Raw genomic sequence first — 115,343 nt, forward strand, 5'->3', positions numbered from 1 at the left:
TGCGGTCGGCACCGCAATAACACTACAACCCGGTGTATCAAATCTGAAGTGCCGATGCCGACAGAAACTGTATCAATTCCTGAGTGCCGTTGACAAGGACCTCGTATCTGGAGGCACCAGCCGTTGCGCACGAAACTTCTCACCAGATTCACTGCAAAAACGAACGCCGCGTTCGCCCATAGGAAGGCGCTACTCCCGCCACCGCGGACGTCTTCGGTGTAGTTGAAAGCGCGCACGGTATTGCGGTCGAATCCGTACGGCAAGCGCGCGAGAAAACGAGGCAGCGTGAGCCCGACATAGCGCGCATCTTCCGTTTCACGAAACGCCTTCCACTTGAGATAGACCGCGCGCTCGAAGTGTCCGGACAGATCGCGTATGCCCGCGACTTCCTCCATCGACGTCCTGCCGAAGAATTCGGGCGAAACCGCGCCAATGAACGGCATGTGCGCCGCAGCCGCTACCTTCGACAGATTGCGCAGCAACGCAATGTCGGGCGCGCTTGCGTCGAATTCATAGTTGGCGATGATTGCGGCGAAGGGATAAGCACCAGGCGTGTCGTATTCCTGGGTGTACGTCTGCAGGAACAGGCCGCTCTGGACCAGCTCGGGTGCATCCTCGAAGTCCTGACGCAATGTCTCTTTCGAGACGTCGAGCACCTCGATATGCACGTTGCGACGGAAATCCGTCCGGTCGACGAGGAATTGCAGGCCGCGCCATGCAGACTCGAGCATCTGGAAAGCCGGATGATGGAGGATGGCGTCGATCTGCTTGCCGAGTAGCAGGTCGATGGCGGCGAGATGATGGTCGATGCGCAATGCGTTCACGCGCGCTCGCTCGACAAGATCTCCCTGTTCGCCCAGAAGTTCGGCATCAAGATCTTTGCAGGGAAGGGCCCGATCGAGATTCAGGCCCAGAGCGATGCAATGTCGCTCGTCGCCAATAAGGATGTGTCGGTGTCGAGCGTTAATGGCGCAGTCTACATCCGCGCCCAAAAAGAGCTGACGCTTGAAAGCGGTGAAGCTTTCATTCAGCTCAAGAACGGCAGCATTACACTTGGTGGCCCGCTTGATCTCTTCATCAAAACAATCACGATCCAGAAGGCAGGCAAAGCGTCGATGTCTATTCCGATACCAGCTTTCCCTCTTTCTCTCGAGCCAGACGAAGAAGTCATCCGGCAAAGCTTCAGCCTGCTAAAGGACGGAACAACGCCGGTAGATGGATACCACTACGATCTCTACCGTGACGATGGTCTGCATACGCAAAGAGGTGAATATTCTGGTGGCGATACGACGACAATATCGGGGCAATCTCCTCTGAAGCTTGTTACATGGATGGCCCAAGACTCGGCACGGAAGGACGCATGAGCGATTTAAGTCCCTCTAACACAGATCAAGCCGCAAGCGGCATTGCTGCGGCACAGCCACTCGATGCCCAAACAAGGCTGCTTGCAGCAATGGCTTACGGTGAATCGTCGTTACAGGACAACCCTGATGAAATGATGGCGATTGCCAGCGTACTTGTGCGGCAACGCGATGCGCGCGGCTATTCCGACATGGCGACGTTCACGCGAAACGACAGTACATTCTCATTTGTAGTAAGTGATGGTAATGCTCGCTATAGCGCGCTAATGAAAGCCAAGGATGACAAAATTGCCAAAACACCGGGCATGCAGGCAGCTATCAGCGCTGCCCGCAACGCGCTTGCGGGTGGTCCGGACAAATCGAATGGCGCCTATTTTTGGGATGGAGCAGACATTAAAACGAACTATGCTCACCATTTCAAAGTAAAGCAGGGTATCAAGATCACCGACCCCAGCCACAACATCTATAACATCCAGGATTCGACCCATCTTGTCATTCTTTACAAGACTACGAAAATAAAAAATAAGAAAACACACCAGGTGACAGTCAAAAAAGAAGAAGTTGGACGCTACGATCACATCTACGACTCAACATCAGCCTATGGCGGTACGATCTTCTGGAAATTCAGTCAGGACTATCTGGACGTCACCCACGCGAAGGAATATAAATGAAAAAATTCGTTGCTGCCGCCTTCTTAACGGCCATGTGGAGCTTGGGGTACGGCGCACCTCCGGACGAAAATCTGGTAAAGAGTTGCCTTTTGGCGCAAGCATTTGCGCCCGCTGTTGCGATTAGAAGCCTGAATCCGCATGAAGTAACTCAGGAAGGTGAATATGCTGCAGGCTTTAATGCGACATATATGTTCAGGTATCGTGGCGCCAACGTCGGGTACGCAGAAAGCAATACCGATCAGGCCTTGATTTTTTTGAATAGGCTTCACAAGGTATCCGGGGCAATACCTTTAGGCGACAATCGTGGAATCAAACGCAGCGCGTTCGATCCGACGTTGGCGCAATGGAGCGTCGCAAAGGAGGGCAAGCAGGAATTCTTTTGCGTCAGCTTCAATTTTGATGGATTAGGGCGAAGCGGGAGTTTTCAAAATATTCACGGGGGATATTTGCTTAATACAAAAACAAAACAAATGTATTTTGTAGTGCGCGACGTCAAGCAATGATTGCCTATTCAGCTCCGACGCGACATCGCCACGGAAATCTCTGGATGATCTTCTGCTTGAAATAGCCGGCAAACAAATCAATCAGCTTCAGATGTAAGCACGCCTCATGTCCTTATTCTTCTAATGTCCTGGCCCATCCCCGTTTTTACAAAGATCGACTATCCCAAACCGATCTCCCTGCGCATATGGTTGCCGACGTTAGCCATCATTGGGGCGAGCGCGGCAGGCGCCGTACTGATGCTGTGGCCGCACGGCAAGCCAACAAATACGCTCGTGTTCTGGGCCACACTCGTTGGAGCGCCACTGGTCGCCTGTGCTTTGACGTTCGGTTTTAAGCTCGACCATTGGGAAGACGAGCAGACCGACGCGGAGGAGTCCGAAAAGGAGCAGAAGCGGCTTGCAGAACTGTGGCGTGAATGGACCCGCCGCCATTTGTCTATCGTGGACGTAGCCGTATTTCCGGCAAGCACGAATGAAGTTGACAAATTCGTCAATGCTAAGGTCGACATCCCGACCAACAGCGGTCGAAGCGTTACATTCGACTGGGCGAAGGGGCGCGCCATAGCGTTCCGACGCACGCGACTGTTGCATCTCATCGCCGTGCGTTTTGCCAACGTACTTCAGATCCGAAAAGAGGTCATCGTCACGCTGATGCTGGCTGACACGTCACCGGCACATGCTGAAGCATGGAGCCAGCGGGTCACGCGCGTTTTCGCGTTTTTGGCCCCGCAAACGAGATTTCACGTTGAAGTGCAATCGGCAAAGGATGGTGTTCAGTGGATTACCCGCCAGGTTGACCTGGTCGATACGGCCACGCGGCTTGTGATTGCCGCACAACTCTGGACAGATGATGACGAAGAGCACGAGTTCAGTGAAGGCGTGGCGGCCTTTCTTATTGAACCAGGTGTCTCGCACGTGGGTTCGATATTCCGTCCCATGACAACGACACGGCCTCCGACTGGTCCCGGCATAGCAACTTCATGATGCGGCACATCGGCTGCGGGCATAAGCCGCCCAGCTATTACGTCAGCTATGGTTACTTTTACTGTTCTAACTATGGCGCGAAATTGAAGCCGACCTTATCCAAAGATGGGCAGGAGTGGCTAGACAATGCGAGGTTCTACCTCCAAAGAAACATGGAAAGAGGACTTGCGCAAAACATGCAGGGAAATGCAATCCAGATGCGCAGTGTAAAGCCGGGAAACGGCAGTTTCAAAATGACCGTTCCTCAATACACGCTTGAACTGGACGACGAGACGTTCAAGAGCTTCGCGTTCAAGACACATCCGCTCGCCTACCTTGATGGCGGGCTGGCCGGTTTGCAGCTTGCGGACATGACGAAGATCACGGGCGGCCCCGCGTTGGAAGAATGGGCCGACTGGCGAACTTACGAGCAGGTATGGGACAGCGGCAAGGTCGTTGCACGCAAGGTCATCGGCGAGGCATGGGATGCCACGAACGCCGATATTGACGACCCGGTGAGCAAGGCGCTGGGGCGGCTGATGGGCGGGAAGTGACATGCGGATGCCCAGGCGCAGGACATTCATTTTCGGCAGCCTTCTCCTGGCCGCCATCGCAACTTACGGATATCACAGCATGACGAACCCAGGCTGGCAGACCATTTCAACGACGTTCATGAAGAACGACAAACCATACGGGGGCGGCAATGCCCGGATAAACGGCAACGATGTTATCAGTCTCAAGATTGCTGATCCGGAAATTACGTTCAAGCCCGTTAGTCAGCGGAAAGATCCGGAATATGCGGAACCTACTGAAGCCTGGATGAACAACACAGCGGAAACCCTCAACCGCAATACCGTTAGTTTCTTCCGCGGTACGATCGACGGAGGGGTGAGACGCTACTTCCTGCAGCCGGGACAGGACGCGTCCTGGTGGTATTCGAAGGACTGGAGCACGCAGTACATCAGCACGGACTGGATGGACTACAAGGCTGCTGAGGCGACGAATGACCTGTCACCGCATATCACGAAGCTCTGGCGCTCGCGCGACGGCGGCAAGAACTGGACACAGCTTGACTGGCCGGAGAACCGCAATATCGGCCAGCTACTGTTCCTGGATCCTGACCGGGGGTACGCAGTTGGCTGGGGACCGCGCGTCTGGCGCACAGCGGATGGCGGGCGCACGTGGAAAGCAATTACGGTTTCGCTGCACGCAACGGAAGACGACGCGCCGCGAAAGACGTTTGACGCCGTGGACCTGGGTCCGGACGGCACGCTGCGTGTTGCCTACTACGTGCCGCAAGAAATGGAGGATGTGCAAGCTGAAGCCATGGTGGAGCGGCTGAATTGGGATAGCGACGCGTTCGAGCCTGACGTGAAGCTTCCCGGTCAGATAATCGTTTCACTCCAGACCGAGCAGGTGCTGCCCGATGACGCCTATGCGGTCTATGCGCTGTCGCGGATTGGGCCGCCGAGAGACTTCATCAAGAACCCAAACGAGAATGGCCACCGGACCGGCGCGCTATCGGCATGGGGCAATCGCGGCAAGCAGACGGCCGAACAGATCCATACCTTCGATTCACGCCTGATGCTGGACGGACTCAGCGTGGGCAAGCGCGGCGTACTACTCGTGTATGCGACCGATGCCACCGGGGAAGGCGCGCCGCGCGACATTACGCTTGCCAGCAGGGACTACGGCAAATCCTGGACCGAGACCAACGACGGCATTACGCAGGGCGTCTATTTTGACGCTGCGACAAACACACAGTACGGCCTGTACGCCTATACGCTGAAAAAGCGGATCTGGTAGGCGTCGGCGTGGCTCTGTGCCTGGTGGTTGCTACCCCGCGGGCCGTGCGCCGTCACCGCGCGTCCACTGATATTGCCCCTGACACAAACTCATCGGCCATCACTATCTCCTGTACCTACTGCATGCGCGTCGGCTTCTGAACATGAGACAGCTATCAAGCAACAAAGCCCGGCGCATGGCCAGGCTTCGCAGATACTTTGTCAGCAGCAGTCCGAGAACGGCACGCCTCAGCCTGCCGTCCCCCCTTCAAACCCCACCCACACACATATACTTGACGACCACATAATCGTCGATGCCATAGTGCGAGCCTTCGCGCCCCAGACCCGACTGCTTGACGCCGCCAAACGGCGCCACTTCGTTCGAAATCAGTCCGGTGTTGATCCCCACCATGCCGTACTCGAGCGCTTCCGCGACGCGCCATACGCGCCCGATGTCGCGGCTATAAAAGTACGACGCAAGACCGAACTCGGTATCGTTCGCGAGCCGGATTACTTCGTCGTCCGATGAAAAACGGAACAGCGGCGCGAGCGGCCCGAAGGTTTCGTCACGCGCCACTTTCATGTCGGGGGTGACATCCGCGAGCACCGTCGGCTCGAAGAAGCCGTGACCTAGCGCATGACGCTTGCCGCCCGTGAGCACGCGCGCGCCTTTGGCGAGCGCGTCCTCAATATGCGACTCGACCTTGAGCACAGCCGCTTCGTTGATCAGCGGACCTTGCGTGACGCCCGCCTCGGTGCCGCGGCCCACCTGCAGTTGTTCGACGGCGGCGCGCAATTTGTCGGCAAAGGCATCGTAGACCTTGTCGTGCACGTAGAAGCGGTTCGTGCACACGCAGGTCTGGCCGCTGTTGCGATACTTCGACGCAATCGCGCCGGCCACGGCGGCGTCGAGATCCGCGTCGTCGAAAACGATGAACGGCGCGTTGCCGCCCAGTTCCAGCGATACCTTCTTCACCGTCGGCGCGCACTGCGCCATCAAGAGACGCCCGACCGGCGTCGAGCCCGTGAACGACAGCTTGCGCACGATCGGATTGCCGGTCATTTCCGCGCCGATCGCTTTCGGCTCGCCCGTCACCACATTGAACACACCGCGCGGCACGCCCGCGCGTTCCGCGAGCACGGCGAGCGCAAGCGCCGAGAGCGGCGTGGCTTCGGCCGGTTTGACGATGATCGGGCAGCCCGCCGCGAGCGCCGGGCCGACCTTGCGCGTAATCATCGCGGCCGGGAAATTCCACGGCGTGATGGCGGCGCACACGCCGACCGGTTCCTTCGTCACGACAATGCGCTTGTCGCTCGCGGGCGTCGGAATCGTGTCGCCATTCACGCGCTTGCCTTCTTCCGCGAACCATTCGAGGAACGACGCGGCGTACTGGATCTCGCCCTTGGCCTCGGCAAGCGGCTTGCCTTGCTCGGTGGTGAGAATCAGCGCGAGGTCGTCGGCGTTCTCCAGCATCAGGTCGTGCCATTTGCGCAGGACCACCGCGCGTTGCTTCGCGGTGCTTGCCCGCCATGCGGGCCACGCGGCGTTCGCCGAGTCGATGGCGCGGCGCGTTTCCGCCGCGCCCATGCGCGGAACCGTCGCGATTACCTCGCCGGTCGCGGGATTCACGACGTCGAAGGTCGCGCCGTCGTCGGCGCCTTGCCATTCGCCCGCAATGTACGCGGTGGTCTTCAGCAGGGACGGGTCTTTCAAAGTTAGCGTGGTCATCGGTCGATTTCCTCAGGCTGCGACAGCAACGCTGTCCTTGATGACGTCCTCGAGAATGGCGAGCGCCTCGTCGAAGACGGCGTCCTGAATCGTCAACGGAAACAGGAAGCGCACCACGTTTGAATAAACGCCGCACACGAGCAGCAGCAGGCCGCGTTCGAGCGCGCGCGCCTGCACGCGCTTCGTGAAGTCCGCGTCCGGCTCCACGCTGCCCGGCTTGCAGAACTCAACGGCCACCATGCCGCCAGGGCCACGCACATCGGCGATTTGCGGCGCATCTTTTTGCAGTTCGATCAGCTTGGCCTTGACGCGATCGCCGAGAACGACGGCGCGCTCGCACAGCTTCTCTTCGTCGATGATGTCGAGCACCGCATGCGCCGCCGCCAGCGCGAGCGGATTGCCCGCGTACGTGCCGCCGAGTCCGCCGGGCGCCGCGGCGTCCATCACGTCGGCGCGGCCGATCACGCCCGACAGCGGCATGCCGCCCGCGAGGCTCTTTGCGACCGTCATCAGGTCAGGCACGACGTCGTAGTGATGCATCGCGAACAGCTTGCCGGTGCGCGCGAAGCCGGTTTGCACTTCATCGGCGATCAGCAGAATGCCGTGCTCGTTGCACAGCTTGCGCAGCGCGCGCACGAACTCGGCCGGCGCGGGATAGAAGCCGCCTTCGCCCTGAACCGGTTCGAAGATGATCGCGGCCACGCGCTTGGGATCGATGTCGGCCTTGAACAAAAAGTCGATGGCCTTCAGCGAATCGGCGGTGGTCACGCCATGCAACGGATTCGGAAACGGCGCATGGAACACGTCCGACGGGAACGGCCCGAAGCCGAGCTTGTACGGCGCGACCTTGCCGGTCAGCGCCATGCCCATCAGCGTGCGGCCGTGAAAGCCGCCGGTGAAGGCGATCACGCCCGGACGCCCGGTCGCGGCGCGCGCGATCTTGATCGCGTTTTCGACGGCTTCGGCGCCGGTCGTGAAGAAAGCGGTTTTCTTCGGATGATCGCCGGGCGCACGCTCGTTGAGCTTTTCAGCGAGTTCGACATACGACGCGTAGGGCACGATCTGATAAGCGGTGTGCGTGAAATGATCGAGCTGGTCGCGAATCGCGGCCACGATCTTCGGATGACGATGGCCCGTGTTGCACACGGCGATCCCTGCGGCGAAGTCGATAAAGCGGCGGCCTTCCACGTCCCAAAGCTCCGCGTTTTCGGCCCGCGCCGCGTAAAAATCGCACATTACGCCGACGCCGCGCGGCGTGGCTGCGTCCTTGCGGCTCTTCAGTTCTGCGTTCTTCAGGTTCATCACGTGGCTCCTCGCTGTCGGCGGACGCCGCGCGGCAAGGCGCGGCACATGCAGCGACTATAGTGAGATTTGGCTCTGAGCTTCAGAGCCATTTCTATAAAAATGTAGGAGCCAATTTGGCCGGCGAGCGGATTCACCGGGCGCGGCGGATTTGCGTCAGATGCGAATCAGCACTGCCCCGAGCGTAACAAGCGCGCACGCCACGATGCGCCGCGCGGTCAGCTTCTCGCGCATGAACAGCCAGCCGATCAGCACCGCGAAGATCGAGCTCAATTCGCGCAGCGCGGAGACCATCGCGATCGGCAGATAGCGGTAAGCCTCGATGATCAGGCAATACGCGAACAACGCGAGCGCGCCCGACGCGATGCCCTTGAGCACCACCGCGCGGCCGATGAACAGCCCCTTCGCCCCGCCGCGCCAATGCCACGCGAGCAGGAACTGCGGCACGTTCCAGATCAGATAGACCCACATGATGTAACTGAGGCCATTGCCCGCGACGCGCGCGCCGATTCCGTCGACAACCGAATACGTGGAGATGAAAAAGCCGGTCAGCAGCGCGAACGGCACGCTCTCGCCGGAGAAGCGCATGCCGCGCCGAAACGCGAGCGAAACGATGCCGCACGACACCAGCGCGACGCCGATCGCCGCGAGCGGTTTCAGCGATTCATGAGCGAACACGAGCGCGCCGACGAACACCAGCATCGGCGACAGGCCGCGCGCAATCGGATAGATCTGGCCGAAGTCGCCGCTTCGATAAGCGCGGATCAACGCGAGCAGATAGCCGAACTCGAGCACGACCGACGCGAAGATATACGGCCACGCGGCAGGCGCGGGCATCGGCAGGACGATCACGCCGACCGCGCTCACGGCGAGGTAAGGAATCGCCATCATGCCGAGCAGCCAGATGCGGTCTTCCGACAGATGCAGGAACGCATTCCACGTCGCGTGGAGCAGCGCCGACAGCAAGACCAGCAGGACGACGACGGTTTCCATGGAAGGCGAGAACGGGCCAAGGGTTAGCTGGCCCGACTCCGGCCGCAAGCCCGTGATTATTCCAGCAGAACGCGCGACGCGATGAGTGGGCGACTAAAGCAAAGGGGCTTTATGGGGCGAAAATCGCAAATTTGTGGCACCGAAGATGACGGGCAAATGACGGCCAAATGACGTGCGTGTGACGGCGTTTCACATCTGCTCAGCCGTCATGCTGGCTGACTTGCAGCCAGGCTATATTGCGTCATTCGCCGTGCCGTCCCTGACATCCCGCACTCCTCGCGACGCCCACATGCAGCCTTTGAGCTTCCTTCCCGACACCTTTGCGGAGTACGAAGATCTCAAGACGATCCTCGATCAGGGCAGCGCGAGCTTCGCGATCCGCACGGTCTGCGAGACGACGGTGCGCGGCCGGCGCTTCGGCGTGCATACCGCGAGTATCGGCTCGACCGATCCGCAGGCGCCGGCCATCGGCTTCTTCGGCGGCATTCATGGGCTCGAGCGAATCGGCTCGCAACTCGTGCTCGACTACATGCGCGCGCTGCTTGCGCGGCTCGAGTGGGACGAACTGCTCGTCCGCCAACTGCAGTCCATTCGCCTCGTGTTTATGCCGATCGTCAATCCCGGTGGGATGTGGGCGGCCACGCGCGCCAATCCGAACGGCGTCGACCTGATGCGCAATGCGCCGCAAAACGCCGACGAACGCGTGCCGCTGCTCGCCGGCGGCCAGCGCGTCGGCGCATGGCTGCCGTGGTATCGCGGACGCCGCGGCGGTCCTATGGAAGCCGAGGCCGCGGCGCTGCTTCAGGTGGTCGAAACGGAACTGGCGGCACGGCCGTTGAGCATCGCGCTCGATTGCCATTCGGGCTACGGCTGGAGCGACAGCATCTGGTTTCCGTACGCACGCACTCGCAAGCTGATGCCGCATTTGCCGGAAATGTACGTGCTGAAAACGATGTTCGAGCGCTCGCATCCGCATCATGGCTACACGTTCGAGCCGCAAAGCCATCAATATCTGCTGCACGGCGATCTTTGGGACTTCGCGTACGACCGCGCGCCCGCACCCAACGTCTTTCTGCCGATGACGCTAGAACTCGGCTCATGGCTGTGGATCAAGAAGAACCCGCGCCAATTGTTTTCGCGTCAGGGCTTCTTCAATCCGGTGAAGGCGCATCGCACGGCGCGCGTGTTACGGCGTCACGCGAACCTGCTGGATTTTCTGGCGCGCGCGGCTTTCTCGTCGCAGCGCTGGCTGCCGCAAGGCAATCGCCGCGAGCAATTGCTGCAAAGCGCGATCGATCATTGGTACAAGGCGCACACGGCATGAGCACGTGGATTTTGCTGCGCGGCCTGACACGCGAGACGCGTCATTGGGGACGCCTGCCCGACGCGTTGCGCGAAGCCACTGGCGGCGGGCCGCATCTGCTGCTGCTCGATCTGCCGGGCAACGGCGAGTTCGCGCAGTTGCGCGCGCCGTCGACGGTCGCCGCGATGGTCGAATTCGTGCGCGCGGCTGCGAGGCAACGAGGCGCGGCGGGCCCGTTCAACATACTGGCGATGTCGCTCGGCGGCATGGTCGCGACCGCCTGGGCGCAGCGGCATGCCGATGACATCGAGCGGCTCGTGCTGATCAACACGAGCATGCGTCCGTTCAGCCGCGTGCATGAGCGGCTGCGTCCGTCGGCGTGGCCGCGTCTCGTGACAGTTGCTACGCATTGGCACGACGCGCTGCGCGCCGAGACCGTTATTCATCGGTTGACGTGCAATAACGCCGACACGCTCCAGGCCGATCTTGAATCATGGGCCACGATTCGCCGCAGCGCACCGGTGAGCCGCGGCAATGCATGGCGGCAACTGTGGGCGGCGGCGCGCTTTACCGCCGGCACGGCAAAACCGGCTTGCCCGCTGCTGCTTCTGTCGTCGCGCGACGACCGGCTCGTTGATCCCGCATGTTCGGCAAGGCTCGCGGCGGCGTGGGGCGCGCCGCATCGCGAGCATGCATGGGCCGGTCACGATCTGCCGCACGACGATCCCGCGTGGGTCGCCGAGCAAATTCGCGCATGGCTTGCCCACGAAACCGTCGAGAGCACGGCCACGCGTTAAGCCGCGATAGGCCAGCCGCGTTAAGCCGCAATTGCGCGCTTGCAGCATAAGCCGAGGCAGCGGGTATAACCTAACTCGCGGCGCCGGTTGCCCTGCTGCATGCAGGTGCATAATCGTTCCTCAGACGATGCATCCGATCCGGGCAATTCCCACATTGCCGCCAACCGGGGGAGTTCATCATGCAAGCAAAGAACGAAGAAGCCGTCACGCACTTGCTGAACGATGTCGTCGAGTTTGCACGAGCGCGCTTGCCCGAGCCGGCGTTTGACATCGTCGAACCGTTTTTGCGGCACTACTACGATTTCGTCGACGCGGACGATCTGCAAAGCCGCTCCATCCCCGATCTGTACGGCGCCGCGCTCGCGCACTGGCAGACCGCGCAGCGCTTCGTGCCGGGCAAGGAAAGGCTGCGCGTCTATAACCCGATTCTCGAACAGCATGGCTGGCATTCCGATCACACGGTGATCGAGATCGTCAACGACGACATGCCGTTCCTGGTCGACTCCGTTTCGATGGCGGTCAATCGCCAGGGACTCGCGCTGCATTCGGTCGTGCATCCGGTGTTTCGCATCTGGCGCGGCGCCGATGGCGACATCGCGCGCGTGACGCAAGGCGCCGAAGAAGCCGCCGACACGCGCTCGCAACTGGCCTCGTTCATTCACTTCGAAGTGGACCGTTGCGGCGACGCGGCAAAGCTCGATGCGCTGCGCGACGACATCGCGAAAGTGCTGCGCGACGTGCGCGCCGCGGTGGAAGACTGGCCGAAGATAGTCGAACTTGCGCGCGTCACGATCAAAGGCATGAAGGTCGGCGAGAGCGGGCCGGATGCGATGGAAGCGCGTGCGTTCCTCGAATGGATGGTCGCCGATCATTTCACGTTTCTCGGCCAGCGCGACTATGAACTGGTGCAACAGGGCACAGACTACGGCTTGCGCGCGGTGCCCGGCTCGGGCCTCGGCATCATGCGCGACGAATTGCGCGCAAGCGCTGACGGCGCTGCGGCCGCATCGGAAGTGACCGTATTGCCTCCGGCCGCCGCCGAAATCATTTCCAGCGCGTCGCCGATCTTTCTCACCAAGGCCAACTCGCGCGCGACCGTGCATCGGCCAGGCTACCTCGATTATGTCGGCATCAAGCTGACCGGCGCGGACGGCAAGGTGATCGGCGAGCGGCGCTTCATCGGGCTTTACACATCCACCGCGTATTTTTTGTCGGCGGCGGAGATTCCTATCGTGCGGCGCAAATGCGCAAATATCGTGAGACGGGCCGGATTCTTGCCAAAAGGTCATCTCGCGAAATCGCTCGTGACGGTGCTCGAAACCTATCCGCGCGACGAACTCTTCCAGGCCGACGAAAACCAGCTCTACGATACCGCGCTCGGTGTACTGCGTTTGCAGGAACATCAGCGCACGCGTCTTTTCGTGCGGCGCGATCGCTTCGACCGCTTCGTGTCGTGCCTCGTGTTCGTGCCGCGCGACAAGTACAACACCGATTTGCGGCAACGTATCGCCAATCTGCTCGCCGACGCCTTCAACGGAGCCAGCGTCGAATTCACGCCGCTGCTTTCGGAATCGACACTCGCGCGCATTCACTTCGTGGTTCACGCAAAGCCGGGCGGCATGCCGCGTGTCGACACACGCGAACTCGAAGCGCGCCTCGTGCAGGTCGCGCGCCGCTGGCAGGACGATCTTGCCGATGCGCTGCTCGACGCATTCGGCGAAGAGCAGGGCAACCGTCTGTTGCAACACTACGCGGATTCGTTTCCGCCGGGCTATCGCGACGACTATGCCGCGCGCACGGCAGTACGCGACATCGAGTTGATCGAACGCGTGCAGGGCAGCGAGCGGCTCGCGATGAACCTCTATCGTCCGATCGAAGCCGGGCCGCGCGCGTTCCGCTTCAAGGTGTATCGCGCGGGCATGCCGATCGCGCTGTCGCGCAGTTTGCCGATGCTCGAACATCTCGGCGTGCGCGTCGATGAAGAGCGGCCGTATCTGATCGAGGCGCTCGGCTCGACGCCAGCATGGATTCACGACTTCGGCCTGGAACTTGCCGACGACGCGGAGTTCGACATCGAGCGCGTGAAGGACCTTTTCGAAGACGCGTTCGAGCAGGTATGGACCGGCGCGATAGAAAGCGACGACTTCAACCGCCTCGTTCTGCGTGCGCAATTGAGCGCGCGCGAAGTGACGATACTGCGCGCGTATGCGAAGTATCTGCGCCAGGTCGGCTCCACGTTCAGCGACGCGTATATCGAGCGCGCGGTGACCGGCAATCCCGCGATCGCGCGAATGCTCGTCGAATTGTTTGTCGCGCGTTTCGATCCGGCGCATGGCGGCACACGCGAAGCGCGCATCGAGAACTTGATGAAAACGATCGACGGCGCGCTCGATCAGGTTCCCAATCTCGACGAAGACCGCATCTTGCGGCAGTTTCTCGGCGTCATCAAGGCGACGCAGCGCACCAACTATTACGTGTTCGATGCGGATGGCAAGCCGAAGCCGTATCTGTCGTTCAAGTTCAATCCCGCGCAAGTGCCCGGCTTGCCCGAGCCCAAGCCGATGTTCGAGATATGGGTCTACTCGCCGCGCGTGGAAGGCGTGCATTTGCGCGGCGGACGTGTCGCGCGTGGCGGCTTGCGCTGGTCGGATCGTCGCGAGGATTTCCGCACGGAAGTGCTGGGTCTGATGAAGGCGCAGATGGTGAAGAACGTCGTGATCGTGCCGGTCGGCTCGAAGGGCGGCTTCGTCGTGAAGAACCCGCCGCCGCAAAGCGAGCGCGATGCCTGGATGCGCGAAGGCATTGCCTGCTATCAAACGTTTCTGCGCGGCCTGCTCGATCTGACCGACAACCTTGCGGGCACAACCGTCGTGCCGCCGCGCGACGTGGTGCGGCACGATCCCGACGACCCGTATCTGGTCGTTGCCGCCGACAAAGGCACGGCCACGTTCTCCGACTACGCGAACGCGATCTCGCAGGAATATGGCTTCTGGCTCGACGACGCATTCGCGTCCGGCGGCTCGGTCGGCTACGACCACAAGAAGATGGCAATTACCGCGCGCGGCGCGTGGGAGTCGGTGAAGCGGCACTTCCGCGAAATGGGCGTCGATACTCAAACGATGGACTTCACGGTGGTCGGCATCGGCGATATGTCGGGCGATGTGTTCGGCAACGGCATGCTGTTGTCGCCGCATATCAGGCTCGTGGCCGCGTTCGATCATCGGCATATTTTCCTCGACCCGAATCCCGATCCGGCGACGAGTCTTGCCGAGCGCGGGCGGCTCTTTCTTCTCGACCGCTCGAGTTGGGCCGACTACGATCCTTCGCTGATTTCAGCGGGCGGCGGCATATTTGCGCGCACCGCCAAGACGATTCCGTTGTCGCCCGCGGTGCAGTCGGTGCTCGGTATCAGTGCGCCGGCGTTGTCGCCCGCCGAACTGATGCGCGCGATTTTGCAGGCGCCCGTCGACCTGCTTTACAACGGCGGCATCGGCACCTACGTGAAGGCGACGCGCGAAACGCATCTGCAAGTGGGCGACCGCGCGAACGATGCGATCCGCGTGAACGGCGCCGAATTGCGCTGCAAAGTCGTGGCCGAAGGCGGCAATCTCGGGCTCACGCAACTCGGCCGCATCGAGTTCGCGCAGCGCGGCGGGCGCATCAATACGGATGCAATCGACAACTCCGCCGGTGTCGACTGTTCGGACCACGAGGTCAACATCAAGATCCTGCTCGGACTGGTCGTGGCCGACGGCGAGATGACCGACAAGCAGCGCAATGCGCTGCTCGCCGAAATGACCGATGAAGTCGGCCTGCTCGTGCTGAAGGACAACTATTACCAGACGCAGGCACTGTCGATTGCAGGCCGTTTCGGCGTCGAACTGCTGGATGCCGAAGCGCGCCTCATGCGCTTTCTCGAGCGCGCGGGCCGCCTGAATCGCGGGATCGAGTTTCTTCCTAGCGACGAAGACGTGGCCGAGCGGCAAGCCGCCAAACAAGGACTCACCACGCCGGAGCGCGCAGTGCTGCTCGCGTACAGCAAGATGTGGCTGTACGACGCGCTGCTCGATTCGCCGGTGCCGGAAGATCCGCTCGTCAGCGACATGCTGATCGAATACTTTCCGAAGCCCTTGCGTCAGCGTTTCAGCGAGCCGATGCAGCGGCACCCGCTGCGCCGCGAGATTCTCGCGACGCATCTCACGAACGCACTGGTGAACCGCGTCGGCTGCGAGTTCGTGCACCGGCTGATGGAGGAGACGGATGCGCGGCCGGGCGACATCGTGCGGGCCTGCATCATGGCGCGCGATGTGTTCGACCTCGATCACGTCTGGCACAGCATCGACGCGCTCGATAACCGCGTCGCCGATGACGTGCAGGCGCGCATGTTCGTCGAAGTCGCGCGGCTCGTCGAACGTTCGGCGTTGTGGTTCTTGCGGCATCTGTCGTCGCCGGCGGTGAATGGCGACGACGTGACGGATCTGCTCGCGCGTTGCCGCGACGCCGCGCAGCGTCTCGCGCCGCAATGGCCCGCGCTGTTGCCGGCCGCGGATCTCGAAGCGCTGTCCGAACGACAACGCGTGCTGGTGGATGCGGGCGTGGACAGCGACCTCGCGGTACGCATCGCCAGTGGCGAAATCTCGGCTGCGCTGCTCGACATTGCGGAAGTGGCATCGACGTGCGAGCGCAAACTCGAACTCGTGGCGGGCGTTTATTTCGCGCTCGGCACGCTGCTGAATTACCACTGGATCAGCGAACGCGCGGCCGCGCTGCCCGCGCCGTCGCACTGGGACATGCTCGCGCGCGCATCGGCATTGGCGGAACTCGCGCGCCTCAAACGCGCGCTCACGACGAGCGCGCTCGCCGGCGCCGACGACTCGGCCGCGCCCGACACGCTGGTTCAAGCCTGGCGCGACAGGCGGGGCGCACAACTGGAACGCTATGCGCGTTTGCTTGCCGATCTGCGCGCCACGGGGGGCGCGAGTCTGTCGATGCTGCTGGTGATCGTGCGCGAGATGGCCGCGCTCGAGAGGGCATGAGGGTTGCGTGGAGACTGCGTTGACGGCGCGGCGCAACACATGGCGCGCCGCTGTTGGACCATGCTGTGCGGCATGGCCATAATACGCATTCCCGGAAGCCCAAAGCCTTTCGCAAATTGAACAACGCCCTCGATAACGATGAAAGAAGAATCGCCGAAAGCCATTATTTATGCGCTGGCCGCCAACTTTGGCATTGCCGTTTGCAAGTTCGCTGCCGCTTCGTTCACCGGTTCCGGCTCGATGTTCGCCGAAGCGATTCACTCGACCGCCGACTGCGGTAATCAATTGCTGCTGCTGTTCGGCCTGCGTCAGGCGCGCCGGCCGGCGAGTCCCTTGCATCCGATGGGCGGCGGCCGCGAGATCAACTTTTATTCGCTGCTCGTCGCGTTGCTGCTGTTCTTCGTGGGCGGCGCGTTCTCGGTCTATGAAGGCGTGCATCGGCTGATGGCGCGCGAGCCATTGCAGTACGCGTATGTCGCGCTCGTGGTGCTGGGCGTGTCGGTGGTGCTCGAGGCGTTTTCGCTGTGGGGCGCGCTGAGGGAAATCCGCCGCGTGCATCCTGAGAAAAACATCTGGCGGTGGTTCAGGGAAACGCGCGAGTCGGAGCTGCTGGTGGTCGCCGGCGAAGATATCGCGGCGCTCGTGGGCCTCGCGATCGCGTTTGCCGCGGTGCTGCTCACGCTTGTGACCGGCAATCCTATGTACGACGCGTTTGGCTCCATCGCCGTCGGCTTGCTGCTGATGGTGATCGCGGGACTGGTGGCGCGCGAGGTGAAGTCGATGATCGTCGGCGAATCGGCGAGCCCCGAAGTGCGCCGCGCAATCGAGGCGCATTTGCGCGCGCGCAGCGAAATTCGCGGCATCATCAATATGATCACGCTGCAATGGGGACGTCACGTGGTGGTCGCGGTGCAGGCCGAAATGATCGACTATGCGAGCGGCCGCGCGATGGTCGATGCGATCAACATCATCGAGGCCGATTTGCAGGCCGCCTTTCCGCAAGTGCGCTGGGTGTTTTTCGAACCGGATGTACCGCGCGCGTGATTTTCCTTTGTCTGGTGCACGCGACTGGCGACTCGCCACTCGCGGAGAGCTTCGTGCGATTAACGTAATCGACGTGTCGTGTAGTGGACAATAATTTCGTCGCATCTATACTTCTTCCGGCTTGAAGCGGCACTCTCCCCAACTGCATCACAAGCAAAAGGAAGATCACGATGCTGACTCGCACATTGGGCGCGCTATCCGTCATTGCACTCGCGGCATGCGCAGCCTTTACTTCCGGACCCGCAAGCGCGGACGACAGCGACGCTTTCTCGCATGGCGACGGCGGCTCGCGCGGGCGGCCGGTCAAGGTGATGATCATCTCGATGTTCGGTCCCGAGGGCCAGGTGTGGCTCGACAAGCTCGGGCCGTGGCGCGATATTCCGGTGGACGGCTTGTCGCCGGATTATCCGGCAGTGCATTGCAACCGCCAGGACGTCTGCGTGATGACGACCGGCATGGGCCACACGAATGCCGCGGCGTCCATCATGGCGCTGACGTTCTCGCCGCGTTTCGATTTGCGGCATACGTATTTCATGGTCGCGGGCATTGCCGGCATCGATCCTCAACAGGGCACGGTGGGCTCGGCGGCGTGGGCGAAATATCTCGTCGACTTCGGCATTCAATGGGAGATTGACGGGCGCGAAATTCCGGCCGGCTGGAACACCGGCTATCTTGGGATCAATACAAAGAGCCCCTCGGAAAAGCCGCCGCTCGATTACCGCACCGAAGTATTCCAGCTCAATACGCAACTCGCCGATACGGCATTCGCTTTATCGCGCAACGTCGTGCTTTCCGACAATGCGCAGGCGCAGGCTGCGCGCGCCAAGTATTCGTACGCGCCGGCTAATCGTCCGCCGACGGTCATTCAGTGCGATACGCTCGCCGGCGACACATGGTGGTCCGGCACATTGCTCGGGCAGCGCGCTCGCGACTGGACCAAAATATTGACCGATGGAAAGGGCACGTATTGCACGACGCAGCAGGAAGACAATGCGACGTATGAAGCACTGAAACGCGCGGCTTCGGTGCATAAGGTCGATTTGAACCGCGTGGCTGTAGTGCGTGCGGGCTCGGATTTCGACCGCCCTTATGACGGACAGACGAGCGCCGATAACTTGCTCAACTACTCAGCGCAAGGCGGCTTTACGATTGCGCTGGAAAACCTGTATCGCTCGGGCAATCCGCTCGTGCAGGACATCGTCACGCACTGGGGCGAATGGCGCGAAGGCGTGCCGAAGCGCTAATCCAATGATTGCAGCAAGGGCCGCCCGATGTGAACTGCGGCCCTTGTTGCAATGGCGCGGCGCATTAGCGTTGCGGCGCGCGATACGGCGTCCATACTGCGGAGTCGGTGTTCCAGTGGTCGAGTTCCGATGGTGTCATGGTGTGCTCCTTTATAAAGTGCTGAAGTCTGTTGGGCTCGCCGTCATCGGCATTAATCCGGATGGCTAACTATTGCGGCGAGCTTCTTGTTGCATTGCTGAGAATTTACTGACCGTTTGCCACGCGCGTGACATCGCCATTCGCGCCTTCCTGCAGCGCGATACGCGCGGCTTGCGTCTGGCCGATCAAGCCCTTGTTCGGATACGTCGTGCGATTGAGCGAAGGCAGCGAGCCGTCGCGATAGGCGGCGACCAGTTCGGCCTGCACTTCGGCGCGCGTCTTGCCGCCCGTCGCCGTCGTCGAGGCGGTGGGTTGAGTCTGATAGCTGCCTGCGTGGCCGATGCCGTTGCTCTGTGCGAATACCGGCGCGCTCACGAGCAGCGAGAGAGTAAGACCTGCGAGAAGATTGCGTTTCATGATTCACTCCTGTCGATTCATTTGCAGCACGACGGGTGCTGCGACAGGGTGAAATGTAGACTTCGAGCGAGCGCCGATAAATTGCGCTTTCGCGAAATGAATTGTCGCGATTCCAGAACAATCGAACGACAAGCCTTATAAACACAGGCCGAAACAACAACCGCGGCATTAGCGCCGCGGTTGGAATTCACTGTTTCACTATCTGCACTTCAATTGAGTTGAGTCACGCGACCCATTCGGATATAACCGGTGTGTCGAGTGCCGGAGCGGACTCGCGTTCTTCGAGCGTGCGCTTCGAGCAGGTTGCGTCGAGCGTGCCGCGGCCACTCAGTAGTGGGCAACGGTCGAACACTTCCGCAATCCAGTCTACGAAAACACGGACTTTAGGCGACAGATGCCGACTGTGCGGATAGACTGCCGAAATAGGCATCGGCAAAGGCTTCATCTCGGGCAGTACTTCTACGAGTTGGCCCGCACGCAAATGCGGCAGCACCATGAAGAGCGCCGGCTGAATCAGGCCAAAACCTTCCAGCCCGCAGGTCACGTAGGCATCGGCGTCGTTCACCGACACAATGCTCTTCATTTTTACTTCAACCTCTTTACCATCAACCAGGAATGCCCAATCGAGCGTGCGTCCCGTGCGGCTCGAGAAGTAATTGACTGCTTTGTGATTTTCCAGGTCCTCGAGCGAAGTCGGCATGCCGGCCCGTTCGATGTACTCCGGCGACGCACACGACACGCCCTCGAAGAGGCCGATCCGTCGCGCCACCAGCGAGGAATCCTGTAGCGCGCCGACGCGCACCACGCAATCCACGCCTTCCTGCAGCAAGTCGACCGGCCGGTCCGACAAGCCGAGTTGCAGATCGATGTCCGGGTAGCGCTTGTGGAATTCACATAGTTGTGGAATCACCAGCAGGCGGCCAATCGAACCCGGCATGTCGATGCGCAACTTGCCGTGCGGCTTTTTATTGCCGCTCTGAAAACTGGCCTCGGTCTCTTCCACGTCCGCGAGGATGCGCACGCAGCGTTCGTAGTACGCCGCGCCGTCCGGCGTGAGCGACAGGCGCCGCGTCGTGCGGTGCATGAGCCGTGTGCCGAGGAACGCTTCGAGGTTCTGAATGATCGTGGTAACCGATGCGCGCGGCAGGTCGAGCGTTTCAGCCGCGCGAGTAAAGCTGTTTGTGTCGACGACACGCGTGAACACTTGCATGGCCTGAAGCCGGTCCATTGCAAACCTCCAGAAGGGGCAGGCGTACTGAGCAGGATTCGAATCCGCCGAGCAATCGGTTCGATTGTTCAGAGGGGCCGAATTGTGTTGCCGGATTATAGGCATTTATTTACGAGTCTGCCGAACCCACAATTCGCACCATTGAAGTTCTTTGCGCATTGCGCGGCTCGACATGGAAGCATTCAAACCGCCGTACTCATTTGTGCCCGCCGGCATTGCGCCGGCCGGGGCCGACAGCACGGCACTCGAAGTCACTGACGTACAGATAGAAGGACACGCGCAGGACATCACGTTGCGTTTGTACCGGCAGCCGAAGAAAACCGCACTGCCGGTACTGCTTTATTTTCACGGCGGCGGTTTTACGAAGGGGTCGATCGATCAGGCCGACTTTGCGTCGCGCTATTTCGCAGAACATTTACCTGCATTGGTGGTGTCGGTCGGTTATTCGCTCGCGCCGCAGTTTCCATTTCCCGCTGCGCCCGAAGACGCACATCGCGCGGCATTGTGGGTGCAGACGCGGGCGCGTGCATTTGGCGGCAATAGCAGGAAGGTTGGCGTGGCCGGCCATGACGCGGGCGGCCAATTGGCTAATTGCCTCGCGTTCATCGCGCGCGATCGCGGCGACGTGCAAATTTCCGCGCAAGCTTTGTTCGGGCCGATGCTGGACCCGAGTCTCACGCGCCTTGGCGATGAAAAGCGCCTCGGCTCGGACATCACGGCAAGAGAATGCGCGGCCTGTTATCGCGCGTACTTGCCGCAGGCGTCGCAACGCATGCATCCGTATGCGGCGCCGCTGGAATCGTCGCGGCTCGCCGGCTTGCCGGCCACGCTGATCGCGACGGCGCAAAACGACGTGCTGCATGTCGAGGCGGAGAAATACGCGAGCAGTCTGATCGACGCCGGTGTGCTGACCCAGGTGGTCCGCTATCCGGCCGTCTCGCATGCGGCGCTCGCCGATCATCCGCCCGCCTTGCAGGAGGCAGTGCGATTTTTTCAGTGGCGCTTCGATGCGCGCGCCCATCGCTGAAACAGAAACAAGCAGAACTTTAATCAACGATACCGGGAGCTACACATGACCATCCTTCCTCTTTCCCGCCGCCGCGTGGCGGTTGCCACACTAGCGGTACTCGTGCTGGCCGGACTCGGCACATTCGGCGCAATTCGCGTGGACGCGAGTTCGCCTGCCGCCCCGACCATCGTGCCGGAAGTCGATGTCGCCACCGTGGTGCAAAAAACGATCACCGACTGGCAGAGCTATTCGGGCCGTCTAGAAGCGGTAGAAAAAGTGGACGTGCGTTCGCAGGTGCCAGGCACCATCGTGTCCGTTAACTTCAAGGACGGCGCGCTCGTGAAGAAAGGCGACACGCTGTTCGTGATCGACCCGCGCCCGTACGCGGCTGAAGTCGCGCGCGCGGAAGCGCAGCTCGCGGCCGCGCAGGCGCGCACGGGCTACACGCAAAGCGATTGGGAACGCGCGCAACGCCTGATCACCGACAACGCGATCGCCAAGCGCGATTACGACGAGAAGCAGAACGCCGCGCGCGAAGCGAGTGCGAACCTGAAGGCCGCGCAAGCCGCGCTCGAAACCGCACGCATCAATCTCGGCTATACGAAGATCACGGCGCCGGTATCGGGCCGCGTATCGCGCGCGGAGATCACGGTGGGCAACGTCGTGTCGGCAGGTGCGGGCTCGGCGCCGCTGACCACGCTCGTGTCGGTATCGCCGATCTACGCATCGTTCGACGCGGACGAACAAACCTATCTGCAATACCTGCGTCGCGCGAAAGACGGCGGCAAGGTGCCGGTGGAACTCGGTCTCGCGGATGAAAGCGGCTACTCGCGCAGCGGCACGATCGAGTCGGTGGACAACCGTCTGGATACGTCGTCGGGCACCATCCGCGTGCGCGCGCGTTTCGATAACCAGGACGGCACGCTGATTCCGGGCCTGTATGCGCGCGTGAAAGTGGGCGGCAGCGAACCGCATCCGGCGGTGCTGATCGACGACGCCGCCGTCGGCACCGACCAGGACAAGAAGTTCGTGCTGGTGGTCGACCAGAACAATCACGTCGTGTATCGCGAGATTTCGCTCGGCGATATGCAGGGCAATCTGCGTGTCGTGAAGGGCGGCCTGAAACCAGGCGACCGGATTGTGGTGAACGGCGTTCAGCGTGTGCGGCCCGGCGATGCAGTGCGCGCGCACATGGTGCCGATGACGACCGACCAGGACCCGAACAGCGCGCCGCTCGCGCAGCAGCGCGCCAAAGCGGACAAGAACTCGTGAGCGTTCGCGCCGCGGCATTGAACGCGCGGCGCGTGCTCCAACCGCTTGCTCCAAACATCAAGAGCTTCCAATGAACATATCCAAATTCTTCATCGATAGGCCGATTTTCGCGGGCGTGCTATCGGTATTGGTTCTGCTGGCGGGCGTGATTTCGCTCTTCAAGCTGCCGATTTCCGAGTACCCGGAAGTGGTGCCGCCGTCGGTCGTGGTCCACGCGCAGTATCCGGGCGCCAATCCGAAAGTGATCGCGGAAGCCGTCGCTTCGCCGCTCGAAGAGCAGATCAATGGCGTCGAGAACATGCTGTACATGCAGTCGCAAGCGAACAGCGACGGCAATCTCACGCTGACGGTCACCTTCAAGCTCGGCACGAACCCGGACCTCGCGACCCAGCTCGTGCAGAACCGCGTGAACCAGGCGCTGCCGCGTTTGCCGGAAGACGTGCAGCGGCTCGGCGTGACGACCATCAAGAGCTCGCCTACGCTCACCATGGTCGTGCACCTGATCTCGCCGAACGACCGCTACGACATGACGTATCTGCGCAATTACGCGGTTCTGAACGTGAAGGATCGTCTCGCGCGGATTCAGGGCGTGGGCCAGGTCCAGTTGTGGGGTTCGGGCGACTACGCAATGCGCGTGTGGCTCGATCCGCAGAAGGTCGCGCAGCGCGGTTTGACCGCGACCGAAGTGGCTAATGCGATTCGCGAGCAGAACATTCAGGTGGCGGCCGGTGTGATCGGCGCGTCGCCTTCGGTGCCGGGCACGCAATTGCAGTTGTCGGTGAATGCGCGCGGCCGTCTGAAGACCGAGGACGAATTCGGCAACATCATCGTGAAGACCACGCCCGATGGCGGCGTGACCTATCTGCGCGACATTGCGCGCGTCGAACTCGCGGCGTCGGAATACGGCCTGCGTTCGCTGCTCGACAACAAGCCGGCCGTTGCGCTCGCAATCAATCAGGCGCCGGGTGCGAACTCGCTCGCGATTTCCGATGAAGTGCGCGCCGCGATGAAGGATCTCGCGCAGGACATGCCCGCGGGCGTCGAATACAAGATCGTCTATGACCCGACGCAGTTCGTGCGTTCGAGTATTGAGGCGGTCGTGCATACGCTGCTCGAAGCCATCGCGCTGGTGGTGATCGTCGTGATCGTGTTCCTGCAGACGTGGCGTGCGTCGATCATTCCGTTGATCGCCGTGCCGGTGTCGATTGTCGGCACGTTCTCACTGCTGCTTGCATTCGGCTTCTCGATCAATGCGCTGTCGCTGTTCGGCATGGTGCTGGCAATCGGCATTGTGGTGGACGATGCGATCGTCGTGGTGGAGAACGTCGAGCGGAACATTGAAAACGGACTCAGTGCGCGCGATGCGACGTACAAGGCGATGCAGGAAGTGAGCGGGCCGATTATCGCCATTGCGCTGACGCTCGTCGCCGTGTTCGTGCCGCTCGCGTTCATGACGGGTCTCACGGGCCAGTTCTACAAGCAGTTCGCGATGACCATCGCGATCTCCACGGTGATCTCGGCGTTCAATTCGCTGACGCTGTCGCCGGCGTTGTCCGCGATGCTGCTGCGCAGTCATGGCGCGAAGGAAGACTTCCTCACGCGCATCATGAACCGCCTGCTGGGCCGCTTCTTCAAGGGCTTCAACAAGGTGTTCCATCGCGGCTCCGAAGGTTATGGCCGTGGCGTGACGGGCGTGCTGCGCCGTAAGGGCGCGATGCTCGCGGTGTACGCGATCCTGGTCGGTGCAACGGTGCTGATCGCGCGTATCGTGCCGGGCGGTTTCGTGCCCGCGCAGGACAAGGAGTACCTGATCGCGTTCGCGCAACTGCCGAACGGCGCGTCGCTCGATCGCACGGAAAAAGTGATCCGTGACATGAGCGCGATCGCGCTGAAGCAGAAGGGCGTGGAAAGCGCGGTGGCGTTCCCCGGTTTGTCGGTGAACGGCTTCACGAACAGTTCGAGCGCGGGCATCGTGTTCGTCACGCTCAAGCCGTTCAAGGACCGCGGCGACAAGAAGCTCTCGGCAGGCGCGATTGCGGGCTCGTTGAATCAGCAATACGGCGCGATCAAGGATTCGTTCGTTGCCGTGTTTCCGCCGCCACCTGTGCTCGGTCTCGGCACGCTTGGCGGTTTCAAGATGCAACTGGAGGATCACGGCGCGCTCGGCTACGCGGAGTTGAACAAGGCAGCGGAGGCATTCGTGAAGAAGGCGGCGCAAACGCCTGAGCTTGGCCCGACCTTCTCGAGCTATCAGATCAACGTGCCGCAACTGAACGTGGATCTGGATCGTGTGAAGGCGAAGCAGCTCGGCGTGCCGGTCACTGACGTGTTCAACACGATGCAGATCTATCTGGGCTCGCTGTATGTGAACGACTTCAACCGCTTTGGCCGCGTCTATCAGGTGCGGGTGCAGGCGGACGCGCCGTTCCGTCAACGCGCCGACGACATCCTGCAACTGAAGACGCGCAACAGCGCGGGCGACATGGTGCCGTTGTCGTCGCTCGTCACGGTCACGCCGACGTACGGTCCGGAAATGGTGGTGCGTTACAACGGCTATACGGCTGCGGACATCAACGGTGGACCGGCGCCGGGCTTCTCGTCGGGCCAGGCGCAGGCCGCGGCTGAGCGCGTGGCGGCGGAAGTTCTGCCGCATGGCGTGAAGCTCGAATGGACCGATCTGACGTATCAGCAGATTCTTGCCGGCAATGCGGGCTTGTGGGTGTTCCCGATCAGCGTGCTGCTCGTGTTCCTCGTGCTGGCCGCGCTGTACGAGAGCCTGACGCTGCCGCTCGCGGTGATCCTGATCGTGCCGATGAGCGTGTTGTCCGCGTTGACCGGCGTATGGCTCACGGGCGGCGACAACAACATCTTCACGCAGATCGGCTTGATGGTGCTGGTGGGCTTGTCGGCGAAGAACGCGATTCTGATCGTGGAGTTCGCCCGCGAACTGGAACACGACGGACACACGCCGCTGTCGGCGGCAATTGAAGCGAGCCGCTTGCGTCTGCGGCCGATTCTGATGACGTCGATCGCGTTCATCATGGGTGTCGTGCCGCTGGTGCTGTCGACCGGAGCCGGTTCGGAAATGCGTCATGCAATGGGGATTGCGGTGTTCTTCGGCATGCTCGGCGTGACGCTGTTCGGGCTGATGCTGACGCCGGTGTTCTATGTGGTGCTGCGTACGTTGGCCGGCGGGACGATTCATGTCGCGCAGAAGGACTCGCCGCGCATCGGCGCGCCGGTCACGGACGCCTGAGGAGAGAACAACAATGAAACGCTTTGAGATTTTGAGTGGATGGGGCCGTGCGGCAGCGAGCGGTTTGCTGCTCGCGCTGCTCGCCGCCTGCTCGGTTGAGCCCACGTACAAGCGTCCCGAAGTGGACACGCCGACCGCGTTCAAGGAAGCGCCGGTAGCGGCTTCGGGAACGTCGGCTGCATCGGCTGCGTCGGGTGCATCGGGTGCGTCGGCTCAGGACACCGGTACGTGGAAAACCGCGCAACCTGCGGACGACGCGCATCGCGGCGAATGGTGGAAGATTTTCGGCGACCCGCAACTCGACGCGCTCGAAGAGCAGGCGGCTGCCGCGAATCAGGACCTGAAAGCGGCGGCGGCGCGTGTGCAGCAGGCGCGTGCGGTCACGCGTGCGGCGAAGTCGGACTGGTTTCCGAAGTTCGACGCGGGCTTCGGCCCGACGCGCGAACGGGCGTCGGCGGCCTCGCAATTCCAGCCGGATAGCGTGGGCGGCACGACCGGCACCATTTGGCGCGCGCAGGTCGGCGCGTCATATGAGGCGGATCTGTTCGGGCGTGTCGGTTCGAACGTGAACGCCTCGCGTGCGGACGAGCAGCAAAGCGAAGCGCTGTTCCGTTCGGTGCAGTTGTCGCTGCAGGCCGACGTCGCGCAAAACTATTTCCAGTTGCGCGAGCTAGATACCGACCAGGACCTGTACCGCCGCACGGTCGCGTTGCGTGAAGATACGCTGAAGCTCGTCGAGCGCCGCTTCAAGGAAGGCGACATTAGCGAACTGGATGTGTCGCGTGCCCGCAATGAACTCGCGAGCGCACGCGCCGACGCAGTAGGCGTCGCACGTCAGCGCGCGGCGTCCGAGCATAGTCTCGCGATTCTGCTCGGCAAGCCGCCGGCAGACTTCTCGTTCGCCGAAGCGCCGCTCGTGCCGGTCGGAGTGCGCGTGCCGCCGGGGTTGCCTTCGGCGCTGCTCGAACGCAGGCCCGATGTGTCGGCGGCCGAGCGCGCGATGGCGGCGGCAAATGCGCGCGTCGGTCTCGCGAAGTCGGCGTTCTTCCCGAAGCTCGACATTACCGGCGCATTCGGCTATGAGTCGGCCACGCTGGGCGATCTCTTCATGTGGTCGAGCCGCGCGTTCATTCTCGGGCCGTTTGCTGGCACGGCATTGACGCTGCCGCTGTTCGACGGCGGCCGGCGTAAGGCGAATCTCGCGCAGGCTCGTGCGAAATACGACGAGGACGTCGCGCAGTATCGTCAGCAAGTTCTCGTCGCGTTCCGCGAAGTCGAGGACAACCTGGCCGATCTGCGTCTGCTCGACGATCAGATGCGCGAGCAAAACAATGCGGTGCAGGCGTCGCAGCGCGCCGCGCGTCTGTCGCGTACGCAGTACACCGAGGGCGCGGTCAGCTATCTGGACGTGATCGACGGCGAGCGGCAGGTGTTGAGCACGCAACTGCAGGCGAGCCATTTGCAGGGCACGCAAGCGGTCGCGACCGTCAACCTGATTCGCGCGCTCGGCGGCGGTTGGGGCGATGTGCCGGCGTCGGATACGGCTGTTGGTTCGGCTACAACGCCGGCTGCACCTTCCGACCAACAGGTGGCAAAGCGCTAAACGCTTCCGTCTATTATTGACTGCTGTTGTAGAACCGGATCGCGCCGCAAGCGCGCTCCGGTTTTTTTTTCGCAAATCTTTTTTCGCGCTTTCCTTTCGAAAATCCGTTCGTAGACCCGCAGGCATCGTGGCCTCTATGATGATTCGCACCTTGGCGCAGGCCGTCGATCTGACTCGCCGCGAATACATCACATCTTCATCAAGAGTCCACCATGCGCACTTTTCTTTTCTTCAATGCGCGGCGCTTTTTCCGTGCGCCGACGCTCGCGCTTCTGAGCGCATTTGGCTTTGCACTTGCTTTGCCCGCGGCGCCCGCGTTCGCGGCGGACGCGCCGACGCTGAAGATCGGCACCGCGACGAGCCCGCAAATCGAAGCACTCAAAATCGCGGTGCGCGAGGCGAAAGAGCAGGGACTCGATGTAAAGGTGATCGAATTCACCGACTGGAATACGCCGAACGCCGCGCTCGCGAACAAGGACATCGACGTCAATTACTTCCAGCACATTCCGTTTCTCGAGAATGCAAAGAAGCAGGGCGGCTATAACTTTGTCGCGATTGCGCCGGGCACGATCATGAAGATCGGGCTGTACTCGAAAAAGATCAAACGCTTCGACGAACTGAAAGACGGCGCGACCGTGGCCATCGCAAACGATCCAGTGAACGGCGGGCGCGGCCTGTTGCTGCTGCAACGCGCGGGCCTGATCAAGCTGACGCCGGGCATCGACTATCGCGCGACGACGCTCGACATTATCGACAACCCGAAGCATCTGAAGATCGTTCAGCTCGAAGCCTCGCAACTCGCCCGTTCGCTCGACGACGTCGACCTCGCGCAAGGCTACCCGAGCTTCATCAAGCTCGCGGGAACGACGGACCCGAATAGCGCGCTGCTATTCGACGGCCTCGAGAACAAGAACTACGCGATTCAATGGGTCGTGCGTCCGGAAAGCGCGAACGATCCGCGTATTCGCAAGTTCATTTCGATCTATCAGCATTCGCCGGCCGTGCGCGCCGCGCTCGATAAAGCGTTCGGCAATCTGTACGCAGTCGCGTGGTAAGGGGCGCTCGCGCGCCGGATAGAACAACAGGAGCGACTACGCGATGCCGAAGAAAAAGATCCTGCTGAACGCGTTCAATATGAATGCGGTCGGCCACATCAATCATGGCTTATGGACGCATCCGCGGGATCGCTCTGCGCACTACACGGATCTCGACTACTGGGCGAGTCTCGCGCAGACGCTCGAACGCGGCAAGTTCGACGGCATCTTTCTCGCGGATATCGTCGGCGTATACGACGTTTATCAAAACGGTCCCGATACGCCGTTGCGCGAGGCGGTGCAGATTCCGATCAACGACCCGGCGCTCATCGTGCCCGCGATGGCGCATGTGACGCGGCATATCGGCTTTGGCGTCACGTCGAATCTCACGTATGAGCCGCCGTATCTGTTCGCGCGCCGCATGTCGACGCTCGACCATCTGACCAAAGGCCGCGTGGGCTGGAATATCGTGACCGGCTATCTGGACAGCGCCGCGCGCGGCATGGGACTCGCGCAGCAGATCAGTCACGACGACCGCTACGACCGCGCCGACGATTACATGGACGTCGTCTATAAGCTCTGGGAGCAAAGCTGGGAAGACGACGCCGTGGTGCGCGACCGTGCCGCACGCATTTTTTCGCAGCCGGGCAAGGTGCATCGCGTGAAGCATGACGGTCCGTACTATTCGCTCGACGCGATTCATTTGAGTGAGCCTTCTCCGCAACGCACGCCGGTTTTGTATCAGGCGGGTTCTTCGAGCCGCGGCGTGGATTTCGCGGCGCGTCATGCGGAGTGCGTGTTTGTCGGCGGACAGAACAAGCAGTTGACCCGTTCCATTGTCGATGACATTCGCGCGCGAGCCGTGAGCTTTGGGCGCGCGCCCGACGACATCAAGATCTTCGCGGGCATTACGGTAGTGGTCGGCGAAACGGAGCGCGCGGCGCAGGAGAAGTTCGAAGAGTACCGGCGTTATGCAAGCGCTGAAGGAGGCATCGCGCACTTTTCCAGCTCGACAGGTATCGACTTTTCGCAATACGAGTTGGACGAGCCGATCTCGTATGTGAAGACGGAGTCGATGCAATCCGCAGTCGAAGCCATTTCCAAAAAGGGCGTGAGCGGCGTGTGGACCAAACGCAAAGTGCTCGAACAGATGACGCTCGGCGGTCGCGCGAAACCGGTGGTCGGCTCGCCGCAGCAGATTGCCGACGAACTCGTGTCGTGGATCGAAGAAGCGGGCGTGGATGGCTTTAATCTGACGCGCACGGTGATGCCGGAATCGTTCGAGGACTTCGTGGATCTCGTCGTGCCCGAACTGCAAAACCGCGGCGTCTACAAGGAAGACTACGATCCCGCGCCGACTTTGCGCGAGAAGCTGTTCGGCGGCGGCCGCGCGCGTTTGCCCGATGTGCATGCCGGCGCGCAGCATCGGCGCGCGCGTGCAAACGTCGAGCAAACCGCGTAAGTCTGACAGGAGCAAAGCATGGCTAATCTTTTCGATGTGCCGCAGTTCATTCAGGACGCACCGTCGCGTGCAGCCGAACCTGTTTCGAACGCAGCGCCGACGCAGGCCGCTGTCGTATTCGACAACGTAGGCAAAGTCTTTGCGGGCACGCGCGGCGTGTCGACCGCGGCTCTCGCGGACGTCACGTTGAACGTTGCACGCGGCGAAGTGTTCGGCATTATTGGGCGCAGCGGCGCGGGCAAATCGACGTTGCTGCGGCTCGTCAACGGACTCGAAAAGCCGAGCTCGGGCGCGGTGCGCGTGAATGGCGTAAGTGTCGGCGAACTCGACGAACGCGGACTCGTGACGCTGCGCCGACGCATCGGCATGGTGTTTCAGCACTTCAATCTGCTGTCCGCGAAGACGGTGCGCGAGAACATCGCGTTGCCGCTCAAAATTGCGGGCGTGCCGAAGGCGGCAATCGACGCGAAGGTCGATGCATTGCTCGAACTCGTCGGTCTGGCGGCGAAGCGCGATGCGTATCCGGCCAGTTTGTCAGGCGGGCAGAAGCAGCGCGTCGGCATTGCACGCGCGCTCGTTACGGACCCCGACATTCTTCTCTGCGACGAGGCCACGTCCGCACTCGATCCCGAAACGACGCAGGCGATTCTCGCACTGCTGCGCGACATCAATCGACGCCTGAAGCTGACTGTTGTTCTAATCACGCACGAAATGCAGGTGATTCGTGAAGTGTGCGATACGGTTGCCGTGATCGAGCGTGGCCGTGTGGTCGAAACGGGCCCGGTGTGGCGCGTATTCGGCGAGCCGCAGCACGATGCCACGCGAGCGTTGCTGCGCACGCTGGTGCATGATTTGCCCGCCGATCTCGCGGAGCGCGTGAAGCCGCTCGCCGATATCGCGCAAGCCGACGCACGCGTTCTGCTCGACGTGCGCTTCACCGGCGATGACGCGCGCGACCCCGATCTCGCCGGCCTCGCGTCCGCGCTCAGCGTCGACGGAAGCAGCGTGAGTTTCGTGCATGGCGGCATCGACCGGATTCAGGGGCATGCGCAAGGGCGCCTGATCGTGTCGGCGCAAGTGCGCGCGAACGGACGCGCGAGCGTGCATGCGCAGATCGCCGCATTGCTCGAACGCGCGCGCGGCCACGCGAATCATGTCGAGGTGCTGGGCTATGTCTGAGCTCTGGCTTTCCGAACTCGTCGGTGCGATACGCGATACGGTGCTGATGGTCGGTATCTCCGCATTGATCGCGGCGCTCGTCGGCATTCCGTTGGCGCTCGTACTCGTCACGACCACACGCGGCGGCATCTTCGAAAAGCGCGCGGTGAACAGCACGCTGGGCGCGCTCGTCAATGCGTTCCGCTCGACGCCGTTCATCATTCTGCTGGTCGCATTGCTGCCGCTCACGCGCTTACTCATCGGCACGACGATCGGCGTGTGGGCAGCGGTCGTGCCGCTTAGCATCGCCGCGATTCCGTTCCTTGCGCGCGTGGCCGAAGTGAGTCTGCGTGAAGTGGACCGTGGACTAATCGAGGCAGCGCAGGCGATGGGCGCGCAGCGCCGGCATATCATCTGGCATGTGCTGTTGCCTGAGGCGTTGCCCGGCATTGTCGGCGGCTTCACGATCACGGTGGTCGCGATGATCGGTTCTTCCGCGATGGCGGGCGCGGTCGGCGCGGGCGGCCTCGGCGATCTGGCGATCCGCTACGGCTATCAGCGTTTCGATACCACGGTGATGGTCACGGTCATCGCGTTGCTGATTGCAATCGTGACGGCGGTGCAACTGGTGGGCGACCGCTTCGTGCGGCGGCTCGCGCAACGCGCGTGACAAGCGGCGTCGTGCGTCGAACGAACGCAGGGTACTCGCGACGCTCTTAAGGCGACCGGCTGATACAGCGCTTTCGCATGACGAATAGCGCCACTCCTATCGGTCGCGGGCATCACCGCCTATCATGAAACCTGCTGGATGACGGCCGTGAGCCTCTCGTGAGCGTTGCGAGCACGGTCCCGCCTGCACCGCAGGTCACACCGCAAACATCATCACTGGAAACAGCATGAACGATTCAGGTCACGCCGCGGCGCTGCACGCGCGCGAGGCGTCCGCCGCGCCGGCGGTGCAAGATCTCACCGGCCTGCTCGACGCATTGCATGCGAGCGCCGCGCAACGCGATCTTGCCGGCGGCCATGCCGCACAGGAAAAACAGTGGATCGCCGACGCCGGCCTGCTCACGCTCGCCGTGCCGCGCGAATTCGGCGGCGAGGGCGCATCGTGGCCGTACATATACCAGGTGATTCGCAAGATCGCGCAGGTCGACAGTGCGCTTGCTCATCTGCTCGGCTTCACTTTCCTGCAGGAAGTGAGCGTCAATGTGTGGGGCAATGCCGAACAGCGCGCGCGCTATTTGAGCGGCACAGTCAAGGAACGATGGTGGTGGGGCAATGCGGTGAATCCGCTCGATACGCGCCTTGTTGCAAGTGCAACGATTGACGGCGGCTATCTTCTGAACGGCCAGAAGGGCTTTTGCTCAGGCACGCGCGGCTCGCAGATGATGACGGTCTCCGCACAAGATCCGCTCACCGGCAACTCGGTATTTGCAGTGGTGCCGACCACGCGCGAGGGCATCACCGTCAATGAAGACTGGAATCCGATCGGGCAGCGGCAGACCGACAGCGGCAGCGTTTCATTCGCGCAGGTCAGGGTCGAGCCGGATGAAGTGCTGCATCGCGCGGATACGCCGTACGCGAGTTTGCGCACGCTCGTCTCGCAGCAGGTCATGACCAATCTGTTCGTCGGCATTGCACAAGGTGCGCTCGACGAAGCCCGCGCGTATGTCACGCAATACGGCAAACCGTGGCTGACTTCGGGCGTGGCCAAAGCGACCGACGATCCGTACCTGATCCAGCGTTTCGGCGAAATGCGCATCCAGGCGGTGAGCGCCGAGGCGCTGGCGGAGCGCGCCGCGCAGGCGCTCGACGCCGCGTGGCGCGAAGGCCCCTCGCTGTCCGCCGAAGCGCGCGCGCATGTGGCGCTCGCCACATCCGAAGCGAAAATCGTCGCGCATCGCGCGGCGCTCGACGTCAGCGAAAAACTGTTCGATGCATGCGGCGCGCGCGCCACGCACGGGCCGCTTGCGCTCGACCGCTTCTGGCGCAACGCGCGCGTGCATACGCTGCACGATCCGCTCGACTATCGCGTGCGCGATGTCGGCCGTTATGCACTGAGCGGGACATTGCCGGAAGTTTCTTTGTACACTTGAGGCGGTCCGCGGCGCAGCCATTCTGCGCGGCGCTTTTATTCCTCCTCGAGAGATTCCCGGATTGCAGTTCAAACTACCGACCACGGCAACGGCGCCGTTTTGTCCATCCGAAGTGCAAGGCTCGGTCGCCGTCTCGCAAGGCGCGCCTTTCTGGAAGAAGATCCTGCAGTTCGCGGGCCCCGGCCTGCTGGTTTCGATCGGCTATATGGACCCCGGCAACTGGGCGACCGACATCGAGGCCGGCTCGCGTTACGGCTACAGCCTGTTGTTCGTCGTCATGTTCTCGAGTCTCGCGGCGATGGCGCTGCAATGCCTGAGCATGCGTCTTGGCATCGTCACCGGGCGCGATCTCGCTGAACTATCGCGAGCGCGTTATTCGCCGACCGTCGCGCGGTTCCAATGGTTGCTCGCCGAGTTGTCGATCATCGCGTGCGATCTCGCCGAAGTGCTCGGCGGCGCGCTTGCATTCCATCTGCTCTTCAAATGCTCGCTGACCACGGGCGTGCTGCTCACGGCATTTGATACGCTGATCGTGCTCGGCCTGAAGGGCAAAAATTTCCGCGATCTCGAAGCGATCATGCTCGGCCTGATCGCGACGATCGGCGTCGGCTATATCGTCGAACTTGCGCTCGTGAAGCCGCATTGGCCGTCGGTCGCGCAAGGGCTGATTCCGTCGTGGCAGGCGCTGAGTTCGCGCGAGCCGATGTATCTCGCGATCGGCATTCTCGGCGCGACGGTCATGCCGCATAACCTGTATCTGCATTCGTCGATCGTGCAGACGCGCGCGGTCAAGCGCGATCCCGCGAGCATCGGCTCCGCAATCGGCATGTCGCGCATCGACACCATCGCTTCGCTGCTGCTCGCGCTGATGATCAACATGGCGATCCTGATTCTCGCGGCCGCTGCGTTTCATGCAACCGGCCACAATCAGGTCACCGAAATCGAAGACGCGTACAAGCTGCTCGCGCCGATTGTCGGCACCGGCTTCGCGGCGGTGTTGTTCGCGGTCACGCTGCTGGCATCGGGACAAAGCTCGACGTTCACGGGCACGGTCGCGGGACAGGTCATCATGGAAGGCTTTCTGAAGCTGAAGATTCCTTGCTGGCAGCGTCGCTTCATCACACGCGCGCTTGCGTTGATTCCCGCGCTGATCGGCGTGCAGATGATGGGCAACGGCGCGGTGGGCAAACTGCTCGTCGCAAGCCAGGTCGTGTTGAGCCTGCAATTGCCGTTCGCGCTTTATCCGCTGATCCGCATGACGGGCGACCGTTCGCTGATGGGCGAGTTCGCGAATACGCTGCTGACGAGAATCGTCGCGTGGTCGCTGTTTGCGGTGATCACTGCGGCGAATCTCTGGCTTGTCGTGCAGACGGTGGGACTGGCGGGCTAAGAGAACAGCGCAGCACCAAACAAAAAAGTCCGCGCAGAATTTATTCTGCGCGGACTTTTTCTTGAGGCTTCGGTACGAATCGGGCGGACCAGCCGTCATCGTGGGTCCAACGAGTTGCCTGGCTCAGGCGGCTTGAGCGACCTGCGCGACCTGCGCAGCTTCCATTGCTTCCTGGCGAGCCGCTGCGGCCTTCTTCGTCTTGCCGGCACGCGACGGCGGCTGGCACGCGCCGCACACCACGTTGTGTTGCAAGTCGTGCTTGTGCGCGACGAACTTGCCGGTGCAACGGCAGCACTTCGTCAGTTGCAGAATGTCGGCGTCGAAGAAACGCACGAGCGTCCACGCGCGCGTCAAGTCCAGCACCGGTTCGGTTTCGCTGTGCTTGCAGTGCTCGAGATACAGCCGATATCCCTTCGTCAGCGCGTCGAGATGCGAGCAGCGCGCTTCGTTCTTGAGGAACAGGTACGTGTTGTAGAACAGCGAAGCGTGAATGTTCGCGAGCCACGTCATGTACCAGTCCGCCGAGAACGGCAGCATGCCCTTGGGCGGCGATACGCCCTTCACCTCACGATACAGGCGGATCATGCGATCGCGCGAGAGCGTCAACTCGCTCTCGAGCACCTGCATGCGTGCGCCCAGTTCGATCAGCGCGATGGCGCGAAACACTTCTTGTGCGTCTTCCGTCAGGCTACGCTTAAGCATCGCAGTCACCCTATTAGGCAAATTGCTCGGCGGGCTGGCCTGCAAGCAGGATGGCCGCGTGAGTCGGTGCAACTGCGGTGTGCTTCGTCGTTTGCGTCAACGCCGACAACATCGAGTGGTCGTTGAAGCGGAAGAAGCACAAAAGCTGATCGGAAGAGGCCAGCTTGACGATCTGCGCGAGCGACAGCCCGGCAAGCAGATCGGCCAGTTCCGACGACAAGCCCAGACGGAACATGCCGACGGGTTTGTCCTCACGCAACATGCGTTGCGCAAGCATGATGTACGACAGGTTAATCTCGCGGATTGAGTCCAGCGTCTCGCTGCTACGGTCCATTTTCTGTGTTTCCGAAGCCCCGAATTACTAAGTCGGCTTTTTGCCGTTATCTCTTTTGTGCCTCGCCGAAAACGTTGTCCTTCGGCTACGGGTCGCTCGGTTGATACAGATGGCGACCTTTTGATACATCGCGTTACATTTCGTAACAGCTTGGGACGAATTGTATGAAGGGCAAAACAAGAAATCAATCCCTTCTCGAAAAAATATCTCAAAAAGATGCATCAAATTTCGGTAAGAATTTCACCGGCCTGTAATAGGCGATGCTACACGGCTTTTGCGGCCGTGCCGGCAATGGTCTGATCCATGAAAACCCTTGTAGGGCGGGGATGACGGCGTATCGTCCGCGCAACAGCCGATCGTTGTGCGCACAACCGGTAAATAAGTCTGAATGAAAGGGAAAGAGAAAAGCCGAAGCAAAATGTGTAATAAATACCGTCGGCTTTTCGTGCTTTGGGGACAGAAGAGAGTTGTAACGGACTGCTGCCGCCCCGGTTACAAACCAGGGCGACTTTGTAACTTCCCCGGTGAGAATCAGCAGCCGGTGCGACGTACCCGTTCGACTTCGAGGCCGAACGCGGGCCGCAGGCGCGTGCCGAGCACGTTGCCGGCAAACGCCGCGACGAGCCACAGCCAACCGTGCAGGCTGCCGGAGACGATGCCGCTGAAGTAGGCGCCGATGTTACAGCCGTAGGCGAGGCGCGCGCCGTAGCCCAGCAGCAGGCCGCCGACCACGGCCGCGATCAGCGAACGCATCGGCACTTTCCAGACCGGCGCGTAACGCCCGGCGAGCGCGGCGGCGGCCATCGCGCCGAGAATGATGCCGACGTCCATCACGGTCGTGACGTCGTGTGTAACAGGCGCCGCCAGCGCGCCTGCGTTCGCGCGGGTCGCCCAGTACGGCCAGCTCGCGACGTCTATCCCGAGCGCGGCGAAGAGCTTCGCGCCCCACAGCGCGAACGCCGAGGTGACGCCCCACGGGCGGCCCGACAGCGCGAGCGTCGCGAAGTTGAGCAGCACGAGGGCGAGCGCGCCGACGAACAGCGGCCACGGCCCTTGCAGCCACGGCGACGCGCGCGGCGGGCGCGCCGCTTCGTTGACGAGGCCTCCGTGCCGGCGCCGTTCGACGAGCACTGTCAGCGCGGCGATGGCCGCGAAAATCGCCAGATTGAGCGCGATGGCGCTGCTTGCGCCGAGCGTCGTCACCATCGAGAGCGGCTTGAGCGACGGGAGCGCGGTCCAGAACGGCATATGCGCGGTGGCCACGACCGAGCCGGTGACGAACGCGGCGAGCGTGACGATCATTCGCGTGCTGCCGCCGCCGACCGTGTACAGCGTGCCGGACGCGCAACCGCCGCCAAGCTGCATGCCGACGCCGAACATGAACGCGCCGACCACCACGGAGGTGCCCGCGGGCGCGACCAGACCGACAACCGGATGCCCAAACAGGCTGCCCGACGCGAGCGCCGGGAAGAACAGCACGACGCCGACGGCGAGCATCAGCATCTGCGCGCGAAGGCCGGCGCCGCGGCCATCGGCGATAAATACGCGCCACGCCGACGTAAAGCCGAATGCCGCGTGATAGAGCGACAGGCCGAGCAGCGCGCCGACTATATAGAGCGCGGCCTGGCGGCCGCTGACCGTCTGCGCCAGATAGACGGCGCCGAGCGCGATCAGCAGCAGCGCCGCGGCAAGCGGTTTGGGGTTGAGGTCGAAGCGGCGCGGGGCGCGCGAAAGCGGAGTGGAGAGATCGGACATGATGAGTAGGCGGAGGATTCAGGCGCGGCGGCGGCTCGCGACGTGAACGTCGTCGGGAGGCTCAGCGCGCTGGGTCGACACATGCAAAGTGGATCGAAAAAGATAGCACGTGGGGGAGATTTGCGCAGAGGGGTGGGGCGCGGGGGGCGTGTCTCGGTCGAGAGGGGCGCTAGCGTATGTGCGTTGGTTCGGCGGGGCGCTGGCGTGTGCCTGTCGGTTCGGCGTGGCGCTGGCTGCCGTCCGTTGAGCGTTACGCCGCCGTCTGCGGTCGCTCAAGCGCTGCGCTGGCGTATGCGGTCCATTGAGCGTCGCGCCGCCGCGTGCGGTCGGTTAAGCGGAGCGCTGTCATATGCGTTCTGCTCCCGCCTGTTCGCGGCCACGAGCTGAGCCCGCAGGCCGCAATCAACTCCACGATCCCGACCGCAACCTCGCGGCGCTGCTTCAGGCGACGCGCGAGAGGGCGTCGCCGATCTTGCGGGCAGCCCGGCGTTGCGTCGCGCGTATAAGCGACTACGCACGACCACGCGACCACGCGACCACGCGACCACGCGACCACGCGACCACGCAGCCACGCAGGCACGCAGGCACGCAGCCACGCAGCCACGCGACCACTCGACCACGCGACCACGCGACCACTCGACCACGCGTTCACGCGCCGGCAGCCGTCTCCCTGCCCGCAGCGCCCTCCACGCGCTGCTTCTCCGCGAAGTCGCGCAGTGCGGCCGCGGTTTGCGGATCCGCCGGAAAGAACGCCTCAATGGCGAGTTCAGAAAGCGTCACGTCCACTGGCGTGCCGAACACCGTCGTCGTGCTGAAAAACGACAGCACGCCAAGCGGCGTGCGCAGCCGCAGCGGCACGGCGATCTGGTTGAGCGGGCTATCGGCGGCATCGGGCGCGGCGGCGCCTAGCGGGCTCGGGTAAGCAGCCAGCTCGTCGCGCAGCGCGCTGAGGGTGTCGTCGGCGCTTACGTCGATTTGCCGTTGCAGCCGCGCGAGCACGTGCTCGCGCCACGCGTGCCAGTTGACGATCGACGACGCAATGCCCTCCGGATGCAGGCTCAGGCGCAACGCGTTGACGGGCGGCTTCAGCAATTCGGGACTCGCGCCCGCGAGCAGCGGTGCGAGCGCATTGTTGGTGGCGACGATCGTCCAGTGACGGTCGATGGCAAGTGCCGGATACGGCTCGTGGCCCTTCAGCACCAGCTCGACGGCCTCGCGCGCCGCGCTCAGTTGCGGGTCCGACAGCGGACGCTCGCGGAACAGCGGCGCGTATCCCGCCGCGACCAGCAGCGCGTTGCGCGCGCGCAGCGGCACGTCGAGGCGCTCGGCGAGATGCATCACCATTTCGCGGCTCGGCGTCGCGCGGCCGGATTCGACGAAGCTCAGATGCCGCGTCGAGATGTCGGCTTCGGCGGCGAGCAGCAATTGGCTCATTCGCCGACGCTGCCGCCATTCACGCAGCAGATCGCCGACGCTGCGGCTGGCCGTGGGCGGCGCCGACGCGGCGCCTTGCGCAAGAGAAAGTGTGTTCATGCCACCGATGATAGCCAAAGCGCCGCGGCAATCCATTACTTCGGAGGTAATGGGTGGGGCGTGTCGCACGTCGTTTGTGGCTTGACGCTCGCCGCGCGTGGCCGCACCTCGCTGCTCCTCTCGTCGCGCATGGCTGCGCCTCGCCGCTAGCCGTCCCGTCGCTCGTGTCGCCGCCCGCCGCGCGTGGCCGCACCTCGCTGCCGCTCTCGCCGCGCGTGGCCGCGCCTCGCTTCCGCTCTCGCCGCGCAGTGCTACGCCTCGCCGCTGGCCGTCCCACCGCTGGCCGTCCCCGTCCCGTCGCTCCCGCTGCCGCTCTCGCCGCGCGTGGCCGCACCTCGCTGCTCCTCTCGCAGCGCATGGCTCCGCCTCGCCACCCCAGCCGCCACATTGCCCCGCCCACCGCAGCACCCCGATTACCTCCCACGTAATCGACCGACGTCGCGCAAACCGCGAATCTTCACTCCGAGCCCGCCGCACGCGACCCGCGTGCCGAGCGTAGCGCTCTATCACGCCATAGGAGTGGGAGATGAACGCGCATACCAACCTGATCGACCGTTATTTCGAAGCATGGAACGAGACCGACGGCGCGCGCCGCCGCGAACTGATCGCCGCGACCTGGGCTCGCGACGCCGACTACCGCGACCCGCTGATGACCGGCGCGTGCCACGACGGCATCGACGCGATGATCCAGGCCGTGCAGGAGCGCTTTGCCGGTCACACGTTTCGCCGCTCGACCGACGTCGACGGCTTCGGCAATCGCCTGCGCTTTTCGTGGGAACTCGTGACGCCCGCCGGCGATGCGATCGTCAAGGGCTCCGACTTCGGCACGGTCGACGCGCACGGGCGCCTTCAGTCCGTGACCGGCTTCCTCGACCAGGTGCCAGCGGGCGCCTGAGCGGCCACCGCCAATCGCAATTAGCCATCGCCAATCACCACCGCCCATCTTTCATGGAGAGCATCATGCACGAGCCCGCCGGCGTCACGACTCGTTCGCCCGTCAGAACGTTCGCGCGATTCGCTGCCGCGATGGACGCGTTCTCCGGCGCGATCGCCGGCTTCGCGCTGCTCGCCGGCACGCGCGCGTTCATGTTCACCGCGTTGCTCGGCTGGCGCGAACCGGTGCTCGGCGGCGCGGGGCTGATGCTGCTCGCGATCATCGGATGGTTGCGGTGGCGTTGCCGCGGCAAGAGGCGTGGGGCGTCCGGCGCGCCCGGCGCGTCTTGCGCGGCGCACTGAATCTCTCCGAAGCGCGCGACGTTGCTTGCTACAATCGTTTGCCGTATTGCGCTCAAGGCAATCGATTCAATCCATTCGAATAACCGCAAGCAACTTGCATGGAGACACAGTGCTAAAGAACCTCGATCCCCTGCTGAACGCCGACATCCTGCATGCACTACGCTCAATGGGTCACGGCGACGAACTCGTGATCTGCGACGCGAACTTTCCGGGCAACTCGGTCGCGCATTCCACGGTGCTCGGCAAGCTGCTTCATCTGGACGGCGTGAGCGCGCCGCGTGCAGTCCGCGCCGTGCTTTCCGTGCTGCCGCTCGATACCTTCATCGAGCAACCGGCGTCGCGGATGGAAGTCGTCGGCGAGCCGCATACCATTCCGGCCGTGCAGCGCGAGGCGCAGATCGAGGTCAATGCCGCCGAGGGGCGCGAGGTGCCGTTTGCATCCATCGAACGCTTCGCGTTTTACGAGCGCGCGCGCAAAGCGTATTGCGTGATCGCGACGGGTGAAGACCGTGGCTACGGCTGCTTCGTCTTCACGAAAGGCGTGCTGCTCGCGCCCGACGCGCCGCGTTGATAGTGCACGACGCCGCCGGTTCGCGGCGTCAGCGTCGGTGAAGACGTTTGAAGCCAATCGTGCCGCCGGGCATCCCCGGCGTCGCAGACTACGCATCCAACGCTTGCCCGCCTTGGAAAGCGCGGGCAATCCACTTATGCTCAGAGGCAAAGCAGGGAACTGTGGCCCTTTAACCGGGTCTGCTGCTTATTCATCTACAGGAGCACCTCATGACGCGTCCCGTCGATTCCGGCGTTATTCTCATCGCGCGTATCGCGCTTGCCGTTCTGTTCCTGTGGGGCGGCGTGATGAAACTGCTGGGCTATGCGGGCTTTGTCGGCTACCTGCATTCGAAGGGCGTGCCGTTCGTGCAGATCGCCGCGCCGATCGCCACGGCGGTCGAGGCATTGGGCGGCCTGCTGTTGATCGTCGGCTTCAAGGTGCGTCCGCTCGCGCTCATCATGGCGGTCTACACGGTGGCAACCGCGGTCCTGGGCCACGACTTCTGGAATGTGACCGACGCCGCCTTGCAGCGCGACATGGTGATTCATTTCTGGAAAAACATCGGTATCGCCGGTGGTTTTCTGCTGCTGTTCGTGACCGGCGCGGGGCGTATCAGTATCGACGGTGCGCGCGCGCCGCGCAGCGGGTTGGGCCTTTGAGCGCCCGCGCTCACGATTTAGCCGGTTCGACCGGCTGCCGTATTCGGCCGCAATCAAGGGAGCACATATGATTCAAAGTTTCGAGCAATCCATTGGGGGCAAGGTGCTGCAGTTGTGCGCGAGTCTTGGCGAAGGGCCCACGCCGCATCGCGTGATCATCAGCCTTGCCGATTCCGCGAAAACGCTCGTCGTTCTCGATGCGTCCGGATTCCTGGGCGCGATCAAGGCGGAGATCGAAGAGCCGGAAAAACTGATCGCCGATGCAATCAGCAAGGCGCAAAACGAAGGGCTGATCGAAGCCGCGATCAACACCGGCACGATTCAGGAAGCGCCGCTGTAGCTCGCCGGCGCAGTGGTGCAGGGCGCGCTCGTGGCTGAGCGCCTGATAGACGCCCGATAGACGCCCGATAGACGCCCGATAGACCGCTGACGACCCCTGTGGCCTCGAGCCGCCGGGGTCGTTTTTTATTGCGCGTGCGTTTAAAGGCGAGCCGAGACGAACGAACGCGAACCGAGACGCGGCGCACGAAGCCTCGACAGCCAGTCTGCAACATCAGCGCGAATTACCCACGCGCACGGAGTCCGCGTCGCCCCGCGCCGTCGACGACGAATGCGGCTGCGGATGCACGAGGCAACTCATCACGCCGCCGAACACCAGCAGCCCGACCGAGATCGCCGTCGCCGTTTGCATGCCCGAAACGATTTGCGTCGCCGCGGAGCCGCTCGCGAGCGCGCCGAAGGCGGCCACGCCCACCGCGCCGCCCGCCTGGCGCGCCGTGTTCAATACCGCCGACGCCGTGCCCGCGCGCCGCGCTTCCACCGATGCCAGCACGGCGGTGGTCATCGCCGGCACCGCGAGCCCCATGCCGGACGGGATCAGCAGGAACGGCAGCAGCAAGCCGATGAGCGGCGTGCCGGCATCGACGAAGTGCAGCAGGCCGTAGCCGAGCCCGGCGGTGATGGCGCCGGCGATCATCGGCACACGCACGCCGAAGCGTCCGACCACCCAGCCGCTCGCCACGTTCGAAATCAGGAAGCCGCCGGTCAGCGGCAAAAACGCGAGCCCGGCCTGCAACGGCGTGTAGCCGCGCGCCCGCTGCAAATACAGGCTCAGCACGAAGACCATGCCGTAATAAGTCATGTTCACGCAGATGCCGAACAGCACGGCCGCGCTGAAGCTGCGCTTGCTGAAGAGCGACAGCGGCAGCATCGGTGCGCGCGCCCGCGCCTCAACGGCGACGAATGCGCCGCCCGCGAGCGCCGCGAGCACGAAGCCGCCCGCGACGAGCGGATGACTGAGCCCCAGCGGCCGCCATTCGATCACGGCGGCGACGAACGCGGTCAACGCGACAACGGCGAGCGACTGGCCGCCGAGGTCGATGCCGCGCGGGCTGGTATCCGCTTTCGCGGCGGCCTGCGGACGCGGCACCCACAGCAAGGTCGCGAGAAAGCCGGCGGCGCAAATCGGCAGATTGACGAGGAAAATGCTGCGCCAGCCGAAGGCCGCGATCAGCACTCCGCCCAACACCGGGCCTGCGGCGATCGAAATGGCGCCTGACGCCGTCCACAGTCCGACCGCGCGGGCGCGAAGTTTCGGGTCGTGCCCGTACGACTGGTTGAGCAGCGCCAACGAATTCGGCAGCATCGCGGCGGCGCCGACGCCTTGCAGCGCGCGGGCCGCGACGAGCATCGGCGCGTCGAGCGCGAGGCCGCAGGCAAGCGACGCCAGCGCGAACAGCACGATGCCCGCCGCATACAGCCGGCGCGCGCCGAAGCGGTCGCCGAGCGCGCCGGCCGACAGCATCAGCACGGCGAAGGCGAGCGTGTACGCATCGACGACCCATTGCAGGCCCGCGACGTTCGCGTGCAGATTCGCGCCGATCTGCGGCAGCGCAATATTGACGATGGTCACGTCCAACTGCGTGACGACGAAGCCGACGCTGACGGTCGCGAGCACGCGGCCGAGGGCGGGCGAAACGGGTGTTTTTTGGGAGTTCATGCGACACATCGTAGGCCGATGGCGCGCCCGATGTTTCGGGCCGGCGTGAAGTGTCGATGTCGGTGAAAGACCGTGGAGGGTATGCGCTCAGTCGCGTCGCCGCCTGAACGAACGCACTCGCTCGCACATGCGAAAACGGCGCGCCTGCAAAGGCGCGCCGTTCGCGTCATTCATGAGCGCACACGCAGGATCAGCGCTTGTGCGGCGCGTCCTTGATGAAGAGCGCAGTCAGCGCGCCCAGCACGCAGATCGTGCCGACGTACAACGGCGCGGCCATCGGATTCGATTTCATCATCAGCGAGACGGCGATCGGCGTCAGCCCGCCGAAGATCGCGTACGCGACGTTGTACGAAAACGAGATGCCCGAGAAGCGCACGACCGGCGGAAAGGCTTTCACCATCACGAACGGAATGGCGCCGATCACGCCGACGAGCAGACCAGTCACGCCGTACAGCGGCACGAGCGTGGACGTATCGACGGCGAGTTGCTGGAACATCGCATAGTAGGTCGCCGCCAGCGCCAGGCCGCCGATGAAAATCGTGCGCCCCGCGCCGACGCGCCCGGCGATCGAGCCCGCCATCACGCAGCCGATCGTCAGGCACAGCGTCGCCACGCAGTTCGCGAGCAGAGCGGTCGCCGGCGCGATGTGAAACTGCTTTTGCAGCAGCGTCGGCGTCATCAGAATCACGACGACGATCGCGGCCGACAGCATCCACGTAAGCAGCATCGACACGATGACCGCACGGCCGTGGTCGCGCAGCACGGCCTTGAGCGGCACTTCGGCGGCAATCGCCTTGCGTTGCTTGAGCTCGGCGAACACCGGCGTCTCGTGCAGCCAGCGGCGCAGATAAACCGAGAACATGCCGAACACGCCGCCGATCAGGAACGGAATGCGCCACGCGTAATCGGCGATTTCAGCGGGCGCAAAGTTGCGATTCACCGCCGACGCGATCAGCGAGCCGAGCAGGATGCCCGCCGTCAGCCCGGCCGTCAGCGTGCCGCACGCATAGCCGATGTGCCGCTCGGGCACGTGCTCGGAGACGAACACCCACGCGCCCGGCACCTCGCCGCCGACCGCCGCGCCCTGCATCACGCGAAACAGCAGCAGAAGAACCGGCGCCATCACGCCGATGCTCGCGTAGGTGGGCAGGAGACCCATCATCAGCGTCGGCACGGACATGAGCAGCACGCTCAGCGTGAACATGCGCTTGCGGCCGAACAGATCGCCGAAGTGCGCCATGATGATGCCGCCGAGCGGCCGCGCCAGATAACCCGCGGCGAAGATGCCGAAGGTCTGCACCTGGCGCAGCCAGTCCGGCATCGCGGCCGGAAAGAATAGCTGGCCGATTGCCGGCGCAAAAAACACGAAGATGATGAAGTCGTAGAACTCGAGTGCGCCGCCCAGGGCCGCGAGGCCGAGCGTTTTATAGTCGCTGCGCCCAAGCGGGCGTGGGGTGACAGCCTGCGCTCCACCCAGATTTGTCGCTTGCATTGCTATGTCGTTGTGTTGAATTGGAAACCACGTGTGGCGTGGAAAAACGGCGCTCGTCGGGCGAGAAGTGTGGCAACGGCTGGGTAGAGCGCGGGACACCGGCGCGCCGTCCCGGGTAGGGCGGCGCGATGACGAAGTAAGCCAACCCGCGATTTTACAGGATGAAAGCGATTCGCCTCGGGAAGTGCTTAATTAGATTGGGAAAGTTCTGCTTGAGTCCGCGTTTCGTGGCGGGCCTGGGGAAAGCCGGGCCTGGGTACAGGAAGTCGGCTGTAGTCCGTCGGCGATTCGTCGAGCGGATTCGTCTGAGCAAACGCTAAATTAGGATTGGTCCTATGGGATAGCGCGGGTGGGCCTTCGAGAATCGCGTCCACGCCATCAGTTATGAGTCATCCCATGCGCATTGCCATTCTCCAACGTGATCCCGTCATGCGTCAGTCGATTGAAAAGATTCTGACGAGCGCCGGCCATACCTGCGCGGGCTACGACGACGGTCTCACCATGTCGAAAACGCTTGCCCGATCCACCGTGGATCTGCTGGTGCTGGACTGGCACGGCACGCGCCTGTCGGGCACCGAGGTGTTGCGCACGGCGCGCGCGGTCGGCGGCGACCGGATGCCGGTGATTTTCGTGTCGCGCGACACGTCCGAGGAGAGCATGGTGCGCGCGTTCGTCAACGGCGCCGACGACTACGCGTCACTGCCGCTGCGCCCGGCCGAATTCCGCGAGCGCGTCACGGCGTTGCTGCGGCGCGCCTATCCGGAGCGCTTCGGCACCGCGAGCTTCGACGTGGGCCCGTACCGCTTCGACACGCATCGCCAGGTCGTCATGCTGCGCGGCCAGCCGGTCGCCTTGTCCGGCACGCAATACCGGCTCGCTTCGCTGTTCTTCTCGAACATTGGCCGCGTGATGTCGCGCGATCACATTTTCGCGATGGTGTGGGGCCGCGAATTCCGCGAGTTCACGCGCACCATCGACAGCCACGTGTCGCGGCTGCGTCTGTTGCTCGCAATCGAGCCGCAAAACGAGTTTCGCTTGCAGCCGGTTTATAAGAGCGGCTACAGGCTGCTGCATCTGCGTCACGAGGATGCTGTGCACGCGCAGCCGCAGGCGGCCTGAAGCCTTTATTCACGCTCAAACTCGCACACCGGCACTCGCTCAAAGGCGCGGCAATTGCGGCCGCGTTTCGAGCGACTTGCGGATCAACGCTTCCACCGCCGCGCGCTCGTCGCCGGCAAGCGGCAGGCGCGGCGGGCGGACCGGCTCCGTGCCGAGTCCCACCATCGCTTCGGCGAGCTTGATGTTCTGAACCAGCTTCGACGATACGTCGAGCGCGAGCAGCGGCGCGAACCAGCGGTAAATCGCCCGCGCTTCTTCCAGGCGTCCCGCTTTCAACAGCTTGTAGATCGCCACCGTCTCATGCGGAAATGCGCACACGAGACCGGCCACCCAGCCATGCGCGCCCATCAGGATGGCTTCCATCGCGAGATTGTCGACGCCGCACAGAATCGCGAAGCGGTCGCCGACCGCGTTGATCAGATCGGTCACGCGCCGCACGTCGCCGCATGATTCCTTGATCGCGACGATCTTTTTCTCGTCGGCGATTTCGGCGAACATCTCGGGCGTCATATCGACGCCGTACGCGAGCGGATTGTTGTAGATCATCAGCGGCAGTGCGCTTGCGTCGGCGACGCTGCGAAAGTGATGCAGCGTCTCGCGCCGATCGGACAGATAGCGCAGACCCGGCAGCACCATGAAACCGGCCGCGCCGTGCCGGCCGCCGTGTTCGGCCTGGCGGCAGGCGTCGAGCGTGCTGTTTTCCGCGATCGTCAGCAGCACCGGCACGCGGCCGCGCGAGGCGTCCACGGCGATGTCGAGCACTTCCAGCTTTTCGTCGAGCGAGAGCGTCGACGCTTCGCCAAGCGATCCGCACACGATGATGCCGTCCACGCCCGCGTCGATCTGCGCTTCGATATTCTTTGCGGTCCACGCACGGTCTATGCTGAAATCCGCGTTGAACTTGGTGGTGACCGCCGGCAATACGCCTTCCCAGATATGCGCCACGACTGCTCTCCTGAATGTGATGAGTCGAAGCGCAGTGTAAGCAGCGAAAACGCCGCCGTCTTGCGTCAATCGCGCGTGGCGGATGACGATTTCGGCATAGTGGGGTTCTGGGCCGCACTTAGAAGGCGGGGCGGTGCTGTATTTTTGCGATATGTTAAGAGGCGGCTGGCCGGTGCGTGCGCGGTGGTCCGCGCTGGGCAAACGGCCGTGCCTTTGCCGCTGCGGCCGAGGCGCGGCCGCAAGTTCATTCAGCGTTGCGTGGCCTGCGGAACCACGCAGCGGTAAAACTACAACCTATGCCGAAATCGTCACAATCCACGCGCAGTCGCACCAAGACTCGCGCGTGCGCCGTTCCTACCATGTGCGTCATGAAAACGCTCAATATCATCGACTCCCACACCGGCGGTGAACCGACCCGCCTCGTCGTGTCCGGGGGCCCCGATCTCGGCGGCGGAACGCTCGCAGAGCGGCTCGAGGTATTCCGCACGCGCTTCGACGACTGGCGCGCCGGCATCGTCACCGAACCGCGCGGCTCGGACGTGGTAGTCGGCGCGCTGCTGTGCGAACCCGACGACCCGTCGTGCGCGGCCGGCGCGATCTTCTTCAACAACGTCGGCTATCTCGGCATGTGCGGACACGGCACGATCGGCCTCGTGGTGTCGCTCGCGCATATGGGGCGGATCGCGCCGGGGCGTCATCGGATCGAGACGCCCGTCGGCGTGGTGGAAGCAACGCTCAACGACGACGGCAGCGTCGCCGTGCGCAACGTGCCGGCGTATCGCTATCGCGAGGCCGTTCAGGTGGACGTGCCGGGATATGGCGTGTTGACGGGCGACATCGGCTGGGGCGGCAACTGGTTTTTCCTCGTCGGCGAACATGGCCGTCCGTTGGAGCCGGCGCACATTCCTGAGTTGACGGCGTTCAGCGCCGCGATCCGCGACGCGCTGATCGCGCAGCGGATCACCGGCGCCGACGGCGCGCTGATCGACCATATCGAGCTCTTCGGGCCGGGCTCGCGCGACGGCATCGACAGCCGCAGTTTCGTGCTCTGTCCGGGCAACGCGTACGACCGCTCGCCGTGCGGCACGGGCACCAGCGCGAAAGTGGCGTGCCTCGCGGCGGACGGCAAGCTCGCCGAAGGCGCGGTGTGGCGGCAGGAGAGCATTATCGGCAGCGTGTTCGAGGCGAGCTATCGTCACGCGGACGACGGCGTCTGCGTGATTCCGACCATCACCGGACACGCGCATATCACGGCGGAAGGGCGGCTTTGCTTCGACGAACGCGATCCGTTCGCGTGGGGCATCCGCACGGCATGACGGCGGATGCATTGATCGTCGGCGCGGGCATCGTCGGCGCGGCCTGCGCGGCCGAACTCGCCGCGCTCGGCATGCGCGTCGAGGTGCTGGACGCGCAAGGCATCGGCGGCGGCGCGACGGCGGCCGGGATGGGCCATATCGTCGTGATGAACGACTCGCCCGCTGAACTGGCGCTCTCGCTCTATTCGCGCGACCTCTGGCTGCAACTCGCGCCTCGGCTGCGCACGCGCGACGCGTTCGCGCGCTGCGGCACGCTCTGGCTCGCCGCCGACGAAGAAGAATGGCAAGCCGCCCGCGCCATGCACGCCGCTTACGAAGCGCATGGCGTTACAGCGCAACTGCTCGACGCGTCCGCGCTGCGCCAATGCGAGCCGGCGGTGGCGGCGTCGCTTGTCGGCGGTTTGCGCATCGAGCACGACAGCATCGTGTACGCGCCGACGGCCGCCGAGTGGCTGCTGACGCAATCGCCGGCGTCGGCGAACATCGGCGTGCGGCTCGGCGCGTCCGTTGTTTCCGTGGATGCAACGGGCGTCACGCTCGCGAACGGCGAGCGGCGCGGCGCGCGGCATGTGATCGTCGCAAACGGCCTCGGCGCGCGCGAACTCGTGCCGACGCTGCCGCTGCAACCGAAGAAAGGCCATCTGCTGATCACCGACCGTTACCCCGAACTGATCCATCATCAATTGCTCGAGCTCGGCTATATCAAGAGCGCGCACCACGCGACGGGCACGTCGGTCGCATTCAATGCGCAGCCGCGGCCGACGGGGCAGTTGCTGATCGGCTCATCGCGCCAGTTCGACACGACCGACCCCGCAGTCGAGATGCCCGTGCTCGCGCAGATGCTGCAGCGCGCCGCGCACTATCTGCCGATGCTGCCGCAGCTCAACGGCATTCGCGCATGGACCGGCTTTCGCGCGGCATCGCCGGATGGCTTGCCGCTCATCGGTCCGGCCGGCGACGCCGTGCCCGGCGTGTGGCTTGCGGTCGGTCATGAGGGGCTGGGTGTGACGACGTCGCTTGCGACGGCGAAGCTGCTTGCCGCGCAGATCGTCGGAGAGACGGCGGCGATTCCGGTCGAGCCTTATCTGCCCGGGCGGTTCGTGCACGAGGTGGCGCATGAGTAAGAGTGGCGAGGCGCGGGTTCGGGTGATGATCGACGGAGTGGCTGTCGAGGTCGATGCTGGGACGACTGTGGCGGCGGCGCTGGTGGTTGGCGGTTGCGCGAGCGGCACGCGACTGTCCGTGCGGGGCGAGCCGCGCGCTGTTCTCTGCGGGATGGGTGTCTGTCAGGAATGCCGCGTGACGGTAGATGGACGCGCGCATGTGCTTGCGTGCCAGACGTTGTGCCGCGATGGGCAAGTCGTGCATACGCAGAAGGTGAACGCACCGTGACCCAGCACTTCGACGTGATCGTAGTAGGCGCCGGCCCGGCCGGTCTCCACGCCGCGCTTGCATCGGCACGCGAAGGCGCGGCCGTCGCGTTGCTCGACGACAATCCGCGCGTCGGCGGCCAGATCTGGCGGCAGGGACCGGGCATCGCGCCGCAGTCGCCGCTGCGCGCTCTGCTCGCCGATTTAAGCCGCCACGGGAACGTGACTCATTTTCCGTCGACGCGCGTCATCGCGCCGCTCGCGCCGCGCGGTCTACTGGTCGAATCGGCGGAACGAGGCGGCGTGTGCATGACATACGCGCGCCTGATTCTGGCGACGGGCGCCCGTGAGCGCTTGCTGCCGTTCGCCGGCTGGACGCTGCCCGGCGTGACCGGCGCGGGCGCGCTGCAGGCGCTGATAAAAGGCGGCATGCCGGTACGCGGTGAGCGCGTCGTGATTGCGGGCAGCGGTCCGTTGCTGATCGCCGCATTGGCCACGGCATGCGCCGCGGGCGCGCGAGTGCTCGCGGTGGTCGAGCAGGCTTCGGCCATAAAGGTCGCGCGTTTTGGCGCTTCGCTTCTACGCGAACCCGCGAAGCTGCGGCAGGCCGTGAGCATGACGCGCGGTTTCTGCGGCACGCGCTACTGGACGAGCAGCATGGTCGAAGCGGCGCACGGCGAAGACCGCGTGCAACAGGTCACGATCCGGCGCGGCGAGCGCAGGGTGACGCTCGATTGCGAGCGTGTCGCGTGCGGCTTTGGGCTGGTGCCGAATGTCACGCTCGCGCAGGCGCTCGGCTGTGCGATCGACGAAGCAGGCGGCATCGTCGTCGATGCTTCGCAGCGCACCTCGGTCGAGGGCGTGTTTGCGGCGGGCGAGTGCACGGGAGTGGGCGGCGCGGAGTTGGCGTCGATCGAAGGGGAAATCGCGGGGTTGGGCGTGGGTGAACGCAGCAGCGTCGACGGATCGAGCCCCGAACTAACCGCAAGCTCCCGCCTCCGCCCGCTTCACGCACAACGCCAACGCTGGCGCCGCTTCGCGGCGCGCGTCGAAACCGCCTTCGCTCTGCAGCCCGCCGCGCGCATCCCGCCCGCCGACGACACCCTGCTATGCCGCTGCGAAGACGTCAGCGTCGGCGAAGTGCGCGCGTTCCAGAACTGGCGCGACGCCAAGCTGCACACCCGTTGCGGGATGGGCGCCTGCCAGGGAAAGATCTGCGGGACCGGCGCCAACGTGTACTTCGGTTGGCCATCGGCGGCGCCGCGTCCGCCATTCAGTCCCGCGCAAATCGGCACGCTAATCGCAGCGGCTGGGCATCCGCCGCAGGCCGAATGACGTGCGCCGATCATCGCCGGCACGCGCATATTGTCGGCGAATCGGCGGCTTTATAATCGACGGCGCATGCATGGTGAATCGACCAGAACCGAACCGCATCGGCCGCAAACAACCCAGCGCCACAAGCGTCAAAAACCGCTCACGCATCCGCCCTCACAACCGGCTCGGACCCACGGGACCCGCACGATGAACACGCTGGCTCATCAGTTTCCCCCTGACGAAGCACCGTTGTCCGCCATGCTGTCGCACTTCCGGCAGCTCGAGCCCGTATTCGACGCGCTGCCCGACGTCGTTTTCTTCGTGAAGGACGCCGACGCGCGTTACGCGCTCGTGAACCGCACGCTCGCTTCGCGCTGCGGCTTCAAGGAGAAAACGGCGCTGCTCGGCAAGACCGCCGAGGACGTGTTTCCGCGCCGCTTCGGCCGCATCTACACCGCGCAGGACGAGGGCGTGATCCACGTCGGCAATCAGATGATCGATCAGCTCGAATTGCATCTTTATCCGGGACGTCAGCCGGGCTGGTGCCTGACGAGCAAGCAGCCGTTGCGCGACGCGGCCGGCAAGATCATCGGACTGGCCGGCATCTCACGCGATCTGAGAGCGGACGAAAGCAGCCATCCCGCGTATAGCAGGCTCGCGACGGTCGTGCAGTTCATCCAGGAAAACTACGTGCAGCCGCTGAACCTGAAGCAACTGGCTGCAATGGCGGATATGTCGGTCGCGCAGCTCGAGCGCTACTTTCACAAGGTGTTTCATCTGACGCCGCGTCAGGTTCTGCTGAAGACGCGGCTCGATGCCGCGACCGCGCTGCTGGTCTCGAACGACAAGGTCACCGACGTCGCCGCGCTATGCGGCTACACCGATCACAGCGCGTTCACGCGGCAATTCAAGGCGACTGTCGGCGTCACGCCGACCGAATACCGGATGCTGCTGCACGGCACGTCGAGGAACTGAACCTGGCTTATGGTTCGCCGCAAGCATCACTATTACGTGTACGTCGTCTTGCTCGACGACACCGTCTGGAACGAGCCGCGCTTTCGCCGCGCGAATCCGGACTACCGGTTCGACAAGCCTTGCGTGTATGTGGGGATGACCGGGCTCGATCCCGATCTGCGCTTCGACCGGCACAAGGCCGGCATTCAGGCGAATCGCTACGTGCGCGACTATGGCTTGCGCCTCGTGCCTGAGTTATACGAAGTGTTCAATCCGATGCCCTATCGCGGCGCACAGGACATGGAAGTCGAATTGGCGATTGGACTGCGTGAAGCGGGGTACGGCGTGTGGCAAGCGTAACCGTGGCAAGCGCAGGTGTGCAGGCGTAGCGTTACTTAACACCGAGTCCGCGCAGCACGGCATTGCCCTCGGACGTCAAACGGATGCGCGAGCCGCCGGCATCGTTCGAAATCGTTTCGATCAGACCGGCTTCGTGCAGTTGCGGAATCTCGGGTTTCGCGGACGCGTCGATCGGCGCGTGCAGCAGGAGCAGCAGCGTCGCCAGTTCGTGATGGCTCAGCAGGCGGCGCAGGATGGTGGGACGCTTCGCCGGCGGCGGGTTGTCGTTGGTATTTTGTTCGGGCTGGTTCATGGTGCGCACCTCGTGCGGTAGTGTCCGAGGCATGATGGGGACGAAGTCTTAAACGGTTCTTAAGAACCATTGTCCTGTAACACCGTGACACGAAGATGGCAGCGGCGCAGCTTACCAACCCTTAACGACCGGGCTTTCGATTGCTTTCTGCTGTGCTTGCGTGACTTACGGCGCGCAGGTTTTCCCCGCGGTTTCGATCCACAGATTATTGACGTGGCGCTTGCCCGCGTAGAAGCGGTACGTTGTCGCACCATTGTCGCTGCGCACCTTGACGATGTTCGAATCGCCGAAGTCGAGCATCTGGCCTTGCGGGATCGACGTGGATTTGAAAGCGGCGTTGTGGTTCGTCGCGAGTTGCGTGAGGCAAGCGATGACGTCGTTGACCGAGCGCTGCGTGGTCGTGTCCGTGACCGGCTCGCCGGCGTCCGGATTCTTCTGGAAATAGGCGCAAGCGCTGAAAAGGAGGGGAACTGACAGGACTACGGCAAACTTCTTCATATCTCTCCTGGCGTTTCGTTCGGCGGGCGGTGAGTGCAGGTGCAAGCCCGAGACGAGCGGGCTGGGCTCGCGCTGCGGACAGCGCCGCTGACATGACCGGCGATGCAGCCGCGCGGCGCGGACCGCGAATCAGGCTGCATTATATCGGGCGAGAGCCCGCTTCTAGCCGATCCGCACGGCGCGTGCCTGCCGCGTTGCTTTGCGCGGTTGCGAACCCGTAGCGGCGGCGAAAAGCAAAGACGCCAACAAGCCGACACGCCAACGCTGAGCGCCGCCTATCTCCGCCGCTGCGCCTGCGCTGCGAGCCGCACCGCCGCGTTGCCCGCGCCGTAGCCGTCATAACCGCCGCGCCGCTCGACGATCTCCATGAAGAAGCGCTGATCGAGCTGTTCCGTATAGGCGTGGAAAAATTCGCCGCCGCGCTCATCGCGGTCATACAGGATGTTGTGCTCGCGCAGCGCGTCGAGCATCTCGTCCGGCAATGCGTAGCGAGCGGCCAGATCGTCGTAGTAATTACGCGGAATGCGCAGCACCGGCAAGCCATCGGCGACGAATTCGGGAATTGCGCTGAAGATGTCGCCCGTGCTGAACGCGACATGATTCAAACCCGAGCCGTGATAGGTATGCAGCGCCTCGGCGACCGCAGTATGGTGATCCACCGACGCATTCAGCACCACGCGAACCGAACCGTCGCGGCTGCGCAGCGCGCGGCTGCGCACGAGGCCATACGGATCGGGCACGAGCACGCCGGGCTCCGCCTGAAAGCCAAACGCGGTGCGCAGGAACAGCACCCACGTATCCAGCGAATTCGCCGGCACCGCGAGGCACACGTGATCGATACGGCTGAGCGGCCCCACTTCCGCCGGGCCGTTGATGTCGGTCAGAACGAAATCGGCTTCGAACAGCGTCGGCTGGTCAGGCGTTTCGTCGACGAAGTAATTGAGGCTGCCGTCCGGCGCCTGCACGGCGGGCAGCACGCGTTCGTTCGGGCCGATCTGGCCGGAGAACGGCGCATAGCCGAAGCCGGCCGCGCGCTCGAATGCCTGATGCGCATCGTCGACGCGAAACGCCGACGCGCACAGCGACAAACCATGCTGCTGAAAGAACGCATTGGCGAACGAATCCGGCTCCGCGTTCAGCACGATCGAAGCGGCGCCATGCTGATAAAGCGTCACGTCTTTCGAACGATGCTGGCCCGCCTGGCGAAAGCGCAGCTTGCCGAGCCAGTCGGCGAGATGCGCGCGCGTGGTGTGATCCACGGCGAATTCGAGGAACTGATAGCCGACGTGCGCGGGCGCGGCCGGCGACTCATAGAGCTCACCGGCCGGTTGCCGCTCGCTGTCCAGCAACGCACGCGTCTGCTCCTCGAGAAACAGCAGCGAACGATGCCCGTCCGCGGCGGTGATCGTGGTCGGCGCGGCACGAAAGCCGTCGTTGAAAATTTCCAGCGAAAGCGGCCCCTTGTAGCCCGCTTTCACGACTTGAGCCGTGAAGTTCGCGACGTCGAAATCGCCCTGACCCGGAAAGCAGCGGTAGTGGCGGCTCCATTCGAGCACGTCCATTGCGAGCTTGGGCGCGTCGGCGATCTGCACGAAGGCGATGCGCTCGCCTGGAATATCCGCGATGCCGTCGACGGTATCGCCAAGCGACAGCGTATGAAAACTGTCGAGCACAAGTCCGAGATTGGGATGGTTCACCGCGTTGACGAGCTTCCACGCATGCCGGTACGTCTTGACGTGCCGGCCCCACGCGAGCGCTTCGTAACCGGCGATCACGCCGGCCGCCTCGGCCGCCTGCGCGAGTGCGCCGAGCTGGTCGGTCATCAGCGCATCGTCGCAGAGGGTGTCGGGCTGCACGTTGCTGCACACCAGAATGCGATCCGTGCCCAGTTCGTGCATCACATCGAACTTGCGTTTTGCCCGATCCAGATTGCGCGCGAGACGCTCGGCGCTCACGCCGTCGAAATCGCGGAACGGCTGAAACAGCATGATTTTCAGGCCCAGATCTTCGGCGATGCGCCGTACGTCGGCGGGCGAACCGTCGAAATACAGCAGATCGTTTTCGAAAATCTCGACGCCCTCGAAGCCGGCCGCCTGGATCGCAGTCAGCTTCTCGACGAGGGTGCCGCTGATCGACACGGTGGCAATCGAACGTTGCATGAACAGCTCCTGCAAAAACGGTCAGACGGCTTATCGCGATCGCGCGCTGTGGCTACGGCGCAGGCTCTTCGCAGCGATGTTGCGATGCGTCAAATGGCCTGGTTCGTTACTTTGTGAGCAAGACGCAGGCCAGAATTTCCCAGAATAAGCGCATTTTCCGACAGTCTATACAAACTAACTAGATGGTACAAATTCGTATAAACCCCGAATGACGGACACGGCTGAATGCGCGCACACTTCGCCATACGTTGAGAAGCGTTGCGAGCCCGCGGCTCTGCGCTTCCTGTTCTACCCGCTGGAGACGACTATGAGCTTTGCGTCAGTACTGGTCCTCAATGGACCGAATCTCAACCTGCTCGGCACACGCGAGCCGGCTATCTACGGTTCCGAGACGCTCGACGACGTCGCCCGGCTTTGCCGCGATGCGGGAGAGCGCCTCGATCTGTCCATCGATTTCTGCCAGTCGAACGCCGAGCATCAATTGATCGACTGGCTGCATGCTGCGCGCACGAAGGTCGACGGCATTGTCATCAATCCGGCTGCGTACACGCACACGTCCGTCGCGATTGCCGACGCGCTCACCGCCATCGAAAAGCCCGTCATCGAAGTACACATATCGAACGTGCATCGGCGCGAAGCGTTCCGTCACCACTCGTATGTGTCGGCGGTGGCGGACGCGATCATCGTCGGTTGCGGCACGCAAGGCTATGTGCTCGCGCTCGAGCGCATGGTCACCATCCTTAAGAATAGGGCGGCGAAATGACTACGCCAATGAATGCACAAACGAACGCGCAGGCCAGCGCGAATTCATATCTGGTCGGATTAATCGGCGCGGGGATCAGCGGCTCGCTGAGCCCCGCCATGCACGAGGAGGAAGGCAGCAAGCTCGGCTTGCATTACGTGTATCGCCGCATCGACCTCGAAGCGTTGAAGCTGGACATTTCGGCGCTGCCCGATCTGCTGGTTGCCGCCGAACGCATGGGCTACAACGGCCTGAACATCACGTATCCGTGCAAGCAGGCGGTGATTCCGCTGCTCGACGAATTGTCCGGCGATGCACGCGCGCTCGGCGCCGTGAACACCGTGCTTTTCAAGGACGGCAAACGCATCGGCCACAACACGGACTGGTCCGGTTTTGCGCGCGCTTTTCAACGCGGCTTGCCTGACGTGTCGCTCGAACGCGTCGTGCAACTCGGTGCAGGCGGCGCAGGCGCGGCCGTCGCGCATGCGGCGCTCGCAATGGGCGCGCAAACGCTCACGCTGTTCGACGTCGATCCCGTGCGCGCCGAATCGCTTGCCGCTGAATTGCAGAAGCGCTTCGCCGATCGCACGGTCACTGCGGGCGCGTCGCTCGACGAAACGCTTGCGGCGGCCAACGGCCTGATTCACGCGACGCCCACCGGCATGGCGAAGCTGCCGGGCCTGCCGTTGCCCGCCGAATTGCTGCATCGCGACTTGTGGGTCGCCGACATCGTCTACTTCCCGATTCGCACCGCGCTGCTCCAGGCTGCGGAAGCGCTCGGCTGCCGCACGTTGTCGGGCGGCGGCATGGCGGTGTACCAGGCAGTCGACGCGATGCGTATTTTCACCGGGCTCGAACCGGATGCCGAGCGCGTCTATACGCATTTCCAGTCACTGCTGGAACGCTAACCGGTCGCGCACGCCGGTAAATGACGGATACCTAAATAGTTTGAGGAGACGACCACCTATGCCACAACCGATTCAATCCAGTCCATCCGACGCCAATCAACAGTCCGGCGCAAATACGAAAATGAGCACGGGCACTGCGCGCCGTTCGAATGCGCGTTATCAGATACTCGGACTGCTCGCCGTCGGCACGATGATCAACTATCTCGACCGCACAGTGCTCGGCATTGCCGCGCCGCAGTTGACGAAAGAGTTGGGCATCAACGCCGCGATGATGGGCCTGCTGTTCTCGGTGTTCTCGTGGAGCTACGTCGCTTCGCAGATTCCAGGCGGGCTTTTTCTCGACCGTTTCGGCAGCAAGCTGACTTACTTTCTGTCGATGACCTTCTGGTCTTTATGCACGCTCGCGCAAGGGCTCGTGCATGGCATCGCGGGCCTGTTCGTATTCCGCCTCGGTCTCGGCGTCTCCGAAGCGCCGTGTTTTCCGACCAATAGCCGCGTCGTCGCGACGTGGTTCCCGCAAAGCGAACGCGCGATGGCGACGGGCACCTACACCGTCGGCGAATATATCGGGCTCGCGTTTTTCAGCCCGTTCCTGTTCATGCTGATGGGCGCGTTCGGCTGGCGTTCGCTCTTTTATGTGGTGGGCGGCGTGGGCATCGTATTCGGCGGCATCTGGTGGCTGCTGTATCGCGAACCGCGCGATCATCCGTCGGCGAATCAGGCCGAACTCGACTATATCGAAGCAGGCGGCGGTCTCACGCAGCGGCATAGCAGCGCCGCCTCTGCCGCGGCGCCCGCGAAAAGCGGCTTCGAATGGCGCACCATTGGCCGCTTGCTGAAGCATCGTCAATTGACGGGCATCTGTCTGGGTCAGTTCGCCGGCAACTCGACGCTCGTGTTCTTTCTCACCTGGTTCCCGACTTACCTCGCGACCGAACGTCATATGGGCTGGCTGAAAATCGGCTTCTTCGCGATCATGCCGTTCATTGCGGCGTCGATCGGCGTGATGTTCGGCGGACTCTTTTCCGACTGGCTGCTGCGTCGCGGCAAGTCGGCGAACGTCGCGCGCAAACTGCCGATCATCGCCGGCTTGTTGCTCGCGTCGACGATCATTCTCGCCAACTACGTGGAGAGCAACGTCGCGGTGATCGCGATCCTGTCGGTGGCGTTCTTTGCGCAAGGCATGGCGGCGCTCGGCTGGACGCTGGTGTCCGATATCGCGCCCGAAGGACTGCTCGGCGTGACGGGCGGCATCTTCAACTTCGCCGCGAATCTGGCCGGCATCGTGACGCCGCTCGTGGTTGGCTTTATCGTCGCGGCGACGGGATCGTTTGTCGGCGCGCTCGTGTTTATCGGCATCGTGGCGCTGATTGGCGCGCTGTCGTACATCTTTATTGTCGGCGACATCAAGCGGATCGTGCTGGTGGACTGAGCGGTTGTTTGAGTGCGAACGCAGTTGCAAACGCAAACTCAAGCGCGATAAAAAACGGGACGTGGCGCAAGCCACGTCCCGTTTTGCATTTGCGAGCGACGCGCTTCAACCTTCGCTTCAATCTTCCTTACGCACGAAACGCAACACAGCGTCGACGATCATCGCGCGATGACGCGCGCGCAACCTCGGATGCGACGGATCGCGGCCAAACGCCGTGCCGAACGTATGACGATTGCCGACGCGATGAAAGCACAGCGAACTGATCAGCAGATGCAGATCGATTGCGTCGACGTCATTGCGGAATTTGCCCGCCGCGATACCGCGCGCAAGCAGATCTTCTATCGTGTGAATGACGGTGACGTTGCGGCCTTTAAAGCTCTTCACCTGCTCGACATACTTCGCGCCGTTAATGTTTTCTATCGTCACGAGGCGCACGAAGTCGCGCTGGCGGTCGTGATAGTCGAACGTGAATTCGACCAGCGCGCGCATGCCTTCCACGGGGTCGAGTTCACTGACATGCAGATCCTGTTCGAGCGCGCGAATGTCGCCATACACCTTTTCGAGCACCGCCTGATACAACCCTTCCTTGCTGCCGAAGTAGTAGTACAGCATGCGCTTGGTGGTGTTGGTGCGCTCCGCGATCGCATCGACGCGCGCACCCGTCAGTCCCATCGCGGAGAACTCCTGCGTCGCGACGTCGAGGATATTGCGTTTGGTTTGTTCGGGATCGTACTTGCGGCGGACATCGCTACGCCGCGCGTCCTTCTGCGTCGCGTCGGACGGGATGCCGTTGATATCGGGCCCGGCGGCCTTGCTTCCCTTTTTCATTGTCTATTCGAGCGGCGGTGACGGCGCATTCTAGCATGGCGAAAACCCGCGCCGACGCGAGGTTCAAGCGCGTCGAGCGTTGCGTCGAGGGTTGCATCGCGCGTTGCATCGAGCCTTGCATCGAGCCCGCTCGAGACGGCTTGAATACAGTCCATACGCGAGCCGCCTTTAGTGTGGGCGGCGCGATAGCCGGCGGCGCGCGGCGAGCGCGTCGCGCGTTTGCATCGCGGTGTAGGTCAACTGCGCGGCGGCGAGTCCGAGCGCGCCATATGCGGGCGTCAGACCGAACGCGGCGAACGCTTCGGGCACCGGACGCTCGCCGGCAATGGCCGCGGCCAGCAATTCGCCGGAGACGGTGGTCGGCGCCATGCCGTGCCCGCCGAAGCCGACCGCGTGCCAGACGCCGTCCGCGCCGCGGCCGATTTGCGGCATCTTGTGACGCGCGTAGCTCATCAGTCCGCCCCACGCGTAGTCGATGCGCACGTCGTGTAGTTGCGGATACACCTTTAGCAGGTCGCGCCGCAGTAATCGCGCGATGACTTCAGGCGCGCGATCTCGCACTGAGATGCGTCCGCCCCACAGAATGCGCGTGTCGGGCAACGGCCGGTAGTAGTCGAATGCGAAGCGCGTGTCGTAGACGGCCGCGCGCGTATCGATTGCGTCTTGCAGACGCGCGCCGAGCGGCTCGGTCGCCATCACGTAGGTGGCAATGGGCAGCACCGCGCGCTCGACTTTCGCATGGACGTTGCGCGCATAACCGCCGCCCGCCATCACGACGTGCCGCGCGTCGATTGCGCCTTGCGGCGTATGCACGATAAAGCCCGCGCCCTCGCGCTGGAAACGCACGACAGGCGACTGCTCGTATATTTGCACGCCCGCATTGGCCGCGGCATTCGCTACGCCGAGCACGTATTTCAGCGGATGAAAGTGAAATGCGTTGCGCTCGAAGAGACCCCCGTGATAACGGCGCGTCTTCAATTGCGAGGCAAGCTGGTCTGCCGTCAGCGGTTCCCAATCGACGCCGAATGAATCGCGCATCAGGCGCCGTTGCGCGTCGAGACGCGCCGGTTCGTCGAACCAGTTGGCGAGAATCACCCCGGCGTCGGTTGCGTCGCAATCGATGCGATAGCGCGCGATGCGGGCGCGCATCAGATCCACAGCGTCGGTCGTAAGCGCGTAAAGCTCGCGCGCGCGAACCGCGCCTAACGTTTTCAGCAGATCGGCACAGTCGAGGCTATAGCCGCCGAACACGAAGCCGCCGTTGCGCCCCGATGCGCCGAAGCCGACTTGCCGCGCTTCGAGCAGGGCGACATTCGCGACGCCGCGTTCAGCCAGCCCCAATGCCGTCGAGAGTCCCGCAAGCCCGCCGCCGACGATGCAAACGTCGACGCTGTGGCGCCCGGCGAGCGGCGCGTAAGCAGAGGGGCGAGCGACAGTCGCTTCGTAAAAGTTGTCCATGGCGGCTAGCGTAGCGGCATTCGCGTGTCCGCGTCCAGCCGCTTAGCCGCTCACTTGCCGCAAGACACGGCCGCGCTTTATCTGCCCCAGCGCAACACGAGCGGATCGAGCCGCCGCGCGATCTTGAGAAGTCCTTCGCGCGTCGCGGGATGCATCGCCGGCAACGGATGACGCACCGCGTCCGAGCGAATCACGCCGCCTTCCTTCATCAACGCCTTGCACGATGCGAGGCCACCCTGGCGGTTTTCGTAGTTGATGAGCGGCAGCCACCGCTGATAATGCGCGGCGGCGGCGTCCGTATCGCCGGCGGCGTACGCGTCGACGATCAGACGAATGCCGTCCGCATAGCCGCCGCCTGTCATCGAACCCGTTGCGCCCGCATCGAGATCGGCCATCAGCGTAATGGCTTCCTCGCCGTCCCACGGACCTACGATCGCATCGCCGCCCAACTGGATGAGTTCGCGCAGCTTGTTGGCGGCTTGCGGCACTTCAATTTTGAAGTAAGACACGTGCTCGATTTCGCGGGCGATGCGCGCGAGAAACGGCGCGGACAGCGGCGTGCCGCTAACGGGCGCGTCCTGGATCATGATCGGAATGTCGATCGCATCGGACACCGTGCGGTAAAACTCTTCGATGCCGCGCTCGCCGATGCGGATCGTCGCGCCGTGATAAGGCGGCATGACCATCACCATCGCCGCCCCGGCCTCTTGCGCGCGGCGGCTGCGCTCCGCGCATTGATGCGAGCTGAAATGCGTGGTCGTGACGATCACCGGCACGCGGCCCGCTACGTGATCGAGCACGACGTGCATCAACGTGTTGCGCTCGTCGTCCGAAAGCGCGAACTGTTCGGAGAAGTTCGCCAGAATGCACAGGCCGTTCGAACCGGCGTCGATCATGAAGTCGATGCAGCGCTTCTGGCCTTCCAGATCGAGCCGGCCGGCGTCGTCGAAAATGGTGGGAGCAACGGGAAAGACGCCGCGCATCGCGGCGGCATGGGTGGTTTGGCTCATGATTCGGGCGCCTTTTAGAAGTGGTAGGGCACGGCAGTGTCGATGTCTCCACCGCCGACTATACGGCGCTGCGGCGGCCGGGTATATTGAATTGTTTCCATCCTGTGATCGCTTTTACGACTCACCGCGGCTTTCATGAAAAACACGTTGAACGTTCTGCTCGGCAAATTGCGCATGAAGCAGTTGCAATTGCTGATCGCGCTGGACGACCAGAAGTCGCTGCATAAAGCGGCCGGGCTCATGTCGATGACGCAATCTGCCGCGAGCAAAGCGTTGCAGGAACTCGAGTCGATGTTCGAAGCACCGCTTTTCGAGCGCTCGAAAAGCGGCATGATTCCGAATCAGCTCGGGCATTGCGTGATCCGCCATGCGCGCCTCGTCGCGACGGACCTCACCGCGTTATGTCAGGACGTGGCTGAAATACGCTCGGGGCGCGGCGGGCGCCTCGCGATCGGCGCGATCATGGGCGCTATTCCGCAGTGCGTGATTCCCGCCGTGAATCGGCTGCACGCGGGACATCCGAACCTGTCGATAGAAGTGGTGGAGGACACGAGCGCGCGCATGCTCGCGCAACTCGACGACGGCCGCCTCGATCTCATGATCGGCCGTGCCGCCGTGGCAGCCGATCCATCGAAATACCAGTATCGTCCGCTTGCGGATGAGCCGTTATCGGTGGTGGTGGGCTATGGTCATCCGCCGTTGCCGAGAAAGGAAGTGAAGCTCGGCGATCTGGCCGATCATCGTTGGGTGATGTATCCGTCGCATATGCCGTTGCACGCGCTGCTCGAACGCGAGATGGATCTGGCGGGGCTCACGATGCCGGATAACCCGATCTCGACGGCATCGACTTTTGTGACCGTCGCGCTATTGCAAAGCCGCGCGGATCTCGTGTCGTTGTTGCCGACTGCCATCGCCGAGATGTTCATTCGGCAAAAAATGCTGCGCGCGGTGCCGGTCAAACTGAAATCGCCTTCGCAGACTTTCGGTGTCGTGACGCGCAAAGGCGGCGTGCTGTCGCCGCCAGCGGAACGCTTTGTCGAATTGCTGCGGCAGCACATGAAGATGCGCGACGAGCCGGACATGCAGAAGCCAAAGCCAAAGCGCGCACTCACCACGAAACGAAAAGCCGCCTGAACAAGCGGTTTTTTCGACTGACACTCACACTCGCGGCCGACATCGCGCAGACCTTAAATATCGCACGGTAATTCGCACTTTGCTATGTCGCCGCAGCGGGTGTTGTAGCCGCGACACTGGGGGTTTATCCGAACCAATTGCGTGCGGGCGTCCGAGCTAAACTCCTTAAAGGGTGCCGGATTTACGAGCCTGGCGCCCGTTCGGGGAGAGCAGTCATGAATCGGCCATCGGTTCGGTTTCCGCTTCGCGCCACCGGCACCAGCCCGGTGCGCAAGTGGATCAAATGGGCGCTGGCGGCGGCGTTGTTGCTGGGCTTGGCGTGGCTTGCACGCTTATGCCAGCTCGAAATAGAAACGTCCCGGCTGCAAGCGCACTATCTGTCCGAACTGACCCGCGACGTCGGCTTCGCGGTCGACGACGGCCCCAGTCATTCCATTCGCTTCCCCGAAACCGATAAAGGTCCTTACGACACGCGCCTGGGTTACGCGTTGCTGCCGTCCATCCAGCAGCGCCTGCTGCAACGCGGCTTCGAAATCACCGCGCAGGCGCGCGATTCGGAACGCATGCTTTCGCTCGCGGACAGAAGTCTTTTTCTGCCGTATGCCGAGAAAGACCAGGCCGGTTTGCAACTCTTCGACGGCACCGGCGCAGCGCTTTTCAGCGCGAATTTTCCAGGCCGCGCCTATGCGAGCTTCGAGGCGATTCCGCCCGTCATAGTCGATTCGCTGCTCTTTATCGAAGACCGCTATCTGCTCGATCCTAATCAGCCGAACCGTAATCCGGCGATCGACTGGGGACGCTTTAGCCGCGCGCTGGCCGATCAGGGCGCGCGCGTATTCAATCATCATCAGCCGACGCCTGGCGGCAGCACGCTCGCCACGCAGATCGAAAAATTCCGCCACTCGGCTGGCGGCCGCACTGCAACGCCGCCGGAAAAGCTGCGGCAGATTGCATCCGCTTCTGTGCGTGCCTATCTGAACGGCCCGCAAACGATGCCCGCACGTCAGCAGATCGTCGTGCATTACCTGAATTCGGTGCCGTTGGCCGCGCAACCTGGCATCGGCGAAATCAACGGCATGGGCGACGGGCTCGCCGCGTGGTACGGCCGCGATTTTGCAGAGGTGAACCGCATACTCGCCGCGCCTTCAAGTGAAGAGAATTTGGCGGCGCAAGGAGAAGCCTTCCGCGAAGTACTGTCGTTGATGATCGCGCAGCGCGCGCCGTCGTATTTCCTGCATCGCGGCTATCCGGAACTCGAGCGGCTGACGGACAGCTATTTGCGCTTGCTCGCGAGTGGCGGCGTGATTTCCGCCGCGCTGCGCGATGCGGCGCTGTCGACGAACGTGCAGTTGCACCGCGCGCCAAAACCCGCCCAAAACACGGGCTCGTTCGTGTCGCGCAAAGCCGTCACGTCGATGCGCTCGAATCTGCTCGCGGCGCTCGGCATTCCGAGCTTCTACGAACTTGACCGGCTCGACCTGCAAGCCACGGGCACGCTCAACAATGCCGTGCAACAGGCCGTGAGCGAGAGGCTTGCCGCCGCCGCCACACGCGAGGGCGCGAAGGCCGCGGGTCTGGTCGGTTTCGAAATGCTGCGCGCGTCCGACGATCCGTCGAAAATCGCCTACAGCTTCACACTATTCGAGCGGCGCGACGGCGCGAACCTCGTGCGAGTGCAAACGGACAGCGTGAACCAGCCGTTCGACATCAATTCCGGCGCGCGGCTCAATCTCGGTTCCACCGCGAAACTGCGCACCATGGTGACGTATTTGCAGATCGTCTCTCAACTGCATGGCCGTTACGCCGCTCTGAGCGCGACGGAGCTGAAAGCCATCAAGCCCGATCCAAACGATCAATTGACGCGCTGGGCGCTCGACTACTTGTCGCATACACGTGACCGCTCATTGCAACCCATGCTCGATGCGGCCGTCGAACGCAAATACTCGGCGAGTCCCGGCGAAACGTTCTACACAGGCGGCGGCGCGCAGAGCTTTAACAATTTCGATTCCGACGACAACAGCCGCATTCTCACGGTTCGTCGCGCGTTCCAGCATTCGGTGAATCTCGTGTTCGTGCGGATGATGCGCGACATCGTTCACTATGAGATGGTGCAGACGACCGGGCCTTCGTCGCAGTGGCTAAACGATCCCGCGATTCGCAAGATGTATCTGACGCGTTTCGCCGATCAGGAAAGCCGCGTATACATGCACCGGTTCTATACGAAGTATCACGGCAAGACGCGCGACCAGGCGCTCGCTTTGTTGCTGCTCGGCGTGCGCAAATCGCCGCCGAAAGTCGCGACCGTATTGCGCAGCGTCGCGCCCGACGAGTCCAACGCGTGGTTCAACGAGAAGATGCGCGCTGCGCTGAGAAACACGCCGGCCGCCTCGATACTCGACGATGAAGACCTCGCAAAGCTCTACGCCAAATACGGAATCGACCGCTTCAATCTAAATGACCGCGGCTATATCGCGAGCGTGCATCCGCTGGAGTTGTGGACGCTCAATTATCTGCGCGAGCATCCGAACGCCACGCTCAACGAAATACAGAACGCAAGCGGCGACGTGCGTTTGCAGACCTATTCGTGGCTCTTCAAAACGCGTTACCACGCGACGCAGGATCGCCGCATCAAACGCATGGTCGAATTGCGCGCGTACGAGGCCATCGGCAAATCGTGGCAGGCGCTCGGCTATCCGTTCGAGACGCTGACGCCTTCGTATGCAGCGGCAATCGGCGCGTCGGGTGACAGGCCCGCCGCGCTCGCGCAACTGATCGGCCTGATTGCGAACGACGGCAACAAGGTGCCGACCGAAAGCATCACGCAACTGGACTTCGCGAAAGACACGCCATACGAAACGCATTTCCGCCGCGCGGCAACCGCGCCGCAACAGCAGCTTTCGCCGGAAATAGCGGGAACGGTGAAAGGCATGTTGCGCGACGTGGTGACGGGCGGCACGGCGCGGCGTCTCGCGCAAGGCATCACGTTCCCCGATGGCCGGACTATGGAGGTGTACGGCAAGACGGGCACGGGCGATCAGCGCTTTAACGTATTTGCCAAAGGCGCGCGCCTCATCGAATCGCGCAAGGTGAATCGCAGCGCGACGTTCGTCTTCGCTATCGGCGATCGCTTTTACGGCACGTTGACCGCGTGGGTGCACGAACCATATGCCGCACGCTACGAGTTCACGAGTGCGCTTTCCGTGCAATTGCTGAAGTCGATGGCGCCCGCGCTGCAACCGTTGCTCGAGTCCGCGCCCGCAAAGACCGCTTCGGTCTCGGTGAAGAGAGTCGCGGCGCAATGAACTGAACGCGTCGCTGCAAATCAATACGCGGGCTCGGTCGCCGGCTTGAGAAAGAGTTCATGCACCGGCGCGAAGTGCGCGTAGAGCGGCAGTATTGCGCCGCCCATCGCGCGTGCGTCGGCGCCGATTGCGCCTTCCAATAGTTGCGGACGCACCATCCCTTCCCACTCGAATCGATCGAGCACGCGCTCGGTGCGGCGAATGATTTCGCGCACCATTTGCCGGTCGAGTTCACCGTCGATCACCACTGCTTCGAGATCGAGCAGCGCTGCCGCATTCGTGAGCGCGTTGGCAATCGCGGGGCACGCGCTATCGAGCCATTCCTCGGTGTGCCGCCACATGTCCGGCGATAACGCGCGATGATCGTGCGCGGCGGCAGCCGGCTTGCCCGCTTCACTCAACAGGCGTTCGAGCACGAAGCCCGATGCCGCGTGCAGCAGTTGCCTGGCCGGCTTGCGCGCGCTGCCTTCGCGCAGCGGAATGGAGCCGACGGCGCCCGCGTTGTCGTGCGGTCCGCCATGCAAGCGGCCGTCGATCACGAGTCCGCCGCCAATGAACGTGCCCACGAACAGATACAGAAAATTGTGGATGCCGCGCCCTTGGCCCATCACGAGTTCGGCGGCGCAGGCGGCGGTGGTGTCCTTCGAGAATTCCACCGGGAGGCCCGTCATGGTCGCGATGCGCGCGCGCAAGTCGATCTCGTGCCATGCATCGAGCGCATCCAGCGCGTCGGGCGGCGCGCCGAGCAAGTCGCGCCAGCCGCCGAGCCATAATGGCGCAGCCACGCCCACGCCGACCACTTTGCTTGCACTCGCGCCGAGCGTCTGATTCACGCGCGCGAGCCTTGTTTCAAGCGCCGGAAACAGCGTGCGCGGATCGGGATACGGATACTCGAACACGTCGCGGCACACAACGCGGCCGGCGAAATCCATCGCCAGCACGTCGAGGCTGCGGCGCCCGACCTTGATGCCGATCGTATAGGCACCGTCCGCACGCAACGCAATCGGCACCGACGGCTGCCCGATCCTGCCACGCACGCGCGCCTGCTTTTCCAGCAGACCGTCGTCGATCAAACGGTCGACGATCATCGACACCGTCTGCATCGAAAGACGTGTCAGGCGGCCAACGTCGGCTTTCGGCAGCGGCCCGTGCAGGCGGATCGCCTGCAGCACGATGCGTTCGTTGAATTGCCGCATGCCGACCTGGTTTGAGCCGACCGTGCGTTTGAGGGGCGGGCGCATGCCCGTGGTATCCATGACGATGAGCCCCTCAGCGAAGTGACTGCATCATGCAATCGCCTTGACGTCGGCTTCTTTCGCGCCCGTCATGATTGCAACGGCCTCGGACATATGCACGTCTTTTGTATTGACGAGCGCGGCGCGCCGGCCGAGCCGCTGAATATGAATGCGGTCCGCGACTTCGAATACGTGCGGCATGTTGTGGCTGATGAGAATCACCGGCAGCCCGCGGTCGCGCACACGGCGAATCAGTTCCAGCACCATGTTGCCTTCCTTCACGCCGAGCGCGGCGGTGGGCTCGTCGAGAATCACGACGTGCCGCGCGAATGCCGCACTGCGCGCGACCGCGACGCCCTGGCGCTGACCGCCCGACAGTGTTTCGACGGCCTGGCGCATCGAACGAATGCCGATTTGCAGGTCTTTCATATGCGCAGTCGCTTCCTCCAGCATGCGGCGCTTGTCGATCATCTTGAAGATCGAGCCGCGCCAGCCGGGCTTCACCAATTCGCGCGCGAGAAAGAGATTTTCCGCGATGCTCATCGCGGGCGCGACCGCGAGTTCCTGATAGACGGTCTCGATGCCTTGCGCGCGTGCATCGAGCGGGCTGCGGAATTTGACGGGCTTGCCGTCGAGCAGAATCTCGCCTTCGTCGGGCACGGTCGCGCCCGACAACGCCTTGATCAAGGACGATTTGCCTGCGCCGTTATCGCCGATCACCGCGAGAATTTCGCCGGGCAGCACCTCGAAATCGCAGCCGTCGAGCGCGGTCACATTGCCATAACGTTTGACGAGCCCACGCGCCTGTAAAACGGGCAGCGGGGAAGAAGCGGAAGTAGTTGTCGACATCACGGGCTCCTGTCGGTCCGGACCTGCATGCAAGATGTTGGCGGTGCAGTGCTTAACCGCGGCGATGAGAAAGTTTGTCCGCGGCCACCGCGAGAATCACCAGCATGCCGGTGATCAATACCTGGTAGACCGAAGAAACGCCGATCAGCGTCAGGCCGTTGCGGAACACGCCGACAATCAGTGCGCCGAGCAGCGTGCCGGAAATCGAGCCGCGTCCGCCGAAAAGACTCGTGCCGCCGAGCACCACCGCGGTAATGCTGTCGAGATTCTCCGTTTGCCCCGCTTGCGGATCGCCCACGCCGGTACGCGATACAGACAGCAGCGCCGCGACGCCATAGATCGCGCCCGCCAATGTGTACACGGTGAGCAGGATCTTCTGCGACGACAAGCCCATCAGCCGCGCGGCCTCGGCGTTATTGCCGAGCGCATACAGGTGCCGCCCAGGAACCGTGTCGCGCAGCACGAACCATGTGGCCAGATACATCAGCAGCGTTAGGACCGTGCCGTACGTGACATCGGCGGGGCCGAGCTTGAACGTGTTGCCGAAGAACATGATCGCGTCGGGCAGATTCGACACGCTTTCCGCATTCGAATAGATCTGCGTGAGCGCGAACGCAATGTTCAGCGTGCCGAGCGTGACGATGAACGCGGGCAGTTTGATGCGCGTGATCAGCACGCCATTGAGCACGCCGAACAATGTGCTCGCGGCGATACCGCAAAGAATCGCGACGGCCGGCGGCAGGCCGAGCGTGACCGCGAACTTCGTCATGATGATGGAGCCGAACGCCATCACCATCCCGCATGAGAGATCGATGCCGCCGGTCAGCACGATCAGCGTCTGACCGATTGCGATGACGGCGACGACCATCGTCTGCTGAAGAATCAGCGAGAGGTTCTGGAACGACAGGAACCGGCTGCTTTGCGAAATGAAGAATGCACAAGCCAGCACGAGCGCGATGAGCGGCCCGACTTCGGCGAGCGACGGCAGACGGTCGGAGAAATGGCGCGGATGGCCCGCGGGCGCGGAGGGAGTCGACATGATGGATGACCTCGAGACATGAGCGCGGCAGGCGCCGCGCGGCGAATCGTTCGGCGGCCCGTACGTGGGCCGCCGTGCAGTGCGCGTTACTTGTTGCCCCAGCAGTTGTCGACACCGAACTTCGTGTCCTTGCTGTCGATGCCGGACATCGGCTTGTCGGTGATCAACGTCACGCCCGTGTCCTGATAGCCCGTGACCTTCTTGCCGGTCTTGGCGTAGTCGACGCCCGCCGTCACGCCGAGCGAGGCCATCTTCAACGGATACTGTTGCGAGGTCGCGGCAATCGAGCCGGCCTTCACGTTGCGCACGCCTTCACAGCCGCCGTCGATGGAGACGATCATCACGCTCTTGTCCTTGCCCGCCGCTTTCAACGCGCGGTACGCGCCTGCGGCTGCCGGCTCGTTGATCGTGTAAACCACGTTGATGTCCGGCGCTTTCTGCAAGCAGTTTTCCATCGCGGTCTGGCCTTTCGCCTGATCGCCGCGCGTGTCCTGGCTGCACACGATCGACGCGTCGCCTTCCTTCACGCCGAAGCCTTCGAGAAATCCGTTATGACGCAGCACGCCGACCGACACGCCTGGCGCGAGGTCGAGCGTGGCGATCTTCGCGGGCTTGCCGTTCAACGCGGCTTTCGCGTACTTGCCGATCAGCACGCCGGCCTTGAAGTTGTCGGTGGCGAAGAGGGCGTCGGTGGCGTCCTGCGGATCGGTCGGCGTGTCGAGCGCGACCACCATCACGCCGGCCGCGCGCGCTTTCTTGATGCTCGGCACGATCGCTTTGGTGTCGCTCGGCGTGATCAGAATCGCTTTCGCGCCGGCCGTCATCATGTTTTCGATCGCGGTCACCTGGCTCGCGTTATCGCCGTCGAAGCGGCCTGCGGCGGTAATCAGCTTCGCGCCGTCTTTCGACGCAGCCGCTTCCGCGCCTTGCTTCATCTTCACGAAAAACGGGTTCGTGTCGGTCTTCGTGATGAGGCCGACGACCGGCTGGTCGGCTGCCTGGCTCGCGCTCGCGCACCAGACCGCCGACGCCGCGACGCACATCGAGACGATTTTCCTGGCGACAGGAAGCCTGCGGGAATTCAGATTCATGGGACGCTCCTCCAGTTATTGACAACGACGTTTGAACTGCCGGCGGTTGCACATGCGAACGCTGCGCGGCGCAACCCGAACGGCGGCTGATTCGAACCGTGATGTGAGGTCAAAAGAAGCCGCCTAAATCACTTTGGTTGATTTAGTACAGCAGGCGCGAACGGGCGCGTCAAGGAATCTCGTGAGCGGGGGTGAGAGTGCGGCGAGTCACGTCTAGGCGCGCAAAGCCATACGGGGTCGGGCTCTCCGGCGGTGATGCGATGCAGCGTTGAGTGACGCCGATTGGGGAAAGTCCTGGCTGCGGTGAAAGTTGTATGAAAGCTAAAAGGCATGCGTTAGCGACTAAAAGCCGCGCATGCTTCGCTCCGTTTGCAGCGGTGCGAGGGGAAAATCAACGCGAGCGCGGCGTGCCGCTCGACGCTCGCACCACGAGTTGCGGCGCGGACGAAACGCGCATCGGCACTTTCGTTTTGCCGCGTGCGTTCTGCCCATACGACGACTCGATCAACTCGCGCAGCAGCGACACCGCGAGTCCGGCCACTTCGACGGTCGGCACCGCGACCGTGGTCAACGCAGGCCGCGATTCGCGCGCGAGTTGAATATCGGTGATGCCGACAACCGACAAATCCCCGGGCACCGCGAGGCCCAGGTCCGCGGCGGCATGCATCGCGCCGAGCGCCGGCAGATCGTTGGTCGCGAAGATCGCAGTGAGTTGCGGGTCGGCTTCGAGCAACGCGCGCGCCGCCGTGTAGCCACCGTGGATCGTATCCGCTGCATGTCGGACGCGGTTCCTGCGCACGCCGGCCGCGCGCAGTGCATCGACGAAACCTTCGTAGCGCGTTGCGTGAACGCCGGACGCCTTGCTCCCGACAATCGCGCCTATCCGCCGATGTCCCAACTCGAGCAGATGTTTGCCGGCAAGCTCGCCGGCCAGACGAAAATCGACCGCGACGCAGGGCAAACCCGGCGGATCGTCGGGCCGCTCCCACATGCATAAAACCACGGGCGTACCGCGCGATTCGGTCACATGAAGGTCGGCGAGTTCGAGGTTCGCGTTCGTCACCAGCACGCCCTCGGACAGCGTGCCGGCAATCTGATCGAGGTAGGCGCGGCCCGTCACCGGATCTTCGTTAGTATTGCAAATGATGACGAAGTGGCCGCTCGTACGCGCCGCGCGTTCGACGGCGAGCGCGAACTCCGGATAGAACGGATTGGCGATGCTCGACACCATCAACGCGAGCGTCGGCGCGCGGCCTTCGGCCAGCGCGCGAGCGGCAAGATGCGGGCGATAGCCGAGGGCATCGACGGCTTCGAGTACGCGTTGACGCGTCGCCTCGCCGACGCGGCCGCGATTGCGCAGCACGTTCGAAACGGTGGCGGGCGTCACGCCCGCGTGGCGCGCGACTTCACTGAGTGTGGGCATAGATCGTCATTATTTGGGATGGTTACCCGGCATTTGCATCAAAGCGCAAGGCACGGCACCATCTGTCGCACAGACAAAACGACATGGAGACAGGCAAGGACCGGCGATCGCATGCGGTCGATTTTTTAGGTCCTGCTGATTAAGCGCTTAATCTCCGTCGTCGAGCCGATTAAATCACGGAGTCGATGCGATGGCGAGCATTTCGTTAAGAGGCGTACAGAAAGCGTATGGCGACGGCGCGCCGGTGATTCGCGACGTCGATCTGGAAATCGGCGAGAACGAATTCTGCGTTTTTCTCGGCCCCTCGGGCTGCGGCAAGTCGACCTTGCTGCGCATGATCGCAGGGCTCGAAGATCTCACCGACGGCGACTTGTCGATCGGCGGAAAGATCATGAACGACGTGCCGGCCGCACAGCGCGGCGTCGCTATGGTGTTTCAGAGCTATGCGCTCTTTCCGCATATGACCGTGTTCGAGAACATGGCCTTTGGATTGAAGCTCGCAAAAACTCCCAAGGAAGAAATCGACCGCAAGGTACGCGAAGCTGCGCGCATTTTGCAACTCGAAGCACTGCTTGAACGCAGGCCGAAAGCACTCTCGGGCGGTCAGCGTCAACGCGTTGCAATTGGCCGTGCAATCGTGCGCGAGCCTGGCGTGTTTCTATTCGACGAACCGCTTTCCAATCTCGACGCAACACTGCGCGGTCAGACTCGCATTGAAATCGCGCGGCTGCATAAGCAGTTTGCGAAGGCGAGCGTGGTGTATGTCACGCACGATCAGATCGAAGCGATGACGCTCGCGGACAAGATCGTGTTGCTGCATGCGGGCAAAGAGACCGAGCGCTACGGCAGCATCGCGCAAATCGGCGCGCCGCTCGAGTTGTATCACCGTCCGAAAAGCCGCTTTGTGGCCGGCTTTATCGGTTCTCCACGCATGAACTTTTTGCCGGGACGGGTTGCTTCCGTCGACGCGCAAGGCGTAATCGTCACGCTCGACACGACGCTCGAAAACGTACGCGTGCCCGTGGATGGCGCCGCGCTCCAGGTCGCCCAACCGGTGACGCTTGGCGTGCGTCCGGAGCACCTTGAATTCATCGACACGTCTTCGTCTCAGGACGAAGCGGTGCTCACACGCACCGTGTCGCTCGTCGAACAACTCGGCGAACACAGCTACGTGCATCTCGATCAGCCAGGCGGCTTCACGCTGATCGCAAAGGCGCCGGGCGACACGCATCTCGCGCCGGGCGATCGCACGCATTTGCGTGTGCCGCGCCACGCCACGCATTTGTTTACCGAAGACGGCTTTGCCGCCGCTTCGCTGGAATCCGTCGAACACTACGCATAAAGGACATTCGGATGCGCCTTGGAGTCTGCTACTACCCGGAACACTGGCCAGAGTCGATGTGGGAAGACGACGCGCGCCGGATGAAAGCACTCGGCATCGAACAGGTGCGAATAGCCGAGTTCGCATGGAGCCGCATTGAACCGACGCCCGGTGAATATGATTGGGCGTGGCTCGATCGCGCGATCGAAGTACTCGGCGCGGCCGGTCTGCAGGTTGTAATGTGCACGCCGACCGCGACGCCGCCGAAGTGGCTGATCGACCGTCATCCGGACATCTTGCCGATTGGCGCCGATGGCCGGCCGCGCGCGTTCGGTTCGCGTCGTCACTATGACTTTTCGTCGCCGTCGTATTTCGCGGCGTCGCAGAAGATTTGCACTGCAATTGCCGAGCGTTATGGCAAGCATCCGGCCGTTCGTTACTGGCAGACCGATAACGAATTTGGTTGCCATCACACGGTAGTCAGTTATTCGCCCGCGGCAGTAGAGCGCTTTCGCGAGTGGCTGAAAGCGCGCTATCAAACTGTCGACGCATTGAATCGCGCGTGGGGCACCGTGTTCTGGAGCATGGAGTACCGCAGTTTCGATGAGATCGACGCACCGGTCGCAACCGTGACCGAAGCGCATCCTTCGCATCGGCTCGATTACCGGCGCTTCGCTTCCGATGAAGTCGCGCGCTATAACCGCATGCAGGTCGAGATCATTCGCGCGCATTCGCCGGGGCGGCCGATCGCGCACAACTTCATGCAGCTCTTCACCGAGTTCGATCACTACAAAGTTGCCGCCGATCTCGACGTTGCCGCGTGGGACAGCTATCCGCTCGGCGCACTCGAAGAGCAATGGTTTGCGCCGGACGTGAAAGCGCGCTGGCTGCGCAGCGGTCATCCTGACTTTGCGTCGTTCAATCACGACGTGTACCGCGGCATGTCGAAGCTGCCGTTCTGGGTGATGGAGCAGCAGCCGGGTCCAGTGAACTGGGCGATGTGGAATCCCGCGCCGCTGCCTGGCATGGTGCGTTTGTGGAGTTGGGAGGCGTTTGCGCATGGCGCGGGTTGCGTGTCGTATTTCCGCTGGCGTCAGGCGCCGTTTGCGCAGGAGCAGATGCATGCGGGTCTGAATACGCCGGATAACCGCCTCGACGTGGGCGGTAGCGAGGCCGCGCGCGTGGCCGAGGAAATCGGCACTGTACTCGCGGCGAACGCCGACGCCGACGCCGCGATTCGTTCAAAGGTCGCGCTCGTCTACGACTATGAGGCGAAGTGGCTCTTCGAGATTCATCCGCAGGGTGCGGACTTTCACTATCCGCGCTTTGCATTCGAGTACTACTCGGCATTGCGCGCACTAGGTCTCGATGTGGATGTCGTGCCGGTCGATGCATCGCTGGACGGCTACAGTCTGATCGTCGTGCCGCCGTTGCCGGTCGTGTCTGCTGATCTTGCCGCGCGCCTCGCGAAGTCGGGCGCGCAAGTGGTGGTCGGCCCACGTACCGGTTCGAAGACTCAGGACTTGCAGATTCCGGCGAATCTTCCGCCAGGCCCGCTCGCTGATGTATTGCCGTTGCGAGTATGGCGCGTCGAATCGATGCGACCTAATGTGACCGAACCTGTGCGTCTTCTCGGCACACAGAACGCGAATGCTGAGGATGGCGTCGCGCGTCACTGGCGCGATTTCATCGAAAGCAATGGCACGAATTCGTTCGACGTGCTCGCGCGTTTCGCGGACGGCCACCCGGCATATGTGCGAAGCGGCGCATTTCATTACTTTGCAAGCCTGTTCGACGACGCGCTGACGGTTCGGCTCTTTGCGCAAATCGCGCAGCAAGCCGGCATTCAAACGATGCCGCTCGGCGAAAGCGTACGCATCAGCCGGCGTGGTGCGCTGACCTATGTGTTCAACTACGGCGATTGCGCACACACGATCGCCGATGTGGCAGACGACGCGTTCATTATCGGTTCGCGCGCAGTCGAACCACAGGGCGTGGCAGCGTATCGATCGAAATGACCGGTTCGGGTAACGGGACGATTGGCAAGCCGGAATTCCATGCAGTAACGACAACGACGCAAAATCAAGGAATAAAGGAGACAGGTAGCATGAAAATGAAACCACGCAAGGTTCTGCTGACACTCGCGCTCGCTGCGGCTGCGCTCGGAACGTCCGTTGTCAGTACCGCGCAGGCCGGCACGCTGACTGCGAACATCGCGTTCAAGGGCGCGAGCCAGCGCGCGGTGTGGCAGTCGGTGGTCGACGACTTCAAGAAGGCGCATCCTGGCATCGACGTGAAGGTGTCCTTTATCGACGAAGAAGCCTACAAGGTGCAGTTGCCCGGCTGGCTCTCCACGGTCGCGCCCGACATCGTGAACTGGCATGACGGCGAACGCATGGCTTATTACGCGCAGCGCGGCCTCTTTGAAGACCTGAGCGGCGATTGGGCGAAGAACGGCTGGAACGACATGTATGCGTCGACGAAAGAAGCCTCGTCGTATAAGGGCAAGCAATATGCGGCGCCCACGGTGTACTACTCGTGGGGCATGTTCTATCGCAAGGATCTGTTTCAGAAGGCCGGCATTTCCGGTGAGCCGAAAACGTGGGAGCAGTTTCTCGACGACTGCAAGAAGTTGAAGGCAGCCGGCATTGCGCCGATTGCCGTTGCGGGCCGCGATTCGTGGACGCTCGCCGGCTGGTTCGATTATCTGGATCTGCGCGTGAACGGCAACGCATTCCACCAGAAGTTGATGGCCGGCGAGATTGCGTACACCGATCCGCGTGTGAAGAACGTTTATACGACGTGGAAGCAGTTGATCGACGCCGGCTATTTCATCGACAACTCGCTCTCTTACGATCTCGATTCGGTGCAGCCGTTCCTGTTCCAGGGCAAGGCCGCGATGATGCTGATGGGCACGTTCATTACCGCGGGCTTTCCGGCGAACGTGAAGCCTCAAATGGGCTACTTCCAGTTCCCGATCATCGACGCCAATGTGCCGACCGCTGAAGATGGTCCGGTCGAATCGCTGCATATTCCGTCGAAAGCGAAGAACAAGGCGGATGCGCATACGTTCCTCGCATTTGTCGAGACGCCGGAAATCGGCGCGAAGCTCGCCACGGGGCTTGGATCGTTGTCGGCGAACAGCAAGTCGCCGGAACCGGAAGATCCGATTTCGAAGATCGGTTTCCAGATTCTTGCGAATACGAAGGGCGGCATTGCGCAGTTCTATGATCGCGACATGACAAAGGAAATGGCCGATGAAGGCATGAAGGGCATGCAGCAGTTCATTTCCGATCCGTCGAAGCTTGATAGTGTGCTCGCGCAGTTGGAGCAGACGCGGAAGCGGATTTATAAGAAGTAGGGAAGGGGGCGGTCGGGCTGCCGCCTTGGTGTTTTTGCTTGGCCGATAACACGCGTCGACAGCTTTGTATGGGGTGGGAGTAAGAGCTTTGCATGGGACCGGAGTAACGCGCTAAAGCGCGAACTCCGGATCGACAGCCAAAGCGCTAACTCTGGTCGACAGCTTTGCATGGGGTAGGAGTAGGAGCTTTGCATGGGACCGGAGTAACGCGCTAAAGCGCGAACTCCGGATCGACAGCTAAAGCACCAACTCCCACCGACAGCTTTGCAGGGGGTGGGAGTAAGAGCTTTGCATGGGACCGGAGTAACGCGCTAAAGCGCGAACTCCGGATCGACAGCTAAAGCGCTAACTCTGGTCGACAGCTTTGCATGGGGTAGGAGTAGGTGCTTTGCATGGGACCGGAGTAACGCGCTAAAGCGCGAACTCCGGATCGACAGCTAAAGCGCTAACTCTGGTCGACAGCTTTGCATGGGGTGGGAGTAGGAGCTTTGCATGGGACCGGAGTAACGCGCTAAAGCGCGAACTCCGGATCGACAGCTAAAGCACCAACTCCCACCGACAGCTTTGCATGGGGTAGGAGTAGGTGCTTTGCATGGGACCGGAGTAACGCACTAAAGCGCGAACTCCGGATCGACAGCTAAAGCACCAACTCTCACCGACAGCTTTGCATGGGACCAGAGTAAGCGCTAAAGCGCTAACTCTGGTCGACAGGAGAATCACTTTGTCGCATTCCGTCACCCGTCACACCGTGGACGGACCCGTTCAGCCGGGCGGCTCCGCGCTGCCCGCATCGCGTGACCGCGCGCCGAATGTCCGCACGCGCGGCCGCCGTCCTTCGCCCACTGCAAGGCGCCAACGGCGCGCGGCCTTTCTGTTTCTCGCGCCGGCCTGCGTCATGGTGGCCATTTATGTGATCTGGCCGATTCTCTCGACAATACGCCTGAGCTTCTTCAACTGGGACGGCATGACGGAGCCGACTTTCGTCGGTCTCGCCAATTACGTCGAACTGTTCAACGCGCAAACGTTCTATACCGCGTTGAAGAACAACGTCATCTGGTTGCTGCTATTTCTACTCGCGCCGCCGATGGGACTCGCCGTCGCGCTCTACCTGAATCAGGCAGTGGCCGGTATCCGTATCGTCAAATCGCTGTTCTTTGCACCGTTCGTCTTGTCCGGCGTCGTCGTCGGACTGATCTTCTCGTGGTTCTACGATCCGACATTCGGCCTGCTCGCGCTGATTCTCGGCCACGGCGTGCCGGTACTCGGCGATCCGCGCTACGCGACTTTCGGCATCGTATTCGCGGCACTGTGGCCGCAAACCGCCTATTGCATGATTCTCTATCTGACCGGACTCACATCGCTCAATGCCGAGCAGATAGAGGCCGCACGCATGGAAGGCGCACGCGGCTGGTCGATGCTGTGGCACGTCATTCTTCCGCAATTGCGACCTACTACGTTCATGGCAATTGTCGTCACGATCATCGGCGCATTGCGCAGTTTCGATCTGATCTCGGTGATGACCGGCGGCGGTCCGTTCGAAAGCTCGACGGTACTCGCCTATTACATGTACGACCAGGCAATCAAGTACTACCGCATTGGTTATTCCGCGGCAGTGGCCGTCGTGCTGTTCGGCATCATGCTGGTGTATATCGTTTATCACTTGCGGCGGATGCTGCGCACCGAGCAATAAGGAGCGACCATGTTTCCAATTCCCATCGACAAATGGAAACCGGCCACGCGCCGCGTCTACAAACTCACCTTGCCGATTGCGCTGCTGATCTGGCTTCTGCCGATGATCGCCGTGCTCGTTACCTCAGTGCGGTCGACGGAAGAACTCAGCGAGGGCAACTATTGGGGCTGGCCCAAACACTTCGCGCTATTCGACAACTATCGCGAGGCGCTCACCACTTCGCCGATGCTGCATTACTTCTGGAATAGCGTACTCATTACCGTGCCCGCGGTGATCGGCTCGATCGCACTTGCGGCGATGGCCGGCTTTGCGCTCGCCATCTATCGCTTTCGCGGCAATTCCTCGCTATTCGCCACCTTTGTCGCGGGCAACTTCGTGCCCGTGCAGGTGCTGATGATTCCGGTGCGCGATCTGTCGTTGCAACTCGGCGTGTTCAATACGGTTAGCGCACTGATCCTCTTTCATGTTTCGTTTCAGACCGGATTTTGCGCGCTTTTCTTGCGCAACTTCATCAAGCAGTTGCCGTTCGAACTCGTCGAGGCCGCGCGCATCGAAGGCGCAAACGAGTGGACCGTGTTCTTCAAAATCGTGCTTCCCCTGATACGACCCGCGCTCGCCGCGCTCGCGATTCTGGTTTTCACCTTTGTCTGGAACGATTACTTCTGGGCGTTATGTCTGACGCAAGGTGATGACGCCGCGCCGATCACAGTCGGCGTCGCCGCGTTGAAGGGTCAATGGACGACAGCGTGGAATCTTGTTTCGGCAGGCTCCATTCTCGCTGCGCTGCCTTCGGTGGCAATGTTCTTTGCGATGCAAAAACACTTTGTCGCCGGCTTGACGTTTGGTGCGACGAAGGGTTGAGGGCACGAGCGCGTGCATTTTTTAATTGTCCAGTCAGACTGCTAAGTCGGCTCACGTGAAAGGGATACGGTTCCACGAACGACGTCTGCTGTCGCGCCTGATTGGAGCGTTCGTTCATTGCCGCGGCAAGACTTGGCAGGCAGACGAGGCGGGTTAAGGCGACTCGCAGAAATGCGCGTTTTCGGATTCGTCCGATTGTTCGGAAAGTACGGATGGCGATAGGTTTGAAATGTAGTACGGGCTACATTCAAACCAATCCGGCGCAAGCCATCTATCGATAAGAACGATGACGAACAGACGATCTTTTCTGAGCGCGAGCGCGCTCTCTCTCGCAGGACTCGCCGCGAGTTCGGCAAAAGCGGCACCGGCATCGCCTAGGCACGTCGCAATATCGGGGCGCAGCTATGAGCTGACTAACGGGGCGACAGCACAGAAACGCGATAACGGGGAATGGGTCTTCTGGGTCCGTATCGTCAACTTCAGCAATCTTCAGAGCGACGTTCACGCGACGCTACAAATCGCGACGGACCGGGGATTCACACAGATCATCGACCGCATTCCACTTACGCTTACCGCGTCCAAATCCTTCATTGCGCAGCCGGTTTATCAGCCTAAAGTCGCCAACGCGCAACTTTATTACCGGTACGTTATCGGCGAGAGTCCCTCAATCGCTCCAGCGCTCAGTGCGGTGGTTAATTCCATTGCTCCGTGGAACACGCAATCGAAGGCGGAATAAAAAAATGGCTAAAACCGAAATCGTTCTGCAATGGCTGGAAAATGGCTCCAATGTCATGAACACGTATCAGGCTTTCCTCGGATACAAAGAAAATCAGACCGATTCGCTTTCGATTATCGGCACCAATGCAACGGTTGTCGCCACGGTGTCTAACGTCTTCCAGATGCTTCAGCCGATCCGTATTCTCACCAACGGCCTGGCAGCCAACGCGGCGCTGACCAAGATCGTAGTGGACTGGAAAGACCCGAACAAGAAGGTACAGGCGGGCGACGTCCTAACGCTGGTGAGCGCGACGGGAACTATGGCTGCGACGCTGCTGTTCTGGGCAGAAGTGGGACCGGAAGCAATGCTTGTGATCAGCGCCTTCGCCATGACCGCCGATCTGTACAGCGCATTTACGCCCTACGTAAACACGGCGAGAATATGGCTGGCGAACGCACTCGGGAACAGCATGCAGATTACGAAGCCCGCTTCGGTCGCGACCGCTCCTCTGTATTGGGGCTGTAACGGAACTTTCGACACGCCCAGTGGTTACAACCTGCTCGGCTATGACGAGATAATGGGCACCAAGGGGCTGTTTGCTTGCCTTACGGATCAAGGTATGTCAAACGGTGCGTTGAAAATAATGGGCAATCCGATCCCGGGAAGCCTGACGCCGGTCAACGACGATAGTTATCGTAGAGACTACTGCGAATACCTGCAACAAAAGAGCGGCGGGACGGACTACGTTAGCTGGATGGGCTACTGCCCGACAAAGTACCCATGATCACGACGAAAATGCCGGGAGCGCTGCGGGCTTCGCTCGTCGCGTTCACTATCGCTGCCGCGCTGGAAGCAGTGGTCGAAATCGAGCTTGTGGTCAGTCGCGCACTGCCTCTTTGGGGCGTGTGGGCCGTCGTTGCGAGCCTGCTCGCAAACCAGTTCGCGGCGCACTGGGTGATGACCAGGCAAAGACGCGGTTATCGGCTGCTGCGATGGATCGCCGTTTTTACTCTCGTGTGGCCAGTTGTCGCGAACCCTGTCCACCATGTATTAGAGCTATGGGCCGCAGCACTCGTAACTGTCTGCGTGTGGGCTCGCCTGGTAGGGGCGGTACTGATGCGGCGCAAGGTGTGTAAAGCCTGGATCGAGACGCACACTGGATAGGTTGTCTGCCGGAACTCGGAAAACAAGCATCCATCTTGAAACGACAACGCCCGCATACTGCGGGCGTTTCCTTGTGTGCCACGGTTACGGTCGAAGCAATCTGTACGCTCTCACTGATCGCAGCCACCAGCCAATCGAACAAACATTCATCGCTACAGCTAAGAGTAACAAGACGGTCCTGTGAACACCCGATCTTTCGCTAAATGCTGTTACGGCGAATGACAGCCCGATCGCGGCTGCGAACAGGCATCGCCATAAAAGCTCACCGGGCGAATCAATCCCAAATATTTCGCCGGTTGAATGATCAAGCCACCCGATAAGCGTTTGCCAGTTGCTCGGATCGCGAAGCACGGCAGTAACGACGGTGCCGCTCTCAAGTCGCGGTGCACCGCGAATAAGGACGGCGTACTGGCGCGTTCCCTGAACGGTGACATTGAAGTTTAGGCTCTGTGTATTGCCAGATCGGCTCTTATTTGCGGTGATACCGGTGATGTCCTCAAGGGTGACGGTGACAGCGTGGTAAGTCATGCTTGGAAGTGATAGTGACCCTGACACTTGCATGCTAGACGGCACTGCACTGATGCAGGTAAAAATCTGTGGCGCTTTCGGCTCTGTCATACTGTCCAAGCCTTGCTCAGAGCGCGTTTCATGGATTGTGGAGGGTATTTAAGTTGTACCCGCTTCGACCAGGCGATCAAGTACTACCGCATTGGTTATTCGGCGGCAGTGGCCGTCGTGCTGTTCGGCATCATGCTGGTGTATATCGTTTATCACTTGCGGCGGATGCTGCGCACCGAGCAATAAGGAGCGACCATGTTTCCAATTCCCATCGACAAATGGAAACCGGCCACGCGCCGCGTCTACAAACTCACCTTGCCGATTGCACTGCTGATCTGGCTTCTGCCGATGATCGCCGTGCTCGTTACCTCAGTGCGGTCGACGGAAGAACTCAGCGAGGGCAACTATTGGGGCTGGCCCAAACACTTCGCGCTATTCGACAACTATCGCGAGGCACTCACCACTTCGCCGATGCTGCATTACTTCTGGAATAGCGTGCTCATTACCGTGCCTGCGGTAATCGGCTCGATCGCTCTCGCGGCGATGGCGGGCTTCGCGCTCGCCATCTATCGCTTTCGCGGCAATTCCTCGCTATTCGCCACCTTTGTCGCGGGCAACTTCGTGCCCGTGCAGGTGCTGATGATTCCGGTGCGCGACCTGTCGTTGCAACTCGGCGTGTTCAATACGGTTAGCGCACTGATCCTCTTTCATGTTTCGTTTCAGACCGGATTTTGCGCGCTTTTCCTGCGCAACTTCATCAAGCAGTTGCCGTTCGAACTCGTCGAGGCCGCGCGCATCGAAGGCGCAAACGAGTGGACCGTGTTCTTCAAAATCGTGCTTCCGCTGATACGGCCCGCGCTCGCCGCGCTGGCGATCCTGGTTTTCACCTTTGTCTGGAACGATTACTTCTGGGCGTTATGTCTGACGCAAGGCGATGACGCCGCGCCGATCACAGTCGGCGTTGCTGCGTTGAAGGGCCAATGGACGACTGCCTGGAACCTCGTTTCCGCAGGCTCCATTCTCGCTGCGCTGCCTTCTGTGGCCATGTTCTTTGCGATGCAAAAACACTTTGTCGCCGGGTTGACGTTCGGTGCAACAAAGGGCTAAACCGGCGATCGCCTCACGCTAAAAAAAGCCACGGCAAAAGAATAATAAGTCTCGCGAAGCACACCCAGCTTTGCCAGTACGACTGGCAAACGTTTGCGCAATTATCATCACGTTTCCCCTCATTAAAGATCGGGAAGGGCTTGTCGTTATCTAGTGAAATAAGTCAGACCGTCGAACTGACTCGTGCCTGAAAAAAAGGCACGCGCTGGACCAAAGCTCATCGGGGGTAGTAATCGTGAACCAACAACGCTCGCCATGGACTCGCACCGCGGCTCCGGGGGAAGTCATCTATTCGGAAGGCTTCTTGGGCGACGCAGTCATCTACGTTATTGCAGATGGCAAAGTCGAAATCTCCACGCAGTGCGATGAAAAAAAGGTCATTCTCGCCACGCTCGGCAAGGGTGAGTTTTTCGGCGAAGCGGCGTTGTTGCCGCCCGAGCCGCGAGCGCACACCGCCAAGGCATTGAGTTTTTGTCAATTGACGGCTATCGCAGGCGGTATCGTCGAAGAAGAACTGGAACGCGTGTCGCCGCTGCTGCGCCATATCGTTCGCACGATGATACGGCGCGTCAAGAAGAAGGACGACATTCTCGCGACGAACACACATGCCGATTTTCTCCCAGGCGTACTGTCCTACGCGCATGTGCTGTCGTTGATGGCAGGCGCCGAGGCGACTGACCGGTTCGATGCACGCGCTCGCCGTCCTCAGAACGAGGAAGTCTCGATTCCGCTTCCCGAAGTCATCAAGAAGTGCAACGCGATTGCAGGCCATTCGCGCCCGCATGTGATGGCGATGCTCAAGCGCATGGAGAAGCTCAATCTGGTCTCCATCGAATCGGGACGCTCAGAGCGGCTGAACAATACGTCGGGACGCTATTCGGCGAGCGACGGTGCAGTGGGCAGGCAACTCGTCACGTTCGATCCGGTGAAAATCACCGAGCGCGCGCAGCAGGTCGCGAATCACGATCTCGACGTTTCGATCAGCAGCGAACTCGAACTGATTGAACTCGACGATCTGGAAGCGTTGATCGGCGTCGACAAAAAGGTGATTCTGAACAAGCTCTCGCATTCGGAGATTGCCGAAGACCTCTTCGCGTTCCGCAAGACCAAGGTTCTCAACTACGTCGAAGAGAAAGGCCTCAGCTATTTCTCGCGCCGCAATGCGCGCGGTGCGGGTGAATTGAATTCGCTCGACGATCTCGAGTTCGTCGATCAGCGAACCCTGTTCGAGGCAGTGAGTGCGTTCGATACCTACGATCTCGCGAAGCTGCTGTCGGCGTCAGCCGGGCAGCCGGTGGACGAGCGCCTGCGGGCCGTCATGACCGAAGCGAGAAAGAAAGAAGTGTCGTGGGTGATGCGCCGCGAGATCAAGATTGATCCCGTCGAGATTGTGGAAATCGAGCAGCGTTTCATCGATACCGTCCGCGCACTGAAGTCGCCCGCGGCGCATGCCGCGCCGGTTGAATCCTGACGCCCGTTGCGTTCGGTCTAAAAGGCCTAATGCAACCTTTAACTGTAATTCGCAGGCTCGTGCAGCCGGTCGCGAGGACGTATGGATCTTTTGACGGTATTTGGCGTAGTGTTCGGCGTCGCGGCGATCGTCGCGGGCTTCTCGCTCGAGGGCGGCGACTTTACGTCGCTGCTTCAACTGGAGGCGTTTGTCATTGTGCTTGGCGGCACGTTGGGCGCAGTGATGATCCAGAACACATGGGCGCGGTTTTACGACGGCGTGAAGCTGCTGCGCTTCGCTTTCGTGAAGGCGCGGCAAGTGGATCGCGAGAGCCTTTCCGTTCTGCTCGAATGGGGCGATCAGGCGAAACTGCACGGCATGCTGGCATTCGAATCGATCGACGCGAAAGGCATTAGTCCGTTCGCCAAGCGAGGTCTCGAACTGCTCGCGAACGGCGTTTCCACGGCTGTACTCGAAGACGCATTGCAGCGCGAAGTCGACGCCTATGAGCGCAATTGCATGGCGGCCGCGCGCATCTGGCAACAGGCGGGCGGTTATGCGCCGACCTTCGGCATTCTCGGCGCAGTGCTCGGTTTGATTCAGGTAACGGGGCATATGCTCGAGCCGTCGCAACTGGGCAAGGGCATTGCGGTCGCATTCGTCGCCACGCTGTATGGCCTTGGGCTCGCGAACCTCGTATTTCTGCCGCTATCGGGAAAGATCCGCGCGCAGGTGGATAGCGAATTGCGTTTCAGGCGCTTGTATCTGGACGGCTTGCTCGCGATCTCGCGTAAGGAATCGCCGCATACGATCGAAACGCGTTTGGCGGGCGACGTGCGCGAACGATCTGCCGAATTGCTCGGCTAGTCGAGTCGAGAAAAGTCGTGCATCAACTGATAGCGGACTGCGTGTATGAGTACAACCACTGGCAGCAAGCGTCTCGCGACGGACAAGAACGGGCACGACGACAGCCACGATAGCGGCGAGCAGTCGGACCGCTGGCTGATTTCATACGCCGATCTGATTACTACACTGATGGTGCTGTTTCTCGCGCTCTATGTCTTGCAGCTCGCGAAGAACAGCGAGTTGCAAATACAGACGCTGCAGCATCATCCGGTGAAGGAAGCTGTCGACGTAGAGCCGCCGATCACGGCAGCGAACGCGAAAGACGCCGCAAAAAAGCAGCTTCTGTCATTGCTCGCGCCGTTGCAGGACAATCGCCAGATTACGATTTCGCACACGCCGCAAGGCGTGGAAATCGCGATCAATGCGAAAGTACTGTTCAATTCCGGCGATGCGCGTCTTTTGCCCGAATCGTTCGCGGTGCTGGAACGCATTGCAGCGGTGCTGCGCGACCGCGCGAAAAATAACATCCTCGTGGAAGGGCATACGGACAGTTTGCCGATTGCCACGGCGAAATACGAATCCAACTGGGAACTGTCGTCCGCGCGCGCGGGCGCGGTGGTGCGCTTCTTCGCGGACAGGGGCATAGAAGCGCATCGCATGGCGGCAATCGGCCGTGCCGACAATTTCCCGCTTATCATCGGCAACGATGCGGCGGCCAACGCCGCCAATCGCCGCGTGACGATACTCGTCGAGTACTGAGCATCAAACGCCGAGCGCAAGGTACTGATGAAGCGACTGAATTGCGGCCGCGCCTTCTCCAACGGCTGCCGCGACTCTCTTCACTGAGCCGCTGCGCACGTCGCCCACCGCAAAAATACCCGGCCGGCTCGTTTCGAGAAAATGCCCGGTGCGCTCGGACGTCCACTTGTGAGCGACATCGGGACCGGTCAGCACGAAGCCATTTCTATCGAGTTCGACGCAATCGCCAAGCCAGCCGGTATTAGGTTGCGCGCCCAGAAACAGGAACACATGGCGGATTGGCTTCTCTTCGATTCGCCCTTGCTGATTCCATTGAATCGACTCGAGATGCGCTTCACCGTTTAGCGCGACGATCTGCGTTCGCACATGAACCGTGATATTCGGCGCTGCCTCGATGCGTCGGATCAGGTAGTTTGACATGCTCGCTGCAAGTCCCTCGCCGCGAATCACGATATGCACATGGCGCGCGAAGCCCGAGAGAAATACGGCAGCCTGTCCCGCCGAATTGCCGCCGCCGACAATGACGAGTTCTTCGTTGCCGCAAAACGCCGCTTCCATATACGTCGCGCTGTAGTACACGCCTCGGCCCTGGAAATGTTCGAGACGTGCGAGCTCCGGCTTGCGATAACGCGCGCCTGTTGCGATCACCACTGCGCGGCCATACACATGCTCGTCGTGACTGAGACGGATGTGAAACGGCTGACCCTTGTCGCATTCAATACCGAGCGCCTCGATCGGCACGCCGACTTCAGCACCGAATTTGCGGCATTGCGAAAGGCCGCGTCCGGCAAGCGCCTGACCGGAGATGCCGGTGGGAAACCCAAAGTAGTTTTCGATCTTCGAACTCGTGCCGGCCTGGCCGCCCGGCGCTTTCGTGTCGAGAACCGCGACGCGCAATCCCTCCGACGCGGCATAGACGGCTGCGGCCAGGCCCGCCGGTCCCGCGCCGACCACGACCACGTCGAACCGTTCGCCATTCAATCTGTCGGGACTCAAACCGATTGCGTCGGCAACGGCGCGATTTGTCGGGCGCTTCAGCACGACACCTTGCAAGGTGACGAGTACCGGCAGATCTTCTTTCGTGGCGCCGTAACGTTCCAAGAGTGCTTTGGCTTCCTCGTGCTCGTCGATATCGAAGTACGCCGACGGTTGCGCATTACGGCTCAGGAAGTGCCGCAATACGAGTGTCGGAAAAGAAGCCGAGCTGCCGATCACGACCACGCCGCCGCTCTGATCCTGTATGTAGGCGACGCGGCGCAGAATGTATGCGCGCATGATCGTCTCGCTCAGTTCCGCTTCGGCAATCACGAGCGCGCGCAGCGATTCCTCGTCGATCACGATGACTTCGCAATCGCTCGTCGCGCGCGCGGACGCCACCGCGCCGCGCCCCGCGAGCGTGCCGACTTCGCCGGTAAAACTGCCGGGTCCGTGCGTGCCGAGAACATGCAGCGTATCGCCGCTGCCGCGCGTCGCCTCGATGGTGCCGGAGATGATCGCGTACATCGGAATGTGGCGATCGCCTTCGGTAAACAGCACGTCGCCGGTGTTCAGTTTGCGCCGCTCGCCATAGCGCTCGAGTACCGCGAACTGCGCGTCGTTCAGCCTGGGGAAGATCTGGTGGTGACGGCTGCCGCCTGCCAGCAGATCTTCACGCTTGCCAGAAGTTTTATCGCTCATGAGAGGTCCGATTGGAAAGACGCACGATGCAGCGTGTCGCTGCGCCGCCGGATTGGCATGCGAATGCGAACAATCGGCAGCACGGAAAGCCGGCAGACGAGCCGCTTTCGCCGAGATTGTGCGCCAGAGTCCACTCGCCAGTAAAGAGTGCGTAAGGCGGAGAACGTGCGGCCGAACAGCGCGAGCGCGCTTCTGCTCAAGTTCGCGCTTCTTTTGCCGTAAAAGACGGGAGGAATTAGAGAAATAGACAATGAAAAGGGTCTAGGAAGCATGCGCGATTTAACAGTAAAAAACAGCTTACTTGCAGTGCTGGTCGTCTTTGCCGCGATGATTATGTTCGGCGGCGTGGTCGGCGTATTCGCACTCGGCCGCTCGAATGAAAACGCCCAGCGGCTTCAGGAGATCGCCACTCAGGAGATCCTCGCCAACGACGGCTATAAGGACAGCACGCGCACGCGGGCAGCGCTTACGCGCGCTTATGCCGCGTTGAAGGAGCGCAACGATCTCGCCACGCGCGATTCCGCACTTGGCAGCGCGCAACGAACGCTCGATCGCGCGGATGCCGAGACGCGCGCTTTTGCGGCAGCGTCCCGATTCGTGGGACAGGACGATGCGTTGAAACAGCAGCTCGTCGATTCGTCGAATGGATTGGCGGCCACTTTAAAGAAAGCTTTCGACGCGCTTCAGCGTGGCGATACCGACGCCTACGTCGCCATCAACGATCGCGACATTACACTTGCCGGTCAGGTCTATTCGGCAAACGTCGAAAAATTCCAGAACCTTGCGGGTGCGCTTGCAAAGGAGTCAGCGACGAGAACCGAACGCGAATACGGGTGGATCGTCGCAATGGTTTTGACTGGTGTTGCGCTTGCTCTCGCATTGATCGTCGCCACGCACTTTGCGTTGCGCACCATTGTGATTCGCCCGTTGCAGCAGGCGTCGAAACTGCTCGACCGGATTGCGGGCAATGATCTGACCGCGTCTATTCCTGAAGGCAGCAAGAGCGAGATCGGCAAGTTGTTCACGTCGATGTCGCGGATGCAGGCCGGACTCGCGCATACCGTGTCGAACGTGCGCGTCAGTTGCGAGGCGATTCACGGCGGCGCGCGCGAGATTGCAGCGGGCAACCTCGATTTGTCGAGCCGCACCGAAGAGCAATCGGCTTCGCTCGAGGAAACCGCGGCGAGCATGGAAGAACTGACCTCCACCGTCAGACAGAACGCGGATAACGCGCGCCAGGCAAGCACGCTTGCCGCGAGCGCCGCCGACGTCGCACAGCGCGGCGGCGACGTCGTGCAGCGCGCGGTCCACACCATGACGGCCATTACCGCAAGCTCGCACAAGATTGCGGAGATCACCGGCATGATCGACAGCATTGCATTCCAGACCAACATTCTCGCGCTCAACGCTGCCGTCGAGTCCGCGCGTGCGGGCGAGCAGGGCCGCGGCTTCGCTGTCGTCGCGGGTGAAGTGCGCACGCTGGCTCAACGCAGCGCGAGCGCCGCGCAAGAGATCAAGGCGCTCATTTCCGCTTCCGTCGACGACGTGCGCAGCGGCAACGAACTCGTCACGCAGGCCGGCCACACGATGAACGAAATCGTCGGCGCAGTGCAGGGCGTTGCGACTATCATGGCGGAGATCACGTCGGCGACGGTCGAGCAAACCGCGGGCATCGAGCAGGTCGGCAAAGCCGTCAGCCAGATGGATCAGGTCACGCAACAGAACGCCGCGCTCGTCGAGCAGGCCGCCGCCGCTGCGAGCGCGCTCGAGCATCAGGCGCAGTCGATGAACGATGCGGTGTCGGCATTCCGTCTGCGATAACGCCGTCAGTCTCCAAACCAAACTAATCGGAAAACAAATATGAGCGTTAGTGCCGTCTCGCGTGCAGTCGCAATTCTGTTAGCCGGCGTGGCGATGTCCGCCACCGTGCACGCGTCCACGTATGCGTATGTGTCGAATGCGGACAGTCAGGACATTTCGGTTTTCAGCCTCGATAAGTCGAATGGCGCACTCAAGCCGGTCGAAACAGTGAGCGTTGGCGGCACGGTCATGCCGATGGCCTTTTCGCCGAATCATTTGCGGCTCTATGCAGGTCTGCGTTCAAAGCCTTTTCGCGTGGTGAGCTTCGCAGTCAGTCCGCTTGACGGACGCCTGACCGAACTCGGCAAGGCGCCGCTCGCGGAAAGCATGGCCTATGTGTCGACCGACGCGAGCGGCCGCTATCTGTTCTCCGCGTCGTATGGCGGCAACCTGCTGGCGGTGAACGGCATCGGTGCAAATGGCGTTGCCGGCGATGTTCAGCAGATCGTCAAGACGGGCCCGATGGCGCACGCTATTCGCAATGCGCCCGACAATCGTTATGTGTTCGCGTCAGTACTCGGCGCCGACGCATGGTTGCGTTTGAAGTTCGACGCGGCGAACGGCGCGCTTACTCAAGACGCGGCGCCCGCCTATTCGCTGCCGGCCAAATCGGGTCCGCGCCATTTCGTGTTCTCGCCGGATGAGCGCTTCGTTTATCTGATCGACGAACTCGACGGCAAGCTGCATGTACTCGCATTCGACAAGCAACGCGATGCGGTGAAGCCGGTGCAGACCGTTTCCATTCTGCCGCCCAACTTCTCCGGCGACAAACCGTGGGGCGCGGATGTTCACATCACGCCCGACGGCCGCTTCGTCTATGCATCGGAACGCACGTCGAGCACGCTGGCCGCTTATCGCGTGGACCGTGCATCGGGCAAGCTGACGCGCATCGGCACCTATCCGACCGAAAAGCAGCCGCGCGGCTTCAATATCGATCCTTCGGGCAATTACCTGCTCGCGGTCGGTCAGTTGTCGACCAACCTGAGCGCATACCGGATTAATCGCGAGACGGGCGCATTGAGCGCGCTCGGTCAGTATCCGGTCGGCAAGGGCGCGAACTGGATCGAGATTGTCGAGTTCAACGGATCGAACGATTGAGGTCTACGGCGAACTGCGTCCCCGCGCATGCGGCGACGCGGACGCCGGCCCGCCCGCCGACGCAGCACTGCGTCGGCGGGCGCGCACGCCGCGCCATAGTTCTTCGAGGTAAGGCAGTAGCTCGAATAGCAGAATCAACGCGAACAGAATCGCGATATAGGCGACGGGCAACGGTTCGCTTTTCGCGGTCAATCCGAATCTCGCCGGCTCGCTGCCGAGGCCGAGCAACGCCAGAAATTGCGTCCAGTGACGGGCGACGACAAGCAGTATCGCCATCAGCGGGACGAGTTCGAGAAAGCTATGAACGTGCTGTTCGAACGGCGTCACCTTGCGTCCACTCACTGCATAACTGACGTCCCACAGCGCGGTCGCTTCGTGAACGAAGAACGCGACGATCATCAATAGAATGATGCCCGCGTTGATCTCGAGAAAGATCGCGGCGAGTAGCGGCAGTCCGACTTCGGCAAACATCAACAGATGGATCACCGATTCTTTCGCGCCGGTCGTGGATTCGATTCGAGTCGCGCGATGGCACAGCCAGTCCGCGAAACCGGCCGCAAGCCACACAGGCAAAACGAAGTACATCAGGATCGTGAGGGTTGGGTCGGTCGACATGATTTCCTCGGCGAACGGCTGGCTGACCAACGCGAGCACGCGGCTTCACTCGATCCCTTCGTGTTTCAACGCCAGTTGCACCGCGGGCCGCCCGCGCATGCGTTGTGAGAACTCCGCGAGTTTTTGCGGGACCTCGATCTTTACTTTGTTCGCCCATAGAAGCATGGTGAACAGATAGGCGTCCGCGACGCTCGCTTCTGCGCCGAACAAATAGTTGCCTTTAAGCATTGTCGATATGAGCTGGAAACGCTGGCCGATCTTCTCGCGAGCGGCGGTCGCTTCCTCATTCGACGCCGGCTTGAATACGCGGCCGAATTGCTTATGAATCTCCGTTGAAATAAAGGCGAGCATTTCAATCAGGCGAGTAGCGCCGAGTTCTCCCGACGGTGCAAGCGAGGGCTTGCGTTGCGCGACCCACGAAAGGATCGCGACGTTTTCGGTGAGCCGTTGACCGTCGTCGAATTCGAGTGTCGGTACATAGCTCTTGGGATTGATTTCATCGAACTTCTGGCCGGTCTCAGTCGTCTTTGTCTTGAGGTCAACGCGCACGCGGTCGAATTGCATATCGGCCTCGTGCATCGCGATGTGATCGGCAAGACTGCACGCGCCCGGCGAATAGTAAAGCTTCATGATGCGGCCCTCCTTCATGCAGCAGTTGACGATTTTTTAAAGCAGCATCCCGCGTGCCTCTACGTGTCGTGACGGCCCGGAAGCACTGCGCCAAGCACCTGCTTCGCGGTCTGCACAATCACATTGCCTTCGTCGGGATCGCCTTTTAACAATGTCGATGCAAACGCCTTGGCCTGCGCAAGCGTGATATGCGGCGGCAACGGCGCGATGTTCGGATCGGCCTTTACTTCGATCACCACAGGGCGGTCCGCAGCAAGCGCAGCGTCCCAGGCCGCGCCCATCTGTTCGGCGTCGTCGACATAAATGCCTTTCAGGCCGATCAATTCCGCGAACTTGTGATACGGCACCGAAGGAATGTCCTGCGAAGCCTCGAACTTCGGATCGCCCTCCATCACACGCTGTTCCCACGTGACCTGGTTCAGGTCCTGATTGTTAAGGACCATGCAGATCCAGCGCGGATCGGCCCAGCCTTTCCAGTACTTCGATACGGTGATGAGTTCGGCCATGTTGTTCATCTGCATGGCGCCGTCGCCGACCAGCGCGATGACGGGCCGCTCCGGATAAGCGAACTTCGCGGCGATCGCATACGGTACTGCCGCGCCCATCGACGCGAGGCCACCCGAGAGCGAGCACATCATGCCGCGCTTCACCTTCAGATCGCGTGCATACCAGTTTGCACAGGAGCCTGAATCGCTCGTCACGATTGCATTCGACGGAACGCGTGGCGACAGTTCCCATACCGTGCGCTGTGGATTGACGGCATCCTTGCCGGGCTCGTGTGCGCGTTCGTCGAGTGTCTTCCACCAGTCGGCAGTCCAGCCTTCGATCGTCTTGCGCCACCCGCGGTCCTGCTTGTGTTCGAGTAACGGTAGCAACGCGCGCAGCGTTTCCACGCTATCGCCGACGAGGTTCACTTCCATCGGATAGCGCAGGCTCAGCATGTCGGCTTTCAGGTCAATCTGCACGCCGCGCGCCGCACCTTCCTTCGGCAGAAACTCGGAGTACGGAAAGCCGGAGCCGATCATCAGCAGCGTGTCGCACTCGGTCATCAGATCGTAACTGGGCTTCGTGCCGAGCAGGCCGATCGAGCCGGTGACCCACGGCAGATCGTCGGGCAACACCGCTTTGCCGAGCAGCGCCTTTGCCACGCCTGCACCGAGTTTTTCCGCGACGGCGATCACTTCGTCCGTTGCATGCAGTGCGCCGGCGCCGACGAGAATCGCGACCTTCTTGCCGGCGTTGAGCACGTCGGCGGCCTGCTGAAGATCTTCAGGCTGAGGCACGAGACGCGGCTCGCGATAACCGACGCCCGAATGCAGCGTGCCGTGTTTGCGCGCAGGAGGCTCGTACGGCAAGTCTTGCAAGTCGTTCGGCAGCACGAGCGCCGTCACTTTGCGCTCGGAAAGTGCGGTACGTATCGCACGATCCACGAGATGCCGCACTTGCGCGGGCACCGACGCCTGTCCGACGAACGCCCCCGCGACGTCCTTGAAGAGCGAGACGAGATCGACTTCCTGCTGATAGTGGCCGCCGAGCGCCGCGCGAGCCTGCTGACCGGTGATAGCCAGCACGGGCATATGATCCATGCGGGCGTCGTAAAGTCCCGTCACGAGGTGCGATGCGCCAGGCCCCGACGTCGCGATACAGACGCCGAGCTCGCCGGTGAATTTTGCATGCGCGGACGCCATGAAGGCGGCCATTTCCTCGTGACGAACCTGAATGAATTCGATAGGCGCCGGCTGGTCCGTGTTCTTGTGATGCTTCTTCGCTTCACTCTGCGCGCGATTCAACGCGCCGAACACGCCGTTGATGCCGTCGCCGGGATAGCCAAAAATTCGGCGCACGCCCCACGCCTGGAGTCGCTCGACGATGAAGTCACCGACAGTTGTGGACATGGACAGCTCCTCACAATAAAGATCGTCACACATGCGAGGTTGCAAACCACGTTCCGCGTTCTTTCACTCAGAAAGAATGAATTGCTTCCTTGCGAACCTGCGCTGTGAATGGAGCGGGCTCGTTTTTTGCTGGGCGCTTGTGAGTAAAACGCTGTGCATGTCGTGCAAGGGATTCGTCATGAATAAAGTCGTCGTTGTGACAGGCGCGGGCGCCGGAGTGGGACGCGCGACCGCCGAGGAATTCGCGCGACATGGCTACGATGTCGCATTGCTTTCACGCGATTTCGCGCGGCTCGAACGCGCGGCCGCCGAACTGCGTATTCGATACGGCGTGCGTGCAATTGCGATTCCAGCCGACGTCGCCGACGCCGCGCGCGTGGAAGAAGCGGCAACGCGCACCGAAACGGAGCTTGGACCTATCGACGTGTGGGTCAACGTTGCAATGGCCACGGTCTTCGCGCCGGTATCGAAGCTGACTGCGCAGGAATTCGAGCGAGGCACCAAGGTGACGTACCTCGGCCAGGTGCACGGCACGATGGCCGCACTGTCACGCATGCGCACGCGCAATCGCGGGACGATTGTCAATGTGGGGTCCGCACTCGGTTATCGTTCGGTGCCGCTGCAATCCGTCTATTGCGGCGCAAAATTCGCGGCGCGGGGTTTCACTGACTCGCTGCGTTCGGAGATCATTCACGACGGGCTCAATGTACATTTGACGATGGTCGATTTGCCCGCGCTGAATACGCCGCAATTCGACTGGTCGCTCAACAAGATGGGTAAAAAGGCCAAGCCCGTCGCGCCGATTTTCCAGCCGGAAGTGGCCGCGCGCGCGATCTATTTCGCTGCAACGCATAAGCGTCGCGAGGTATGGGTGGGTTTTCCGACGGTCAAGGCGATACTGGCCAACTTCATCGCGCCCGGACTGCTCGACAGATATCTGGCAAAGGCGGGCTACTCAGGACAGGTCACCGACGAGCCGCTTCCTGCCGACGCGCCTAACAATCTGTTCGATCCCGTACCCGGCGATTACAGCGCGCATGGACGTTTCGACCATGAGTCGAAACCCGTAAGCCTGGAGATGTGCGCGGTTCGTCACCGTGGATTTTTATGCGCATTGGCAGGCATAGGGATCGTCGGCGGCATCGGATTTTTGATCAGAAAGAATCGCGGCGCATAGATACGACGGCGTAACAAAGGGTTCTTGCCGGCCACCAGGTAAGAGTCACGAGGATAGGTGACAATACACCTATCCCACAGCCCTTAGGAAAGCCATGTCCCAGCCGCTCACCATCGATTTCGTTTCCGACATTGCATGCCCTTGGTGCGCAATCGGCCTTTCGTCGCTGCAACTCGCGTTGTCGCGCGTCGGTGACGCAGTGGATGCGCAGATCGTCGTGCACCCGTTCGAGCTGAATCCGCAGATGGCGCCCGAGGGCCAGGCGATTGTCGATTATCTGGGCAAGAAGTACGGACGCACGCCCGAGCAGATCGAAGAAACGCAGGCCATGATCCGCGAGCGCGGCGCAAGCGTCGGCTTCGAGTTCGGTCCGCGCACGCATGTCTACAACACGTTCGATGCACACCGCCTGTTGCATTGGGCAGGTCTCGAAGGCAAGCAACTGCCGCTCAAGCTCGCGCTGCTGCGCGCCTATCATTCGGAAGGCCGCGATCCGAGCAATCATGACGTGCTCGTCGAAGTCGCGCAGTCTGTGGGACTTGATGCCGATGCCGCGCGCAACGTGCTGCAAAACGGCGACTATGCCGACGAAGTCCGCACCGAAGAAGAAGAGTTCCAGTCGCACGGCATTCAGTCGGTGCCGGCAATCATTTTCAATCGCCGCTATCTGGTGAGCGGCGGGCAACCTGTCGAAACCTTCGAACAGGTCATTGAGCAGATTCTGGCCGAAGCATAATCCGGCACTTTCGTATGTGAATGCCTGCGCAATAGCAGGCCTTTTTTTGGCGTAAACGAAATACAGCCGGAGAACCCCGTTCATGGTCACCAAACGAATCCATGCCGCGTTGCTCGGCTTCGCGCTGATGGCGCTTGCATGCGTAGCTCATGCGCAATATACGACCGACTGGCTCGCCAATACCTATGGCACGCTGGCCGCGCATGTCGGCAACGGCGCGCGTTCAATGTGGGTCGCACCGGAAGGCGTGATTTATACGTCGTCGTTGTGGGACGAGAACGAGGGCGGCGTCGCGATCTATCAGAACGGTCAGAACATCGGCTCGATCGGCACGCACGCCGACTTCCAGGGCAGCGCGATAACCGGCAATGCGACGTCGATTTTCACGGCGTTGCAATACAACAGGTCGTTCGGCAGCGGCTCGGTCGGGCGCTATAACCGTGCAACGAAAGCGCTCGAACTTCGCATTCCGGTCAGCGTGTGGACCGGCATCCCTCATGCGGATGTCATCACCGGACTCGCCACGGCAGGCACGCTGCTTTATGTCAGCGATTTTTACGGCAACCGTGTGCGCGTCTATACGACTGACGGCGTGTGGCAGCAGGATATAGCGGTGTCCGGTCCCGGCGCACTCGCACTCGATGCTGCGGGCAATCTGTGGGTCGCGCGAAAAAGCGCTGGCGTCATAGCGCAATTCAGCGCGGGCGGCGCGTCGCTCAACACGATCCAGATGCCCGCCGCTTCGCGGCCATCGGCGTTGTACTTCGATGCATCGACGGGACGGCTCATGGTCGGCGACGAAGGCCCCGACATGAACATCAAGATCTATAACGTGGCGGGCGCGCCGACGTTGGCCGGTACATTCGGCATTCAGGGCGGCTACCTGGATACGACTACCGGAATCAAAGGGCAGGTCGGCGACAAGCGCTTCACGCGCGTAGCGGGCATCGGCAGGGACGCAGCGGGCACCCTGTATGTGCTCAACAATCCGTGGGGCGGCGGCTGGGACATGGGCCGCAATGGTCCGACCGATCTGCATGCCTACGACAGCGCCGGCAATCTGCAATGGAAAATGCAGGCACTGAACTTCGAAGCGGTCGCGGCACCGGACCCGTTGACCGACGGCGCGTACTTTTATAGCGGCGCGCATATTTACACGGGCACCGCGGGCGGCACCTTCGTTGCGAATACCGTCGACCCGTTTACTTATCCGTCAGACCCGCGCCTGAATATCAACGACACGCAGCGCGGGCAGCACTTCGGGCAACTCGTCGCGGTGGGCGGAAACCGCATTCTCGTCGCGTCCGGCCAGAACCCCGACACCTTCAACTTCTATCATTTCAATTCGGCGAGCGGCTACATTGCAATACCGGATGGCTCTTTGCCGGGCCCGGCGTTCAACACGACGGTGAAGGTGACGGGAGGCTTTTGCATCGACAGCAGGGGCGATGTGTGGGCGGGTCTCGACAGAACAAACCATATCTATCATTACCCGCTTACGGGTTTCGACGGAAACGGTAAGCCGTTGTGGGGCCCGGTCGTCACGATCAAGATTCCAATGAGTATCCGGCCGTTGACGCGCATCATCTATTTGCCCGAGAGCGACACGATGATTCTCGCGCAAGGCGTGGCAGGCAGTTGGGACTGGACGGCGATACAGTCGCGCATCGAGGTCTATCACGGCTGGAGCGCGGGCAATACGACACAGCCTCAGCCGGTGATCAATCTCACGAGCGCGAATCCGAAGTCGATTACCGCAGTGGGTAATTATCTTTTTGTCGGCTACGTGCATACGGTGCCGAACATCGACGCGTTCAACCTGAACACCGGCAATCTCGACGCGACGCTCATCAACAATAGCCCCGGTACTGTGGATGTCGGCAACGATGTCGATTCGATGTACGGACTGCGAGCGTTTCTGCGGGCAAGCGGCGAATACGTGATTACGAAAGACAACTACAACGGGTCGAGCATGATCGTGCATCGCTGGACACCGTAAGCGGCGTGGGCCTGCGTGAGGCTTCGCGCTAATCACGTAGGCCATCGGATAAGATACGGCCCTCGTGGCATTTTCCCGCTTAAAGGAGTGGTTTCAGTGATTCAGCCGAGCAACGTATTCAAGGAAAACCTCGCGCATATGCCTGCAATCGACGGCATTGCACGTATCGATCTGATCGACGCGCAAGGCGCCGTTGTTGCGAGCATCGAGAACAAGCTGGGCAAACAGGGCTCGCTCGCGGTGTACAACTATCTGCAACAGACGTTCGGTGCGCTCGACGCCAAAGTCGCCGAACACGGCCTCGCGGTGTTCGGCGAACATACCGCCGACGCGCGCAACCGGCCCGGCGCTCATCCGAATGTCGACCATCTTCTCGCGATTGCAGCGGGCGCGCCGGCTTTGCGCATCGACGTGATTGCGGCGGACTGAACTGCGTTCGGGCCGCCGTTAACGCGACTTGCTTTAACGACCTTGAAGGCCGTGCGCTGCGCGGCCGAATATCGCGCGGTCGGCGAGCCATACGGCGACAAGCGTTGCGCCCATCAACGGAAAGACAATGCCGAGCATGACGAGGCCGGTTTTCCAGCCGCGCATCGGCGGTGCGGCTCTTTCCCGCGAAGGCGCGCCGAGCGAGCGCTGCGGTTTGCGCTTCCACCACATCACGCAGCCGGTCAGGGCCATCAACGCGAGCCCCAACGAAATCGCGGCGCACAGAATCTGATTGGCGACGCCGAAATAGCGGCCCATATGCAATGACGTGCCGTATGACACCGCTTTCGATACGCCGCCATAGTCGGCATAGCGAATGTCTTTCCGAACGGCGCCACTGTACTGATCGATATAGATGGTGCGTTCCAGTTGTGGATCGGCTGGGAAATACGACACGGTATAGACGCCCGTCGGCGATGTCGGCAACGCGATGTTGTAGCCGCTCGTGACACCGAGCGACGCGGCTTGCGCGACGATGTGGCCGAGCGGCAACGGGGCCGCTGCTTTCGCATCGGCGGAAGCGGGCACCGGCGCATTGCCGACGGCCCACGGCGTTTGCGGCAGCGGCAAGTCGTCCATCACCATGCCGGGCATGGAGTCCATATGCGCGGCGTGTTCTGCTTGTGCGCCTGGTTTTGTCTTCGCGTCGATCTCTTTGCTCGTGCCCGCAGGCAGCACCGAGCGCAACGGCAAGCCGCCCCACGTGCCAGGCGGAGCGCCGAGATTCGCAGCGGTCGCGAGCGCCTTGAACTGCTGACCCCACGAGCCGGACCACGGCAAACCGGTCAACACGAACGCAAGCGCGCCGAGTGCGAGCCAGATGCCCATGACCGCGTGGATGCTCTTCCACAGCGGCCGGCCCTTTAACGTCAGACGCGGCACGAGTGCATCCCGCACGCGTGTCGTTTCACGCGGCCACCACAGCGCGATGCCGGTGCCGATCATCACGAGCGTCCAGCATGCGGCAAGCTCCATCAGCAATTCGCCCGGTTTGCCGAGCAATAGCTTGCGATGAAGCATGCGGTCAACCTGCGTCAAGCGACGCTCGACGCTCAATGTGCCGAGTACTTCTCCGCTATACGGGTTCAGATAGACGCTCTGCTTTTCGCCGTCCGCGAGACGAAAAATGAATTCCGTGCTGCGCTCGGGCGTGTTCGAGATCGCGGCGGTGACGGCGATTGCATTGGACGGCATGGCCGCACGCGCTCGCGCGAGCAGCGCGTCTTCTGACATGCGCGGCGCCGTTTGCGGTTCGACGACGAGAAGCCGCGGATAAAGCAGCGGCTCGATCTGCGGCTGAAAACAGTACAACGTACCCGTTATTGCCAAGACGATGAGAAACGGCATCACGAAGAGGCCAGCGTAGAAGTGCCATCGCCAGAGCGTGCGATAGCCGCTGCTGGGACTCGTCGTGCCTAATACGGCGTTATGCGGTGCGATGGTGGACATTGAATCCTCCTGAAGAAGATTGATCTGGTTCTTGCGCTAGAACGCTACGATTGCGCGCTACATGCGCAACTTCGCTTCCAGATAGAACGTGCGTCCTGGGTAAGGGTGATAGACGAAGTAGCGCGCATCGAAAATGTTGTCGACGCCAATGCCGACTTCGCTCAGCTTCGTGGGCCTGAACGTGAACTTCGCGTCCGCCACCGTGTAAGAACTCGTGCCGCCGAATACATCCGGATTCGTGTCGGTATTCGTGAGCGTGTTGTATTGGCGGCCCGAATAGCGCGCGGCAAGTGTCACTGCCGCGCGTTCGTCGAAGCGATAGGTCGCCGCCACATTCACGCGCCATAGCGGAATGCGATAAAAGTACTTGCCGACGCTCGCAGGGTTCTGCGCATTGGCAATGATCTTCGATTGCGTATAAGCGACGCTTGCCAGAAGATCGAGTCCGCGCACGAACACGTTCTCGCCGGAATAGCTCGTTTCCACGCCGCGCGAACGCACTTTGCCGATGTTCTGGAAGTTCGTCACGTTCGGAATCACGGTCGTATCCGTCTGGCTGAAAATCGTGTTCTTCACGTCGTCCTGAAACAGCGAGAAACGGAAGATGCCATTCCAATGCGCCCATTCGGCGGTGAGTTCTTTCGAAAGATCGTCTTCCGGTTTCAGGTTCGGGTTGTTGTTGACGATCGAGGAGCCGTTGATTTGCCCCTGGAACAACTCACTGACTGTCGGGAAGCGATATGCGCGGCCAACCGACGCGCGTAACGTCAGATCGTCGCTCACGTCGAATGACAGCGAAGCCTTCGGCGAAAAGTGCTGCTCACTGGCGTTAGCGAGCGCAACCCTGGTGCCTGGCAACGCTTGCGATCCGTCGTACGCGCGCCAGTCTTCGTAACGCACGCCGTAGACGAATTTCCAGCGCGGCAGGAAGCGCCATGCGTCCTGTGCGTAGAGCGCCTGAGTTTGCGTCTTGCCGGCGAATGCGTTGGCGAATGAAGTCGCGGAGCCGTCGCGCCAATTGAGCGTCGAGTAACTTTCGTTGTCGAGAAAGTAATTGTCGTAGTGGTAGCCGAAAGCGAGCGCATGATTCGCGAGACCCGCTTGCGTCGACGTCGGCGTGTAAGTACTGCGCAAGTCGAGTGTCTTCCAGCCGGTGCCGTCGCCGAAGGTCACGGTGCCCGCGCCATTGCCGGGCGCGCCGGAACTCGCAAGACGCGCGACGCTATTACTGACGTCGTAATACGAGGCGATCGCCTCGCCGTTCCAGCCTGTGGCGTTGCGCGTTTTCAGCGTCACGCCATAGAGCCAGTTCTCGCTATGGCCCAGGCTCGGCGCGAATGCGGAAGCCGGAATCGTGTACTCGTAGCCGTTGATCGAAACCTTGCCGCCATATACAGCGTTGCCGTTCGCGTCGCGCAGAAAACTCGACGTCTCGCTGTTATACGTTTGATGCCAGTAGCCGAGCGTAAAAGCGCCTTGCAGTGTCGGCGTGAAGTCGTATTGCATCTTCAGCTTGAACTGGTCCTGCACGGTGTGCTCGATGCCTTCGCCGTTAATGCCGAGTATGGCGGTCGGCGTATTGGTCTGGTTGTTGTAGAAGTACGCTCCTGTAACCGGCGTGTCGCCGGCTTTCGCGGGCGTGCCCGATTTGGCGAGCGTCGCGAATTGCAGCGGCTGGCTCGTGTTCTCCAGATGGTTCACGCCGAGCAGAAACGAGAACTTGCCGATCCGGTTGCCGATAGACGCACTCGCTTCGCTGCCGTTGAAATTACGGTTCACACCATAAAGGTTGAAGTGCTGCGTGAATGCTTTTACGTCGGCTTCGGCCTCGAATTTCTTTGGCATGCGCGTGCTGATCAATACGGTCGCGCCAAGCGAATTGCCCGGATAGAGCGCGGAATACGGGCCATAAATCACATCGACCTGCTGGATCTCGTCGGGAGACACCATCGACCAGCGCGGTGGAAAAGAAAAGTTGTTGCCAAGCAGATTGCTCAGCAGCAACCCGTCCGCATAGACCAGACCGCGCGCACTTTGCGTATTGCTCGTGCCGCGCACTGCGATGATCGAATTCAGATCGCCGATAAAGCGCTTGCGGACCGCGAGATTCGGCATGTACTTCAGCACGTCCTCGGTGTTCACGACATTCCAGTTGGAGAATTGCTCGCGCGTGACTGTTTCGACCGAAGCCGGCAGATTCGGATCGACGGCGCGGGGCGCGACGCTTTCGTTTGCGGCGCTATTCGCACTCACGCTGACGGCGGGCAGCGTCGTGTCGGCGCTCGCCGTGTCGGCGTGAGCCGGCGCGACCGCTAACGCGGTCATGGCTGGGGGAACGAAGGCGCGCAGCCTTCGCAATGAGAAGATCGACATGAGCGTTTCCTTCATGCATTGAACGGACGATCGCGCGCGCCATCGACAGATGCGGCAAATGCGGCAAATGCGGCTAACGCGGCCACATGTGGTCAATGCACGCAATGCGCGGGCGATCAGGAACAACGACGATCAGGAAACGGAGGGCGGTGCTCTAGGGCGTCCCGAAGGGAACGCGCCGAGTGGTGTGAAGCGGGTGGAGAGACTGGGCGGCGCCGTGCCTGTCATGACGATGACAACCGGCGGCTGCGCGGCCGCAACCGTGGGCATGGCCACATGATGCTGCAACAGATGACAGTAACCGCAAGCGCCGAAGGCGTCGTCGTGACTGAGGTGGACGGCCGATGTGTCGGCGCGGCTGGCGTGCTGCATCGCGCCGGGCTGAACGGTTTGCAGCGCCGAACATAGCGCGGCAATCGGCTCCTGCGCGCGGTTGGAGACCAGCGTCTGACTCACGACCGGCGCAAACACGACGAGCCACATGGCGATGAGGCCAAGCCAGGCGGTCAGACGGTTGCGGGAGTGTGGAGTCATGGCGATGAGCAGGAAAACGCGGCGATTCTAGCACTGCCACGCACATTTTTCTGCCCGATGTCCGGCATAACGACGGATTGAAGCCGGAAATCCGCTCATTTCCCGCCGTTACAACGCGGCCGCATCGCTTAATCTGCGTGGTACATGTTGGCCTTTGTGCAACATGGGCGATCCCGCGCGTGGACGCCGCACTCGCAACGTTACTGGACTCATGACTTTCACGCAGACGCTCGCCTCTTCAATTGAACAACTCAACCAGCAGGCGATAGCGCTCTACTCGGCGGATGAATTTGCCGCGGCATTATCGACGGTAATGCCCGCGATCGAGCACGACGAAAGCACGCTCGACGATGCAGCGATTCACGCAATGGCCGACGCGCTGAACATCGCCGGGGCTTCGTCGTGCCGTCTCGGTCACGCGGACGATGCAGAGCGCCATTGGCGCCGATGCCTGCGTATCGCGCCAGGTTATGTCGAAGTGTATGAGAGCTTCGGCGCGTTGCTGAAAGCGCGCGGTCGCCTGTCGGCGGCCAAAGCAATTTATCGGCAACTCATCGCGATGCGGCCCGAGCATGCGGACGCTCACAATCAACTGGGCGCAGTGCTGCATGCGCAAGGCCATCATGAAGAGGCCGAGGTGTCGTATCGGCGTGCGCTTTCCCTTCGCCCGGACCATGCCGAGGCGCACTATAACCACGGCGTCGTATTGCAAACGTTGCGACGCCTGCATGAAGCCGAGGCCGCATATCGCGAGACGCTGCGCCGATTACCGGCGCACGCGCAAGCGCACAACAATCTGGGCAACGTGTTGATGGATCTCGGTCGTGTCGACGAAGCGGACGCGGCTTATCGCGACGCGCTCAGCATCCAGCCGCATTATCCGGAGGCATTGAATAACCTCGCCGGCGCGTTGAAGGCTGCGCAGCGTCTGACCGAAGCCGAACTCGCTTGCCGGCTTGCGTTGACCATGCGCCCCGACTACGCGGAGGCTCACGTCAATCTTGGCGCGGCGCTGACCGATCTTGCACGGCTGCCCGAAGCCGAGTCCGCGTATCGCAAGGCAATCGCGCTTTGCGCCGATTACGCCGAGGCCCATTACAACCTCGGCATCACGCTTTTCAAACTCGAACGCATGGAGGAAGCCGCGGCCGCTTATCGCGAAGCGGTTCGCCTGCGTCCCGACATAGCGCCCGCTTATAACAATCTCGGCTGCGTGCTGCGCCTGCTCGACTGTTTGCCCGAGGCCGTCGAGGCTTTCGAACAGGCGCTATCCACTGATCCCGATCTGGCCGAAGCGCATTACAACCTCGGCGCCGCGCTCGCGCAATTGACGCGTCTGCCCGAGGCGGAAAGCGCATACCGTCGCGCACTTTCGCTACGCGCCGATTACGACGACGCGCGCTTCGGGCTCGCGACATTGCTGCTGAGCATGGGACGTTTCGAGGAAGGCTGGCCGCTTTATGAATGCCGCTATCAGCAGACGGGTTTCGTGCATCGGCAGACTGCTCAGCGGCTATCGTGTCCGCAGTGGCAGGGCGACGCGCTCTCGGGACGATCGTTGCTCGTCTGGCAGGAAGACGGTCTCGGCGACATGCTGCAATTCAGCCGCTATTTCGCGTTACTGAAGGCGCAGGGCGCCGCGCATATTGCGTTTGCCTGCGCGCCCGCGTTGCATCGGCTGATGACTCGCGTCGACGGTGTGGACTCTGTGCTGGATCACGAGAGGGCAGCGGCGCGTGCATCCGATTATGATTGCTGGACGAGTCTCTTGAGTGCGCCACTGCATTTGCGCACAACCGTCGATACGATTCCGCGGCCGGTCCGGCTCGCGGCCGAAGAGTCGCTCGTCGAAAAATGGCGGCCTGTGCTCGACGCATTGCCGCCGGGGCGCAAGATCGGTCTCGTGTGGAAGGGCAATGCGAAGCATCATAACGACGCCAATCGTTCGATTCCGTCGCTCGTTACGCTTGCGCCGTTGTGGAGCGTGGCCGGTCTCAGCTTCGTGAGTCTGCAGAAAGGGCAGGGCGAGGACGAGGCGCGCCACCCGCCACCTGATCAGCCGTTGCTCCACGTTGGTTCGATGGTGACAGATCTTGCCGACAGCGCGGCGATCGTCGCGCAACTCGATCTGGTGATTTGCGTCGACACGTCGATCGCGCATCTCGCTGCGTCGCTCGGCAAACCCTGCTGGGTGATGCTGCCGGAGAAAGATGTGGACTGGCGATGGATGCACGAGCGCAGCGATTCGCCGTGGTATCCGCACACGCTGCGACTATTTCGCCGCGAGCGGGGCGAGGAGTGGACGGCGGTTGTCGAAAGAGTGAGACAGGCGTGCGTCGCGCGATTCGGTGTGCGCGAGTAGCCGCTACGCGGTTACGAGCGTCATCGAAAAGCCGTCCCACCCTTTTGTGCCGACCGTTTGAATCGCAGTGGAATCGAGGCGCGGATTGCTGCCAAGCAGCCTGAAGAATTCATGCAGGCCGGCTACGTCCGGATCGCTGCTCGCGTGATCGGCAATGCGGCCGCGGCGAATCACGTTATCGCCGACGATCAGCGTACCGACGCGGCTCAATTGCAGTGACAGGCGCAGGTACTCGGGATAGCTCTTCTTGTCGGCGTCGAGAAAAATCATGTCGAACGGTTCGACGTTATCGGCGACGAACTGCGCGAGCGTTTGCGCCGCGGCGCCCACGACGATCGACGCAACGCCCGACACGCCCGCGCGTTCCAGGTTCGCTCGCGCCACTTGAGCATAGTCGCTGTTTCCTTCGAGAGAGATGAGTTGACCGGTTGGCGGCAGCGCTCTTGCGAGCCAGATCGTGCTATAGCCGCCGAGTGTGCCGACTTCGAGAATACGCCGCGCGCCGCGCAGTTTCGCGAGCAGATGCAGCAGCTTGCCCTGATTCGGCGCGACGTTGATGGACGGCAGACCCGCCTCGGCACTTGCGTGCAATGCGGCGTCGAGTGACGCATCTTCGGGTAGAAGGCTGCTTGTCAGATATTCGTCGATCGTATTCCAAAGGTTCTCGTCCATCGTTTCTCCCGCATGGTGTGAACTACTTCGCGCGCTTCGGCTTCGCCTTCGATGCCTTGCCCGATTCATTAAGCGCGATTGCCGCATGAATCAGGGCCTTAAACGCATTCGCGTCGAGTTCCTCGCCTTCGTGAATGTCGATTGCGCGCCTCGCATTGCCGTCGAGACTCGAATTGAAAAGCTTTGCGGGGTCCGCGAGCGAAGCGCCCTTCAGGAACGTCAGCTTCACCGCGGACTTGTACGACTCGCCCGTGCAGATGATTCCATCATGCGACCACACAGGCGTGCCCATCCATTTCCATTCTTCGATCACGTCAGGATCGGCTTCGTGGATGAGCTTGCGCACTCTGCTCAAAGTGGCGCCGCGCCAGTCCGCGAGATCGGCAATTCTTTTGTCGATCAGTTCCGAGGCCGGCAGTGCTTCCGACGAAGCCGATTTATTCATAGTGCTCTCCCGAGCTTGTTCGGTTCAGAGGCCGAATTGCTTCGCGTATTCGGTATTCAGACGCGGCCATTCGAAATTCATCGCATCGCCGGCGACGATACGTCCCAGCGGATCGCCCGCGAGGAAATGGTCGAGCACGTCGAGGCATATGTGCCAGCCGGCTGCGCCCATCGAGATGAACTTGCGGCCGATGTTGTGCCACAACGTCAAACGCGTGCCGTCGCCTAGCGATTCGAGTTGCCAGCGAAGATCGTTCTCGCCCCAGCGGTACTCGAGCAGATTCGGCGCGTCGGCGCGCGTGACTTGCGTCTCCGACACTTGCGGCGTGGGCGTGCCCACTGTCGAAAGCTTGACCGGACCGACCGATGCAAGGCTGTGGTCCGCATCGAACGGCGCCCATTCGCGCAGGCTCGTCGGGTCCGTCAGCGCTTGCCAGACTTTCTCCGGCGAATGACGCAGTTCGCGCACGAGGACGAGCGTCCACCGGTCTCCGTCTTTCTGAACTTCTGCGCCGGCGGCGGGGCCGGGCCTGTATGAATCGCGATTGCTCATCGCTTCTTCTCCTTGCGACGTGGTGCGGGATGAGTCTGATCGAGATGACGCTCGAGCGCGTCGAGATGAACCGACCAGAAACGGCGGAACGGAGCGAGCCACGCGTCGATCTCCATGAGCGGCTCCGGTTTGATGCGATAGACGCGCCGTTGCGCGTCGACGCGAGACTCGACGAAGCCGGCGTCACGAAGCACACGCAAATGCTTCGAAACAGAGGGCTGCGAGAGATTGAGCTGCTCTTCGATATCGCCCACGGACTGCTCCGAAGCTGCAAGCAGACTGAGAATGGCGCGGCGGCTCGGCTCGGCGATGATGGCGAAAGTTGAGTCCATGTCGTTTATATACTCCGTGAGGCATATACGTGTCAAGCCGCGGCTGTGGATGCGAAAGCCTCACGATTCGTTTGGTTGGCTCCGGTTTCGCTTCGCTTTCCGCGCCGCCTTCACGAACTCGACGAAGCATTTCACGACCGCATCGTCGCGCGCGGTTTGCCATGCGAGACCGATGCGCCAACTGGCGCCGGGTCCGCGCAACGGCAGCACTCTCGCGTCGCGCAACAAATACTGCACGCGGGACGGCAGAAACGCGGCGCCGACGCCTGCGGCCACGCCGGCCAGCACGGTCTGAATGTCGTCGGTCTGCTGGATCACATTGGGCACGAAACGATGCGCGGCACACCACTGGTCGATCTGCGCGGCGAGGCCCGGACCCCGTCCGCGCGCGAGTGCAATGAAGCCCGACTCGTTCAGTTCGTTCAGGTCCGAAGGAAGGCGTTTCCAGCGTGCGTGCTGCGGAATAGCCAGCCCGAGTGCCTCGTCGAGCATCGCGAATGCGGAGACGCCGGTGTCGGCCGGCAAGCGCAGAAAGCCCACTTCGAGCTTGCCGGAAAGAAGCCGCCGCGTTTGCTCCGCCGACGACAGGTCGTTGAGCGTCACGCTGACGTTGGGATAGCGCTTGCGAAAGTCGGCGACCAGTTGCGGGACTTCGGTCAGCGTGGAGAGCCCGAGACCCACGCGCAGAAAACCGCGCGCGCCGCTGCTCGCCTCGCGTGCCCGCGCGAGGATTTGGTCGGCATCGCGAACTAGCGCTTCCGCATCGGCGAGAAAGCCAGCGCCAAAAGTAGTGAGTTCCGCGCCATGCCGGCCACGCTCGAAAAGACGCGCGCCGAGGCTCGCTTCCAATGCCGCGATCTGCTTGCTAAGAGCGGGTTGACTCACGCATAGCACGTCCGCTGCCTGGCCGAAATGGCGCAGCTCGGTGACGGTGAGAAATGCCCGCAGTAGTTTGAGTTCCATTCTTCAAAGTAATCGAATGCACCGAAACTTTCATTTTACGTATGGATGGTAGCGCGGTCCAATGGTGCTGTTCTTACTTCACCGGGCCGTGAAAATGCTGTCTTCGTTCGCTTCGTCGTTTCGCGTTGCATCGGTGCCGCTTGTGTCGTGCCGCGGGCAAGCCGCGCAAAATGTCGCGCGTATCGCGGACTGGTTGACGCTTGCCGCGTCGCGCAACATCGACCTCGTGGTCTTTCCCGAGGCTTGTATCAGCGGATACGCGAGCATGGCGAAGCTGAACCGTGCCGAACTGAATGCGCTTGCTGAACCATTGGATAGTCCTTCCGTGCGCGCGGTCATGGATGCCGTCGAGCGCACTGGCGTCGCGGCTGGTGTGGGACTTATCGAACGCGCGACGGATGGGCAGTTGTTCAACAGCTATCTGGTGTGTCTGCCGGGCGGCGTGCGCTATTGCCACAGAAAGCTGCATGCGTTCGAGCATCCGCGCATTGGCAGCGGCGATCGCTTCACCGTGTTCGATGTGTCAGCGGGCATTCGCATCGGTATCCTGATCGGCGCCGATAACTATGTGGTCGAGAACGTGCGCATGGCGGCGCTGATGGGCGCGACGCTGCTGATCGCGCCGCATCGAACGTATGGTGTGAGCGGGGAGGGGAGCGAGTGGATTCAGCCGATGTCGATGGAGCAGGCGCTTAACCGCGCGTCGATAGCGAATGCGGCGCGTTGCGAAGCCGCATGCAGTGCCGAAAAATGGCTATGCCGCTGGCTGCCTGCGCGAGCCGTCGATAACGGAATGTTTGTCGTGTTCAGCGATGGCGCCGATATCGCCGGGCAGCCGAAACCGGCCGGCGCAGCGATGATCGTCGATCCGTTCGGCCGCACATTAGCGGACATGTCGAGCGGCGAAACGACAGGCGGCCTCGTCTATGCCGAACTCGACACGAGGCTGATAGGGGTTAGCCCTGGGCGCGAATGGCTCGGCGCCCGCCGATCGAATCTTTATGGCGCATTGAGCCGCTCTGCGCTAAACGCCGCGGACTTCGACGCGCAACGCGTGTTGGCCAAAGGCGCGGTTGCAGTGTCGTTTGCGCAGGTCCGACGCAATCGCGTCATCGGTTGATGCGACCCGCGCCAGAACACCTATTCCGCGATTGAAAAGCGCGCCGGACGGCCTTGCGTCGATTTCGTGGGGCGCTCGATTCGCGCCGTCGCGCCTCGGATGAACAGCACCGCGCACACCGCAACCATCGCCCAAATGCAGAGAATTACCGTCAAAGCGCTCATTTCGTGTCTCGAACGTTATAGAAGTGCTGTCGTTATCGTTGGCTGTACCGTGTTGCCAGCCGGTCAGTGCATCGTGGGTTGGTCGTCGCCGGCGGAAAGAATCTCGTCGATCAGATGCGTGGCCAATCCAAGCTGCTTTTCCAGCGAAGCACGCGCTGCGTGCGCCGCTCTTTCATCTCCCCGCGCCGCTGCATTGTACGTCTGCGTCGCGAGGCGCAACACATTTTGCGAAGCGAGGTGCAGGTCGTGCATGGTGCCCGTGTCGCCAGCGGACGCGGAGCTCGCTTCGGTTGCCGTCAACTCGGGCAGATTTTCGTCGAACGGGCGATCCGGGCAGTCCGGGCGATTCGGGCGATGGCGGGAAGACATCTGAGGCTCCTGGCGCGATTGGCACGAAAACAGTGTGCGCCGGGCGAGCGAACTTCAATTGGTCGAATAGAAGCCGTTTTTAAGGGCAATCGCAGGCATGGACGGGGCGAGGATTTTTGTCTGTAGAAAGCATGGCTTTCAAGTGCGCTGCACCAACGCATTGCAGCCACGTAGACAAAGCTCGTTTACACGCGCTTTGTGATCCGCAAAAACGCGTGATGCCAACCTTACCGATAACGAGATTAGATGGCTTTATGGGCCGCTTTAGGCGCTTGATCGACGCGTGCCAAATCTACAATGACAGCCACATTAGCGTTGGAGACCCGCGATGTCCGGTCGCACACAGACCCGCATTCCCTGCATGTTGATTCGCGGCGGCACGTCGAAGGGCGCGTTTTTCATGGCGTCCGATCTGCCCGCCGATCCGACCGAGCGCGACCGTGTTCTGCTCGCCGTGATGGGTTCGCCCGACCCGCGGCAGATCGACGGTCTCGGCGGCGCCGATCCGCTGACGAGCAAGGTCGCGATCGTTTCCCGCTCGTCGCGCGAGGACGCCGACGTCGATTATCTGTTTGCGCAAGTTGTCGTCAACGAGGCGCGCGTCGATTTCGGTCAGAATTGCGGCAACATTCTCGCGGGCGTCGGGCCGTATGCCATCGAGCGCGGACTCGTCAAAGCGGAAGAAGGCAGCACGCGTGTGGCCATTCACATGGTGAACACCGGTCAGATTGCAGTGGCCACAGTCAGCACGCCGGATTTTCGCGTGACGTATGAAGGCGACGCGCGCATCGACGGCGTGCCTGGCGGCGCCGCGCCGATTCCACTCGAATTCAGGGACACGGCCGGTTCGACATGCGGCGCGCTTTTGCCGACGGGTCAATTGAAGGACACCGTTGAAGGCGTGGAGGTGACGTGCATCGACAACGGCATGCCGCTTGTGCTGATGCGCGCGCGCGACCTGCAACGCAGCGGTTACGAAACGCGCGAGGAACTGGATGCCGACGAGGAACTGAAGGCGCGCATCGAAAAAATCCGCCTGGCCGTAGGCCCGATGATGAACCTCGGCGATGTCAGCACGCGCACTGTGCCGAAGATGTGTCTCGTCGCCGAACCGCGCGATGGCGGCACCATCTCCACGCGCAGCTTTATTCCGCACCGCTGCCATGCGTCGATTGGCGTGCTCGGCGCGGTCAGCGTGGCAACCGCCGCAGTGTTGCCGGGAACTGTTTGCGACGGCCTTGCAAACGTCGATGCGGAAGGCGCGCGCAAGCAGGTGTCCGTCGAGCATCCGACTGGCGAGTTCACTGTCGAACTGACACTCGGCGGCGAGCGCGATCGTCCCGTGGTGTTGAGCGCGGCGTTGCTGCGCACCGCGCGCTGGTTGTTCGACGGCGTGGTCGGCATTCCTGCTTCGGTGTGGGAACAAAGAGGTTCTTTATAAACTGAACGGCCGCTAGTTCGTCGTGGCGGCGCTGACGGTACGCGTAACGTCCACCACCGACAAACGAATCGCATCGATCAGCGCGCGAGCCGCTGGCGATGGCGTGCCCGCCGCGCGCAACGTCAAACCGATGTCGCGGCGCGTATTGTGAAGCGGCACGTCGAGCACCGCGAGCTGGCCCGTTTGCACTTCGTAGTGCAACTGCTGCGCCGACAGCGCCGCAACCATGTCGGTGCCTAGCAGCAGGCCGCGAATCACCGCGAGATCAGCGGTTTCGACGGTAGGCAGCGGCGGCCTGATCTTCATCCGCTTGAATTGCGCTTCGAATAGCGCGCGAGCCGGCGCGTGGCTGCGCGGCAGAATCCATTGCACGTCGCGCAAATCGGCGATACGCGGCTCATGCGCGCGCGTGAGCGGGTGATCGCGGCGCACGAGAAGCACCATGTCTTCCGACATCAGGCGCTCGTTTCTCAGGCCACTGGTCGCATCGTTTTCGCGCAGCGCACCGAGAATGAAGTCGATGTCGCCCGCTCGCAGACCCGCCACTAACGCTTCATAGGCGCTTTCGTCGGTGACGACACGCACTCCTGGATTTTCCGCGCTCATCTTCGCGATGGCTTTCGGCAGGATCAGCGTGCGTCCGAGCGGCAATGCGCCGACGGTCACCGCGCCCTGGATGTTGCCGCGCAATGCGGCAATATCGTCGGGTACGTGGCGCAGTTCGTTCAATGCGCGGCGCACGTGCAGCAGAAAAGTTTCGCCTTCCGTCGTGAGCAGAATACCGCGCGGGCTTCTATGAAAGAGGCTCAAACTCGAGCCGCTTTCCAGTACGCGAATCGCGGTACTCACGGCAGGCTGGCTGATGCCGAACGTCTTCGCGGCGCTCGGCATGTGACGATGCCGTGCCAGCGCGACGAAGATTTGCAGCCGCCGCGTGTTCAGCAAATACGCGGGCAACGCGCCCTCAGCAGCGGGCCGGCGACGCGTCTGGCGCGCGGCGCACCATTGCGCGAGTTCTTCGAGCTCCGCAAAAATCCGCTCGCAGCGAAGCAGGACCGCGCGCCCGACCGGCGTGGGCAACATGCCCGAAGGACCACGATCGAAGAGCGGTTCGCCGAGCGCCGATTCGAGTTCCTGCACTGATCGCGTGACCGCCGATTGCGCGCGAAACAGCGCAGCCGCCGCACGCGTCGCGCTGCCCCTGTCGGCGACGAGGCGAAACGCGCGTAGTTGCGCGAGGTTGAGGAGGTCTTTCGTATTCGCGGGCCTAGTGCGCATGGCGGCGCTTGCGGACGTAGGCGTGGTTCCTTGCGCGGTGCCCTGGTTCCTCACGCGACGAGGCGCTGCGTTCTGCGTCATGCCGCGCCCGCAATCAGGTGCAACGCCGGCAGCGACAGATTGAGGCTTTCCTTTGAGATGTGCGTGTGTTCCTTCATCAACGCCTCCACGCGCGCGCCTTCGCCTTTCTTCAACGCGTCCGCGATCGCATGATGCTGGCGGTGCGCGTACGTCAGCATCATGAACTGGCGCTCGCGCGCGGCTTCGTCGAATGCGATGGTGAACGGCGAGACGAACGGAATCTTGTCGTTCAGGCTCAGCGCGGCGCTCACCGCTGCGTTTTGCGCGGCTTCGATGATGAGCGAGTGAAAGCGCCCGTTCATGTCGGCATAACGCACGTCGTCGCCGGGTTTTAGCTGGCCGTTGCGGAAAATCTCGTCGCCCTCGCGCAGGCAGTCGTCGAGTGCGGCGGCGAGCGCCGCGCCCACGCCGCCCTCGGCAACCGAACGCGCGGCGAGACCCTCGAGCACGCCGCGCACGTCGATCGCATTCAACACGTCGCGCACGCTGAAACGGCGCACCACATAACCGCGAGCGCCGGAGCGATCGAGCAGTCCTTCGGATGACAAGACGCTAAGCGCATAACGCAGCGGCGTTCGCGACACACCGAGCCATTGCGCGAGTTGCGCTTCGACGAGCCGTTGTCCGGGCGACAGTTCGCCTGCCAGGATTTTCTCGCGTAAGGTCTGAACAATGGCCTGCTGAGTGGTTTCGTTCATCGTCGTCTACTCGTTGGACGTCGTCCAGTATAGCCACGCGAGCCGGGTTGCACCACGCTTCGAAGGCGTCTTGCGAGTTGGTTTTATGGCCATCTGTTTTGTTTATTGGCTGCCGTTCCAGAAATACGGTTGCGAAGTCAGCTTAGATCCGTTCGGGATACCAAAACGGCCTGGCATCATGCGGCTCGCGGGTCATTGCATGAAGACGGAAGGGCTCTCGCACTGCACTGGTAGCGACGATTCTGCTCATCTCGCGCGTTTACCCGTACTTCCCGAAAGCCCCCACAATTCCTATCTTCGTATCCCAAGACGGTTGCCAACGCTTCTTTCGTGTTCCCGGCAACCTATCCGATTCGCGCACAGCAATAGCGCAGCACGAAGTAACGGAAGACAAACGAAATGGCAAGGATCATTGGCGGCATCGGCACTTCGCATGTGCCGACTATCGGCATGGCGTACGACAAGGGCAAGCAGAACGATCCGGCATGGGCGCCGCTTTTCAAGGGCTATGAACCTGTGGCGAGCTGGCTCGCAGAGCGCAAGCCGGACGCGATGGTGATGTTCTACAACGACCACGCGAACAGCTTTTTCTTCGACTGCTATCCGACCTTTGCACTGGGCGTATCGGCCACTCATGAATTCGCGGACGAGGGCGCGGGCAAGCGCCCGCTTCCGGATATAGCGGGCCACCCCGACCTCGCGATTCACATTGCCGAGCAACTGGTCAACGACGAGTTCGATCTCACGATCTTCCAGGATCGTCCGCTCGATCATGGCTGCAATTCGCCACTCTCGCTGATGTTGCCGCATGCGGGCGGCTGGCCGCTTGCGCTCGTGCCAATCGAGGTCAACGTGCTGCAGTATCCGCTGCCGACCGCGAACCGCTGCTATCGGCTCGGACAAGCACTGCGCCGCGCGATCGAATCATATGAAGCGGACCTCGACGTCGTGGTGGTCGGCACGGGCGGTCTCTCGCATCAGGTGCACGGCGAGCGCAGCGGCTTTAACAACACCGAATGGGACATGGAGTTTCTGGACCTGATCGTTCACGAGCCAGAGCGTCTTGCCGCGATGAAGCATGTCGACTATGTGCGCCTGGGCGGCGCGGAAAGCGTCGAAACGATCATGTGGCTCGCGATGCGCGGCGCGCTCGGGCCAACGGTGCGCGAGCTACATCGCAACTATTACCTGGCGACCAGCACGGCAATGGCCGTCACGATTTACGAAGACGAGGTGGCGCAATGAATCCGCAATTGATCGGCGTCGAAGAACTGGCCGGCACCTATCCGTTCGACATTCGCCAGAGCATCAAGGCCATGCGGCTGAACCGCTTCTTCTGGCAAATGCGCGAGGCTGCGGCGCGCACGCTGTGGCTCGAGAACCGCGAGGCGGCTTACGACGCGGCACGGCTAACACCGGAGGAGCGCACGCTCGTCGATAACGCCGACTGGATCGGCCTGATTCGCTACGGCGTGTGCTTCTTCGTGCTGGAGAAATTCGCGCGCGTCGTGAAGATCACGAATCTTGGGATGTACGCAAGCATGCGAGGCGAAACGCTCGAAGCGTTTCTGAAGACGCGCAAGGTGCCGGAAGCCGTGTAGCGCGCTCGACACGGCGCCCGCTGCAGGCGCATTTAATTCGGATAACAGAACAAAACCCGGCTTCCATTGAAAGCCGGTACGGGAAACTATTTTCTTCGGAGACAAGCATGAAATCTGCAGAATCAGTCGACATCAAGGCGTTTATCGACGCGCGCAAGGTGTCGCCCTATCAATGGCTCGTCCTCGTTCTGTGCTTTGTGATCGTCATGATGGACGGCCTCGATACGGCCGTGATGGGTTTCGTCGCGCCCGTCATCATGCATGACTGGAGCGTGAGCCGTACCGCGTTTGGTCCGGTGATGAGCGCTGCGATGGTCGGCCTCGCGGTCGGCGCATTGGCCGCGGGTCCGATTGCCGATCGCATCGGACGCAAGAAGGTATTGATCGCTTCTGTATTCTGCTTCGGCTTTTTCAGCCTGATCTGCGCGTTCGCCGAAACGCCTGTACAACTCGTCGTATTGCGTTTTCTCACTGGCCTCGGACTCGGCGCGGCCATGCCGAATTCGACGACGCTGCTTTCCGAATACGTGCCGTCGCGCAGCCGTTCGCTGCTGCTCACCATCATGTTTACGGGCTTCAATTTCGGCTCGGGAGCGGGCGGCTTCGTCGCGGCCTCGCTGATTCCGCACTACGGCTGGCGCTCGGTGTTCATGTTCGGCGGCATCCTGCCGATCGTGAGCGTGCCGCTTTTGTTGTGGCTCTTGCCAGAGTCCGCTCGCCTGATGCTGGTGCGCAAGATGCCGAACGAACGTATCGCGGCGACGCTCGGACGCGTCTGCGGCCACCTGTTCGACAAGGACGTGCGTTTCACGTCGCCCGAACCCGTGGTTGCGGCAAAGGCGCCGGTGCGCATGTTATTCGCCGATGGTTACGCGCTCAGCACGCTGATGCTGTGGCTCACGTATTTCATGGGCCTTCTCATCATTTATCTGTTGACCGGCTGGCTGCCGACGCTGATCAAGGACGCCGGCTTGCCCGTCGAACGCGCGGCTGCGATCACCGGCATGTTCCAGTTGGGCGGCACGATTGGCGCCGTCGCGGTGGGCTTCGCGATGGACCG

At 61.9% G+C, this 115,343-nt stretch carries 99 protein-coding genes and 3 pseudogenes (1 of these 102 running past the window's edge); 63 read left to right on the top strand and 39 right to left on the bottom strand.

What is annotated here, in order from left to right:
- Positions 1-95: 95 nt before the first annotated feature.
- Positions 96-824, bottom strand: a pseudogene (gene tssC, locus C8K18_RS20200) (type VI secretion system contractile sheath large subunit); the annotation flags it as partial.
- Positions 825-836: 12 nt separating this feature from the next.
- Between tssC and C8K18_RS20205 the strand changes: the two are divergent.
- The 6 genes and pseudogenes from C8K18_RS20205 to C8K18_RS20230 all read left to right on the top strand — a co-directional run.
- Positions 837-1,364 (top strand): annotated as a pseudogene (locus C8K18_RS20205) (DUF2345 domain-containing protein); the annotation flags it as partial.
- Positions 1,361-2,032 (top strand): hypothetical protein, encoded by a 672-nt coding sequence (locus tag C8K18_RS20210; RefSeq protein WP_053860064.1) that lies wholly within the window; start codon positions 1,361-1,363, stop codon positions 2,030-2,032. The pseudogene C8K18_RS20205 and the gene C8K18_RS20210, both read left to right, overlap by 4 nt.
- Positions 2,029-2,535: a hypothetical protein gene (locus C8K18_RS20215; protein WP_107709377.1), complete on the top strand. Its 507-nt coding sequence runs from the start codon at positions 2,029-2,031 to the stop codon at positions 2,533-2,535. Before C8K18_RS20210 ends, C8K18_RS20215 begins: the two co-directional genes overlap by 4 nt.
- Positions 2,536-2,658: 123 nt before the next feature.
- Positions 2,659-3,519 (top strand): hypothetical protein, encoded by an 861-nt coding sequence (locus C8K18_RS20220; protein ID WP_107709379.1) that lies wholly within the window; start codon positions 2,659-2,661, stop codon positions 3,517-3,519.
- A complete protein-coding gene (locus tag C8K18_RS20225) occupies positions 3,516-4,052 on the top strand; it encodes a hypothetical protein (protein ID WP_258196166.1) in 537 nt (178 codons plus the stop codon). The genes C8K18_RS20220 and C8K18_RS20225 overlap by 4 nt, the downstream gene beginning before the upstream one ends.
- A 79-nt stretch (positions 4,053-4,131) precedes the next feature.
- On the top strand, positions 4,132-5,304 hold the full coding sequence (locus tag C8K18_RS20230; RefSeq protein ID WP_165919835.1) for a glycosyl hydrolase: 1,173 nt from the start codon (positions 4,132-4,134) through the stop codon (positions 5,302-5,304).
- A 246-nt stretch (positions 5,305-5,550) separates the two neighbouring features.
- On the opposite strand, the gene gabD is transcribed toward C8K18_RS20230, so the two are convergent.
- From gabD to C8K18_RS20245, 3 genes are all read right to left on the bottom strand, one after another.
- Positions 5,551-7,011: an NADP-dependent succinate-semialdehyde dehydrogenase gene (gabD, locus tag C8K18_RS20235; protein WP_107709383.1), complete on the bottom strand. Its 1,461-nt coding sequence runs from the start codon at positions 7,009-7,011 to the stop codon at positions 5,551-5,553.
- Between the two features lie 12 nt (positions 7,012-7,023).
- A complete protein-coding gene (locus C8K18_RS20240) occupies positions 7,024-8,313 on the bottom strand; it encodes a 4-aminobutyrate--2-oxoglutarate transaminase (protein WP_029970101.1) in 1,290 nt (429 codons plus the stop codon).
- A gap of 156 nt (positions 8,314-8,469) precedes the next feature.
- Positions 8,470-9,306, bottom strand: a complete 837-nt coding sequence (locus C8K18_RS20245) for a DMT family transporter (protein WP_006049445.1) — start codon at positions 9,304-9,306, stop codon at positions 8,470-8,472.
- A gap of 289 nt (positions 9,307-9,595) precedes the next feature.
- On the opposite strand from C8K18_RS20245, the gene C8K18_RS20250 reads away from it, so the two are divergent.
- The 5 genes from C8K18_RS20250 (at position 9,596) to C8K18_RS20270 (ending at position 18,730) form a co-directional block, all read left to right on the top strand.
- On the top strand, positions 9,596-10,630 hold the full coding sequence (locus C8K18_RS20250) for a M14 family zinc carboxypeptidase (RefSeq protein ID WP_107709385.1): 1,035 nt from the start codon (positions 9,596-9,598) through the stop codon (positions 10,628-10,630).
- Positions 10,627-11,406 (top strand): alpha/beta fold hydrolase, encoded by a 780-nt coding sequence (locus C8K18_RS20255; RefSeq protein ID WP_107709387.1) that lies wholly within the window; start codon positions 10,627-10,629, stop codon positions 11,404-11,406. Before C8K18_RS20250 ends, C8K18_RS20255 begins: the two co-directional genes overlap by 4 nt.
- Positions 11,407-11,585: 179 nt before the next feature.
- A complete protein-coding gene (locus C8K18_RS20260; RefSeq protein ID WP_107709389.1) occupies positions 11,586-16,442 on the top strand; it encodes an NAD-glutamate dehydrogenase in 4,857 nt (1,618 codons plus the stop codon).
- Between the two features lie 138 nt (positions 16,443-16,580).
- Complete coding sequence (locus C8K18_RS20265; protein WP_107709391.1) at positions 16,581-17,486, top strand: cation diffusion facilitator family transporter; 906 nt, start codon at positions 16,581-16,583, stop codon at positions 17,484-17,486.
- Positions 17,487-17,656: 170 nt separating this feature from the next.
- Positions 17,657-18,730, top strand: a complete 1,074-nt coding sequence (locus tag C8K18_RS20270; RefSeq protein ID WP_053860078.1) for a purine nucleoside permease — start codon at positions 17,657-17,659, stop codon at positions 18,728-18,730.
- 244 nt (positions 18,731-18,974) lie between these two features.
- On the opposite strand, the gene C8K18_RS20275 is transcribed toward C8K18_RS20270, so the two are convergent.
- Together C8K18_RS20275 and C8K18_RS20280 are read right to left on the bottom strand one after the other, a co-directional pair.
- The gene (locus C8K18_RS20275) at positions 18,975-19,286 is read right to left on the bottom strand and encodes a DUF4148 domain-containing protein (protein WP_006049439.1); all 312 of its coding nucleotides are present in this window, start codon (positions 19,284-19,286) and stop codon (positions 18,975-18,977) included.
- A gap of 223 nt (positions 19,287-19,509) precedes the next feature.
- On the bottom strand, positions 19,510-20,514 hold the full coding sequence (locus tag C8K18_RS20280) for a LysR family transcriptional regulator (protein WP_006049438.1): 1,005 nt from the start codon (positions 20,512-20,514) through the stop codon (positions 19,510-19,512).
- 172 nt (positions 20,515-20,686) lie between these two features.
- Between C8K18_RS20280 and C8K18_RS20285 the strand changes: the two genes are divergently transcribed.
- The 10 genes from C8K18_RS20285 to C8K18_RS20330 all read left to right on the top strand — a co-directional run bounded on the left by C8K18_RS20285 (position 20,687) and on the right by C8K18_RS20330 (position 34,797).
- A complete protein-coding gene (locus C8K18_RS20285; RefSeq protein ID WP_029970114.1) occupies positions 20,687-21,541 on the top strand; it encodes an alpha/beta hydrolase in 855 nt (284 codons plus the stop codon).
- A gap of 45 nt (positions 21,542-21,586) precedes the next feature.
- Positions 21,587-22,795: an efflux RND transporter periplasmic adaptor subunit gene (locus tag C8K18_RS20290; protein ID WP_006052752.1), complete on the top strand. Its 1,209-nt coding sequence runs from the start codon at positions 21,587-21,589 to the stop codon at positions 22,793-22,795.
- A gap of 70 nt (positions 22,796-22,865) precedes the next feature.
- The gene (locus C8K18_RS20295) at positions 22,866-26,051 is read left to right on the top strand and encodes an efflux RND transporter permease subunit (protein ID WP_006052751.1); all 3,186 of its coding nucleotides are present in this window, start codon (positions 22,866-22,868) and stop codon (positions 26,049-26,051) included.
- 13 nt (positions 26,052-26,064) lie between these two features.
- Positions 26,065-27,654, top strand: a complete 1,590-nt coding sequence (locus tag C8K18_RS20300) for an efflux transporter outer membrane subunit (RefSeq protein WP_107709393.1) — start codon at positions 26,065-26,067, stop codon at positions 27,652-27,654.
- Positions 27,655-27,866: 212 nt separating this feature from the next.
- Positions 27,867-28,709 (top strand): MetQ/NlpA family ABC transporter substrate-binding protein, encoded by an 843-nt coding sequence (locus C8K18_RS20305; protein ID WP_107709394.1) that lies wholly within the window; start codon positions 27,867-27,869, stop codon positions 28,707-28,709.
- 43 nt (positions 28,710-28,752) lie between these two features.
- Positions 28,753-30,150, top strand: a complete 1,398-nt coding sequence (locus C8K18_RS20310) for an LLM class flavin-dependent oxidoreductase (protein WP_107709396.1) — start codon at positions 28,753-28,755, stop codon at positions 30,148-30,150.
- Between the two features lie 18 nt (positions 30,151-30,168).
- The gene (locus C8K18_RS20315) at positions 30,169-31,329 is read left to right on the top strand and encodes a methionine ABC transporter ATP-binding protein (protein ID WP_107709399.1); all 1,161 of its coding nucleotides are present in this window, start codon (positions 30,169-30,171) and stop codon (positions 31,327-31,329) included.
- Entirely contained in the window at positions 31,322-31,978 is a 657-nt protein-coding gene (locus tag C8K18_RS20320; protein WP_029970121.1) for a methionine ABC transporter permease, read from the top strand. The genes C8K18_RS20315 and C8K18_RS20320 overlap by 8 nt, the downstream gene beginning before the upstream one ends.
- A 226-nt stretch (positions 31,979-32,204) precedes the next feature.
- Entirely contained in the window at positions 32,205-33,407 is a 1,203-nt protein-coding gene (locus C8K18_RS20325; protein ID WP_107709401.1) for an acyl-CoA dehydrogenase family protein, read from the top strand.
- A gap of 61 nt (positions 33,408-33,468) precedes the next feature.
- Entirely contained in the window at positions 33,469-34,797 is a 1,329-nt protein-coding gene (locus C8K18_RS20330) for an Nramp family divalent metal transporter (protein ID WP_107709403.1), read from the top strand.
- 123 nt (positions 34,798-34,920) lie between these two features.
- Here C8K18_RS20330 and flhC read toward each other — a convergent pair whose 3' ends face one another.
- From flhC to C8K18_RS20355, 4 genes are all read right to left on the bottom strand, one after another.
- The gene (gene flhC / locus C8K18_RS20335) at positions 34,921-35,499 is read right to left on the bottom strand and encodes a flagellar transcriptional regulator FlhC (protein WP_006052743.1); all 579 of its coding nucleotides are present in this window, start codon (positions 35,497-35,499) and stop codon (positions 34,921-34,923) included.
- A 13-nt stretch (positions 35,500-35,512) separates the two neighbouring features.
- Positions 35,513-35,833, bottom strand: a complete 321-nt coding sequence (gene flhD / locus C8K18_RS20340; RefSeq protein ID WP_006052742.1) for a flagellar transcriptional regulator FlhD — start codon at positions 35,831-35,833, stop codon at positions 35,513-35,515.
- A gap of 531 nt (positions 35,834-36,364) precedes the next feature.
- A complete protein-coding gene (locus C8K18_RS20345) occupies positions 36,365-37,588 on the bottom strand; it encodes a YeeE/YedE family protein (protein ID WP_107709405.1) in 1,224 nt (407 codons plus the stop codon).
- Between the two features lie 648 nt (positions 37,589-38,236).
- Positions 38,237-39,121 carry a helix-turn-helix domain-containing protein gene (locus C8K18_RS20355; protein WP_375135817.1) on the bottom strand — a complete coding sequence of 295 codons (885 nt, stop codon included), beginning with the start codon at positions 39,119-39,121 and terminating at the stop codon, positions 38,237-38,239.
- A 526-nt stretch (positions 39,122-39,647) separates the two neighbouring features.
- On the opposite strand from C8K18_RS20355, the gene C8K18_RS20360 reads away from it, so the two are divergent.
- The 5 genes from C8K18_RS20360 (at position 39,648) to C8K18_RS20380 (ending at position 41,909) form a co-directional block, all read left to right on the top strand.
- Positions 39,648-40,016: a nuclear transport factor 2 family protein gene (locus C8K18_RS20360; protein ID WP_107709410.1), complete on the top strand. Its 369-nt coding sequence runs from the start codon at positions 39,648-39,650 to the stop codon at positions 40,014-40,016.
- 65 nt (positions 40,017-40,081) lie between these two features.
- Entirely contained in the window at positions 40,082-40,357 is a 276-nt protein-coding gene (locus C8K18_RS20365) for a hypothetical protein (protein ID WP_006052738.1), read from the top strand.
- Positions 40,358-40,466: 109 nt separating this feature from the next.
- A complete protein-coding gene (locus tag C8K18_RS20370; protein WP_006052737.1) occupies positions 40,467-40,928 on the top strand; it encodes an RbsD/FucU family protein in 462 nt (153 codons plus the stop codon).
- A 209-nt stretch (positions 40,929-41,137) separates the two neighbouring features.
- Positions 41,138-41,569: a DoxX family protein gene (locus tag C8K18_RS20375; protein WP_006052736.1), complete on the top strand. Its 432-nt coding sequence runs from the start codon at positions 41,138-41,140 to the stop codon at positions 41,567-41,569.
- A 67-nt stretch (positions 41,570-41,636) separates the two neighbouring features.
- Positions 41,637-41,909: a hypothetical protein gene (locus tag C8K18_RS20380; protein WP_006052735.1), complete on the top strand. Its 273-nt coding sequence runs from the start codon at positions 41,637-41,639 to the stop codon at positions 41,907-41,909.
- A gap of 213 nt (positions 41,910-42,122) precedes the next feature.
- On the opposite strand, the gene C8K18_RS20385 is transcribed toward C8K18_RS20380, so the two are convergent.
- Positions 42,123-43,577 (bottom strand): MFS transporter, encoded by a 1,455-nt coding sequence (locus tag C8K18_RS20385; RefSeq protein ID WP_107709412.1) that lies wholly within the window; start codon positions 43,575-43,577, stop codon positions 42,123-42,125.
- A gap of 181 nt (positions 43,578-43,758) precedes the next feature.
- The gene (locus C8K18_RS20390; RefSeq protein ID WP_029970130.1) at positions 43,759-45,060 is read right to left on the bottom strand and encodes an MFS transporter; all 1,302 of its coding nucleotides are present in this window, start codon (positions 45,058-45,060) and stop codon (positions 43,759-43,761) included.
- A gap of 396 nt (positions 45,061-45,456) precedes the next feature.
- On the opposite strand from C8K18_RS20390, the gene C8K18_RS20395 reads away from it, so the two are divergent.
- Complete coding sequence (locus tag C8K18_RS20395) at positions 45,457-46,179, top strand: response regulator transcription factor (protein ID WP_006052731.1); 723 nt, start codon at positions 45,457-45,459, stop codon at positions 46,177-46,179.
- 39 nt (positions 46,180-46,218) lie between these two features.
- Here C8K18_RS20395 and C8K18_RS20400 read toward each other — a convergent pair whose 3' ends face one another.
- Positions 46,219-47,124: a dihydrodipicolinate synthase family protein gene (locus C8K18_RS20400; RefSeq protein ID WP_107709414.1), complete on the bottom strand. Its 906-nt coding sequence runs from the start codon at positions 47,122-47,124 to the stop codon at positions 46,219-46,221.
- 359 nt (positions 47,125-47,483) lie between these two features.
- Between C8K18_RS20400 and C8K18_RS20405 the strand changes: the two genes are divergently transcribed.
- The 6 genes from C8K18_RS20405 (at position 47,484) to C8K18_RS20430 (ending at position 52,438) form a co-directional block, all read left to right on the top strand.
- Positions 47,484-48,440, top strand: coding sequence for a 4-hydroxyproline epimerase (locus C8K18_RS20405; protein ID WP_107709416.1), 957 nt, complete (start codon positions 47,484-47,486; stop codon positions 48,438-48,440).
- On the top strand, positions 48,437-49,564 hold the full coding sequence (locus C8K18_RS20410; RefSeq protein WP_107709648.1) for an FAD-binding oxidoreductase: 1,128 nt from the start codon (positions 48,437-48,439) through the stop codon (positions 49,562-49,564). The genes C8K18_RS20405 and C8K18_RS20410 overlap by 4 nt, the downstream gene beginning before the upstream one ends.
- Positions 49,557-49,832: a (2Fe-2S)-binding protein gene (locus C8K18_RS20415; protein WP_107709419.1), complete on the top strand. Its 276-nt coding sequence runs from the start codon at positions 49,557-49,559 to the stop codon at positions 49,830-49,832. The genes C8K18_RS20410 and C8K18_RS20415 overlap by 8 nt, the downstream gene beginning before the upstream one ends.
- Entirely contained in the window at positions 49,829-51,145 is a 1,317-nt protein-coding gene (locus tag C8K18_RS20420; protein ID WP_107709421.1) for an FAD-dependent oxidoreductase, read from the top strand. The genes C8K18_RS20415 and C8K18_RS20420 overlap by 4 nt, the downstream gene beginning before the upstream one ends.
- A gap of 186 nt (positions 51,146-51,331) precedes the next feature.
- Positions 51,332-52,099, top strand: coding sequence for an AraC family transcriptional regulator (locus C8K18_RS20425; protein ID WP_006052725.1), 768 nt, complete (start codon positions 51,332-51,334; stop codon positions 52,097-52,099).
- Positions 52,100-52,108: 9 nt separating this feature from the next.
- Positions 52,109-52,438, top strand: coding sequence for a hypothetical protein (locus C8K18_RS20430; protein WP_006052724.1), 330 nt, complete (start codon positions 52,109-52,111; stop codon positions 52,436-52,438).
- A gap of 31 nt (positions 52,439-52,469) precedes the next feature.
- Here the strand turns inward: C8K18_RS20430 and C8K18_RS20435 are convergent, their stop codons facing one another.
- The 3 genes from C8K18_RS20435 to C8K18_RS20450 form a co-directional block, all read right to left on the bottom strand.
- Positions 52,470-52,730 (bottom strand): hypothetical protein, encoded by a 261-nt coding sequence (locus tag C8K18_RS20435; RefSeq protein WP_006052723.1) that lies wholly within the window; start codon positions 52,728-52,730, stop codon positions 52,470-52,472.
- Positions 52,731-52,895: 165 nt separating this feature from the next.
- Positions 52,896-53,228, bottom strand: a complete 333-nt coding sequence (locus C8K18_RS20440; protein ID WP_006052722.1) for a hypothetical protein — start codon at positions 53,226-53,228, stop codon at positions 52,896-52,898.
- Between the two features lie 275 nt (positions 53,229-53,503).
- Entirely contained in the window at positions 53,504-55,387 is a 1,884-nt protein-coding gene (locus C8K18_RS20450) for a bifunctional sugar phosphate isomerase/epimerase/4-hydroxyphenylpyruvate dioxygenase family protein (protein WP_107709425.1), read from the bottom strand.
- A gap of 307 nt (positions 55,388-55,694) precedes the next feature.
- Between C8K18_RS20450 and aroQ the strand changes: the two genes are divergently transcribed.
- From aroQ to C8K18_RS20465, 3 genes are read left to right on the top strand one after another with little or no spacing between them, the layout of a single operon-like run.
- A complete protein-coding gene (gene aroQ, locus C8K18_RS20455) occupies positions 55,695-56,150 on the top strand; it encodes a type II 3-dehydroquinate dehydratase (protein WP_006052720.1) in 456 nt (151 codons plus the stop codon).
- An 8-nt stretch (positions 56,151-56,158) separates the two neighbouring features.
- A complete protein-coding gene (locus C8K18_RS20460) occupies positions 56,159-57,037 on the top strand; it encodes a shikimate dehydrogenase (RefSeq protein WP_107709427.1) in 879 nt (292 codons plus the stop codon).
- Between the two features lie 58 nt (positions 57,038-57,095).
- Positions 57,096-58,469 (top strand): MFS transporter, encoded by a 1,374-nt coding sequence (locus C8K18_RS20465; RefSeq protein WP_107709429.1) that lies wholly within the window; start codon positions 57,096-57,098, stop codon positions 58,467-58,469.
- 117 nt (positions 58,470-58,586) lie between these two features.
- On the opposite strand, the gene C8K18_RS20470 is transcribed toward C8K18_RS20465, so the two are convergent.
- From C8K18_RS20470 to C8K18_RS20480, 3 genes are all read right to left on the bottom strand, one after another.
- Positions 58,587-59,297 carry a TetR/AcrR family transcriptional regulator gene (locus C8K18_RS20470; RefSeq protein WP_029970140.1) on the bottom strand — a complete coding sequence of 237 codons (711 nt, stop codon included), beginning with the start codon at positions 59,295-59,297 and terminating at the stop codon, positions 58,587-58,589.
- A 168-nt stretch (positions 59,298-59,465) separates the two neighbouring features.
- Entirely contained in the window at positions 59,466-60,755 is a 1,290-nt protein-coding gene (locus tag C8K18_RS20475) for an FAD-binding oxidoreductase (RefSeq protein ID WP_107709431.1), read from the bottom strand.
- Positions 60,756-60,832: 77 nt separating this feature from the next.
- The gene (locus C8K18_RS20480; RefSeq protein WP_107709433.1) at positions 60,833-61,765 is read right to left on the bottom strand and encodes a dihydrodipicolinate synthase family protein; all 933 of its coding nucleotides are present in this window, start codon (positions 61,763-61,765) and stop codon (positions 60,833-60,835) included.
- Between the two features lie 135 nt (positions 61,766-61,900).
- Here C8K18_RS20480 and C8K18_RS20485 point away from each other — a divergent pair, with 135 nt between their 5' ends.
- On the top strand, positions 61,901-62,899 hold the full coding sequence (locus C8K18_RS20485; protein ID WP_107709435.1) for a LysR family transcriptional regulator: 999 nt from the start codon (positions 61,901-61,903) through the stop codon (positions 62,897-62,899).
- 215 nt (positions 62,900-63,114) lie between these two features.
- On the top strand, positions 63,115-66,201 hold the full coding sequence (locus tag C8K18_RS20490) for a transglycosylase domain-containing protein (RefSeq protein ID WP_107709437.1): 3,087 nt from the start codon (positions 63,115-63,117) through the stop codon (positions 66,199-66,201).
- A gap of 20 nt (positions 66,202-66,221) precedes the next feature.
- Here the strand turns inward: C8K18_RS20490 and C8K18_RS20495 are convergent, their stop codons facing one another.
- The 5 genes from C8K18_RS20495 to C8K18_RS20515 all read right to left on the bottom strand — a co-directional run bounded on the left by C8K18_RS20495 (position 66,222) and on the right by C8K18_RS20515 (position 71,838).
- On the bottom strand, positions 66,222-67,457 hold the full coding sequence (locus C8K18_RS20495) for an ROK family transcriptional regulator (RefSeq protein ID WP_006049905.1): 1,236 nt from the start codon (positions 67,455-67,457) through the stop codon (positions 66,222-66,224).
- A 30-nt stretch (positions 67,458-67,487) separates the two neighbouring features.
- Positions 67,488-68,285, bottom strand: a complete 798-nt coding sequence (locus C8K18_RS20500; RefSeq protein ID WP_006049904.1) for an ATP-binding cassette domain-containing protein — start codon at positions 68,283-68,285, stop codon at positions 67,488-67,490.
- Positions 68,286-68,337: 52 nt separating this feature from the next.
- Complete coding sequence (locus C8K18_RS20505) at positions 68,338-69,324, bottom strand: ABC transporter permease (protein WP_006049903.1); 987 nt, start codon at positions 69,322-69,324, stop codon at positions 68,338-68,340.
- 86 nt (positions 69,325-69,410) lie between these two features.
- Positions 69,411-70,415 carry a sugar ABC transporter substrate-binding protein gene (locus C8K18_RS20510; protein ID WP_029970147.1) on the bottom strand — a complete coding sequence of 335 codons (1,005 nt, stop codon included), beginning with the start codon at positions 70,413-70,415 and terminating at the stop codon, positions 69,411-69,413.
- Positions 70,416-70,806: 391 nt separating this feature from the next.
- Positions 70,807-71,838: a LacI family DNA-binding transcriptional regulator gene (locus C8K18_RS20515; RefSeq protein WP_006049901.1), complete on the bottom strand. Its 1,032-nt coding sequence runs from the start codon at positions 71,836-71,838 to the stop codon at positions 70,807-70,809.
- Between the two features lie 190 nt (positions 71,839-72,028).
- Between C8K18_RS20515 and C8K18_RS20520 the strand changes: the two genes are divergently transcribed.
- The 13 genes and pseudogenes from C8K18_RS20520 to C8K18_RS20580 all read left to right on the top strand — a co-directional run bounded on the left by C8K18_RS20520 (position 72,029) and on the right by C8K18_RS20580 (position 85,673).
- A complete protein-coding gene (locus C8K18_RS20520) occupies positions 72,029-73,180 on the top strand; it encodes an ABC transporter ATP-binding protein (RefSeq protein ID WP_107709439.1) in 1,152 nt (383 codons plus the stop codon).
- An 11-nt stretch (positions 73,181-73,191) separates the two neighbouring features.
- A complete protein-coding gene (locus C8K18_RS20525; RefSeq protein ID WP_107709441.1) occupies positions 73,192-75,177 on the top strand; it encodes a beta-galactosidase in 1,986 nt (661 codons plus the stop codon).
- Positions 75,178-75,266: 89 nt separating this feature from the next.
- On the top strand, positions 75,267-76,520 hold the full coding sequence (locus tag C8K18_RS20530; protein WP_107709443.1) for an ABC transporter substrate-binding protein: 1,254 nt from the start codon (positions 75,267-75,269) through the stop codon (positions 76,518-76,520).
- Positions 76,521-77,241: 721 nt separating this feature from the next.
- Positions 77,242-78,210, top strand: a complete 969-nt coding sequence (locus C8K18_RS20535; RefSeq protein WP_029970155.1) for a carbohydrate ABC transporter permease — start codon at positions 77,242-77,244, stop codon at positions 78,208-78,210.
- 9 nt (positions 78,211-78,219) lie between these two features.
- Positions 78,220-79,071 carry a carbohydrate ABC transporter permease gene (locus C8K18_RS20540; RefSeq protein ID WP_006049896.1) on the top strand — a complete coding sequence of 284 codons (852 nt, stop codon included), beginning with the start codon at positions 78,220-78,222 and terminating at the stop codon, positions 79,069-79,071.
- 286 nt (positions 79,072-79,357) lie between these two features.
- Positions 79,358-79,807 carry a hypothetical protein gene (locus C8K18_RS20545; RefSeq protein WP_107709445.1) on the top strand — a complete coding sequence of 150 codons (450 nt, stop codon included), beginning with the start codon at positions 79,358-79,360 and terminating at the stop codon, positions 79,805-79,807.
- 4 nt (positions 79,808-79,811) lie between these two features.
- The gene (locus C8K18_RS20550; RefSeq protein WP_107709447.1) at positions 79,812-80,573 is read left to right on the top strand and encodes a hypothetical protein; all 762 of its coding nucleotides are present in this window, start codon (positions 79,812-79,814) and stop codon (positions 80,571-80,573) included.
- The gene (locus tag C8K18_RS20555; RefSeq protein WP_107709449.1) at positions 80,570-80,953 is read left to right on the top strand and encodes a hypothetical protein; all 384 of its coding nucleotides are present in this window, start codon (positions 80,570-80,572) and stop codon (positions 80,951-80,953) included. The genes C8K18_RS20550 and C8K18_RS20555 overlap by 4 nt, the downstream gene beginning before the upstream one ends.
- 681 nt (positions 80,954-81,634) lie before the next feature.
- A pseudogene (locus tag C8K18_RS20560) lies at positions 81,635-81,757 on the top strand (sugar ABC transporter permease); the annotation flags it as partial.
- 9 nt (positions 81,758-81,766) lie between these two features.
- Entirely contained in the window at positions 81,767-82,618 is an 852-nt protein-coding gene (locus tag C8K18_RS20565) for a carbohydrate ABC transporter permease (protein ID WP_006049896.1), read from the top strand.
- A 235-nt stretch (positions 82,619-82,853) separates the two neighbouring features.
- On the top strand, positions 82,854-84,089 hold the full coding sequence (locus tag C8K18_RS20570) for a Crp/Fnr family transcriptional regulator (RefSeq protein ID WP_107709451.1): 1,236 nt from the start codon (positions 82,854-82,856) through the stop codon (positions 84,087-84,089).
- Between the two features lie 81 nt (positions 84,090-84,170).
- Positions 84,171-84,935: a flagellar motor protein gene (locus C8K18_RS20575; protein ID WP_107709453.1), complete on the top strand. Its 765-nt coding sequence runs from the start codon at positions 84,171-84,173 to the stop codon at positions 84,933-84,935.
- Between the two features lie 45 nt (positions 84,936-84,980).
- Positions 84,981-85,673: an OmpA family protein gene (locus C8K18_RS20580; RefSeq protein WP_107709455.1), complete on the top strand. Its 693-nt coding sequence runs from the start codon at positions 84,981-84,983 to the stop codon at positions 85,671-85,673.
- 3 nt (positions 85,674-85,676) lie between these two features.
- On the opposite strand, the gene C8K18_RS20585 is transcribed toward C8K18_RS20580, so the two are convergent.
- Positions 85,677-87,350, bottom strand: coding sequence for a cyclic nucleotide-binding domain-containing thioredoxin-disulfide reductase (locus C8K18_RS20585; RefSeq protein ID WP_053860109.1), 1,674 nt, complete (start codon positions 87,348-87,350; stop codon positions 85,677-85,679).
- Positions 87,351-87,620: 270 nt separating this feature from the next.
- Here C8K18_RS20585 and C8K18_RS20590 point away from each other — a divergent pair, with 270 nt between their 5' ends.
- Both C8K18_RS20590 and C8K18_RS20595 read left to right on the top strand, forming a co-directional pair.
- Positions 87,621-89,171: a methyl-accepting chemotaxis protein gene (locus tag C8K18_RS20590; protein WP_029970159.1), complete on the top strand. Its 1,551-nt coding sequence runs from the start codon at positions 87,621-87,623 to the stop codon at positions 89,169-89,171.
- Between the two features lie 39 nt (positions 89,172-89,210).
- Positions 89,211-90,308 carry a beta-propeller fold lactonase family protein gene (locus tag C8K18_RS20595; protein ID WP_006049890.1) on the top strand — a complete coding sequence of 366 codons (1,098 nt, stop codon included), beginning with the start codon at positions 89,211-89,213 and terminating at the stop codon, positions 90,306-90,308.
- A gap of 3 nt (positions 90,309-90,311) precedes the next feature.
- Here C8K18_RS20595 and C8K18_RS20600 read toward each other — a convergent pair whose 3' ends face one another.
- The 3 genes from C8K18_RS20600 to C8K18_RS20610 are packed head-to-tail and all read right to left on the bottom strand — an operon-like array spanning position 90,312 to position 93,448.
- Positions 90,312-90,923, bottom strand: coding sequence for a diguanylate cyclase (locus tag C8K18_RS20600; RefSeq protein WP_107709651.1), 612 nt, complete (start codon positions 90,921-90,923; stop codon positions 90,312-90,314).
- Positions 90,924-90,968: 45 nt separating this feature from the next.
- A complete protein-coding gene (locus C8K18_RS20605) occupies positions 90,969-91,553 on the bottom strand; it encodes a glutathione binding-like protein (protein ID WP_107709653.1) in 585 nt (194 codons plus the stop codon).
- A gap of 59 nt (positions 91,554-91,612) precedes the next feature.
- The gene (locus C8K18_RS20610) at positions 91,613-93,448 is read right to left on the bottom strand and encodes a thiamine pyrophosphate-requiring protein (protein WP_107709457.1); all 1,836 of its coding nucleotides are present in this window, start codon (positions 93,446-93,448) and stop codon (positions 91,613-91,615) included.
- 178 nt (positions 93,449-93,626) lie between these two features.
- On the opposite strand from C8K18_RS20610, the gene C8K18_RS20615 reads away from it, so the two are divergent.
- From C8K18_RS20615 to C8K18_RS20630, 4 genes are all read left to right on the top strand, one after another.
- A complete protein-coding gene (locus C8K18_RS20615) occupies positions 93,627-94,625 on the top strand; it encodes an SDR family oxidoreductase (protein WP_107709655.1) in 999 nt (332 codons plus the stop codon).
- Between the two features lie 94 nt (positions 94,626-94,719).
- Positions 94,720-95,361 carry a DsbA family oxidoreductase gene (locus C8K18_RS20620; RefSeq protein ID WP_107709459.1) on the top strand — a complete coding sequence of 214 codons (642 nt, stop codon included), beginning with the start codon at positions 94,720-94,722 and terminating at the stop codon, positions 95,359-95,361.
- A gap of 82 nt (positions 95,362-95,443) precedes the next feature.
- A complete protein-coding gene (locus C8K18_RS20625) occupies positions 95,444-97,360 on the top strand; it encodes an SMP-30/gluconolactonase/LRE family protein (protein WP_107709461.1) in 1,917 nt (638 codons plus the stop codon).
- A gap of 96 nt (positions 97,361-97,456) precedes the next feature.
- Complete coding sequence (locus C8K18_RS20630) at positions 97,457-97,789, top strand: DUF2322 family protein (protein ID WP_107709463.1); 333 nt, start codon at positions 97,457-97,459, stop codon at positions 97,787-97,789.
- A 33-nt stretch (positions 97,790-97,822) separates the two neighbouring features.
- Here the strand turns inward: C8K18_RS20630 and C8K18_RS20635 are convergent, their stop codons facing one another.
- The 3 genes from C8K18_RS20635 to C8K18_RS20645 all read right to left on the bottom strand — a co-directional run bounded on the left by C8K18_RS20635 (position 97,823) and on the right by C8K18_RS20645 (position 102,205).
- Positions 97,823-99,298, bottom strand: coding sequence for a PepSY domain-containing protein (locus C8K18_RS20635; protein WP_107709465.1), 1,476 nt, complete (start codon positions 99,296-99,298; stop codon positions 97,823-97,825).
- A gap of 57 nt (positions 99,299-99,355) precedes the next feature.
- On the bottom strand, positions 99,356-101,671 hold the full coding sequence (locus tag C8K18_RS20640) for a TonB-dependent receptor (RefSeq protein WP_107709658.1): 2,316 nt from the start codon (positions 101,669-101,671) through the stop codon (positions 99,356-99,358).
- Between the two features lie 132 nt (positions 101,672-101,803).
- Positions 101,804-102,205, bottom strand: a complete 402-nt coding sequence (locus C8K18_RS20645) for a DUF2946 domain-containing protein (RefSeq protein WP_006049876.1) — start codon at positions 102,203-102,205, stop codon at positions 101,804-101,806.
- Between the two features lie 211 nt (positions 102,206-102,416).
- On the opposite strand from C8K18_RS20645, the gene C8K18_RS20650 reads away from it, so the two are divergent.
- A complete protein-coding gene (locus tag C8K18_RS20650) occupies positions 102,417-104,567 on the top strand; it encodes a tetratricopeptide repeat protein (protein ID WP_107709467.1) in 2,151 nt (716 codons plus the stop codon).
- A 3-nt stretch (positions 104,568-104,570) separates the two neighbouring features.
- Here the strand turns inward: C8K18_RS20650 and C8K18_RS20655 are convergent, their stop codons facing one another.
- Genes C8K18_RS20655 through C8K18_RS20675 form a run of 5 tightly spaced genes read right to left on the bottom strand, consistent with a single transcriptional unit; the run spans position 104,571 to position 107,531 of the window.
- Positions 104,571-105,239, bottom strand: coding sequence for an O-methyltransferase (locus tag C8K18_RS20655; protein WP_006049874.1), 669 nt, complete (start codon positions 105,237-105,239; stop codon positions 104,571-104,573).
- Between the two features lie 22 nt (positions 105,240-105,261).
- Entirely contained in the window at positions 105,262-105,684 is a 423-nt protein-coding gene (locus tag C8K18_RS20660; protein ID WP_006049873.1) for a DUF1801 domain-containing protein, read from the bottom strand.
- Positions 105,685-105,708: 24 nt separating this feature from the next.
- The gene (locus C8K18_RS20665) at positions 105,709-106,236 is read right to left on the bottom strand and encodes an SRPBCC family protein (RefSeq protein ID WP_107709469.1); all 528 of its coding nucleotides are present in this window, start codon (positions 106,234-106,236) and stop codon (positions 105,709-105,711) included.
- The gene (locus C8K18_RS20670) at positions 106,233-106,568 is read right to left on the bottom strand and encodes a helix-turn-helix transcriptional regulator (RefSeq protein WP_006049871.1); all 336 of its coding nucleotides are present in this window, start codon (positions 106,566-106,568) and stop codon (positions 106,233-106,235) included. Before C8K18_RS20670 ends, C8K18_RS20665 begins: the two co-directional genes overlap by 4 nt.
- Before the next feature lie 60 nt (positions 106,569-106,628).
- Complete coding sequence (locus tag C8K18_RS20675; protein WP_107709471.1) at positions 106,629-107,531, bottom strand: LysR family transcriptional regulator; 903 nt, start codon at positions 107,529-107,531, stop codon at positions 106,629-106,631.
- Between the two features lie 94 nt (positions 107,532-107,625).
- On the opposite strand from C8K18_RS20675, the gene C8K18_RS20680 reads away from it, so the two are divergent.
- On the top strand, positions 107,626-108,651 hold the full coding sequence (locus C8K18_RS20680; RefSeq protein WP_165919836.1) for a nitrilase-related carbon-nitrogen hydrolase: 1,026 nt from the start codon (positions 107,626-107,628) through the stop codon (positions 108,649-108,651).
- Positions 108,652-108,878: 227 nt separating this feature from the next.
- Here C8K18_RS20680 and C8K18_RS20685 read toward each other — a convergent pair whose 3' ends face one another.
- On the bottom strand, positions 108,879-109,184 hold the full coding sequence (locus tag C8K18_RS20685; protein ID WP_107709474.1) for a hypothetical protein: 306 nt from the start codon (positions 109,182-109,184) through the stop codon (positions 108,879-108,881).
- Between the two features lie 328 nt (positions 109,185-109,512).
- On the opposite strand from C8K18_RS20685, the gene C8K18_RS20690 reads away from it, so the two are divergent.
- Complete coding sequence (locus C8K18_RS20690; protein ID WP_107709476.1) at positions 109,513-110,625, top strand: 4-oxalomesaconate tautomerase; 1,113 nt, start codon at positions 109,513-109,515, stop codon at positions 110,623-110,625.
- A gap of 12 nt (positions 110,626-110,637) precedes the next feature.
- Here the strand turns inward: C8K18_RS20690 and C8K18_RS20695 are convergent, their stop codons facing one another.
- Together C8K18_RS20695 and C8K18_RS20700 are read right to left on the bottom strand one after the other, a co-directional pair.
- Positions 110,638-111,903: a LysR family transcriptional regulator gene (locus C8K18_RS20695; protein WP_107709659.1), complete on the bottom strand. Its 1,266-nt coding sequence runs from the start codon at positions 111,901-111,903 to the stop codon at positions 110,638-110,640.
- Positions 111,904-111,980: 77 nt separating this feature from the next.
- Entirely contained in the window at positions 111,981-112,682 is a 702-nt protein-coding gene (locus tag C8K18_RS20700; protein WP_107709478.1) for a GntR family transcriptional regulator, read from the bottom strand.
- Positions 112,683-113,081: 399 nt separating this feature from the next.
- Here C8K18_RS20700 and C8K18_RS20705 point away from each other — a divergent pair, with 399 nt between their 5' ends.
- The 3 genes from C8K18_RS20705 to C8K18_RS20715 all read left to right on the top strand — a co-directional run.
- The gene (locus tag C8K18_RS20705) at positions 113,082-113,927 is read left to right on the top strand and encodes a gallate dioxygenase (RefSeq protein ID WP_029970193.1); all 846 of its coding nucleotides are present in this window, start codon (positions 113,082-113,084) and stop codon (positions 113,925-113,927) included.
- Positions 113,924-114,283 (top strand): protocatechuate 3,4-dioxygenase, encoded by a 360-nt coding sequence (locus tag C8K18_RS20710; protein ID WP_107709481.1) that lies wholly within the window; start codon positions 113,924-113,926, stop codon positions 114,281-114,283. The genes C8K18_RS20705 and C8K18_RS20710 overlap by 4 nt, the downstream gene beginning before the upstream one ends.
- A 107-nt stretch (positions 114,284-114,390) precedes the next feature.
- Positions 114,391-115,343: the 5' portion of an MFS transporter gene (locus C8K18_RS20715; protein WP_107709482.1), read on the top strand. It continues 391 nt past the right edge of the window; only the first 953 of its 1,344 coding nucleotides appear in the window; its start codon is at positions 114,391-114,393; the stop codon falls past the right edge of the window.

Origin of the sequence: Paraburkholderia sp. GV068 (genome assembly GCF_003058125.1) — a bacterium.
Lineage (GTDB): Bacteria > Pseudomonadota > Gammaproteobacteria > Burkholderiales > Burkholderiaceae > Paraburkholderia > Paraburkholderia graminis.

Coding starts and splice junctions, on each gene's coding strand:
- C8K18_RS20380 (WP_006052735.1), top strand. CDS start 41,637: ATGATTCAAAGTTTCGAGCAATCCATTGGGGGCAAGGTGCTGCAGTTG.
- C8K18_RS20485 (WP_107709435.1), top strand. CDS start 61,901: ATGAAAAACACGTTGAACGTTCTGCTCGGCAAATTGCGCATGAAGCAG.
- C8K18_RS20680 (WP_165919836.1), top strand. CDS start 107,626: ATGCTGTCTTCGTTCGCTTCGTCGTTTCGCGTTGCATCGGTGCCGCTT.
- C8K18_RS20510 (WP_029970147.1), bottom strand. CDS start 70,415: ATGAATCTGAATTCCCGCAGGCTTCCTGTCGCCAGGAAAATCGTCTCG.
- C8K18_RS20470 (WP_029970140.1), bottom strand. CDS start 59,297: ATGAAAAAGGGAAGCAAGGCCGCCGGGCCCGATATCAACGGCATCCCG.
- C8K18_RS20425 (WP_006052725.1), top strand. CDS start 51,332: ATGAACACGCTGGCTCATCAGTTTCCCCCTGACGAAGCACCGTTGTCC.
- C8K18_RS20305 (WP_107709394.1), top strand. CDS start 27,867: ATGCGCACTTTTCTTTTCTTCAATGCGCGGCGCTTTTTCCGTGCGCCG.
- C8K18_RS20430 (WP_006052724.1), top strand. CDS start 52,109: ATGGTTCGCCGCAAGCATCACTATTACGTGTACGTCGTCTTGCTCGAC.
- aroQ (WP_006052720.1), top strand. CDS start 55,695: ATGAGCTTTGCGTCAGTACTGGTCCTCAATGGACCGAATCTCAACCTG.
- C8K18_RS20265 (WP_107709391.1), top strand. CDS start 16,581: ATGAAAGAAGAATCGCCGAAAGCCATTATTTATGCGCTGGCCGCCAAC.
- C8K18_RS20320 (WP_029970121.1), top strand. CDS start 31,322: ATGTCTGAGCTCTGGCTTTCCGAACTCGTCGGTGCGATACGCGATACG.
- C8K18_RS20620 (WP_107709459.1), top strand. CDS start 94,720: ATGTCCCAGCCGCTCACCATCGATTTCGTTTCCGACATTGCATGCCCT.
- C8K18_RS20390 (WP_029970130.1), bottom strand. CDS start 45,060: ATGCAAGCGACAAATCTGGGTGGAGCGCAGGCTGTCACCCCACGCCCG.
- C8K18_RS20685 (WP_107709474.1), bottom strand. CDS start 109,184: ATGTCTTCCCGCCATCGCCCGAATCGCCCGGACTGCCCGGATCGCCCG.
- C8K18_RS20670 (WP_006049871.1), bottom strand. CDS start 106,568: ATGGACTCAACTTTCGCCATCATCGCCGAGCCGAGCCGCCGCGCCATT.
- C8K18_RS20215 (WP_107709377.1), top strand. CDS start 2,029: ATGAAAAAATTCGTTGCTGCCGCCTTCTTAACGGCCATGTGGAGCTTG.
- C8K18_RS20415 (WP_107709419.1), top strand. CDS start 49,557: ATGAGTAAGAGTGGCGAGGCGCGGGTTCGGGTGATGATCGACGGAGTG.
- C8K18_RS20690 (WP_107709476.1), top strand. CDS start 109,513: ATGTCCGGTCGCACACAGACCCGCATTCCCTGCATGTTGATTCGCGGC.
- C8K18_RS20250 (WP_107709385.1), top strand. CDS start 9,596: ATGCAGCCTTTGAGCTTCCTTCCCGACACCTTTGCGGAGTACGAAGAT.
- C8K18_RS20695 (WP_107709659.1), bottom strand. CDS start 111,903: ATGCGCACTAGGCCCGCGAATACGAAAGACCTCCTCAACCTCGCGCAA.
- C8K18_RS20275 (WP_006049439.1), bottom strand. CDS start 19,286: ATGAAACGCAATCTTCTCGCAGGTCTTACTCTCTCGCTGCTCGTGAGC.
- C8K18_RS20490 (WP_107709437.1), top strand. CDS start 63,115: ATGAATCGGCCATCGGTTCGGTTTCCGCTTCGCGCCACCGGCACCAGC.
- C8K18_RS20605 (WP_107709653.1), bottom strand. CDS start 91,553: ATGAAGCTTTACTATTCGCCGGGCGCGTGCAGTCTTGCCGATCACATC.
- C8K18_RS20500 (WP_006049904.1), bottom strand. CDS start 68,285: ATGTCGACAACTACTTCCGCTTCTTCCCCGCTGCCCGTTTTACAGGCG.
- C8K18_RS20300 (WP_107709393.1), top strand. CDS start 26,065: ATGAAACGCTTTGAGATTTTGAGTGGATGGGGCCGTGCGGCAGCGAGC.
- C8K18_RS20615 (WP_107709655.1), top strand. CDS start 93,627: ATGAATAAAGTCGTCGTTGTGACAGGCGCGGGCGCCGGAGTGGGACGC.
- C8K18_RS20550 (WP_107709447.1), top strand. CDS start 79,812: ATGGCTAAAACCGAAATCGTTCTGCAATGGCTGGAAAATGGCTCCAAT.
- C8K18_RS20505 (WP_006049903.1), bottom strand. CDS start 69,324: ATGTCGACTCCCTCCGCGCCCGCGGGCCATCCGCGCCATTTCTCCGAC.
- C8K18_RS20585 (WP_053860109.1), bottom strand. CDS start 87,350: ATGAGCGATAAAACTTCTGGCAAGCGTGAAGATCTGCTGGCAGGCGGC.
- C8K18_RS20410 (WP_107709648.1), top strand. CDS start 48,437: ATGACGGCGGATGCATTGATCGTCGGCGCGGGCATCGTCGGCGCGGCC.
- C8K18_RS20395 (WP_006052731.1), top strand. CDS start 45,457: ATGCGCATTGCCATTCTCCAACGTGATCCCGTCATGCGTCAGTCGATT.
- C8K18_RS20240 (WP_029970101.1), bottom strand. CDS start 8,313: ATGAACCTGAAGAACGCAGAACTGAAGAGCCGCAAGGACGCAGCCACG.
- C8K18_RS20520 (WP_107709439.1), top strand. CDS start 72,029: ATGGCGAGCATTTCGTTAAGAGGCGTACAGAAAGCGTATGGCGACGGC.
- C8K18_RS20280 (WP_006049438.1), bottom strand. CDS start 20,514: ATGGACCGGCTTCAGGCCATGCAAGTGTTCACGCGTGTCGTCGACACA.
- C8K18_RS20650 (WP_107709467.1), top strand. CDS start 102,417: ATGACTTTCACGCAGACGCTCGCCTCTTCAATTGAACAACTCAACCAG.
- C8K18_RS20575 (WP_107709453.1), top strand. CDS start 84,171: ATGGATCTTTTGACGGTATTTGGCGTAGTGTTCGGCGTCGCGGCGATC.
- C8K18_RS20365 (WP_006052738.1), top strand. CDS start 40,082: ATGCACGAGCCCGCCGGCGTCACGACTCGTTCGCCCGTCAGAACGTTC.
- C8K18_RS20220 (WP_107709379.1), top strand. CDS start 2,659: ATGTCCTGGCCCATCCCCGTTTTTACAAAGATCGACTATCCCAAACCG.
- C8K18_RS20545 (WP_107709445.1), top strand. CDS start 79,358: ATGACGAACAGACGATCTTTTCTGAGCGCGAGCGCGCTCTCTCTCGCA.
- C8K18_RS20460 (WP_107709427.1), top strand. CDS start 56,159: ATGAATGCACAAACGAACGCGCAGGCCAGCGCGAATTCATATCTGGTC.
- C8K18_RS20440 (WP_006052722.1), bottom strand. CDS start 53,228: ATGAAGAAGTTTGCCGTAGTCCTGTCAGTTCCCCTCCTTTTCAGCGCT.
- C8K18_RS20225 (WP_258196166.1), top strand. CDS start 3,516: ATGATGCGGCACATCGGCTGCGGGCATAAGCCGCCCAGCTATTACGTC.
- C8K18_RS20315 (WP_107709399.1), top strand. CDS start 30,169: ATGGCTAATCTTTTCGATGTGCCGCAGTTCATTCAGGACGCACCGTCG.
- C8K18_RS20590 (WP_029970159.1), top strand. CDS start 87,621: ATGCGCGATTTAACAGTAAAAAACAGCTTACTTGCAGTGCTGGTCGTC.
- C8K18_RS20705 (WP_029970193.1), top strand. CDS start 113,082: ATGGCAAGGATCATTGGCGGCATCGGCACTTCGCATGTGCCGACTATC.
- C8K18_RS20565 (WP_006049896.1), top strand. CDS start 81,767: ATGTTTCCAATTCCCATCGACAAATGGAAACCGGCCACGCGCCGCGTC.
- flhD (WP_006052742.1), bottom strand. CDS start 35,833: ATGGACCGTAGCAGCGAGACGCTGGACTCAATCCGCGAGATTAACCTG.
- C8K18_RS20355 (WP_375135817.1), bottom strand. CDS start 39,121: ATGAACACACTTTCTCTTGCGCAAGGCGCCGCGTCGGCGCCGCCCACG.
- C8K18_RS20660 (WP_006049873.1), bottom strand. CDS start 105,684: ATGAATAAATCGGCTTCGTCGGAAGCACTGCCGGCCTCGGAACTGATC.
- C8K18_RS20295 (WP_006052751.1), top strand. CDS start 22,866: ATGAACATATCCAAATTCTTCATCGATAGGCCGATTTTCGCGGGCGTG.
- C8K18_RS20595 (WP_006049890.1), top strand. CDS start 89,211: ATGAGCGTTAGTGCCGTCTCGCGTGCAGTCGCAATTCTGTTAGCCGGC.
- C8K18_RS20495 (WP_006049905.1), bottom strand. CDS start 67,457: ATGGATACCACGGGCATGCGCCCGCCCCTCAAACGCACGGTCGGCTCA.
- C8K18_RS20555 (WP_107709449.1), top strand. CDS start 80,570: ATGATCACGACGAAAATGCCGGGAGCGCTGCGGGCTTCGCTCGTCGCG.
- C8K18_RS20475 (WP_107709431.1), bottom strand. CDS start 60,755: ATGGACAACTTTTACGAAGCGACTGTCGCTCGCCCCTCTGCTTACGCG.
- C8K18_RS20480 (WP_107709433.1), bottom strand. CDS start 61,765: ATGAGCCAAACCACCCATGCCGCCGCGATGCGCGGCGTCTTTCCCGTT.
- C8K18_RS20675 (WP_107709471.1), bottom strand. CDS start 107,531: ATGGAACTCAAACTACTGCGGGCATTTCTCACCGTCACCGAGCTGCGC.
- C8K18_RS20450 (WP_107709425.1), bottom strand. CDS start 55,387: ATGCAACGTTCGATTGCCACCGTGTCGATCAGCGGCACCCTCGTCGAG.
- C8K18_RS20260 (WP_107709389.1), top strand. CDS start 11,586: ATGCAAGCAAAGAACGAAGAAGCCGTCACGCACTTGCTGAACGATGTC.
- C8K18_RS20325 (WP_107709401.1), top strand. CDS start 32,205: ATGAACGATTCAGGTCACGCCGCGGCGCTGCACGCGCGCGAGGCGTCC.
- C8K18_RS20665 (WP_107709469.1), bottom strand. CDS start 106,236: ATGAGCAATCGCGATTCATACAGGCCCGGCCCCGCCGCCGGCGCAGAA.
- C8K18_RS20385 (WP_107709412.1), bottom strand. CDS start 43,577: ATGTGTCGCATGAACTCCCAAAAAACACCCGTTTCGCCCGCCCTCGGC.
- C8K18_RS20515 (WP_006049901.1), bottom strand. CDS start 71,838: ATGCCCACACTCAGTGAAGTCGCGCGCCACGCGGGCGTGACGCCCGCC.
- C8K18_RS20530 (WP_107709443.1), top strand. CDS start 75,267: ATGAAAATGAAACCACGCAAGGTTCTGCTGACACTCGCGCTCGCTGCG.
- C8K18_RS20210 (WP_053860064.1), top strand. CDS start 1,361: ATGAGCGATTTAAGTCCCTCTAACACAGATCAAGCCGCAAGCGGCATT.
- C8K18_RS20405 (WP_107709416.1), top strand. CDS start 47,484: ATGTGCGTCATGAAAACGCTCAATATCATCGACTCCCACACCGGCGGT.
- C8K18_RS20465 (WP_107709429.1), top strand. CDS start 57,096: ATGCCACAACCGATTCAATCCAGTCCATCCGACGCCAATCAACAGTCC.
- C8K18_RS20610 (WP_107709457.1), bottom strand. CDS start 93,448: ATGTCCACAACTGTCGGTGACTTCATCGTCGAGCGACTCCAGGCGTGG.
- C8K18_RS20270 (WP_053860078.1), top strand. CDS start 17,657: ATGCTGACTCGCACATTGGGCGCGCTATCCGTCATTGCACTCGCGGCA.
- C8K18_RS20290 (WP_006052752.1), top strand. CDS start 21,587: ATGACCATCCTTCCTCTTTCCCGCCGCCGCGTGGCGGTTGCCACACTA.
- C8K18_RS20580 (WP_107709455.1), top strand. CDS start 84,981: ATGAGTACAACCACTGGCAGCAAGCGTCTCGCGACGGACAAGAACGGG.
- C8K18_RS20655 (WP_006049874.1), bottom strand. CDS start 105,239: ATGGACGAGAACCTTTGGAATACGATCGACGAATATCTGACAAGCAGC.
- C8K18_RS20540 (WP_006049896.1), top strand. CDS start 78,220: ATGTTTCCAATTCCCATCGACAAATGGAAACCGGCCACGCGCCGCGTC.
- C8K18_RS20375 (WP_006052736.1), top strand. CDS start 41,138: ATGACGCGTCCCGTCGATTCCGGCGTTATTCTCATCGCGCGTATCGCG.
- C8K18_RS20345 (WP_107709405.1), bottom strand. CDS start 37,588: ATGTCCGATCTCTCCACTCCGCTTTCGCGCGCCCCGCGCCGCTTCGAC.
- C8K18_RS20710 (WP_107709481.1), top strand. CDS start 113,924: ATGAATCCGCAATTGATCGGCGTCGAAGAACTGGCCGGCACCTATCCG.
- C8K18_RS20600 (WP_107709651.1), bottom strand. CDS start 90,923: ATGTCGACCGACCCAACCCTCACGATCCTGATGTACTTCGTTTTGCCT.
- C8K18_RS20700 (WP_107709478.1), bottom strand. CDS start 112,682: ATGAACGAAACCACTCAGCAGGCCATTGTTCAGACCTTACGCGAGAAA.
- C8K18_RS20435 (WP_006052723.1), bottom strand. CDS start 52,730: ATGAACCAGCCCGAACAAAATACCAACGACAACCCGCCGCCGGCGAAG.
- C8K18_RS20635 (WP_107709465.1), bottom strand. CDS start 99,298: ATGTCCACCATCGCACCGCATAACGCCGTATTAGGCACGACGAGTCCC.
- C8K18_RS20525 (WP_107709441.1), top strand. CDS start 73,192: ATGCGCCTTGGAGTCTGCTACTACCCGGAACACTGGCCAGAGTCGATG.
- C8K18_RS20360 (WP_107709410.1), top strand. CDS start 39,648: ATGAACGCGCATACCAACCTGATCGACCGTTATTTCGAAGCATGGAAC.
- C8K18_RS20645 (WP_006049876.1), bottom strand. CDS start 102,205: ATGACTCCACACTCCCGCAACCGTCTGACCGCCTGGCTTGGCCTCATC.
- C8K18_RS20640 (WP_107709658.1), bottom strand. CDS start 101,671: ATGTCGATCTTCTCATTGCGAAGGCTGCGCGCCTTCGTTCCCCCAGCC.
- gabD (WP_107709383.1), bottom strand. CDS start 7,011: ATGACCACGCTAACTTTGAAAGACCCGTCCCTGCTGAAGACCACCGCG.
- C8K18_RS20625 (WP_107709461.1), top strand. CDS start 95,444: ATGGTCACCAAACGAATCCATGCCGCGTTGCTCGGCTTCGCGCTGATG.
- C8K18_RS20245 (WP_006049445.1), bottom strand. CDS start 9,306: ATGGAAACCGTCGTCGTCCTGCTGGTCTTGCTGTCGGCGCTGCTCCAC.
- C8K18_RS20230 (WP_165919835.1), top strand. CDS start 4,132: ATGACGAACCCAGGCTGGCAGACCATTTCAACGACGTTCATGAAGAAC.
- flhC (WP_006052743.1), bottom strand. CDS start 35,499: ATGCTTAAGCGTAGCCTGACGGAAGACGCACAAGAAGTGTTTCGCGCC.
- C8K18_RS20285 (WP_029970114.1), top strand. CDS start 20,687: ATGGAAGCATTCAAACCGCCGTACTCATTTGTGCCCGCCGGCATTGCG.
- C8K18_RS20255 (WP_107709387.1), top strand. CDS start 10,627: ATGAGCACGTGGATTTTGCTGCGCGGCCTGACACGCGAGACGCGTCAT.
- C8K18_RS20310 (WP_107709396.1), top strand. CDS start 28,753: ATGCCGAAGAAAAAGATCCTGCTGAACGCGTTCAATATGAATGCGGTC.